The 95,143-nt window shown below is 63.6% G+C and carries 80 protein-coding genes, 3 tRNA genes and 1 pseudogene; 27 read left to right on the top strand and 57 right to left on the bottom strand.

Features of this window, described 5'->3' with window-relative positions:
- Positions 1 to 208: 208 nt before the first annotated feature.
- The 5 genes from BAUR9175_RS13980 to BAUR9175_RS14000 all read right to left on the bottom strand — a co-directional run bounded on the left by BAUR9175_RS13980 (position 209) and on the right by BAUR9175_RS14000 (position 4,260).
- Positions 209 to 281, bottom strand: a tRNA-Glu gene (locus tag BAUR9175_RS13980).
- 38 nt (positions 282 to 319) lie between these two features.
- Positions 320 to 391, bottom strand: a tRNA-Gln gene (locus tag BAUR9175_RS13985).
- Between the two features lie 170 nt (positions 392 to 561).
- Positions 562 to 1,902 carry an alpha/beta fold hydrolase gene (locus tag BAUR9175_RS13990; RefSeq protein ID WP_101584126.1) on the bottom strand — a complete coding sequence of 447 codons (1,341 nt, stop codon included), beginning with the start codon at positions 1,900 to 1,902 and terminating at the stop codon, positions 562 to 564.
- Positions 1,903 to 1,925: 23 nt separating this feature from the next.
- Positions 1,926 to 3,392: a glutamate--tRNA ligase gene (gene gltX / locus BAUR9175_RS13995; protein WP_101584128.1), complete on the bottom strand. Its 1,467-nt coding sequence runs from the start codon at positions 3,390 to 3,392 to the stop codon at positions 1,926 to 1,928.
- Positions 3,393 to 3,453: 61 nt separating this feature from the next.
- Positions 3,454 to 4,260, bottom strand: coding sequence for a fumarylacetoacetate hydrolase family protein (locus BAUR9175_RS14000; RefSeq protein ID WP_009882606.1), 807 nt, complete (start codon positions 4,258 to 4,260; stop codon positions 3,454 to 3,456).
- 73 nt (positions 4,261 to 4,333) lie between these two features.
- Between BAUR9175_RS14000 and BAUR9175_RS14005 the strand changes: the two genes are divergently transcribed.
- The 3 genes from BAUR9175_RS14005 (at position 4,334) to BAUR9175_RS14015 (ending at position 9,141) form a co-directional block, all read left to right on the top strand.
- Positions 4,334 to 7,042 (top strand): ATP-dependent RNA helicase, encoded by a 2,709-nt coding sequence (locus BAUR9175_RS14005; RefSeq protein ID WP_101584130.1) that lies wholly within the window; start codon positions 4,334 to 4,336, stop codon positions 7,040 to 7,042.
- A complete protein-coding gene (locus BAUR9175_RS14010; RefSeq protein WP_083248776.1) occupies positions 7,039 to 7,977 on the top strand; it encodes a 3-methyladenine DNA glycosylase in 939 nt (312 codons plus the stop codon). Before BAUR9175_RS14005 ends, BAUR9175_RS14010 begins: the two co-directional genes overlap by 4 nt.
- Positions 7,978 to 8,088: 111 nt before the next feature.
- The gene (locus tag BAUR9175_RS14015; RefSeq protein WP_009882610.1) at positions 8,089 to 9,141 is read left to right on the top strand and encodes a zinc-binding dehydrogenase; all 1,053 of its coding nucleotides are present in this window, start codon (positions 8,089 to 8,091) and stop codon (positions 9,139 to 9,141) included.
- Positions 9,142 to 9,150: 9 nt separating this feature from the next.
- Here the strand turns inward: BAUR9175_RS14015 and BAUR9175_RS14020 are convergent, their stop codons facing one another.
- From BAUR9175_RS14020 to BAUR9175_RS14075, 12 genes are all read right to left on the bottom strand, one after another.
- Entirely contained in the window at positions 9,151 to 9,585 is a 435-nt protein-coding gene (locus BAUR9175_RS14020; RefSeq protein WP_009882611.1) for an HIT family protein, read from the bottom strand.
- Positions 9,586 to 9,592: 7 nt separating this feature from the next.
- Positions 9,593 to 10,171: a maltokinase N-terminal cap-like domain-containing protein gene (locus tag BAUR9175_RS14025; protein WP_009882612.1), complete on the bottom strand. Its 579-nt coding sequence runs from the start codon at positions 10,169 to 10,171 to the stop codon at positions 9,593 to 9,595.
- 1 nt (position 10,172) lies between these two features.
- On the bottom strand, positions 10,173 to 10,958 hold the full coding sequence (gene thyX, locus BAUR9175_RS14030) for an FAD-dependent thymidylate synthase (RefSeq protein ID WP_009882613.1): 786 nt from the start codon (positions 10,956 to 10,958) through the stop codon (positions 10,173 to 10,175).
- Between the two features lie 86 nt (positions 10,959 to 11,044).
- Positions 11,045 to 11,848: a peptidase E gene (locus BAUR9175_RS14035; RefSeq protein WP_101584133.1), complete on the bottom strand. Its 804-nt coding sequence runs from the start codon at positions 11,846 to 11,848 to the stop codon at positions 11,045 to 11,047.
- Entirely contained in the window at positions 11,809 to 12,303 is a 495-nt protein-coding gene (locus BAUR9175_RS14040; RefSeq protein ID WP_101584134.1) for a hypothetical protein, read from the bottom strand. Before BAUR9175_RS14040 ends, BAUR9175_RS14035 begins: the two co-directional genes overlap by 40 nt.
- A gap of 2 nt (positions 12,304 to 12,305) precedes the next feature.
- Entirely contained in the window at positions 12,306 to 13,394 is a 1,089-nt protein-coding gene (gene lplB, locus BAUR9175_RS14045) for a lipoate-protein ligase small subunit (RefSeq protein WP_101584136.1), read from the bottom strand.
- Positions 13,395 to 13,440: 46 nt separating this feature from the next.
- Complete coding sequence (locus BAUR9175_RS14050) at positions 13,441 to 15,681, bottom strand: prolyl oligopeptidase family serine peptidase (protein ID WP_101584137.1); 2,241 nt, start codon at positions 15,679 to 15,681, stop codon at positions 13,441 to 13,443.
- 64 nt (positions 15,682 to 15,745) lie between these two features.
- On the bottom strand, positions 15,746 to 16,384 hold the full coding sequence (locus tag BAUR9175_RS14055; RefSeq protein ID WP_101584139.1) for an N-acetyltransferase: 639 nt from the start codon (positions 16,382 to 16,384) through the stop codon (positions 15,746 to 15,748).
- Positions 16,385 to 16,528: 144 nt separating this feature from the next.
- Positions 16,529 to 18,007 (bottom strand): HNH endonuclease, encoded by a 1,479-nt coding sequence (locus tag BAUR9175_RS14060; protein ID WP_096161728.1) that lies wholly within the window; start codon positions 18,005 to 18,007, stop codon positions 16,529 to 16,531.
- 84 nt (positions 18,008 to 18,091) lie between these two features.
- The gene (locus BAUR9175_RS14065; protein WP_096145883.1) at positions 18,092 to 19,561 is read right to left on the bottom strand and encodes an MFS transporter; all 1,470 of its coding nucleotides are present in this window, start codon (positions 19,559 to 19,561) and stop codon (positions 18,092 to 18,094) included.
- A gap of 279 nt (positions 19,562 to 19,840) precedes the next feature.
- Positions 19,841 to 20,932 (bottom strand): branched-chain amino acid aminotransferase, encoded by a 1,092-nt coding sequence (locus tag BAUR9175_RS14070; RefSeq protein WP_096161726.1) that lies wholly within the window; start codon positions 20,930 to 20,932, stop codon positions 19,841 to 19,843.
- A 121-nt stretch (positions 20,933 to 21,053) separates the two neighbouring features.
- Positions 21,054 to 22,091, bottom strand: coding sequence for a 3-isopropylmalate dehydrogenase (locus BAUR9175_RS14075; protein ID WP_009882623.1), 1,038 nt, complete (start codon positions 22,089 to 22,091; stop codon positions 21,054 to 21,056).
- A 197-nt stretch (positions 22,092 to 22,288) separates the two neighbouring features.
- Between BAUR9175_RS14075 and BAUR9175_RS14080 the strand changes: the two genes are divergently transcribed.
- Together BAUR9175_RS14080 and BAUR9175_RS14085 are read left to right on the top strand one after the other, a co-directional pair.
- Positions 22,289 to 23,140 (top strand): HpcH/HpaI aldolase/citrate lyase family protein, encoded by an 852-nt coding sequence (locus tag BAUR9175_RS14080; RefSeq protein WP_009882624.1) that lies wholly within the window; start codon positions 22,289 to 22,291, stop codon positions 23,138 to 23,140.
- Positions 23,141 to 23,150: 10 nt separating this feature from the next.
- Positions 23,151 to 23,909 (top strand): phosphatase PAP2 family protein, encoded by a 759-nt coding sequence (locus BAUR9175_RS14085; RefSeq protein WP_009882625.1) that lies wholly within the window; start codon positions 23,151 to 23,153, stop codon positions 23,907 to 23,909.
- A gap of 35 nt (positions 23,910 to 23,944) precedes the next feature.
- On the opposite strand, the gene serA is transcribed toward BAUR9175_RS14085, so the two are convergent.
- The 5 genes from serA to BAUR9175_RS14110 all read right to left on the bottom strand — a co-directional run bounded on the left by serA (position 23,945) and on the right by BAUR9175_RS14110 (position 30,725).
- Entirely contained in the window at positions 23,945 to 25,537 is a 1,593-nt protein-coding gene (gene serA, locus BAUR9175_RS14090; RefSeq protein WP_069600488.1) for a phosphoglycerate dehydrogenase, read from the bottom strand.
- Between the two features lie 136 nt (positions 25,538 to 25,673).
- The gene (locus tag BAUR9175_RS14095) at positions 25,674 to 26,966 is read right to left on the bottom strand and encodes a GNAT family N-acetyltransferase (protein WP_009882627.1); all 1,293 of its coding nucleotides are present in this window, start codon (positions 26,964 to 26,966) and stop codon (positions 25,674 to 25,676) included.
- Positions 26,967 to 27,096: 130 nt separating this feature from the next.
- Positions 27,097 to 28,128 carry a ketol-acid reductoisomerase gene (ilvC, locus tag BAUR9175_RS14100; RefSeq protein WP_069600489.1) on the bottom strand — a complete coding sequence of 344 codons (1,032 nt, stop codon included), beginning with the start codon at positions 28,126 to 28,128 and terminating at the stop codon, positions 27,097 to 27,099.
- Between the two features lie 150 nt (positions 28,129 to 28,278).
- A complete protein-coding gene (ilvN, locus tag BAUR9175_RS14105; RefSeq protein ID WP_009882629.1) occupies positions 28,279 to 28,791 on the bottom strand; it encodes an acetolactate synthase small subunit in 513 nt (170 codons plus the stop codon).
- Positions 28,788 to 30,725, bottom strand: coding sequence for an acetolactate synthase large subunit (locus BAUR9175_RS14110; protein ID WP_069600490.1), 1,938 nt, complete (start codon positions 30,723 to 30,725; stop codon positions 28,788 to 28,790). Before BAUR9175_RS14110 ends, ilvN begins: the two co-directional genes overlap by 4 nt.
- A gap of 339 nt (positions 30,726 to 31,064) precedes the next feature.
- Between BAUR9175_RS14110 and BAUR9175_RS14115 the strand changes: the two genes are divergently transcribed.
- From BAUR9175_RS14115 to BAUR9175_RS14130, 4 genes are all read left to right on the top strand, one after another.
- Positions 31,065 to 32,843, top strand: a complete 1,779-nt coding sequence (locus BAUR9175_RS14115; RefSeq protein ID WP_307722863.1) for an ABC transporter ATP-binding protein — start codon at positions 31,065 to 31,067, stop codon at positions 32,841 to 32,843.
- A complete protein-coding gene (locus tag BAUR9175_RS14120; RefSeq protein ID WP_101584141.1) occupies positions 32,840 to 34,693 on the top strand; it encodes an ABC transporter ATP-binding protein in 1,854 nt (617 codons plus the stop codon). The genes BAUR9175_RS14115 and BAUR9175_RS14120 overlap by 4 nt, the downstream gene beginning before the upstream one ends.
- 279 nt (positions 34,694 to 34,972) lie before the next feature.
- The gene (locus BAUR9175_RS14125; protein ID WP_009882636.1) at positions 34,973 to 35,482 is read left to right on the top strand and encodes a hypothetical protein; all 510 of its coding nucleotides are present in this window, start codon (positions 34,973 to 34,975) and stop codon (positions 35,480 to 35,482) included.
- 3 nt (positions 35,483 to 35,485) lie between these two features.
- Complete coding sequence (locus tag BAUR9175_RS14130) at positions 35,486 to 36,004, top strand: adenine phosphoribosyltransferase (protein WP_069600493.1); 519 nt, start codon at positions 35,486 to 35,488, stop codon at positions 36,002 to 36,004.
- A 68-nt stretch (positions 36,005 to 36,072) separates the two neighbouring features.
- Here BAUR9175_RS14130 and BAUR9175_RS14135 read toward each other — a convergent pair whose 3' ends face one another.
- Positions 36,073 to 37,068: a hypothetical protein gene (locus BAUR9175_RS14135; RefSeq protein ID WP_069600494.1), complete on the bottom strand. Its 996-nt coding sequence runs from the start codon at positions 37,066 to 37,068 to the stop codon at positions 36,073 to 36,075.
- Positions 37,069 to 37,288: 220 nt separating this feature from the next.
- On the opposite strand from BAUR9175_RS14135, the gene BAUR9175_RS14140 reads away from it, so the two are divergent.
- On the top strand, positions 37,289 to 38,110 hold the full coding sequence (locus BAUR9175_RS14140; protein ID WP_009882640.1) for an aldo/keto reductase: 822 nt from the start codon (positions 37,289 to 37,291) through the stop codon (positions 38,108 to 38,110).
- Positions 38,111 to 38,249: 139 nt separating this feature from the next.
- Here BAUR9175_RS14140 and BAUR9175_RS14145 read toward each other — a convergent pair whose 3' ends face one another.
- On the bottom strand, positions 38,250 to 39,191 hold the full coding sequence (locus BAUR9175_RS14145; protein ID WP_009882641.1) for a D-2-hydroxyacid dehydrogenase family protein: 942 nt from the start codon (positions 39,189 to 39,191) through the stop codon (positions 38,250 to 38,252).
- 95 nt (positions 39,192 to 39,286) lie between these two features.
- Between BAUR9175_RS14145 and BAUR9175_RS14150 the strand changes: the two genes are divergently transcribed.
- On the top strand, positions 39,287 to 39,850 hold the full coding sequence (locus BAUR9175_RS14150; protein ID WP_009882642.1) for a hypothetical protein: 564 nt from the start codon (positions 39,287 to 39,289) through the stop codon (positions 39,848 to 39,850).
- A gap of 170 nt (positions 39,851 to 40,020) precedes the next feature.
- Here BAUR9175_RS14150 and BAUR9175_RS14155 read toward each other — a convergent pair whose 3' ends face one another.
- The 11 genes from BAUR9175_RS14155 to cysK all read right to left on the bottom strand — a co-directional run bounded on the left by BAUR9175_RS14155 (position 40,021) and on the right by cysK (position 53,418).
- Positions 40,021 to 41,718 (bottom strand): ABC transporter family substrate-binding protein, encoded by a 1,698-nt coding sequence (locus BAUR9175_RS14155; RefSeq protein WP_101584142.1) that lies wholly within the window; start codon positions 41,716 to 41,718, stop codon positions 40,021 to 40,023.
- A gap of 60 nt (positions 41,719 to 41,778) precedes the next feature.
- Positions 41,779 to 43,884 (bottom strand): ABC transporter ATP-binding protein, encoded by a 2,106-nt coding sequence (locus BAUR9175_RS14160; protein WP_069600496.1) that lies wholly within the window; start codon positions 43,882 to 43,884, stop codon positions 41,779 to 41,781.
- Complete coding sequence (locus BAUR9175_RS14165) at positions 43,877 to 44,794, bottom strand: ABC transporter permease (protein WP_009882646.1); 918 nt, start codon at positions 44,792 to 44,794, stop codon at positions 43,877 to 43,879. The genes BAUR9175_RS14160 and BAUR9175_RS14165 overlap by 8 nt, the downstream gene beginning before the upstream one ends.
- A gap of 1 nt (position 44,795) precedes the next feature.
- The gene (locus BAUR9175_RS14170; protein ID WP_009882647.1) at positions 44,796 to 45,779 is read right to left on the bottom strand and encodes an ABC transporter permease; all 984 of its coding nucleotides are present in this window, start codon (positions 45,777 to 45,779) and stop codon (positions 44,796 to 44,798) included.
- A 458-nt stretch (positions 45,780 to 46,237) separates the two neighbouring features.
- Positions 46,238 to 47,950 carry a dihydroxy-acid dehydratase gene (gene ilvD, locus BAUR9175_RS14175; protein ID WP_101584144.1) on the bottom strand — a complete coding sequence of 571 codons (1,713 nt, stop codon included), beginning with the start codon at positions 47,948 to 47,950 and terminating at the stop codon, positions 46,238 to 46,240.
- A gap of 134 nt (positions 47,951 to 48,084) precedes the next feature.
- Entirely contained in the window at positions 48,085 to 49,032 is a 948-nt protein-coding gene (locus tag BAUR9175_RS14180) for a 2-hydroxyacid dehydrogenase (protein WP_009882652.1), read from the bottom strand.
- A gap of 52 nt (positions 49,033 to 49,084) precedes the next feature.
- Positions 49,085 to 49,549 (bottom strand): MarR family winged helix-turn-helix transcriptional regulator, encoded by a 465-nt coding sequence (locus BAUR9175_RS14185; protein WP_069600499.1) that lies wholly within the window; start codon positions 49,547 to 49,549, stop codon positions 49,085 to 49,087.
- Positions 49,550 to 49,551: 2 nt separating this feature from the next.
- On the bottom strand, positions 49,552 to 50,262 hold the full coding sequence (locus BAUR9175_RS14190; RefSeq protein WP_069600500.1) for an NAD(P)H-dependent oxidoreductase: 711 nt from the start codon (positions 50,260 to 50,262) through the stop codon (positions 49,552 to 49,554).
- Entirely contained in the window at positions 50,262 to 51,440 is a 1,179-nt protein-coding gene (locus tag BAUR9175_RS14195) for an LLM class flavin-dependent oxidoreductase (protein ID WP_101584146.1), read from the bottom strand. The genes BAUR9175_RS14190 and BAUR9175_RS14195 overlap by 1 nt, the downstream gene beginning before the upstream one ends.
- 244 nt (positions 51,441 to 51,684) lie before the next feature.
- Positions 51,685 to 52,365, bottom strand: coding sequence for a serine O-acetyltransferase EpsC (gene epsC / locus BAUR9175_RS14200; RefSeq protein WP_096161181.1), 681 nt, complete (start codon positions 52,363 to 52,365; stop codon positions 51,685 to 51,687).
- Positions 52,366 to 52,491: 126 nt separating this feature from the next.
- Positions 52,492 to 53,418, bottom strand: coding sequence for a cysteine synthase A (cysK, locus tag BAUR9175_RS14205; protein ID WP_096161715.1), 927 nt, complete (start codon positions 53,416 to 53,418; stop codon positions 52,492 to 52,494).
- Between the two features lie 485 nt (positions 53,419 to 53,903).
- Between cysK and def the strand changes: the two genes are divergently transcribed.
- Entirely contained in the window at positions 53,904 to 54,479 is a 576-nt protein-coding gene (gene def, locus BAUR9175_RS14210; protein ID WP_069601391.1) for a peptide deformylase, read from the top strand.
- 36 nt (positions 54,480 to 54,515) lie between these two features.
- Here the strand turns inward: def and BAUR9175_RS14215 are convergent, their stop codons facing one another.
- From BAUR9175_RS14215 to BAUR9175_RS14260, 10 genes are all read right to left on the bottom strand, one after another.
- On the bottom strand, positions 54,516 to 55,625 hold the full coding sequence (locus BAUR9175_RS14215; RefSeq protein WP_240520262.1) for a hypothetical protein: 1,110 nt from the start codon (positions 55,623 to 55,625) through the stop codon (positions 54,516 to 54,518).
- Positions 55,626 to 55,804: 179 nt separating this feature from the next.
- The gene (gene gatB / locus BAUR9175_RS14220; protein WP_101584148.1) at positions 55,805 to 57,286 is read right to left on the bottom strand and encodes an Asp-tRNA(Asn)/Glu-tRNA(Gln) amidotransferase subunit GatB; all 1,482 of its coding nucleotides are present in this window, start codon (positions 57,284 to 57,286) and stop codon (positions 55,805 to 55,807) included.
- Complete coding sequence (gene gatA, locus BAUR9175_RS14225; protein ID WP_009882663.1) at positions 57,283 to 58,785, bottom strand: Asp-tRNA(Asn)/Glu-tRNA(Gln) amidotransferase subunit GatA; 1,503 nt, start codon at positions 58,783 to 58,785, stop codon at positions 57,283 to 57,285. Before gatA ends, gatB begins: the two co-directional genes overlap by 4 nt.
- Positions 58,785 to 59,090, bottom strand: a complete 306-nt coding sequence (gatC, locus tag BAUR9175_RS14230; protein WP_009882665.1) for an Asp-tRNA(Asn)/Glu-tRNA(Gln) amidotransferase subunit GatC — start codon at positions 59,088 to 59,090, stop codon at positions 58,785 to 58,787. Before gatC ends, gatA begins: the two co-directional genes overlap by 1 nt.
- 161 nt (positions 59,091 to 59,251) lie before the next feature.
- Entirely contained in the window at positions 59,252 to 59,803 is a 552-nt protein-coding gene (locus BAUR9175_RS14235; RefSeq protein ID WP_125240618.1) for a hypothetical protein, read from the bottom strand.
- A 117-nt stretch (positions 59,804 to 59,920) separates the two neighbouring features.
- Positions 59,921 to 62,110 (bottom strand): NAD-dependent DNA ligase LigA, encoded by a 2,190-nt coding sequence (gene ligA / locus BAUR9175_RS14240; RefSeq protein WP_101584151.1) that lies wholly within the window; start codon positions 62,108 to 62,110, stop codon positions 59,921 to 59,923.
- The gene (locus BAUR9175_RS14245) at positions 62,107 to 63,261 is read right to left on the bottom strand and encodes a uroporphyrinogen decarboxylase/cobalamine-independent methonine synthase family protein (RefSeq protein ID WP_101584153.1); all 1,155 of its coding nucleotides are present in this window, start codon (positions 63,259 to 63,261) and stop codon (positions 62,107 to 62,109) included. The genes ligA and BAUR9175_RS14245 overlap by 4 nt, the downstream gene beginning before the upstream one ends.
- Positions 63,254 to 65,266, bottom strand: coding sequence for a prolyl oligopeptidase family serine peptidase (locus BAUR9175_RS14250; RefSeq protein WP_101584155.1), 2,013 nt, complete (start codon positions 65,264 to 65,266; stop codon positions 63,254 to 63,256). The genes BAUR9175_RS14245 and BAUR9175_RS14250 overlap by 8 nt, the downstream gene beginning before the upstream one ends.
- Positions 65,267 to 65,350: 84 nt before the next feature.
- A complete protein-coding gene (gene mnmA, locus BAUR9175_RS14255; RefSeq protein ID WP_096157310.1) occupies positions 65,351 to 66,544 on the bottom strand; it encodes a tRNA 2-thiouridine(34) synthase MnmA in 1,194 nt (397 codons plus the stop codon).
- The gene (locus BAUR9175_RS14260) at positions 66,541 to 67,752 is read right to left on the bottom strand and encodes a cysteine desulfurase family protein (protein ID WP_096157311.1); all 1,212 of its coding nucleotides are present in this window, start codon (positions 67,750 to 67,752) and stop codon (positions 66,541 to 66,543) included. The genes mnmA and BAUR9175_RS14260 overlap by 4 nt, the downstream gene beginning before the upstream one ends.
- A gap of 124 nt (positions 67,753 to 67,876) precedes the next feature.
- On the opposite strand from BAUR9175_RS14260, the gene BAUR9175_RS14265 reads away from it, so the two are divergent.
- Both BAUR9175_RS14265 and BAUR9175_RS14270 read left to right on the top strand, forming a co-directional pair.
- Positions 67,877 to 68,227, top strand: a complete 351-nt coding sequence (locus BAUR9175_RS14265; protein ID WP_009882677.1) for a hypothetical protein — start codon at positions 67,877 to 67,879, stop codon at positions 68,225 to 68,227.
- On the top strand, positions 68,224 to 68,691 hold the full coding sequence (locus BAUR9175_RS14270; protein WP_009882678.1) for a hypothetical protein: 468 nt from the start codon (positions 68,224 to 68,226) through the stop codon (positions 68,689 to 68,691). The genes BAUR9175_RS14265 and BAUR9175_RS14270 overlap by 4 nt, the downstream gene beginning before the upstream one ends.
- Positions 68,692 to 68,747: 56 nt before the next feature.
- Here BAUR9175_RS14270 and BAUR9175_RS14275 read toward each other — a convergent pair whose 3' ends face one another.
- From BAUR9175_RS14275 to BAUR9175_RS14285, 3 genes are all read right to left on the bottom strand, one after another.
- Entirely contained in the window at positions 68,748 to 70,472 is a 1,725-nt protein-coding gene (locus tag BAUR9175_RS14275; protein WP_009882679.1) for a hypothetical protein, read from the bottom strand.
- 53 nt (positions 70,473 to 70,525) lie between these two features.
- The gene (locus BAUR9175_RS14280; protein ID WP_101584156.1) at positions 70,526 to 71,470 is read right to left on the bottom strand and encodes a tetratricopeptide repeat protein; all 945 of its coding nucleotides are present in this window, start codon (positions 71,468 to 71,470) and stop codon (positions 70,526 to 70,528) included.
- 190 nt (positions 71,471 to 71,660) lie between these two features.
- Complete coding sequence (locus BAUR9175_RS14285) at positions 71,661 to 73,280, bottom strand: hypothetical protein (protein ID WP_101584158.1); 1,620 nt, start codon at positions 73,278 to 73,280, stop codon at positions 71,661 to 71,663.
- Between the two features lie 217 nt (positions 73,281 to 73,497).
- Between BAUR9175_RS14285 and orn the strand changes: the two genes are divergently transcribed.
- The 3 genes from orn to BAUR9175_RS14300 all read left to right on the top strand — a co-directional run bounded on the left by orn (position 73,498) and on the right by BAUR9175_RS14300 (position 76,298).
- Positions 73,498 to 74,103, top strand: a complete 606-nt coding sequence (gene orn / locus BAUR9175_RS14290) for an oligoribonuclease (protein WP_081448538.1) — start codon at positions 73,498 to 73,500, stop codon at positions 74,101 to 74,103.
- 78 nt (positions 74,104 to 74,181) lie between these two features.
- On the top strand, positions 74,182 to 74,607 hold the full coding sequence (locus BAUR9175_RS14295; RefSeq protein WP_035278538.1) for an ArsR/SmtB family transcription factor: 426 nt from the start codon (positions 74,182 to 74,184) through the stop codon (positions 74,605 to 74,607).
- Entirely contained in the window at positions 74,604 to 76,298 is a 1,695-nt protein-coding gene (locus tag BAUR9175_RS14300; protein ID WP_009882684.1) for a SulP family inorganic anion transporter, read from the top strand. The genes BAUR9175_RS14295 and BAUR9175_RS14300 overlap by 4 nt, the downstream gene beginning before the upstream one ends.
- A 55-nt stretch (positions 76,299 to 76,353) precedes the next feature.
- Here BAUR9175_RS14300 and BAUR9175_RS14305 read toward each other — a convergent pair whose 3' ends face one another.
- Positions 76,354 to 77,274, bottom strand: coding sequence for an SCO6745 family protein (locus BAUR9175_RS14305; RefSeq protein WP_069601392.1), 921 nt, complete (start codon positions 77,272 to 77,274; stop codon positions 76,354 to 76,356).
- Between the two features lie 16 nt (positions 77,275 to 77,290).
- A complete protein-coding gene (locus BAUR9175_RS14310; RefSeq protein ID WP_164513971.1) occupies positions 77,291 to 78,133 on the bottom strand; it encodes a FadR/GntR family transcriptional regulator in 843 nt (280 codons plus the stop codon).
- 222 nt (positions 78,134 to 78,355) lie between these two features.
- On the opposite strand from BAUR9175_RS14310, the pseudogene BAUR9175_RS14315 reads away from it, so the two are divergent.
- The 8 genes and pseudogenes from BAUR9175_RS14315 to BAUR9175_RS14345 all read left to right on the top strand — a co-directional run.
- Positions 78,356 to 79,096 (top strand): annotated as a pseudogene (locus tag BAUR9175_RS14315) ((Fe-S)-binding protein); the annotation flags it as partial.
- Between the two features lie 251 nt (positions 79,097 to 79,347).
- Complete coding sequence (locus BAUR9175_RS14320; protein ID WP_371860667.1) at positions 79,348 to 80,877, top strand: LutB/LldF family L-lactate oxidation iron-sulfur protein; 1,530 nt, start codon at positions 79,348 to 79,350, stop codon at positions 80,875 to 80,877.
- Complete coding sequence (locus tag BAUR9175_RS14325) at positions 80,874 to 81,635, top strand: LutC/YkgG family protein (RefSeq protein ID WP_009882690.1); 762 nt, start codon at positions 80,874 to 80,876, stop codon at positions 81,633 to 81,635. Before BAUR9175_RS14320 ends, BAUR9175_RS14325 begins: the two co-directional genes overlap by 4 nt.
- Positions 81,636 to 81,684: 49 nt before the next feature.
- A complete protein-coding gene (locus BAUR9175_RS14330) occupies positions 81,685 to 82,413 on the top strand; it encodes an LmeA family phospholipid-binding protein (RefSeq protein WP_009882691.1) in 729 nt (242 codons plus the stop codon).
- Positions 82,414 to 82,480: 67 nt separating this feature from the next.
- Entirely contained in the window at positions 82,481 to 82,630 is a 150-nt protein-coding gene (locus BAUR9175_RS19390) for a hypothetical protein (protein WP_162619340.1), read from the top strand.
- A 113-nt stretch (positions 82,631 to 82,743) separates the two neighbouring features.
- Positions 82,744 to 84,033 (top strand): Na+/H+ antiporter NhaA, encoded by a 1,290-nt coding sequence (nhaA, locus tag BAUR9175_RS14335; protein ID WP_069600513.1) that lies wholly within the window; start codon positions 82,744 to 82,746, stop codon positions 84,031 to 84,033.
- A gap of 65 nt (positions 84,034 to 84,098) precedes the next feature.
- Positions 84,099 to 85,379, top strand: a complete 1,281-nt coding sequence (locus BAUR9175_RS14340) for a Zn-dependent hydrolase (protein WP_009882694.1) — start codon at positions 84,099 to 84,101, stop codon at positions 85,377 to 85,379.
- Between the two features lie 45 nt (positions 85,380 to 85,424).
- The gene (locus BAUR9175_RS14345; protein ID WP_009882695.1) at positions 85,425 to 85,784 is read left to right on the top strand and encodes an antitoxin; all 360 of its coding nucleotides are present in this window, start codon (positions 85,425 to 85,427) and stop codon (positions 85,782 to 85,784) included.
- A gap of 6 nt (positions 85,785 to 85,790) precedes the next feature.
- Here BAUR9175_RS14345 and BAUR9175_RS14350 read toward each other — a convergent pair whose 3' ends face one another.
- Together BAUR9175_RS14350 and BAUR9175_RS14355 are read right to left on the bottom strand one after the other, a co-directional pair.
- Positions 85,791 to 86,519: a hypothetical protein gene (locus tag BAUR9175_RS14350; RefSeq protein ID WP_009882696.1), complete on the bottom strand. Its 729-nt coding sequence runs from the start codon at positions 86,517 to 86,519 to the stop codon at positions 85,791 to 85,793.
- A 2-nt stretch (positions 86,520 to 86,521) separates the two neighbouring features.
- A complete protein-coding gene (locus BAUR9175_RS14355; RefSeq protein WP_069600516.1) occupies positions 86,522 to 87,376 on the bottom strand; it encodes a hypothetical protein in 855 nt (284 codons plus the stop codon).
- 205 nt (positions 87,377 to 87,581) lie between these two features.
- Between BAUR9175_RS14355 and BAUR9175_RS14360 the strand changes: the two genes are divergently transcribed.
- Both BAUR9175_RS14360 and BAUR9175_RS14365 read left to right on the top strand, forming a co-directional pair.
- Positions 87,582 to 88,901 (top strand): glutaminase, encoded by a 1,320-nt coding sequence (locus tag BAUR9175_RS14360; RefSeq protein WP_009882698.1) that lies wholly within the window; start codon positions 87,582 to 87,584, stop codon positions 88,899 to 88,901.
- Positions 88,902 to 89,080: 179 nt separating this feature from the next.
- Positions 89,081 to 89,899 carry a siderophore-interacting protein gene (locus BAUR9175_RS14365; RefSeq protein ID WP_101584161.1) on the top strand — a complete coding sequence of 273 codons (819 nt, stop codon included), beginning with the start codon at positions 89,081 to 89,083 and terminating at the stop codon, positions 89,897 to 89,899.
- A gap of 49 nt (positions 89,900 to 89,948) precedes the next feature.
- On the opposite strand, the gene BAUR9175_RS14370 is transcribed toward BAUR9175_RS14365, so the two are convergent.
- The 5 genes from BAUR9175_RS14370 to BAUR9175_RS14390 form a co-directional block, all read right to left on the bottom strand.
- A complete protein-coding gene (locus tag BAUR9175_RS14370) occupies positions 89,949 to 92,222 on the bottom strand; it encodes a choice-of-anchor I family protein (protein ID WP_096161697.1) in 2,274 nt (757 codons plus the stop codon).
- Positions 92,223 to 92,370: 148 nt separating this feature from the next.
- Complete coding sequence (locus BAUR9175_RS14375; RefSeq protein WP_009882701.1) at positions 92,371 to 93,294, bottom strand: dihydrodipicolinate synthase family protein; 924 nt, start codon at positions 93,292 to 93,294, stop codon at positions 92,371 to 92,373.
- Positions 93,291 to 94,154, bottom strand: a complete 864-nt coding sequence (locus BAUR9175_RS14380) for a ribokinase (RefSeq protein ID WP_101584163.1) — start codon at positions 94,152 to 94,154, stop codon at positions 93,291 to 93,293. Before BAUR9175_RS14380 ends, BAUR9175_RS14375 begins: the two co-directional genes overlap by 4 nt.
- Before the next feature lie 90 nt (positions 94,155 to 94,244).
- Positions 94,245 to 94,673, bottom strand: coding sequence for an organic hydroperoxide resistance protein (locus BAUR9175_RS14385; RefSeq protein WP_101584164.1), 429 nt, complete (start codon positions 94,671 to 94,673; stop codon positions 94,245 to 94,247).
- A gap of 200 nt (positions 94,674 to 94,873) precedes the next feature.
- Positions 94,874 to 94,946, bottom strand: a tRNA-His gene (locus BAUR9175_RS14390).
- Between the last annotated feature and the right edge of the window lie 197 nt (positions 94,947 to 95,143).

A 95,143-nucleotide genomic window follows, 5' to 3' on the forward strand; every position in this document is an offset into this window, starting at 1 on the left:
ATGCGCTTTACGGGACGTCATTCAGCGTCGAGGACGGGACTGGAATCCGGAAAGGGTGGGGCGGACGATCAGGGTGAAATCCAGATCCAACACGCTGGCCCCATACACACATTCTTGCCGCTAACCCGGAAGAGCCGAGGCAACCGCAGAAAAAGGCCCGTGAATTAGAGCGAGCCCCACACCGATTCCTCGATGCGGGACTCAACCGTACCCCCGAGCAGGTTCGAACTGCCGTTTCCGCCTTGAGAGGGCAGCGTCCTAGGCCACTAGACGACGGGGGCCAATAAACAGCTCAGAGTCATACTCCCGATGCTGTTCGCTGGGGTACCAGGACTTGAACCTAGACTAAATGTACCAGAAACACTCGTGCTGCCAATTACACCATACCCCAATGTTATTCAGGCTCACTCCCGAAGGAATTTCCCTGAGCAACGAGATATAACTCTACACAAACCCCCCGCCCGACTCCAAATCATCGGGCCCCTTTTTCAGTGTGACCTTCTTAACATCTACCTGCGGGCCACACTTCAGGCCGCCCTGTCGCCTGCGCTCGCGCGCCACTCACCCGCGAGCGAGTGAGATGAGGCGATCAAGAACCCGGTAGCCGTCGGCACGCAGTCCGTTGTGCTCGTATTCGTTGGTCACCCAAGGCTTGACCCCGCCGAGGAGCTCGGCCGTGGCCAGCGAGAGCTCGGCTGGGACATACGCATCCTCGAAGTACACCGCCGCGCCGCCGCGCACCTCAGCAGCTCGCAGAGCGTCTACGTCGTAGAGCCTGGGCCACTCGCGCTTCGCCACGAGCTCGGCCACCTCGGCGAAGGGAGCGAGCTCGGGATCCTCGGTCAGGGACTCCGGTCCGGCATGCTCGCCGGCCAACAGCGTCGGGTCAGCCTGGACATCGTCAGGCATCGCCCGCCGAGCCGCCCACTCGGTGACGCCGCCGTCGGCCCAGCAGGACTCGTGGATGATCGCGTAGAGCGGATTGCGTCCGGAGAACGGCAGTGCCGCCGCCAGATCATGACGGAATGCCGCCGAGGTTAGATCCTGGTCGAGCAGATAATGCAGCTTCTCCGGTCCATCGGAGGCCCCGAGGAAGTGTCCGAGCAGACGGATGCGCTCCTTGGTCGCGCGGGCTCCGCCGGGCAGAGCAATGCCGTCATCGGAATCAGCTAAGTCGATGAGGTGCGACAGCTTCTCCCGGTCGCCGGGGAAGGCACGGTAGTACTGCTCCGACTTGCGCTTCATCCCCTCCCAGGTTCTCGCGTACACGGTGACCGGATCGGTGTCGACCGCCGGCAGACCGCCGGTGAAGTAGACCTCATCGAGCGATTTCGAGTGTGCGGAGACATAGCGCAGAGCGGTGAAGCCGCCGAACGACTGACCCAGCAGCGACCAGGTGTCCACACCGAGTGCCTCACGCAGGATCTCAGCGTCCTCGACGATCGAGTCGGCTCGATAGTGACTGAGCGCCTCGGCGATGTCCGCGGGATCGTCTCCGACTGCGTCGAGGCCGGTGATCCGACCCGCGACGGAGCCGATGGGACTCGACTTCCCGGTGCCGCGCTGGTCGAACATGACGACCTGGAACTCTTCGAGCGCACGGGCCAGCCACGTGGACCCGCCGACTGGCGTCGTCGGTCGAGGTGCCTCGTTGCCCGGACCACCCTGGAGGAAGACCAGGTAGGGCTTCTGGCTGTCCGCCTCAGTGGCGACGATCCGCGCGAAGATCTCGATGCTTGAGGGCCCCTGCGGCTTGTCCGAGACCGGTGCCGCCAACGAGGCTGCTGCGGACTTCGCCGCTCCCCCACCGAAGTGGTCGAAGGGAGCCTCGAAGGTCACGTCCTTCAGGTGCAGTCCCCCACGCGTCCAGCTCGACTGCTGCAGACCCTCCGCTTGGCTCACTCCCTTCGACTGGTTCCCACTTGTCACAGTGAGGCCGCCAGGGCACGCAGTCGCGTAAGGGAGGAGTCCTTTCCGAGGATCTCCATGGACTCGAACAGCGGTGGTGAGACCTTGCGTCCGGACACAGCCACGCGCAGCGGACCGAAGGCCAGTCGCGGTTTGATCTCCATCTCGTCGACGAGCTTGGCCTGGAGCACACTGTGCAGCGTGTCCGTAGTCCAGTCACCGGTGGCTTCGAGGACCTCGATAGAGGCGGCCAGCACCTCGGGTGCCGAATCCTTGAGCGTCTTCAGTCCGTCCTCGGCCATGGTCAGCTCGGAGTCGGGAGTGAACAGGAACGCGAGCAGGTCCGGTGCCTCGGCGAGGAGGTTCATCCTCGTCTGCACGAGGGGTGCGGCCTGGTTGAGGATCTCCAGCTGAGCATCCGATGGCTTCTCGGGAAGCACCTCGGCGGCCTGGAGATAGGGCACCAGACGGTCGCGGAAGTCATCGGCCTCGAGGAGGCGGATGTGGTCGGCGTTGATGGCCGTGGCCTTCTTCACGTCGAAGCGGGCCGGGTTGGGCAGGACGTCGTGGATGTCGAAGGCCTCGACGAACTCCTTGACGCTGAACACGTCACGGTCGGGGCCGATCGACCAGCCGAGCAGGCCGAGGTAATTGATCATGCCTTCGGGGATGAAGCCGTTGTCGCGGTGGAGGAACAGGTTCGACTGCGGATCGCGCTTGGACAGCTTCTTGTTGCCGTCACCCATGACGTAGGGCAGGTGACCGAACTCGGGGGTCGCCTCGGCGATGCCGATGTCCTTGAGTGCTTCGTAGAGCACGACCTGGCGCGGTGTCGAGGACAGCAGGTCCTCGCCGCGCAGCACATGGGTGATGCCCATGAGCGCGTCGTCGACGGGGTTGACCAGGGTGTACAGCGGCTGCCCGTTCGCGCGGACGACGACGTAGTCGGGAATGGTGCCGGCGCGGAAGGTGATCTCACCGCGCACGAGGTCGGTGAAGGTGACGTCCTCGGCGGGCATGCGCACACGCCACACGGGTTCGCGGCCCTCGGCCTTGAAGCCGGCGATCTGTTCGGACGTGAGGTCGCGGTCGTAGCCGTCGTAGCCGAGCTTGGGGTCACGTCCCGCAGCCTTGTGGCGAGCTTCGACCTCTTCGTTCGTCGAGTAGGACTCGTAGATGTGACCGGCGGCCTTGAGCTTCTCGATGACGCCCTGGTAGATCTCGCCGCGCTGGGACTGACGGTAGGGTCCGTCGGGTCCGCCGACATCGATGCCTTCGTCCCAGTCGAGGCCGAGCCACTTCATGGCCTCGACGACCTGGCCGAAGCTCTCCTCGGAGTCACGTGCGGCGTCGGTGTCCTCGATGCGGAAGACGAACTTTCCGCCGGTGTGCTTCGCATAGGCCCAGTTGAACAGGGCGGTGCGGACCATGCCGACGTGCGGGGTGCCGGTGGGTGATGGGCAGAAACGAACTTTGACGCTCACGGTAGTCCTTATGTCGTGTGGTGATGCTGCGAGTCTGTGGTGGTGCTGTGTGGTGCTGGTCTCAGGCGTCCATGACCATATTGGTGAGCACGCCGAGTCCCTCGATGGCGATGTCGACGCGGTTGCCTGACACGATCTGGCCCACGCCGGCTGGGGTGCCGGTGAGAATGACGTCACCGGGCAGCAGGGTGATGGTCTCGGACAGGTGTTCGATGAGGGTCGGGATGTCGAAGATGAAGTCGGCGGTGTTGCCGTCCTGCTTGAGCTCCCCGTCGACCCAGGAACGGATGGAGAGGTCGTCGACGTCGAGTTCGGTTTCGATCCACGGGCCCAGCGGGCAGGAAGTGTCGAAGCCCTTGGCTCGTGACCACTGCTTGTCAGACTTCTGGATGTCGCGCATGGTCACATCATTGCCGCCGGTGTAGCCGAGGACGTAGTCGAAGGCGTTCTCTGCCTTCACACCCTTGGCCACGCGACCGATGATGACGGCCAGTTCGGCTTCGTAGGACACGTATTCGCTGATGGAGGGCAGACGAATCGGATCGCCGGGACCGATGACCGCGGTGTTGGGTTTGAAGAAGGTCAGCGGACTGACGGGCACCTCGTTGCCGAGCTCGGCAGCATGGTCGGCGAAGTTGCGTCCCACGCCGATGACCTTCGAGCGCGGCAGGATCGGGCTGAGCAGACGAACATCGTCGAACTTCAGCCGCTCCCCCGTTGACTGGGCCGGAGCGAAGAAGGGGTCCTGGTCGAGAACGGCGAGACTGAGACCGGACGTGTCCCACGTGCCGTCCTCAATCTGCGGCACGTCGCCTTCGACGACTCCGTATTTGGGTTCATCCTGGTGCACAAATCTGGCAATACGCATGTCCCCCAGTCTAGTCAGTCGGCCGGGCCGCCGACACACGGGCTTTCTGCGCTGAGACTGAGACACTTGGGACATGCCCGATTCCCCACACTTCGACCTGCACGCCATCGCCGAGGGTCTGCCCGCTGCGGCACTCATCGACCAGCTGGCGAGCGCGGCTGTCGGCAGATTCCCCCGCCTGGTCGTCGAGGCCCCGCCCGGAACCGGCAAGACCACACTGGTACCGCCGCTCATTGCCGAACACCTTCATGATCCAGGGGACATGCCGGGGCGAATCATCGTCACCCAGCCACGGCGCATGGCTGCCCGGGCCGGCGCCAGGCGGCTGGCGACGCTGACGGGGACCCGCCTCGGCGAGGACATCGGGTTCACGGTTCGCGGAGAGTCGCGGACCTCTGCGCGCACGCGGATCGAGTTCGTGACCACTGGAGTGTTGCTGGCTCGGCTGCTGCGCGATCCCGAGCTGGCAGGTGTCTCGGCGGTCATCCTCGATGAGGTGCACGAACGTCACCTCGACACCGACCTGACCTTCGCGTTGTGCCGGGAGCTCGTCGATCTGCGTGAGGACCTTGGCCTCATCGTCATGTCGGCGACCCTGGACGCCACGCTATGGGCACGACGTTTGGGAGCAGGTGACAATGCCGGTGGGGCCGAGTCTCCGGCCACGTTGCTGTCGGTATCCGCCCGGGTCCATCCCCTCGAGGTCAGGTGGGCACCCGCGAAGCAGCGGCCTCTGGACGCACGCGGAGTGACCTGGGACTTCCTCGATCATGTGGCCCGCACAACCGTCGATGCTCTCTCAACGCACACGAGTGGGGACGTGCTCGTCTTCGCTCCCGGTGCCCGGGAGGTCGAGGAGATCGCCTCGCGCATCGCGCGGTCCCTTCCAGCCACACCGGCGACCGAGGTTCACACCCTGCTCGGGCGCACCCCTGCCAAGGAGCAGGATGCGATATTGAAACCGCAGGCCGCCGAGGTTGGCCGACGTCGCGTAATCGTCTCGACCTCGGTCGCGGAGTCGGCTCTCACGGTTCCCGGGGTGAGCATCGTCGTCGATTCGGGGCTGGCTAGGGGTCCCCGGTTGGATACGCGGCGTGGAATGTCTGGTCTGGTCACCACCCGCGAGTCCAAGGCCTCGGGCACGCAGCGTGCCGGCCGTGCCTCGCGCTTGGGGCCTGGCACGGTCTATCGGTGCCTGTCCGAATCTGACTGGGCGAGCCTGCCCGAGCACACGCCGGCTGAGATTGCGACCTCCGACCTCACCTCGGCGGTGCTGACCCTTGCGGTGTGGGGTGGTGACACGGACCTGCTGCCGGATCCGATGCCGGAGGGCCCCTACCGCCTGGCCGTGGACAATCTCGTGGCGCTTGGGGCGCTCGAGGCCGCAGAACCAGTTCAGGGTGCAGGTCCGGATCAGGGTGCGGGGGCTGAGCGCGATGCAGGCGCCGAGGAGGCCTCGGTCACGGTCACCGAGCTGGGACGGGCCATCGCCCGGATTCCGGCCTCGGTGTGGTCAGCGCGAGGTCTCTTCGACGGAGCCGCGATGCTGTCCCCGGCGGCTGCGGTCGAGGCGATCGCTGTGATCGAATCCGAGCAGCGTGCCCCTGGTGCCGATCTTGTGGCCACCCTGCGCGAGCTGCGGCGCGGCAAGGACCGTCGGTTCGCTCAAGATGTGAAGCGCTTCGCCGGTTTGGCCGCGGAGTTCTCGAACCCGCAGGATGCAGCGGATCAGGGAACAGCGGATCAGGGTTCGGCCCGGGCAGGGTCACTGAGTCCCGATGACCTGGGCCTCGTCGTCGCCCTCGCCCACCCGATGCAGATCGGACGACTGCGCAGCTCCTCGGCCTCTGAGTACCTGCTGGCCTCGGGCACAGCGGCGACATTGCCGCGGAACTCCTCGCTGCAGGGAAGCCCGTGGTTGGCGATCTCCGATGTCGGCCTCTCTGGCGGGCGCGCTGTGATCAGGGCGGCTGTGGTCATCGACGAGGACACCGCGGAACTTGCGGGGGCCGGGCTGATGGCGACCGAGGAGACGGCGACGTTCGAGCAGGGCAAGGTCCGTGCGGTGCGCCGGACCCGCCTCGGCGGCATCGAACTCACTGCCACACCGATCAAGGCGAGTCCGGAATTGGCCCGCTCGGCGATCGCAGCTTCGGTGCGTCAGCGCGGAGCCAGAGAGATTCTGCGACCCAGTGAGGCGTTCGAGGAACTGCGCTCGCGGCTGGGGCTGCTGCACGCCGTCTATGGCACACCGTGGCCGGATGTGCGCTGGTCACAGCTGTCACAGACTCTGACCCAGTGGTGCCCGGCGGCCCTGGACCGGGTCGCCCGAGGAGCCGATCCGAGCAGGGTCGATCTTGTCTCTGCGCTGCGGACTCTCCTGCCCTGGCCGCAGGCGTCGCGCCTCGACGAGCTGGTGCCGGTCAGTGTCGAGGTGCCCAGCGGTTCCCGGGTTCGCCTCGACTATCCCGATCCCGACCGTGTGGACTCGGAATCCGATTCCGAACAGGGGCCTGTGCTCGCGGTCAAGCTCCAGGAGTGCTTCGGTTGGCAGACTGCGCCGAGCGTGTGTGAGGGTCGAGTCCCGGTGGTGGTCCACCTCCTCTCCCCTGCCCGCCGACCTCTGGCGGTCACCAGCGACCTCGCCTCCTTCTGGGCCAACGCGTATTCCCACGTCAGAGCCGAGAACCGCGGCCGTTATCCGAAGCATGCCTGGCCCGAGGATCCGCTGACGGCACCCCCGATGCGCGGGACCAAGCGGTCTGGGACAATGAAGAGGTGACTCTCGCCGCCTCCCTGACCGCTGATGGCACCGACATGCTCGGTGCTGCGATCAGCGCACCCACGTGGCGAACACTGCGCGATGAGCACGCATTGCAGATTGCGGAGAGGACCGATGCGCACCTCGCCCGCCGGCTCAGAGGCGAGAAGCACCCGGTCGAGGATTTCCTGTTCACCTACTATCCGTTCAAAGCGGGTCAGCTGGCCAAATGGAATCCCGGCCCCGGAGTGCGCCTCGAGTTGGACACCGAGGCCGACCGAACCTACTTCGACCGTCGCTGGTACACCACGAATCCTGCCGGCACGATCGCCGAGGTGGATGTCGAGTCTTGGCGCAGCGACCGTGGCGATGGTGCGAAGTTCATCGCCTCGCTGCTCCAGTCGACCCTGCGTCGGGAGGCGAACTTCGGATGCTTCGGCATTCACGAATGGGCGATGGTCTACAAACTCAGCGAAGAGCAGCGTCGTCATCAGCAGGTGCCGCTGCGGCTGAGCCATGAGGCCACCGATGCCGTCGTCGAAGGTCACCGGATCCAGTGCTCACATCACGACGCGTTTCGTTTCTTCACCGGGCCAGCCAGGCCACTGAACACTCTCCAGCCCACCCGCGAGTCCATGGTGGCCAACGAACAGCCGGGCTGTCTGCATGCGGGAATGGACCTGTACAAATGGGCGATGAAGATCGGGCCCATCGCCCCCTCCGACCTCGTCGTCGACTGCTTCGACCTGGCGCTGGACATCCGCACCCTCGACATGGAGGCCTCGCCCTATGACCTGCGCGGCTGGGGCTACGGTGTCGTCGCCATCGAAACCGCCGAGGGCAAGGCCGAATACATGGATCGCCAAAGAGCCTTCTCCGAACGGGCCCAGGCTCTGCGACAGCGACTGCTCGACTCCTTGGCCGCGGTTGGGGTCTACGCCAGAGAGTCCGACTGAAGGCAGAGCCGACAGATAGAGTGCCCGCCCCATTTGAGGCCGGGCACCAGCAAAGTGCACACAGTGTGGACCGCGGTGAGTCGCCCGCCCCTGCCTGCATAGTATTGCCGTGTGCGTGCAATCGTCTATGAAGAGTTCTCTGTCCTCCCCCAGCTGAGAGACATCGAGTCCCCCTCCACTCCCACCGCCGGTGTCGTCATCGACGTCGAGGCCACCGGCGTCTGCCGCAGCGATCATCACGCGTGGTCGGGCCACGACTCCACGATCTCCTTGCCCCATGTGCCCGGCCATGAGCTGGTCGGTCACATCGCCTCTGCGGGACCCGAGGTCACGGACTTCCGTGTTGGCCAGCGCGTGACCGTGCCCTTCGTGTGCGGCTGCGGGCGCTGCCGGTGGTGCCTGAGCGGCAATGCTCAGGTCTGCCCGAATCAGACTCAACCCGGCTTCACCCACTTCGGCTCCTGGGCGGACCAGGTGGTCATCCACAACGCCGATGCCAACCTCATCGCGGTCCCCGACGATCTGCCCGCCTCGGCGATGGTGGGACTCGGATGCCGATTCGCCACCGCATTCCACGGACTGAGGGTGCGAGCGAACCTCAACGCCGGTGAGACGGTCGCGGTCTTCGGCTGCGGCGGGGTCGGCCTGTCAGCGATCATGATCGCCCGGGCCATCGGCGCCCAGGTTGTCGCCGTCGATGTCAGTGATGCCGCACTCGAGCGAGCCCGACAGCATGGAGCGGCGCACACGGTCAACGCTTCCGGTAAGAGCCCGACCCAGCTGTCCGCCGAGGTGGTCGCACAGTTCTCGGAGGAGTGTCCCGATGGTGTGGCTGTCAGCGTGGATGCGCTGGGCCGTGAGGACACGATCGCTGCCGGGATCGCCTCGCTGGCGCCCTTGGGCCGTCATGTCCAGATCGGACTGCTGTCTGCTCCGCCGGTGATCGACGTAGGACGTGTCATCGGTCTCGAGCTCAGCGTCCTCGGCTCCCATGGGATGGCCGCGGCCGAGTACCCGGAGATGCTGGACCTCGTCGGCGACGGCAGACTCCGCCCGCAGGACCTGGTCACGAACGTCATCGGTCTTGAGGACGCTCCCGCGGCCATGGAGATGCTGGGCTCGAGCACCGGCTCGGGGATGACCATCATCGACCTGAGCCGGTAACGGGCCGAGTCAGCCCTCCTGCAGGGCTGAGCGCATCGAGGATGCCAGATCCTCGATCAGCTCAGCGTCACCACGCACACCCGGTTCGAACGGCAGCCGCAGCCGGTCCTTCGTCTTGTCCCGGTAGCGCGGGATGAGGTGCATGTGGAAGTGGAAGACCGTCTGCCAGGCATCCTCTCCACAGCAGTTGAGCAGGTTGACCCCGTCCGCGCCCCACGCGTCGAAGACGTGCTTGGCGATGCGCTGTGACTCGATGGCCACCTCGGCGAGGTCGGCGGACGGGATGTCGCGCAGATCGGTGCTGTGACGCTTGGGAACGACGAGCAGATGCCCGTCGGAGCCCGGCTGGATGTCCATGAATGCGTAGGTCGTCTCGGTCTCAGCAACCTTCGCACCCGGCACGTCACCTGCGACGATCCCGCAGAACAGGCAGTCCTGGCTCATCAGTGCATCACACCATCACGGCGAGCACGACCGGAGCTTCCTGACCCGCCCAGCGGCCCAGGAGCAGTCCCGCGTCGGATCCCTCAGCGGGAGAGTCGAGGTTGAGTTCATACAGCACCTGCACGTCTTCGGCACCGGCCAAGGGTCCCGTGCCCCAGGCATGAGCCACATCGGTGATCTCGTCGATTCGGTTGCCCTCGTCGTCGACGCGGTACTGCTTTGCCGAGGTTCCGGCGGTGGCGATCGCGTGGTCCAGTCGCTGCCGGAAGTGTGGGTCGCCCATTCCGTCATAAACCCAGCGCGTGCCGAGGATGGAGTGCTCCATGGTCGAGATCAGGTGCTTGTCGGCACCGGCCAGCTCAACACCACGGTAGGTCAGCGGCACCTGGAAGACACGGTCACCGGCGGCCACGATGTGGATCTCGGCGCCCACCTTGCCTTCCGGATCGTCGAAGCGGTAGGACGTGACCTTCTTCAAGGACTCCGGGGCCACATCGGCCTCGGCTGCCCATGACTGCTTGGACAGCCATGCGGAGATGACGTCGAGTTTTCCGGGGTTCAGTTCGGCGCTGTAGATGTCAGCCATGTCATGCCTTCCGGGTCCCGGGGATCCATTCCCCATCGACCACTTCATAGTCGGAGAAGATCGCTGGGGCCTCTTCGCGCATGGCCTCACCGATTTTGTTGAACACGAGACGGATCTCTTCCTCTGCTCCCTTGGCGGTGCGCATCTCGATGACGTGACGCAGGGAGCGCAGGTTCGCGGTGTAGACGATGCCGGTGGCCAGGCCCTCGGGTGCGAAGCGGCGCATGAAGGAGGTCATGTGCTTCTTGTGGGAGAACTTGGTGCTGGCTTCGTCGAGTTCGAAGTGCTCGGTCATCCACTTCTGGTGCTCTTCGAGGGTGTCGAGGACCTTGAGCGAGCGTTCCATGAGCTCCGAGTCCTCACGTGCCCATTCGGGGAACCAGAACGGAATGTCGGCCAGGCGCACGTAGCGCAGGGATTCCTGCGAGAACGCCGATCCTGCACGGTGACGGATGAGTTCGTGGGTGAGCACCCGTGAGACGTTGTGGAGGACGAAGGTGAAGTTCGCGTGTTCGAGCACCGATCCGTGCTGGGAGGCGATGACGTTGCCCAGGTACTGGGCCGAGTCGGTGCGCACGCGCGACACGTTCGGGTTCAGTCCGGGCTCCCACGAGCGGTAGCACATGCGTCCGGAGAACTCGAGCAGATCCTCGGCGTCGGGAGAATCGGCCTCTTCGACCCGGTCGGCCCAGGTAGTTCCGCCCACCTCGTCGAGGTATGTCCTCATCGATTCCCAGTCGATGCTGGGTTTTGCGAGCAGTTCTACGGATGGTTCGACCTGGCGCATGGCTCTCCTTGTGCAGGGTATGGCTTGATTGATTCCCAATCCTACAGATCAGATCGCCGAGGTGGTTCGACCGTCCGTGACGAATGTTAGGTCACCTCTCTGTCGAGCCGTGTTTCGCCTCGCTCGTCGACGATGTAGGCGTGTGCCTCGGATTTCTCCGCAATCACCGAGGTGGCTCTGAAGTTCTCGAAGACGACCGCAGCATGGTCATCGATGGCAAGCCCGGGCCCTGGAAGCTGGCCGGCCTCGATCCATGTTCGGAAGGTCTCGGCCCGGCCGGGTTCACCGTGATAGTGCGGGCAGGCGCTTCCGGGGATGAGCCCGAGGCCGTCGCTGAGTGGAGCCAGGGGCCCGAACGAATCTGTCGACGAGGCCTCGAACCAGCAGTTGGCACCGGCACTGATTCCGGCCAGGATAGTGCCCCTTGACGCGGCGAGCGCCATGATGTCATCGACTCCGTGGTCACGCCACAGCGTCAGCAGGTTGGCGGTGGATCCGCCGCCGACGTAGATGAGGTCCATGTCCTGGAGCATCTTCGGGTCCTGGTAACCCCACGGGCTCTGTCCGAACAGTGAGAGCACGTGCGTTTCTGCCCGTCCGTCGAACGCGGCTTCGAAGCGGTGGATGTAATCGGGGTTGTCTCCTGAGGCGGTCGGGACGAAGCACACTCGGGGAAGCACCGAAGCTCCGCGACCACCTCGGCGGTGGTGAGCTTCTGTGCTGCGCTTGTCTCGAACGGTGGTCGCCAGCTCCAGGAGGTAGTCATCGATCGCTGATGTTCCGGATTCCGACATCGAGAACCCGCCACCACCGAGAGCGACGATCGTCGACTGGTTGAGGGCCGCATCCATCATCGTGTTGTGCGCCCCTGAGGTCGTCTGGCCTGCCATTGGTCTCGGGCTTTCCGTCTCGTTCGGCCAGCCTTCACCATTGCCACGACGGCGCCGACTCCGAAGAACAGGAAGCCGGTTGCGGCAACGATGAGCACCGCGATCTGGTTGCCGCTCACCCCGTAGGTCACCGCTGATATGAGCGTGAAGATGAGCAGGAGCCCCATCCCGAGCCCCATCAGCAGCCCCACCCACAGTGTGAGCACGAACGTGGTCCGGGAATTGGGGTCCCTGCGCATCAGGATTCCGCCGAAGAGACAGGCACCGAAAAAGACCAGGCACACCAGCCCGATCAGGCGGAGAGCGCCGATGAACATACACAGCAGCGAGGCCGCCACGAACACGGACGAGACGATGATGAGTGTGGTTCCCTGCCGCCTCTCACGGCGTTGTGCTTCCGCGGCCAGGGCCAGTGCTTGGGCCTGCCACCAGGGGTTTTGATCACCTGAGGACATACTCACGGCACCCGGTGCGTCCACTTCTCGGTGCCGAACTTCTCATCAACCAAAGCCTGCGCCTTGTCCAGTTCGTCGGCAGTGAAGGTGTCGAAGTTTGCCCCATAACGGTCAGCAAAGGTGTTGGCCATGACGTCGATGATGTCCTTGCGGGCCTCACCGGTCTGGCTGCGGAGGGGGTCGACGCGCTTCTTGGCGCTCGAGACTCCCTTGTCGGAGATCTTCGCCTCGCCGATGCGCAGGACTTCGACCATCTTGTCGGCGTCGATGTCATAGCTCATGGTCGCGTGGTGGAGCAGGGTGCCATCACGCAGTCTCTTCTGTGCCGCTCCGCCGATCTTGCCGCCGGTTGAGGAGATGTCGTTGATCGGTTTGTAGAAGGCTTCGACGCCGAGACTCTTCAGTGCGGCTAGCACCCATTGGTCGAGGAAGACATAGGATTCCTCGTAGTCGAGGCCGGCGACCAGTGAGGGCGGCACGAACATCGAATAGGTGATGCAGTTCCCGCCTTCCATGAACATCGCTCCCCCGCCGGAGATGCGACGCACAACCTGCACGCCGTACTTCTCGACGCCTTCTGGGCGGAGTTCGTTGACATAGGACTGGAAGGCTCCGATGACGGTGGCGGTGTCGTCCCATTCCCAGAATCGCAGCGTGGGTTTGCGACGTCCCGCCGCAACCTCCTCCAACAACACCTGATCGAGGGCGACGTTGACCTGAGTGGGCAGCACCTGACCGCGGATGACCTGCCAGTCGAAGTCGGTGAAGTTCGCGGCCGACCCCAGTGCGCGGCGGACGACTGTGGCAATGTCCGAGGTGGAGAACCCGTGCATCGCCAGTTCCGAGCCGTATCCGGCAAGTGCCGTGTCGAGGCGCTGACGCAGATTCGCATTGTCCGCGGTGACACTGGCACCCACGAGCGCGGGAGCAAGGTCGAAGTAAGCTTCTTCGGGTTCGAGGAAGAAGTCGCCGGAGATCTTGACCTCGGTGATGGTCTTCCCGTCGGTCTCCACATCAGCGACCACGAGCTTTCCGCCGATGACCTTGTACTCGGCGTGAAAGCGTTGGGGTTCGTGTATATCGTTCGTCATGATTCCAAACCTACTCTCGAGCTCGACTGCAAAGCTATGAACTTGCTCACTCGCCGGTCAGTGAGTTCCACAGGAACCGGTAGCTCAGGGCCCGGGTGAAGGCCGCCTGCTTGTTGTCCGATGCCGCCGAGTGTCCGCCTTCGGTGTCTTCGAAGAACCACACATCAGCGATGCCGCGATCCTGCATTCGGGCAGCCATCTTGCGTGCCTGGACTGGTCCCACACGATCATCAGACGTCGCTGTCCAGAACAGCACCGGCGGATAGTCCGTGCCGTCTTCGAGCAGATGGTAGGGCGAGAACTTCTGGATGAACGCCCAGTCCTCGGCCACATCTGGGTCACCGTATTCGGCCTTCCACGAATAGCCCGCGCTCAGTTTGGTGTAGCGGCGCATGTCCAGAAGAGGCACTCCGCACGAAATCGCACCGAAGAGCTCGGGATACTGGGTGAGCATGTTCCCCACCAGCAGTCCTCCGTTCGATCCGCCGGCGCAGGCCAAGCTCGACGGACTCGTCACTCCCCGATCGATGAGGTCTCGGGCAACCGCGGCGTAGTCCTCGTAGGCCCGCATCCGGTTCTCCCGCATCGCCGAGGTGTGCCACCCTGGCCCGTATTCCCCGCCGCCGCGGATGTTGGCGAGGACGTAGACCCCGCGTCGCCCTGCTGGAAGCGAGGCCTCGGTTCCTGTCGTGCGCCCCAACCAGCCCATGCCCATGACCGGGGAGTAGACCGGTGTCCGGCTGACTTCGAAACCGCCGTATCCGTCCAGCAGGGTCGGATTCTTCCCATCGAGTTCCAGGCCGCTGTCGCCGATCTGGAAGTAGGGGATCTTCGTTCCGTCGTCGCTGGTGGCGAAGTGCTGTTCGACGCGGAATCCTTCGCCGGGAAACAGGGCTGGTGCCGACTTGATGACTTCTGGAGTGGCGGAGCTGCTGGAGCTCTCAGCGTCGGCTGATGATCCCAGGCTCCCGTACGACAAGGTTGTTGGGGTGAGGAAGCCCGTGCTCACCAGCCAATAGTCGTTTGCGGTCGCGTCATCATGTTTGTCGACGGCTCCGAGCCCGACCATGTGATTGGCTGGGACCCCGGGCAGTCGGGACGAGGAGAAGTTGTCGTTCGGGTCAAGCACGACCAGCTGCGACTGCACGTCTCTCAGCAGCTCGAGGACGAGGTAGTCCCGTGTCCATGTCCACGACTGCAGGGCGGTGTGCTCATCTGGGGTGAAGATGACGGTTGGGGAGATTCTCCCGGCCTTCACCTCGGCGATATCGGCAACAGCCAAGCCTCCGGCAGCGACTGTGAGACCCTCATGATCCCACTGAGACTGGGGACGGAAGAGAACGAAATCTCGCTCGAACCCGACCTCCACATCGGTCGGGACATCCACGACGCTCAGCTTGTTCTCCCACGCCGAGGCGGTGGTTGAGATCGACCCGGGTTCGTCCCTGACATCGTCGAGGTCGATGAAGCTCATCCGCGTGTTGAAGAAGTCGATCGCGTCGATGGCGAACGCCCGGTCGGTGGAATCAGGATCTGCTGCTCCCACGTCGCTGCCGACGAAGATTGCGACATGGTCACGAGGCACCTCGGCGACGATCGGGGCATCTGCGATGGCCTGCCCACGTGTGAGAACTCGAGCCTGACGCGGATAGGACGAGGTGGTGAGAGAGTCCTCGCCGGTATCGGTAGCGACGATGATCGTGTCGTCGTCGAGCCAGGCGAAGCGAGTCTTCGCCGAGGGCAGGTCGAAGCCTCCGGCGACGAAGGACTTGGTCACCAGATCGAATTCGCGCACCCGGTGGGCGTCGCCACCATCGGGAGACAAAGAGACGAGCGCACGAGCGTTGTCCGAACGACGCACCGAGGCTCCGGCCCACACCCAGGGTGTGTCCTCTGCGATGCCGAGTGCGTCGATATCGATGAGAACTTCCCATTCCGGGGACTCGGAGACATAGCTGTCCCAGGTGGTCTGTCGCCACACGCCCTTGGGATTCGTGGAGTCGCGCCAGAAGTTGAAGTAGTGATCGCCGCGTTTGGCCACCATCGGGATCTTGCCCTCAGAGTCCAAAGCGGTCTGAATATCACCGGCGATGGAGTCGAAGAGATCATCATGGAAGCGGGCGAGGGTGGTCGTGTTCTGTTCCTTCACCCACGCGATCTGGTCCTCCCCGTGGATGTCTTCGAGCCACAGGTTCTCATCGTGGGGCATCGGGGCAGCATCATGCGGCTGGGTTGCCGCGGTGGAGTTCTCGTTCGTCTGGTCATCTGCCGAAGCTTCTGTGCGCATGCCACCATCCTAGTGATCGTTGAGCGCCGCCGAGCTCGGGTGCCTGCACAGCAGGCGGTTCGGCTCAGAACGGTGGTCGGAACATGATCAGTCCCGGCTGACCGTTGGGTGCTTCGGGTCCGTGGCCGAGGTCGAAGAACCCGAGGCTTTCGTAGAGTCGGCGGGCAGGGCTGTCGATGTCGGTGGTCTGGAGCCAGCAGCTGTATCCGCTGATGCCGGCCAACCATGCCTGCAGAGTGGCTCGACCGAGTCCGGACTGGTGCAGATGAGGGTCACGTGCCAACAGGTTGAGCGCAAACGACCATTCGATTGTCGCGGCGGCGTCCCCGAGGGTGGAACGGAGTTCATGCGCCCATTCGTGGTCCTGTTCGGCCCAGGACCAGAAATGACCGTAGGCGATTGATCGCAGGCGTCCCTCTGAATGTGATGCTGCGACGAGAACCTGGCCGTTTCGGACCGAGAGATCGTAAAGGCTGCCGAACAGAGCGGCATGCTTCGGATCTTCGTTCAGAGGCGGCTCGGCTGCGGCAGCAGCGTAGAGTTCCTCGACCTCAGACGGAGGCGGGAGCACTCCCGGGATTCCGGCTGCCGAGCCTACGGGTTCCCAGCTCTGGCCCAGTCCGCCTGGTACGCCCCACACGAGCTCAACGTCGAGCTCTGCGGGTGAGGTTCCGAGCACTTCACACTCGGCATGACCATCCATGCTACCCACCCTAACGACGTCGGCAGTCGATCAGTTGAATTCAGGGAGAATTCTCTCCAGTGGGTTGAGCAGCTGGCGCCTGAGTCTGGCACCCGGTTCTGGTGTCTAGCTCAGGCGGCTGGCTCCGAAGACTGGCTGAGGACGTCATGCCGTGGAGGCGTAATCGGCGACCTGTCGCCCGAGGCACACTTCCACTGTGCTCGGGGGCTCCTCATAATGCTCCCAAACATCGACGTTCAGCGATTCAAACGGTTCTACAAGTCTCGGCGCTTTCACTTTTCGCAACGGTGGGATTCTCACAGAGAAGAGATTCGGCTCGCTGACCGGATCGGGGGCCTGTTCATCTGCGAGCTTGGAACGCGGACGTTCTCGAGAGTTCGCGTCGGGTTTTCCAATCGGTCGGGTGCCGATCCGGTAGCGATGTCCGGTGGGAGTTCGTACGACCAGTTCTTCTGCCGTGGCCTCGTGCCGCCATCCCGGCACCTCTTTGAGGAAGTTGCAGGCTGCGCAGAGACCTGAGGCGTTGTCCCAGTCGGTCCCTCCGCCGGCGGCATATGACTGTGCGTGGTCGGCATGTTTGATCTTGGCATCGCACCACGGTGAGCGGCAGACATCATCGCGGATGACCACCATGCGCCGAAGCAGACCGGAGAACTCACGCCGCTTCGAATCCATCCGGACCAGTTGACCGTCGGATGGTCGCGTATACAGCCGGCGGATGAAAGTCGCGGCTTCGTTGTCGGCGATGAAATCGCGTGCTGTCTTCGCGGGGATCGGGCCGAAGCCGGGAAACCATGCCGGGGTGTCGCCTGGGGAGAAGAGGCTATTCTCATTCATCACGACGTGAACTTCGATGGGAATGGCCTCAGCGTTATCTTGCCCTGTGGTTCTCTCGACCAGGAGATCGGCCATGATCTGGCTCTGAGATCTTCCTTCGGCCTGTCCTATTCCCACGATCGACTGCGCGGACTTCGCCAGGTTGGTATACGCCGCCACGGCCTGCGACAAGGGCAGGAGCGCCGTCAGATACGCCATGTTTCCTGGTGCTGGGCGCACGCTGACGGCACGCTCTTCCATGCATCTGTCGAGGTGCTCGACGGCAGCCTTCTGGTCGAGTTGCTGGGCAAGAGCTCGGACTTCATTGCCCAATCGACCGACGCCGACCTCGGAGAGACGATCGGACATCCGCTCATCGACTTGGTGTCTTTTGTCCCTGGGGAGCCAGTCGGTTTCCTTCGCGACGACGCGTGCTTTCTCTTCCGAAATGTTGCCGCTCTTCAACGAGGCATAGGTTTTGGGCAGGTCCATCAGCAGCGACCGAGAGAAGCCGAGCAGTTTGCTTCCACGGGCTCGAGACACCTTCCGCGCCAGTCCGATCTCGGCGCCCAGGCCTCTGCCCTGCTTGCGACTCGGCACTCCTTCTTCGGCTTCACGATTCCGACGATGCATGTCGAAGGTCAGGGTTTCTCTGGCCTGCGCTGCCGCGCTCACGGACACCAGTTCTTCCAGGGCAGTGATCCGATCGATCGCTTCATGCTCGGTCCGTGCCGGAGGCAGATCAGACAGCTTCTCGCGCCACCGATGAATCTCGGCGATCACATCTGAAACTGGTTCTGCATCCATAGGAACACGTTAGCGGTCGCCCCTGACACGAGAATTTCGTCGTGCATCATCCCAAGTCAAAGGTGGAATCGAGCGATGGGAGCCTCAGCCGAGCGCTTCGCCTGTGGTCTCTCGTGCGAGCAGAGCCATCAGCACCACTGCCACAACCACGAGCAGACCGGTGAGGATGAACGTCAGCGTCAGGCCGAGCACCGGCCACATGAACGCACCGAAGACCAGGGGTGCGATGCCGGTCGCGATTCGCGACGCCGCCGATGCCCAACCGAATCCCGATCCTCGCAGACGAGTCGGGTAGAGCTCCGAGACATAGGTGTAGAGGGTGGGAATCGCGATCTGCACAACGAAACCGAACCCGATGATGCTGGCCTTGGCGGCAAATGTCAGCTCCGAACCGGAAGCCTCGATGAACACTGCAGCAACGACGAGCAGGAGCGCGGAGACAATCGACGTGGTGCCGAGCACCCACTTCCGACCGACCCGTTCGACGATCAGTGCCGAGACGATTACACCGAGGATTCCCACCGCGGTCATCGAACCGGTGACCATGAATGCCGCCTGGTCCCCCATGCCCTGCTTCTTCAGGATCCCCGGCAACCATGTCAGTGCCGCGTAGTAGACCAGGAGAACGGAGACGAACAGGGACCACGAGACGAGAGTCGTCTTGGCCGAGTACTGCCATAGCTGCACCAGCTGGCCGGTGGCAGCGCGTAGCTGTGCATTGACGTTGGTGACCTTGCCGGGCTGGGACGGCGCATTCGAAGTTGCCTGGGACGCGGCTCCGGCCGTCGTCGCGGTCGCACCTTCGGCCGCAGTCGCACCTTCGGCCGTCTTGGGGACCTCATGGGTCCAGGTCGTCACCTCGGCGCCGGTGCGCTCAACGAGCCGAGCGATGATCGCATCGGCCTCTTTGTAGCGCCCGACAGAGGCAAGGTAGAGCGGCGATTCGGGAATTCCGAAACGCACGGCAACGGTCAGCAGCGCGGGCACGATCATGACGAGCATGATCAGGCGCCAATCCCCCACGCCCAGCAGCCATGCGGAGACGAAGGCGCACAGTGAAGCGCCGATGGGCCACCACCCGTCCATCGCGGTGAGGACTCGGCCCCGGTGCTTCTTGGGGGTGAATTCACCGACAAGGGCATAGTCGACCGGAATACAACCACCAAGCCCGAATCCGGCAAGGAATCGGAAGAGAATGAACCAACCGAACGCCGGAGAGAATGCTCCCGCGACGGTGAAAATTGAGAACACCAGCAGAGTGAGGGTGAATGCCTTCTTCCTGCCGATCACATCGGCGATGCCGCCCCAGATGAAGGCGCCCAGGGCCATGCCGATGAGGTTGGCAGTGGCGATCCAGGCGGCTTGGCCGACGCTCAGGCTCCAGTAGTCGCTGAGCAGCGGGATGAGGAACCCATTGAGGGCGACGTCCCAAGCGTCGAACATGAACCCCAAGCCGCCGATGATGAAGATGGCACCTTGGGTTCTCCATCGCCAGGGAAGGTTGGCGACGACTTCGGAAGCGGTCGGCGTTGTCGCCGAGGTTGCAGTAGACACGAGGCCACAATACCTCTTTAACTCATTTGTGAGTAAAATTGCCCGCGACCCGTCTGAACACTCCAAGCCGCCCGATGGAACACGTCTAGATGGAGCACGCCTATTGGACCAGGCAGGCCGAGCCCCAGGTCGAAACTCCAGAGACTGTCATGGCACATGCCTGAGACTGTCATGGCACACGAAGAGGGTCGGGTGCCGCGATCGAAATCGCAGCATCCGACCCTCTCAACGCGGGACGTTCTGAGCCGACCTGCCTGAGCAGCGCCTAAACCCCAGGCCTCAGGCCAGGCGAACCATCCAGTTGTTCTTGTCCTCGGTCCGACCGTACTGGATGTCGAGCAGCGTCTTGCGGAACTCCATGGTCTTCGCGCCCGGTTCGGTGCCGTGATCGATGGTGAAGTCATTGCTGACGACCCGACCGATCGGTGTGACGACCGCGGCGGTGCCACAGGCGAAGGCCTCGACGATGTCGCCGTTGGCAGCACCCTCGCGCCATTCGTCGATGGTGACCTTGCGCTCTTCGGGCTCGAGACCCAGCTGCGGGGCGAGGTCGAGCAGCGAACGGCGGGTCACACCGTCGAGGATCGAATCGCCGAGTTCCGGAGTGACCAGACGGCCGTCCTTGGTCACGAGCATGAGGTTCATGCCGCCGAGCTCGTCGATGTACTTGCCCTCTGCAGCGTCGGTGAACAGCACCTGCTGACACCCCTGAGCTGCGGCTTCGTTCTGCGCGGCCAGTGAGCTGGCGTAGTTTCCGCCGCACTTGGCGAATCCGGTGCCGCCGGCACCTGCACGGTTGAAGTTCTGCGACAGCCAGATCGAGACGGGCTCGATGCCGCCGGAGAAGTAGGGCCCGGCCGGGCAGGAGATGACGTAGTAGTCCACTTCATGACTGGAGCGCACACCGAGGAAACGTTCGGTGGCGATCATGAACGGACGCAGGTAGAGGCTCGACTCGTCGGCCTCGGACTCGGGAGTCGGGACCCACTGCTGGTCGAGGGTGACCAGGGCCTTGAGCGACTCGATGAAGTCCTCTTCCGGCAGCTGCGGCAGTGCGAGCCGTTCGGCGGACTTGTTGATGCGAGCGGCATTCCGATCAGGACGGAAGGTCCAGACCGAACCGTCAGCGTGACGGTAGGCCTTGAGACCTTCGAAGATCTCCTGTGCGTAGTGGAACACGGCCGCCGCAGGATCGAGCTGCAACGGCGCGTATGGCTGCACCTGGTGTGCGTGCCAGCCATCGTCCAGGGTGTAGCGGACGTGCGCCATGTGGTCGGTGAAGTACAACCCGAATCCGGGGTCCTTCTTGATGTTCTCGCGCACCAGCTCGGGTTGCGGCTGGATGTTTTTGAGAACGGCAAACTTAGTCATAAGAACTCTTTTCTCATTTGTGATGAGTGACACTGTCAGGGTAGTCCATCACCCCGGTGCGCGTCGCACCGGGGTGATGATGATTCAGGCCGCAGCAGCGGGGTGAAACCAGACGGGAAGCTCAGCCCAGGCGAGCCGCGATCGCGTCGCCCACCTCGGCGGTGGAGCGCTTGGTTCCGTCCCGATCGGCCAGATCGGCTTCGACAGCTGTCTCGATCGACTTTGCGACGACGTCGAGGCCGAGGTGTGAAGCCATGAGCGCACCGGAGAGGATCGACGCGGTCGGGTCGGCGATCTGCTGCCCGGCGATGTCCGGCGCGGAGCCGTGGATCGGTTCGAACAGGCTCGGTGCCGTGCCTTCGACATTGAGATTGCCCGAGGCGGCCAGGCCGATGCCGCCGGTGACCGCGGCTGCGAGGTCGGTGAGGATGTCACCGAAGAGGTTGTCGGTGACGATCACGTCGTAGCGCGAGGGGTCGGTGACCATGTAGATCGTGCACGCATCGGTGTGTTCGTAGTTGAACGTCACCTCGGGGAATTCGGCGCCGACCTTCTCGACGACGCGACGCCACAGGTGACCGGCGTGGACCATGACGTTGTGCTTGTGCACGTAGGTGAGCTTCTTGTTTCGGGCCTGCGCACGCTCGAAGGCGTCGCGGACTGCCCGCTCCACGCCGTACCAGGTGTTGACCGAAACCTCGGTGGCGACCTCGTAGGGGGTGTCCGTGCGGACGGAGCCGCCCATGCCGGTGTATGACCCTTCGGTGCCCTCACGGACCACGACGAAGTCGATCTCACCCGGGTTCGCCAGCGGGCTGGTGACACCGGAGAAGAGCTTCGAGGGGCGCAGGTTGACTGCGTGGCTGAGACCGAAGCGCATCTTGAGGATCACACCGCGCTCGAGCACGCCCGAGGGCACGCTCGGATCGCCGCAGGCGCCGAAGAAGATGGCATCGTGCTTGCGCAGCGATTCCAGTTCGTCGTCGGTGATCGTCTCGCCGGTCTCGTGCCAGCGGCTGGCGCCGACATCGTAGTCTGTGAGATCGAGTTCGACCGGCTCTCCGGACACCTCGATCGCACGCTTGAGCACCTTGAGACCTTCGGGGACGACCTCGTTGCCGATTCCGTCGCCGGGCATGACCGCAATTGAAAACTTCATGGTTTCAGAGTAGAACTCATCTCACCATGCAACTAGGTCGTCCTACTATTCGGACACTACCGGGCGCTCGGAGTCGGCAAATCCCGTCATCCACAATTTCATGTCTCAAACTTCGTTCCCGACTACAATTTCGCGTCCCGAACGCCGAAGATGGGAGGAACAACCCCGAAGCAACAAACCCCAGAGAAAGTCGATCATTGACAGAGACGATCCGCAACGCCCGAGCCGCATCCCTCCCCGCCAAGCTCTCCCGCTCCTGGCTGCTGGTCAACGCCGCCAAAGAGGAGACCTTCACCGAGGCGCAGATCTCCGAATCGGATTCCGTCATCTTCGACCTTGAGGCCTCGGTCTCCGACGACAAGAAGATCACCGCCCGGGACAATGTCGTGCGTGCCCTGGAAGGCGGCATGTCCGCCTGGGTGCGCATCAACAAGATGGACTCGGAATTCTGGGATGACGACCTCGCCGCCATCGCCATGCTGCCCGGACTGCGCGGCGTGATGCTGCCGGAGACCGAACGCCCCGAACAGGTCTCCTATACCGCGATGCGTGCGAAGGCAGGACTGCCGGTCATCGCCCTGCTCGAATCTGCCATGGGCGTGGAGAACGCAACCAAGATCGCCGAGGCGCCCGGCACCTTCCGTCTGGCCTTCGGAACGAACGACTTCCGCAAGGACACCGGCTTCTCCGGTGATCCGATGGCACTGGCCTACGCTCGCTCGCGTCTGACCATCGCCTCGCGCATGGGCGGACTGCCCGGTGCGATCGACGGCCCATCAGCGGCGACCGCCAGCGATGAGCAGGTCCGCAATGACGCCGAGGTGACCCACATGATGGGCATGACCGGAAAGCTCGTGCTCAACGTCGATCAGGTCGTGACCCTCAACGAATCGATGAGCCCGAGCGAGGACGAGCGCGACTGGGCTCGACAGCTGCTCGAAGCCGCCGAGGGCGGATCCGAGATCACAGACGGTTCGTACCTCCCCCGTCTGGCACGCGCGAAGAAGATCGCGTCCCTGGCATCAACCTACGGTCTCTGGAACGCCTGAGTCCTCGCACGTGTCGGTCCGTCAGCCTTCGTGGATCCTCTGGTCGACCCTGCCTGCGATTCTCCTGGTCATCGCCTTCGGGCTGTGGCTGAGAGTCAATGTCTCCGGCCCCACGACGCTGGACCAGGATTGGCTCAGCCTCGTCGGGCTCGAATCCGACACCGTCCCGTACTGGGTGGCGGTCACCCTCGCCGAGATGGGTGGGGGCACGGGTGTCGTGATCTGCACGGGACTTCTGGGTGCGGTCTTCGTCCTCCTGCGACAGTTCCGTTCCGCTGGCGTCCTCGTGACCACCATGGTCTTGGGAGTCGCGCTATCCGAGCTGCTCAAGGCCGTGGTGACCCGGGTCCGCCCCAGCGAGCAGCTCTACGATTCCCTGGGCTATTCGTACCCGTCGGGACATTCCATGGGTGCGGCCGCGCTTGCCCTCAGTCTCGCTTTCATAGCCTCTCGGGCGCATATGCTGTGTCTGGCCGAGGCGGGCGCGGTCGCCCCATTGGCGCTTCCGCCTGAGAGCACGAACGAGGTCAAGGCGGTTCCGACCGAGATCACTCCCCCACTCGAGCCTGTCGTCCTGCGGTTCCACTGGTCGATGCTCCTGGCCGCGGTCTGGATCCTGCTGATGATGTGGTCGCGGACCGCGCTGCAGGTGCACTGGCTCTCCGACACGATCGCAGGTGCCCTCATCGGCATCTCGGCCGCGGTGCTCGCCGATGAACTCTGGACCTGGGGGACGATGAGGGCCCGTTCACCTCGTCGTGAGAGGTGAACGGGCCCCGTTCGATCTGATGTGTCCGGTGGAGGTCAGTCCTCGCTCAGTGAGACTCCGCTGAAGGCTGAGGCGTTGACGGCTCCGGCCACGGCCTTGACGACTTCCTCGGACACCGCCGAGTCGACGGCGAGAACCGAGAGCGCATCGTTGTCGGTCGCAGAGGGTGAGACCTGCATGCCGGCGATGTTGATCTCGTTGGCACCCAGCGCCTGGCCCAGCTGCCCGATGATTCCGGGGCGATCTTCGTAGCGGAAGATGAGCAGGTTGTCGGTGAGTTCGATCTCGAGCTCGAAGCCGTTGACCTCGGTGAGCTTCTGCACGAGCTTCGGTCCGGTCACGGTGCCCGAGACCGAGATCCGCTGCCCTTCGCTCGTCGTCGCGGTCAGCCGCGTGACGTTGCGGAAGGATTCACAGTAGGGATCGGTGACGAGCTCGACGCCGATTCCGCGCTCCTCGGCCAACAGCGGTGCGTTGACGTAGGAGACCTGGTCGGACACGACGTCCTTGAACAGACCCTTGAGAGCGGAGAGCTTGAGGACGGACACGTCCTTGTCTGCGATCTCGCCGTTGACCTCGACCTTGAAGTGGGTGACCGAGGAGTTGGCCAGCGAGTTGACCACGCGGCCCAGACGTTCGGCCAGGGGAATGCCCGGGCGCACGTCCTCGTGGATGGCTCCACCGGCGACGTTGACAGCGTCGGGGACGAGTTCACCGGCCAGTGCCTTGCGCACGGACTTGGCGACGGCCACGCCGGCCTTCTCCTGCGCTTCAGCGGTCGATGCGCCGAGGTGGGGCGTGACGTTGACGGCGTCGAGGTCCATGAGCGCCGAGTGCTCAGGGGGTTCCGTGCTCCACACGTCGATGCCTGCACCGCCGACCTCACCTGCTGCGACCGCCTCGGCGAGGGCGTCCTCGTCGATGATGCCGCCGCGGGCGACGTTGATGAACCGGGCGCCGGACTTGGCGGCCTTGAATTCTTCGGTGCTGATCATGCCGATCGTCTCAGGCGTCTTGGGCATGTGGACGGTCACGAAGTCGGACACGGCCAGCAGTCCGGGCAGGTCGACGACCTCGACGCCCATCTGCGCGGCGCGTGCCTGCGTGATGTAGGGGTCGTAGCCGACCAGTCGCATGCCGAAGGCCTTGGCACGCTCGGCGACGAGGCCGCCGATGCGTCCGAGTCCGACGATGCCCAGAGTCTTCTCGTAGAGTTCCACGCCGGTGTACTTCGAGCGCTTCCATTCCCCCGCCTTGAGCGAGGTGTTGCCGGCGCCGAAGTAGCGTGCGGAGGCCAGAATGTGTGCCATGGTGAGCTCGGCCGCGGAGATGATGTTCGAGGTCGGAGCGTTGACGACCATGACGCCCGCCGAGGTGGCAGCTGGGACGTCGACATTGTCGAGTCCGACCCCGGCGCGGGCGATGACCTGGAGCTTCTTCGCCGCGGCGATCGCCTCGGCGTCGACCTGGGTCGCGGAGCGGACGAGGATCGCGTCGACATCGACGATGTCGTTGAGGAGCTGGGAGCGGTCAGCACCTTCGGTGTGACGGATCTCGAAGTCTCCTCCGAGGGCATCGATGGTTGCCGGTGACAGATTTTCGGCGATGAGCACGATGGGCTTGGGCACTGAGTTCCTCCTGTTGCGTCCGGGACACGTCCATCTTATGAGACTTTGTGAATGCATTCACAAAGTCTCAAATTATGGGAAGTGAGTCTCGGCTCACTCAGGCGAGTGCCCCGGCCGTGTCACGCAGATGTCGACGTCAGAACCCGTTGGGCGAATACGGCATCCGGCCCAGGTTGAACATCGAGCTGGCGCGCACTGCGGCACCAGGCACGTTCTCGTCGATGCGTCCCGCGCGGGCGAGGATCACCGGGTCGGCGCCGCCGAAGTAGAGGGACCCGAGTTCCGCGATGCCGAGACTCAGGTCTGCCGGGGTCGAATCAGGGGCGGTCTCGACGACGGCGTTCTCACCGTCTGAGGTGATCGTGTAGCGACCACCAGCCAAATCGAGGGAGTCGTCGATCTCGAGGACCAGTGTGCCCGGCACGTACCAGGGACGAGCCTCAAGGGCGGCCTTGACGTCGAGGATCCTGATCCAGATGTTGTCCTCAGTGGACACGGTCCGGACTCGGCGGGAGTCTGTGAGCAGCCACGGCAGCGGTGAGTCCTCGGCAGACTCTCCGAACGTCACCCTCGTCGTCAGGTCGATGGCGGCCAGGAATGACCACAGTGAGGCGTAGGCGGCATCGGTGACAGCGACGAAATCGATGAGTTCGATCGTCGGCGGATTCTTCGACCAGCCGGCGAACTTATAGGACACGTAGCCGTCGGCTTCGCCCTGTTCGTCGAAGTGCAGGGCGGCACGCACACCACGATCAGCCTCGCCGGTGTCCGTGTTCAGGTCTCCGGTGGCACGCTCGATGTAGGTCTGCTGGCGCTCCATGGCACCTGGGGAGGTGCGCATGAACTCTCCGTAGATCTTCGGTGCCAGCTCGCGCAGTTCGCTGGGCAGGCACATCTCGACCCGACGGTCGGGTTCGTGGACCATCTTGAACCCCGGTGAGGTGTCGACCTCGATCGAGTGTGCCCAGGTGGCTACGCCGAATCCGAAGCGGGAGTAGATTCCACCTTCGGTCGCCGTGAGTGCGGCGAATGGGTATCCGGCTGCCTTCGCCTCGGCGAGGTCGGTCGTCATCAGCGACCTCAGCAGCCCCCGCCTGCGATGGGTGGGCCGCACCGTCACCCAGGTGATCAGGTGGCCGGGCACCAGACGCCCGCCTCCCACGTTGACCAGCTTCTCGAACCACGCGAAGGTCGCCACGGGGACGCTGGCGTCGAGGGCGTGCTCGTATTCCTGCTTCGCGTAGACGGCGGTGAGGTTCCGCCCGTCGGCGATGGCTCGCTCGACGCGATTCTTCAGCGCATCATCGGTCGACCGAGCGTCATGGAATCCCACGCTCGTCGACGCGAAATACCCCTGTGTGCGCTCATCGGGGGCTCCGGTCGACTCGTCGAAGGCTGGCTTGAAGTTTTCGAATCTGTAGTTCGTCACGATCCCAAGAGTAATTCACATCACCGCCGATGCGACTCATGCACGAGCGGAAATCGTCGCTTCGCACCGGGAGCAGACACGACGATGTCCCGGAGGCCGAGCAGGCTTCCGGGGCATCGAGGTGTGACGATCAGCGAGCGGCAGTGCCCTCGGTGTAGTCGTCATCGGAGTCCTTGAGCCATGCGAACATCTTGCGCAGTTCGCGGCCGGTGGTCTCGATCGGGTGCGTCTCTTCCTTCGAACGCAGTTCCTTGAACTCGGCCGCACCGTTCTTCTGGTCGTTCATGAAGCGCTCGGCGAACTTGCCGTTCTGGATGTCGGCGAGGACGGCTTCCATGTTCTTCTTCACGTCAGGGGTGATGACGCGAGGACCGGAGACGTAGTCGCCGTACTCAGCGGTGTCGGAGATCGACCAACGCTGCTTAGCGATTCCGCCCTCGACCATGAGGTCGACGATGAGCTTGAGCTCGTGGAGAACCTCGAAGTAGGCAATCTCCGGCTGGTAACCGGCCTCGGTGAGGACCTCGAAGCCGTACTGCACGAGGTGGGAGGTGCCACCGCAGAGGACGGTCTGCTCGCCGAAGAGATCCGACTCGGTCTCCTCGGTGAAGGTGGTCTTGATGCCGCCGGCGCGCAGTCCGCCGATTCCCTTGGCGTAGGAGAGGACGAGGTCCCAGGCCTTGCCGGAGGCGTCTGCTTCGACGGCGACGAGCACGGGGACGCCGCGACCGTCGACGTATTCGCGACGCACGACGTGGCCCGGTCCCTTGGGAGCGACCATGATGACGTCGACGCCCTCGGGAGGCTGGATGTAGTCGAAGCGGATGTTGAAGCCGTGAGCGAAGAGCAGCGCATTGCCGGGCTTGAGGTTCGGTGCGATCTCAGCGTTGTAGATCTCGGCCTGGACCTGGTCCGGGGCGAGGATCACGACGAGGTCGGCCCACTCGGAGACCTCGGCCGGGGTGCCGACTTCGAGGCCTTCTGCTGCAGCCTTGTCGCGGCTGGCGGAGCCTTCCTTGAGGCCGATGCGTACCTCGACGCCGGAATCGCGCAGGCTCAGTGCGTGTGCGTGTCCCTGGCTGCCGTAGCCGACGACGGCAACCTTCGTGCCCTGGATGACGGACAGGTCTGCATTGTCGTCGTAATAGCGTTCTGCTGCCATAGTTCTCTTGCTCCTTCAGAGGTTTGGGGTACTCCCCCATTGTTTCACAGTTCGGTACTGCTGTTCACTTATTGAGATGGTTGACGTTCCACGAAGTGGAACGAGAAGTCCTCATCTGCGCTGGGTTGAGGTGCGCAGTATCGCCAGGCTTCAGCTGCGCAGGGCGCGGTCGGTGATCGACTTCGAGCCGCGGCCGATGGCCACGGTGCCCGATTGGACGATCTCCTTGATCCCGAATGGCTCGAGGACATCGCGCAGGGCCTCGACCTTGCCCAGCTCGCCGGTGGCCTCGACGCTGACGGAGTCGGGTCCCACGTCGACGATCTTGGCCCGGAACATCTCCACTGCCGCCGCAACCTGTGGGCGGGTGGTGGCGTTGGCCTTGACCTTGTAGATGATGTGGGCTCGACGCACCGAGGTGGCCGGTTCGAGTTCGACGATCTTGATGACGTTGACGAGCTTGTTCAGCTGCTTGGTCACCTGCTCCAGCGGCACGTCCTTGACGTCGACGACGACCGTGATGCGCGAGAGCTCATCGTGTTCGGTGACACCGACGGCGAGGCTGTGGATGTTGAAGCCGCGGCGGGCGATGAGGCCGGTGAAGCGGGTCAGCACGCCCGGCTTGTTCTCGACCAGGACTGAGAGTGTGTGCCGGTTGTTCATTCCAGGCCTCCTTCGATCTGTGCCACGGAGCGAACCGTGCCGTCTTCTTCGGTACCGGCGTCTGCGATCTGGTTCTCGGCCTGCTCGTCGCCTTCGCCGTCGAACTCGGGGCGAATGCCGCGGGCGTATTCGATCTCATCGTTGGACACACCGGCGGCGACCATCGGCCACACCATGGCATCCGGCGGGACCGTGAAGTCCAGAACGACGGGACGATCGTTGGTCTCCAGCGCCGTCTTGATCGCAGCATCGACATCGTCATTGCTGTTCACGCGCAGGGCCAGGCAGCCGTAGGCTTCGGCGAGTTTGACGAAGTCGGGGATCCGGATCGTCTCGTGCCCGGTATTGAGATCGGTGTTGGAGTATCGCCCGTCATAGAACAGGGTCTGCCACTGGCGCACCATGCCCAAGGACGAGTTGTTGATGATCGCAACCTTGATCGGGATGTCATTGAGCGCGCAGGTGGCGAGCTCCTGGTTGGTCATCTGGAAGCATCCGTCTCCGTCGATGGCCCACACGACACGGTCGGGTTCGGCGACCTTCGCGCCCATCGCGGCAGGCACCGAGTAGCCCATGGTGCCCAGGCCACCGGAGTTCAACCAGGACTTGGGGCGTTCGAACTCGACGAACTGGGCGGCCCACATCTGGTGCTGGCCCACACCGGCGGCGTAGACAGCCTCGGGTCCGGTCAGCGCCGAGATCCGCGAGATCACATACTGGGGATCGCAGAGTTCGTCCTGCGTGGAGTAGCCCAGTGGGTAGGTCGTCTTGAGACGGTTGAGGAAGCGCCACCAGGGTTCGCGCTGACGCTCGAGTGCCTTGGGGAACTTGCTTCGCAGTTCGCTGAGCATCTCGGCCAGCACCTCGCGAGCGTCTCCGACGATGGCGACCTCGACGTCACGGTTCTTCCCGATCTCCGCCGGGTCGATGTCGGCGTGGATGACCTGCGCGTTCGGGGCGAAGGAGTCGAGGTTGCCGGTGACCCGGTCATCGAATCTGGCACCGATGGTGATGAGGAGGTCGGCCTTCTGGAAGGCGGTCACGGCGGGCACGCTGCCGTGCATACCCGGCATTCCGAGGTGGAGCTGGTGCGAGTCGGGGAACGCGCCACGGGCCATCAGGGTGGTGGCCACGGGAATGTTGGTCGCTTCGGCGAGTTTGAGCAGTTCCTTGTCGGCCTGCGAACGGATGACTCCGCCACCGATGTAGAACACGGGGCGCTGAGCTTCCGAGATGAGCCTCACGGCCTCGCGAATCTGCTTCGCGTGCGGCTTGAGGATGGGACGGTAGCCGGGCAGCTGCGGCTCTCCGGGCCAGACGAAGGGGGCGGTGCCCGTCTGTGCGTCCTTGGTGACGTCGACGAGGACCGGGCCGGGCCGGCCGGTGGTCGCGATGTGGTGGGCGTTGAGGATCGCCGATGGGATGTCCTCGGCCTTGGTGACGAGGAAGCTGTGCTTGGTCACCGGCATCGTCATTCCCACGATATCGGCTTCCTGGAAGGCGTCGGTGCCCAGCAGCTTCGAGCTCTGCTGGCCGGTGATGGCCAGGACGGGCACGGAGTCCATGTGGGCGTCGGCGAGCGCCGTGATGAGGTTGGTCGCTCCTGGACCCGAGGTTGCGATGCACACGCCCAGCTTGCCCGAGGCCGCAGCATAGCCTTCGGCCGCGTGTCCGGCGCCCTGCTCATGGCGCACGAGGATGTGTCGGATCTTGTCGGTCTCGAACAGGGGGTCATACGTCGGAAGGATGGTGCCGCCGGGAAGGCCGAAGACCGTCTCTACCTCGAGGAGCTCGAGGCTGCGGACGATTGCCTGCGCTCCGGTGAGGACCTCTGGGGTCGAGTTGCGTCGAATGCTTGACGGGGTCGCGGTGACCGGGGCTGCGCTGGGCGCGGTGCCAGTTCCCGCTGACTGGGCCGAGGGCGTGGCTGCCATCGTTTCGTATCCTTCCTAGTGATCCATCTTGTCTCCGCATGAAAAAAGCCCCTCCGGTTTCGGTAGGGGCGCGCGGAACATGTCGTGTTGACAGGCTACGGAAGATCCGCGCGCTGGGTAATAACGACGACAAGAAGGTGAGTCATGGCTCAATAGTTCACCTCCGGCGATAAAGGTGTCAAACGTCGCAATGGATCGTCTCGCAGAATGGGACTGCCTTCGACTGAAGAGTGAGACTCCGCAAACGCACCCGCGGTTGCAGCCTGAGACCGGGGAAGAAGGAAAGCCCGATTGTGCGAACCATAGACTCCGACACGCGCTCCGACTAGGCTCTTGAAGGTGCGTCCCCTCTTACGTTTCTGGCCCGATCTGCGCTCTCGCATCGGCGTGTACATCGCTGTACTCGCGCTCACGCTCCTGGCCAACGGCATCCAGCTGATCATCCCCCTGATCACCGGTCACATCATCGACGGCCCCATCGCCCACCGCGATCTGTCCGGGCTGTGGCTGCCCGTGCTCGGGGTCCTTCTCATCGGCATCGCCGAGGCGGTGGCGCTGTGGGCACGGCGCATGCTCGTTGCCCCGGTCGTCGCCCAATGGGAGATCACCTGGCGTTCACGTCTCTTCGACCGACTGCAGTACACCTCGGTGGCTATCCACGACTCTTGGGAGTCCGGGCAGCTGCTCTCGCGCGCGATCAATGACCTGTCCCAGCTGCGCCGGTTCTTCGCCTTCGGGATCCCCTTCCTCGTGACCACTCCGCTGATCATCATCATCGGCACCATCATCCTGACCTTCCTCCAACCGGTCTTCGGCCTCATCATGCTGATCATGGCCGTACCGACGATTGCGACGGTGACGGTCTTCGAGAAGAGGTACCGCGAGGCCTCCCGGCGCTCCCAAGACACGGTCGGTGAGATCACCACCGAGGTCGAGGAGTCGATTCAGGGGATCCGGATCCTCAAGTCCTTCGGCCGCTCACCCTGGGCCGCGCAGCGCTTCTCCCTGCTGTCGCGGAAGTTCCAGGGTCTCGAGGTGCGCAAGGCGAAGCTCGACTCCTGGTTCTGGAGCGTGCTCATCCTCCTGCCCACGCTTGCCCAGGCAGCCATCGTCGCCGTCGGCACGTGGGGCGTCGTGCAGGGGTGGACGACGATCGGCACCGTGGTCGCAGGTGTGACCATCTCCATGGTGATGCGGATGCCGATCGAGATGCTCGGCTTCCTCCTCGCCGATGCCCTCATGGCCCTGACCGCCGCGGCCAGGTACTGGGAGGTCATCGACATCAGGCACGACATCACCGACACTGACGGCAAGATCGCCGATTCTCCCGATGTGCGTCGTTATCAGGGCGAGCTGGATTTCGAGGATGTCGACTTCCATTTCGCCGACACGGACCGTGAGACACTGAAGAACCTCAATCTCCACATTGCTCCGGGCCAGACCCTGGCCATCGTCGGAGCCACGGGCTCGGGCAAGACGACGCTGGCTTCTCTCGTCCCGCGACTGCAGGACGTCACCGGCGGATCGGTGCGGATCGATGGCACCGACATTCGCGATCTGCCCGTCAACGAGGTCCGCAACCTCGTGTCCGTGTCCTTCGAAGACCCCATCCTGTTCTCCACCTCGGTGGCCGAGAACGTGAGCATGGGTGCGCCCGGGGGCGATGATGCCGCCATCTGGCAGGCCCTGGAGATCACGGCCGCGAAGGACTTCGTCGAACGGCTGCCGGAGGGCTTGGACACCCAGGTCGGTGAGCAGGGCCTGTCCCTGTCCGGTGGGCAGCGACAGCGGCTGGCGCTGGCCCGCGCAGTGATCGGCGCACCCCGCATCCTCGTCCTCGATGACCCCTTGTCCGCCGTCGACGTCGACACCGAGGATCGGGTGCAACGGTCACTGCGGGAGATACTGCCCGATTCGACGACGCTGATCATCGCCCACCGCCCGTCCACCTCGGCGCTGGCCGATGCGGTTGCCGTCCTCGACGAAGGACGCATCGTCGCACTGGGCACCCACGATGAGCTGCTGGGATCCTCCCCGCTGTATCGCGAACTCATGGGCGCGTCTGCGACGAGCGAGCACTCGACGTCCCAGCACTCGACTGAGGGAGGTGGCCGATGAGCATTCCCCGTCTCAATGAGGACGAGGTCGAGCAGCTTCCCCCGGACATCGCGAAGAAGGCCCGCAGGCTGCTGCTCTCCCTGGTCCGTCCCCATCTGCCGATGGCGATCTTCCTGCTCGTCATCGTCGTGCTCACGGCACTCTTCCTCGTCATCGGTCCGATCTTCATCGCCGATGCCCTCGACAATGGTGTGCCGAAGGCGGTCGAAGGCGATCCGGGGCCGCTGATTCGGGCAGTGTCGGCCTTCGTCATCTCAGCGATCGCCTCGGCCGTGCTCGCCTTCGCCTCGACGAGGCTGGTCGGCATCACTGCACAAAAGGTCGTCTACAGTCTGCGCGAACGGCTGTTCAAGCACATCCAACGCCTCGATCTGGGCTATCACGAACGCTCGACTTCTGGCCGGCTGGTGTCGCGACAGACCTCGGACATGGAGTCGGTGCAGCAGTTCCTCACCTACTCCCTCTTCGACACGGCGCTGGCGCTGTTCGAGATGACGTTCATCGCCGTGACGCTCATCGTCCTCGACGTGCCCCTGGCCGTCGTGGTCTTCCTCGGATTCATCCCGCTCTTCTTCATCACGAAGTCCGCGCACACCTCGCAGCGCAGCGCTTATCGCCGGACGCGGACCTCGATCGCGAAGGTCATCGTCCACTTCGTTGAGACCATGGGCGGGATCCGAGCGGTGCAGGCCTACCGCCGGCAGCCCGACCGCCGCGGCACGCTCAAGGACGAGGACACCCAGTACCGCGATGCCAACACCGACGCTCTGCGCGGAGTCGCCTGGTTCGCTGGCTGGACGCGGCTGGTCGGCAACGTCACCCAGACCGTGATCATCATCGTCGGCGCCTGGCTCGTCATCGAGGGATGGACTCAGATCGGTGTGCTCGCCGCGTTCATCCTCTACCTGCGTCGCTTCTACGGTCCGCTCGATGAACTGGTTCAGTCCTTCAACCTCTACCAGTCCGCCTCGGCGGCGCTGGAGAAGATGGCCGCCGTCCTCGACACCGACCCCGAGGTGGTCGCACCAACGAGCCCCAAGTCGCTGCCCGCGCACAGGTCCGACCAGACCTCAGGCACCACCTCGGCGACGGAGGATCTGCCTGCCAAGCCCAGCGGCCGCTCGATCGACCTCAATCATGTCCGCTTCTCCTACGGTGACGGCCCCGATGTCCTCCCCCGATTCGACCTGCGCATCCCCGCAGGCCAGATCGTGGCGCTCGTGGGTGCCACCGGCGCGGGCAAATCGACCCTGGTCAAACTGGTCACCCGGTTCTACGATCCCAGCGAAGGTCGCATCACCATCGACGAGGTGGACCTGCGTGATCTCGACGATGCCGAGCTGCGTCAGAGCGTGGTCATGGTCACCCAGGAGTCGTTCCTGTTCGCGGGCACGATCGCCGACAATATTCGCATCGGCAATCCCGACGCTGGTGATGACGACGTCGTCGCCGCGGCCACAGCCGTCGGCTTGGACCCCTACATCCGGAGACTGCCCGCGGGCTATGAGACCGATGTGAAGAAGCGCGGCGGTCGGCTGAGTTCGGGACAGCGTCAGCTCGTGTCGTTTGCCCGCGTATTTCTGGCCGATCCGGACATCGTCGTCCTCGACGAGGCGACCGCCCATCTCGACATCCCGTCCGAACGCCTGGTCCAGAAGGCACTGGCGACGGTGCTCGAGGGGCGCACCGCGATCATCATCGCCCACCGGCTCTCAACCGTAGAGATCGCCGACCGCGTTCTCGTCATGGACTCCGGTCGGATCATCGAGGACGGCACGCCGGATGAGCTGATCTCAGGGGCGGGCAAGTTCGCGCAGCTGCACAAGGCGTGGCGGGACTCGTTGGTGTAGGGCGTGGGCTGACGGGAAGTTGGCACTGTGTGTCTTGACTTCTGGTGTCCGGACTTCCTACTCTCATGACAACACAAGTTGTCGATTAACAGTTGCCGTTGACCCACCGGGAGGGTTCCTATGACCTCAGGCCAGAAGTGACCGTACGCGCCTGACGACGAAGTCAATGTCTGTGACGCCCATGCCGATGACGCCGACAGCCGTGAGACGGGGCCTGCTCCGACGGGACTGAGCGCACGGATTGATACCGCGTTCGAACATTCCGCAGGCATCGACTCCATGCCGCTGGCCGATGCGCGGGAACGACAGGTGATCCTCCGAGCGATAGCTATCGCCTACTCTCTGACCCAATGCACCGGCCTCATCGCTGGCCTGCTGCTGGCTGCATCCGGCCTGTGGTGGGCAGCACTTGCATTGGCTCTGGCGGTGTTGATCCCGGACTTGATAGCGAGGCGCTACGCCCGTAAGCGCGGTGTCGATCTCTACTGGCAATCTGGGGCCGCACGCAATGAGACTTCAGTGCGGGGTCTCATTCTCAGCACTCTGCTCATCATGGGGGTCGGTGGCCTCCTCACGTTCAATGCGACCTACGGCCACCCCCTGCTGACCTGGTCGTGGCACGTCAATTTTCCTGCTTCTGCTGGTACCGCAGTCACAATGTTCGTCGGCGCGTTGTGCGGAGGAACGATCGGGTGGTTTCTCCGGCGCAGACGGTATCGGGCAAAGCTGGAGGCATCAGCTGAGCGAGCGGCTGACACAGAGGAGCACCAAACAACCGAGTATCGTTGACCCGTGACGAATACCGATCTCGAACGCGCGCAGACCCTGATCACCTCGATTCCCGACTACCCTCAGCCGGGGGTGAACTTTCGCGATATCTCACCACTCATCGCTGACGGTCCTGCACTGCGTGCCGTCACCGAGGCGCTCATCGCACCTTTCGAGGGACAGTTCGACATCGTCGGTGGCCTGGAAGCTCGCGGCTTCCTCTTCGCCGGAACGATCGCGGCGATGACCGGAGTCGGAATTCTGCCCATCCGCAAGGCCGGCAAACTCCCCCGCCCAGCCGCAGCCGTGTCCTATTCACTCGAATACGGCACCGCGACGATCGAGGGTCCTGATGTGCTCAAGGAAGGCGAGCGCGTCCTCCTCGTCGATGACATCCTGGCCACGGGCGGGACCCTGTCTGCTGCTCAGGCTCTCGTGAAGGAACTTGGCGCCGAGGTGGTCGGCTCAGCCGTGGTCCTCGAGCTCACAGCCCTCGGCGGTCGGTCTCTGACCGGAGAGGTGCACACCGTCTTCGCCGACTGATGGGCGGCAGCCGTCCGCGAAAGCCCCGTCGGAGCATCCACCGCACCTCCCAACATCGACACCGCCGTTCATGGACATGTGTCGTAGCTGTCTCGCAGCTGCGTCTGAGCCTTGATCGCCTCAGTGGTCATAAACTGGCTCGGCTCTTTCTCCTTTGCGCTGTCATGTGCATAGTCGCAGCTGCCGACACTGATATGGCCGCCGGTCAGTAGGTTCCCATCCGTCGACCTGGACGAACCGACGCTCCAGTTGAAAGACCAGGGAGCCGAAGTACCTGAGTCGGCCCGATCAATGATGTCCTCGAGACGACCCACAACGTCGGGCCCTGAATCAACGGTTACGGTTAGGTTCGTCAGGTGGTCGCCGTCAATCTCAATCCGTTGCATGACCTTTTCGAGGTCGGTGCCCACCGCCGATTCCAGTTTGTCCTGCGCCTGCACTGAATAGGGGAATGTCACTGACCACTGGGCATCGTTGCCTCGGTCCAGACGCAACTGAATCTCTTCGGAACCGAATTGGTCCCGGACCGCTGTGATCACGTCGAACGGACTCCCGGACGCACTATCGATTTCAAGGATGTCCTCGCTGTACCTGTCATCCCATGAATCGAACCAGGTCACCCCTCCCACGCCCAGAGCTGAGGTGAGCGCGCGGAGGCGGGATGGCAGATGTTTCAGAGACTCGACGGCAGTCTCTGTCCGAAGGGCGATGGTGAGTCCCGACTGTTTCACCGTCAGTCCACGGTCGAAGTTGTCGAACTCAGATCCGATTTCATCGTTGAGGGTGGACGCCACATGGATTGCCTTCTCGTCAGTTGCTCCGTCGGCCATGATGGCGACGTAGGTGAGTCTCTGTACTGAATTGTCTTTCCTGTAGTAGGTCGCAACCGTCTCCACTCCTGGCAACGCGGATAGCACGTCCCCGATTTCGTCTGCCCGCGAACTGAGATCTGGACTTGGATTGGGATCTGGACTTCTTTCACATCCAGACAGTCCGAAGATCATCACCATGACAGCAATCATGGCGAGGGTGACTCTGCGGACGGGAACCCTGGCTTCGAACATGTCTCCAACGTAGTGAAGGACTTCAGACAGGGAGTGCCAGCAGTGTTCCAGTCCCGTTACGCGCCGGTGGCGCGCGGCACCGAATTCCGCATGACATCGTGTCGATCACACCTGGGAATACTGTTCTTCCGTCGTGACGTTATAGGCTCGCACAGGTACCGTCACCACGGTGCCCGATTGCAGCACGACAGACCACCAATCCGTGACGAAAGGCGGCACCTTGACGGTTCCCACACTCACACTCAATGACGGCAAGACCATTCCCCAGCTGGGCTTCGGCGTCTTCAAGGTCGATCCCGAGGAGACCGAGCGCATCGTCACCGACGCCCTCGAGGTCGGCTACCGCCACATCGACACGGCCGCCGTCTACGGCAATGAAGAGGGCGTGGGCCGCGCCATTGCGAAGTCCGGAATTGCCCGCGATGAGCTCTTCGTGACCACCAAACTGTGGAACGACCGGCACGGTGCCGACGAGTCGAAGCGTGCCCTGGGCGAGAGCTTGGAGAAGCTGGGCCTCGACCACGTGGACCTCTACCTCATCCACTGGCCGACACCGGAGAACAACAATTCGGTCGAGACCTGGGAGGCCTTCCCCTCCTACCGCGATCAGGGTCTGACGACGTCGATCGGTGTCTCGAACTTCGATCACCGCTACCTGCCCCAGATCCTCGATACCGGAATCATCCCGGCCGTCGACCAGATCGAATGCCACCCGCAGTTCCAGCAGATCGAGACCCGTCCGCTGCTGACCGAGCACGACATCAAGGTCGAGGCTTGGGGACCGCTGGGACAGGGCAAGGTCGACTATGCCGACACCGTGATCGGCGAGATCGCTTCCGCCCACGGCAAGTCCTGGGCCCAGACCATCATTCGCTGGCACCTGCAGCGCGGGCATGTCGTCTTCCCGAAGTCGAACAACCGCGACCGCATGGCCCAGAACTTCGATGTCTTCGACTTCGAACTCACCACCGCCGAGGTGGCGGCCATCGATGGCCTGGAAAACGGCGGTCGCGTGTCCGGTGATCCCGCCGAGGTGAACTGAGGTTCTGACGTCAGCTGAGGTTTGTGATCTGAACCGAGGTTGAACGTCCAAAGACCCGCTTGGAGCTTCATCGCTCCAGGCGGGCCTTTTCAGTGTCTTCCAGCAGTACTTTTTGCCATCTCCCATCTGGCCTTGGACGTCAGGTGAGCAGACGAACCGGCTCCCCCGCCATCCACGCGGCGATGTTCTCGACAGTCTGGGTGAAGAAGATCCGATACGTGTCTTCGGTGACATAACCCAGGTGCGGAGTCAGCACGGTCCGCGGAGTGCTGCGCAGAGCATGATCATGTGGCAACGGCTCAAGGTCATACACGTCGATCCCCGCGCCGCGAATGCGACCTGCAGCCAATGCGTCCTGCAGTGCTTCCATGTCGACGAGGCCCGCCCGAGAGGTGTTGATGAAGATGCTGTTCGGCTTCATCAGTGACAGTTCCTTCGCAGCGACAAGCAGGCGGCTGCGTTCGCTGAGCTTATAGTGCACGGTCACGACGTCAGAGGTTGAGAAGAGTTCCTCTTTGCTCACTGCGTGCGCCCCGACATCGGCTGCCCGCTCCTCGTCGAGGTTCTGACTCCAGGCCACGACGTCCATGCCGAAGGCGGCCCCGACCCGGGCGACCTGGGTGCCGAGTCTGCCGAGTCCGATGATCCCGAGTCGGTGCCCGAAGAGGTCACCGCCGACGGTGGACTGCCAGCCGCCGGAGTGCATCGCGGCGTCTTCGGTGGGGATGCTGCGCAGCACCGAGAGAATGAGTCCCCAGGTCAGCTCCGGGGTCGCCGAGGTGGTGGATTCGGTCCCGCAGACCGTGATCCCCTGGGCTCGTGCCGCATCCAGATCGATTGATGCGTTGACTCGTCCCGTGGTCACGAGGAGTTTGAGATCGCGCAACTGGGCCAGTCGCTCGGCAGAGAAGAGGGTGCGTTCACGCATGGCAACGACAACCTCGGCGCCGTCCACCGTCTGCACCAGATCCTCGGTGTCGTGGATCGGGCGGGAGACGAATTCGACCTCGGCCCCAAGCTCCTGCCAGTTGGCAAAGTCTGCCGCCACATTCTGGTAGTCGTCGAGCACAACGATGTGCATGCCTGTCCTTCCTCTGATGTCGCGGGATTCTGGAAGCATCCCTGACTTTCATCAATCATCCCTGTCTTTCATCGTATAGCCGATAGGCTGGGCCGGTGAGCGCACCGATCATCCTCAGACAACGCAGCGGCCCCATCATCACGATCATCGTCTGGGCGTTTCTCGCACTGCTCCTGATCGACGCGATCGTGCGCGGCTCCTGGGACACCGTCGGAACGTTCCTCCCGCCGCTGGCTCTGGTGGGATGGCTCGTCTTCATCCTCCTGTGGAGACCAGCCGTCATCGTCGGATCCGAGCAGGTCGTGATCCGCGAGATCCTGCGCACAACCACTGTGCCCTTCGCCAACATCACAGACATCAGGCTGAGCACCATCGTCTCCATCATGGCGATCGCACCGAACGGGGCTGAACGCACCTACCGCCCGTGGAATGCGCCAGGGATGCCGCGCCGCAAAGTCGACTCGGGTCTCACCGGTGGCACACGTCCGGAGTCGGTCGACAACCACCCGTCCTTCGAACTGCTCCGACGCTGGGAGAATTTCGATGCCCGTGCGAAGACCGCGACCACGCCCACCGACCCCACCACAACGGTGTGGAACCTCGGCGTGGTGGGAGTCAGTCTCGTCCTCATACTGCTCGACATCTTCAGCAGGCTATAGAACCTCGGCAGCCTCGAGAACTTGGAAGGTCTCGAGAACCTGAATAGTGAGAGCTTCTGGAGGTTCACAGTGTATAAAAAGCCGGCCCCGCGAGAGAACGTGAGCCCACGGGACCGGCGATGAGGGGTGATCGAGACGATCACATTCGAATCAGACGAAGAGTCTCAGAATCACTTCTTGAAACCGATGCTCGTCCAATCGGGAGTTTCGAGCTGACGCGGCCCGAGATTCATGATGTCGTTCTTGACACCCCAGACATATGGGGTCGGGTAGAACGGGATCAGCGGCTTGAGTTTGAGCACTTCGGCATCGCCCTCGTTTGCCAGCTTCTTCGACTCGGCAGGATCAAGGGTCTTCGTCGCGGCCTTGAACTTCTCACCGATCGCGTCGCTGGAGATCTTCGAATAGTTCTGCTCGGATTCGGCCGGGTAGAACAGGTTCGAACCTGACGAGATCGGGAAAGCCGTTCCTTCCCAGGTGAACGTGGCCATGTCGAAGTTGCCGTTGAGCACGTGGTCAGCGAAATACGCGGCCACCGGGACGGTCTCGATTTTGATCTTGAAGCCGATCTCGTTGAGGTCCTTCATGATCTGCTCCGCACGCTGAGCGTTCGAGGCGGTATCGGCGGGAACAACGATGTTGAACTTCAGCTTCTCGCCGTCCTTGGCACGAATTCCGTCGTCGCCTGCTTTCCAACCAGCGTCGTCGAGAATCTTCTTCGCGGCTTCCGGATCGAAGTCCAGGCTTCCCTCCGTGTTGTCCTGGTAACCGTCCTGGCCCGGCATGAAGGTGACATTGTTGACCAGGGTCACTGGTGCTTCGACGGGGCCTATGGCTGCCTGGGCGATGGCCTCACGGTTGATGGCGTGGCCGACGGCGTCGCGGACTTCCTGCTCCTTGAGGGCGCCCTTCTCCGCATTCATCGTCACGTGAGTCCACTGCATGCCTTGTGATTTGTAGATCTCACCGTCTTCACGTTTCCCAGCCGTCTCATATGAGTCGCCGTCGGTGCCGATGTCGACGAGGTCGATCTCCTTGTTTGCATAGGCTTGGGCCTGCTGTGCCTGCGAGACGACCTTGAAGATGACCTTGTCCAACTTGGGTTCCTGACCCCACCACTTGTCGTTCTTCACCATGGTGATGACACCGGACTTGTTGTCGACCTTCTCAGCCTTGAATGGTCCGTTCGACGGCAGCACCTTCTTCGCATAGTCCTTGTTGAAGGTGTCCGGATCTTCCGTGATTTCGTTAGGCACAGAGGCGTCGATGTAGTTGGGCCAGTCGATGTTCGGGGTCTTGAAGGTCACCTTGACGTTGTGCTTGTCGTCGCCGGCCTCGATGCTCTCGATGTCCTCATACCCCTTGGTCGAGGCAACTTCATATTCATCGTGTTTGCCGTCTCTGGTCTGCCAGAATGCTTTGTAGTCCTCGACGTCGATCGGCGTACCGTCTTCCCAGACAGCGTCCTTATTGAGTTTGACATCGATGACGAGCGGATCTTCGCTGGCGATCTCCACGCTCTCCGCGTAGTTCTTGTCGACTTCCCAGCTGCCATCGTCCTTGATTTTGACTGGCCCACCTAGTGACGTGCCGTAGATATTGTTGTTGTCCACGTGCGCGCCGTCGGCGTGGTAGTAGTTGAGGCTGGCCGGGATCTCGGTCATCGGATAGGTGAGCGTTCCGCCATCGGCGATCTCATCGTAGCCGGCTTTCTGGTAGTCAACGGACGGCAGGCCTGAGATCTCCTCGTTCGCCTTGTCGCTGTCGACTCCTTTGGAGTCCTTGTTGTCCTGTTGGCAACCGGAGAGGGCCAGCCCCAATGCCGCAGTCGCAGCGACAACCACTGTCGCTTTGTTTCTCATCTTCATGAGTTCCTCTTTCCTGTTCTCTGTGTGGTGATCGATGGATGAGTACTGTGTCGGGTTCGTTCAGTCCGAGTGGTCGAGCTCGTGGATCCGTTCAGCGAAGTGACAGGCCACCAGGTTCGCCTCCGCCCGCCGAGGCTGGGGATCCTCGTGTGTGCATCTGTCCTGCTCGCTCTCGGGCAGCAGCGAGAAGAGCGGGCACCGAGTGCGGAAATTGCACCCGGAGATCTCGTCTGTCGGGCTCGGAAGGTCGCCGGACAGGAGCACTCGCTCACGAGATCGTTCGACTACCGGATCGGGCACCGGAATCGCCGACATCAACGCTCGAGTGTAGGGATGCTGCGGATTGTCGTAGAGATCTTCGGAGGCGCCGAATTCGACGATCCGGCCCAGGTACATCACCGCAACGTGATCGGCGATCTGCCTCACGACTGCCAGGTCATGGGCGACGAAGAGGTAGGACAGCCCGAGTGAGTCGCGCAGGTCCTCGAGCAGGTTGATGACACCGGCCTGTACGGACACGTCGAGGGCCGAAACCGGTTCGTCGAGGACGAGCAGCTTCGGGTTGGTCACGAGCGCCCGGGCGATGCCGATGCGCTGGCGTTGCCCGCCTGAGAACTCGTGCGGATACCGATCGGCCATGTTCGCGTCGAGGCCCACCAGTTCGAGCATCTCGGCGACGGTGTCAGTGCGCTGTTTGGCCGGGACCTTGTGGACTGTCAGCGGTTCCGCGATCACCTCGCCGACCGGCAACCGCGGGTCGATCGCGGCCATCGGATCCTGGAACACGACCTGGACGTCCTTGCGCATGGCCAAACGATCGCGCTTGGACAGCTCGGACACGTCGACTCCATTGATGACGATCTTGCCCTTCTGGGGCGCCACCATCTCGAGAACCTCACCAATGCTCGTCGACTTGCCGCAGCCCGACTCTCCGACCAGGCCGAGAGTCTGTCCCTCCCTGATCTCCAGGTCGATGCCGTCGACGGCGCGGACGGTGCCGATCTGCCGTTTGAAAACGGCTCCTTTGAGCAGCGGGAAGTGCTTCTGCAGCCCGGTGATCTCGAGGACCCGTTCGGCTTCGTCGTTCTTCACTCGCTTCTCAACAGGTTCTGGCCGCGGGAAGATGGTGCCGGCGGACAGCTTCCCCGAGGCGATCTCATCGGCCCGGTGGCATGCAGCGGCGACGCCGGGCGTGCCATGAGCGATGAGCTCAGGCTCGACTTCACGGCATTTGTCGAGGGCGATCGGGCAGCGCGGAGCGAAGGGACACCCCGGGACCATGTTCGACAGCGATGGCGGTTTGCCCTCCAACGGAACGAGTCGCTGGGTTCCGGCTGTCGCCAGGTTCGGCACCGAGCGCAGCAGCCCGGTCGTGTAGGGCATCTGCGGTCGGGCGAAGACCTGTTCGACCGGCCCGGTCTCCACCAGGCGACCGGCATACATCACCGCGATGCGGTCCGCGTTGCCCGCAACCACACCGAGGTCGTGCGTGATGAGCACAATCGCAGCGCCTGTGATCTCACGCGCCTTCTGCAGGACCTCGAGGATCTGGGCTTGGATCGTGACATCGAGCGCGGTGGTCGGCTCATCGGCGATGATGAGGTCCGGATCGTTGGCAATGGCGATGGCGATCATGGCTCGCTGACGCATGCCACCGGAGAACTCGTGGGGGTATGCCCTGACCCGACGTTCGGGCCCCGGTATGCCGACGACTCGCAGCAGCTCGATCGCTCTGCTGTGTGCAGCATCCTTCGACAGCGTTGGATCGTGGAGGAGCAGACCTTCTGAGATCTGCTCGCCGATCGAGTAGACCGGGGTGAGCGCCGATAGCGGGTCTTGGAACACCATGGCGATCTCGGAACCGCGCAACTCCGACATCGCGTGATCGTCCATGTCCAGCAGGGAGCGTCCGCGGTACTTGATCGAGCCGCCGATGCGGGCTGTGGAGGGAAGCAATCCCATCACGGCCATGGACGAGACTGACTTGCCGGAACCCGATTCGCCGACGATGCCCAGGAACTCACCGGGCATCACCTCGTAGCTGACGCCGCGAACGGCCTTCACATCGCCCTGAGGATTCGGGAACGTGACGCTCAGGTCCCGGACTTCGAGGATCGGAGCCTGCGCAGGTGGATTGGATTGATCGGTGATGAGAGTCTCAGTCACGGTTGACTCCTGAGGTGGGATCGATGGCGTCACGGAGCGCATCGGCCATCAGGCTGATGGCGAACAGCATGAGGACGAGGACGCCTGCGGGAAAGACGAAGAGCCACGGACGGGTCACAGCCGCCCCGGAGCCCTCAGCCAGGAGTGTGCCGATGGAGACATCGGGCTTCTGGATTCCGAGGTTGAAGTAGCTCAGCGAAGTTTCGGTCAGGATCGCTGAGACCACGCCCAAAGTGGCATCGACGATGAGGATCGACGCGACGTTCGGGATGATGTGCCGGCTCAGTATCCGTGGAGTGGAGACGCCCATGTACCGCGCCGCCTTGACGAAGTCACGGTCCTTGATCGCCTTCGTCTGGTTTCTCACAACTTGGGCCATGATCATCCACCCGAACAGGGCGAGGAACACGACGATCGCCATCCACGACAGCTGGCGCAGCATCGGGGCCAGAAGCACGAGGATGAAGAACGCAGGCAGGACGAGGAGCAGGTTGATGAACCACACGATGACGACCTCGATGCGGCCGCCGAAGTATCCCGCTGTCGAACCGATGATCGCGGCTAGGAGGCTCGCTGCGGGCCCGGCGATGATGCCGATGAGCAGAGATTTCTGCAGTCCCGCCACGGTTTGGGCGTAGATATCCTGGCCGATGGTGTTCGTGCCGAACCAGTGCTGCGGGCTCGGTGCCTCGTTGAGTGCGTGGATGTCCTGGTCAGTCGGCGTATAGATGTTGATCGTGTTGCCGAATATTGCGAACAGGACGAAGAACCCCAGCATGATGCCGCCGACCCAGAAGCGCGGGGTCGAGCGCAGTCGGCGCCAGACCAAGGTCAGACGGGAGGTCGGCTTCGAACGACGAGGCACAACCTCGGTGTCGGCAGTCGTGGAGATCGGAAGATCGGTGGCCATGTCAGATCCTCACTCTCGGGTCGAGGGCAGCGTAGAGGATCTCCGAGAGGGTCGAAGAGATCAGAGTCAGCACTGCGATGAACAGGACGGACCCGGCAGCAGCATTGATATCGGACTGCAGGATCGAGTTGATGGTGAACTCCCCCATGCCGTGCCAGGAGAACACCACCTCGAGCATCGCCGATCCTGCGACCAACGTGCCGAAGGCGTAGGCGAAGTAGGTCGACATCGGGATGAGGGCAACGCGAACACCGTGCTTGACCAAGGCGGTCTTGCGGGTGCGCCCTTTCGATCTCGCGGTGCGGATGAAATCAGAGGCCAGCACATCGAGCATGACCGAGCGCTGATAACGCGAGTAGGTGGCAGCACCCATCATCACCAATGCCAATGTCGGCAACAGCATATGTGAGAGCTGATCGGTGAACCACGGAAAGAAGCCCGGCGGTATGTCCGCCGTGTATTCACCTGAAAAGCGAATCAGGGTTGTGCCGATGAGACCGTTGAAGGCGGTGGCGATGATCATTAGCACCACGCCAATCACAAATGTCGGAGTGGCGATGATCAGATAGGACGCATAAGTCACTGTCTGGTCAGAGGCCTTGTATTGCTTAACCGCGCCCCACACGCCGAGGACGACGCCCAGGATGGCTCCGAGGATGGAACCGATGAGCAGAAGTTTGAGGCTGACCCCTGCCCGGGTCATGATCTCTTGGAAGACCGGATTGTTGTGGACCGTCGTAGAGAAGTCCCCGTGGAGGAAGATCCCCGTCAGCCAGGCCCACGTACGCTCGATGATCGGAACATCCGGATTGGTCCCGTGTCCGTTGAGGATCGACTTGATCGAGGCTTCTGACAGCGGCGGATTCTGGCCCCGATACCGCGCGGCCGGATCCATGAACGCACTGGAGGTGATGTAGGCGGTGACCGTGGCGATGAACGCCAGGATGAAATAGTTGACGAATCGCCGGAGAACGTATTTTCCCATGCCGAGACCTAAATCGCTGCGACTCGAGAACTTTCGTGATTATTCTCTGACTGATGCATCGGTCCGGGGATGAGGGAATAGATCTCTTTGCGAATCTCGAGGGGTGTGCGAGTCATCTGCGGTCAAAGTTCCTTTGCGTCAAGTGTCGTCAGCTCAGCTACTCTGCGCGGTTCATCCGTGAACCATCACAAACAACTGAACGTAAGTTGTACTGTATCCAGATGTGATCCCCCACACAAAGCACCTTGCACAATTTCTTTCTCTCCATCCGAGGGTGCCGCAGATTCTCGGGCGACACGCCGTGATTACAGTTGGGTAACAAGGGGTGGTCTTCTGCCTCTTCGGGCACAGAAGAGCCGAGGTGGTGCGGACATTGGTCCGCACCACCTCGGCGATGGATCGATCCCCGCTATCCGGGACTCGACTGTTCGATGATCAGATCATCGGGTGTCCCCTGCTCAGAAGCAGACGGCACCGGTGGAGGCCGACTGCACGAGCTTGGCGTACTTTCCGAGCACACCGGTGAGGCGGTGGTTCTCGGGAATCGTCCAGGTCTTGCGACGCTCTTCGAGCACCGACTCGTCAACATGCAGGTCGATGGACCGTGCCGCGATGTCGACGGTGATCTTGTCGCCGTCCTCGACGAGTGCGATCGGTCCGCCGTCGACGGCCTCGGGCGCCACGTGACCGATGCACAGTCCCGTCGATCCGCCGGAGAAGCGTCCGTCGGTGATGAGCAGGACGTCCTTGCCGATTCCCGCGCCCTTGATCGCACCGGTGATGGCGAGCATCTCGCGCATACCGGGTCCGCCCTTGGGTCCTTCGTAGCGGATGACGACGACATCGCCCTTCTTCAGCTCACCGTTGAGGACGGCATCCATGGCCGGCTTCTCCTGGTTGAACACGCGAGCGGTGCCTTCGAAGACGTCGGCATCGAAGCCGGCGGACTTCACGACTGCACCTTCGGGAGCCAACGAGCCCTTGAGCACGGTGAGGCCGCCGGTGGCGTGAATCGGGTTGTTGAGCGCGCGCAGGATCTTGCCGTCGGGGTCCGGCGGGTTGATCGTCTCGAGGTTCTCCGCCACGGTCTTTCCCGTCACGGTCATGCAGTCGCCGTTGAGCATTCCGTTGTCGAGCAGAGCCTTCATGATCACCGGCACGCCGCCGATCTTGAACACATCGTTCATCACGTACTGGCCGAAGGGTTTGACGTTGCCCAGGTGCGGGACCTTGTCGCCGATGCGGTTGAAGTCATCGAGGGCGAGTTCGACTCCGGCCTCGTGGGCGATGGCCAACAGGTGGAGGACGGCGTTGGTCGAGCCGCCGAAGGCCATGACCACGGCGATCGCGTTGTGCAGCGATTCCTTCGTGATGATGTCCTTCGTCGTGATGCCCTGGCGGAGCAGGTTGACGACGGCGTCACCGGACTTGCGCGCGAACATCGTGCGGTCGCGGTGGATGGCCGGTGGCGCGGCCGATCCCGGCAGGGACATGCCCATCGCCTCGGCTGCCGAGGCCATGGTGTTGGCGGTGTACATGCCGCCACAGGCGCCTTCACCTGGGCAGACAGCGCGCTCGATGGCGTCGACGTCCTTCTGGGTGATAGTTCCGGCACGGCAGGCGCCGACGGCTTCGAAGGCGTCGATGAGGGTGACTTCCTTCTCGGATCCGTCGGACGTCTTCGCGGTGCCCGGCATGATCGAGCCGTTGTAGAGGAAGACGCTGGAGAGGCCGAGACGGGCCGATGCCATGAGCATGCCCGGGATCGACTTGTCGCAGCCGGCCATGAGGACCGATCCGTCGAGTCGTTCGGCGCTCATCACGGTCTCAACGGAGTCGGTGATGACCTCGCGCGAGACCAGCGAGTAGTGCATGCCCTCGTGGCCCATGGAGATGCCGTCGGAGACGGAGATGGTGCCGAATTCCAGGGGGAATCCGCCCGATTCGTGCACGCCTTCCTTGGCGGCCGCACCGAGGCGCTGCAGGGACATGTTGCACGGGGTGATCTCGTTCCACGAGGTCGCGATGGCGATCTGCGGCTTGACCCAGTCGTCATCGCCCATTCCCACGGCACGCAGCATGCCGCGCGCAGCGGTGGCTTCGAGACCGTCGGTGACGTCGCGAGAACGTGGTTTGATGTCCGGTTTGGTGGAGTTCGTATCAATGCTCATGCAGGCACTCTACGCCGGAGTCCATCATGTATATGCCAAGTTCTCGCATGTTGGAACTTGTTTTGGGCGGTCGATCGAGAACCGGTCGGCAGTTCCTCGAGAACGTGCCGACAGTTCCTCGAGAACCGCTGCGATCACTCCGTCGAGACGAGGTTGAGCGGCTGCTCGCCGTCGTTGAGTCGGCGCACCTGCTCGGCCAGGATCTGCACCACGCGAGGCTCGAACGCCGAGGTGTCGCCGCCTTCATGAGGTGTGATGAGAGTGTTCGGGGTCCCCCACAGCGGATGGTTCTCCGGCAGCGGCTCGGGATCCATGACGTCAAGCGCGGCGTGGAGACGGCCGGTGCTCAGCTCGGCCACGAGGGCATCGGTGTCAACGACCTTGCCTCGAGCGACGTTGACGATGAGAGCGTTGTCGGGCAGCCGGGACAGGAAGTCCTTGTTTACGAGCTGGTTGGTCGACTCGGTCAGAGGCGTGATGAGGACGACGACCTCAGTGTGGGGCAACAGTGTCGGCAGCTCATCGACACTGTGGATCTTCCCGCGATCGTCTTCACGAGCGGTCGTCGCCACCCGCGTGAGGTCGACCTCGAAGGGAGCGAACCGATCGGCGATCGCCGAGCCGATCTCGCCGGCGCCGATGATCATGACACGGCGATCCTGCAGGGAGCGGTTGCGTTTGTGGTTCCAGATCCTCGCGCTCTGCGCACGAACGGCATCATCGATGCCGCGCAGGCTGGCCAAAGTCAGTGTCAGGGCGAGTTCGGCCGTTCCGCCTGTGTGCACGCCCGAGGCCGTCGCCACCTTGATGCCGCGCTCCGGCAGGTGAGCGACAGGGTCGTACCCGGTGGTCTGCGTGATGACCAGGCCCAGGTTCGGCAGCTCGTCGAGCAGTTCGATGGTCGGTCCCGAATCGAGGTACGGGAGCACGACGACATCGACGTCATCTCGGCTCAGCTTCGCCGACTTCTCGGCGTCCGAGTAGACGACCAGGTCGACGTTGGCACGCTGGTGCGCCGGAATCCGGGCGATGACGCGGTTGCGGAGTTCAGAATCTGGGAAGGCAATGGTCTTGATCGACATGGTCACATTGTCCCACGAACAGGCTCACTCGGGCAGGGGTGTTCAGACTGTCCTATTCGGGCAGGGCCTGTCCGATGCGCGCGAATACTCGTTCGATGACTTCGAGTTCCTCATCGTCGACATGGCTGAGGAAGACTTCGTCGATGTTCTCCCGGTGCTGACGTCCCGCATTGAGGAAGGCTTGGGCACCGGCCTCGGTGAGCCCGACGTTGTGCGCTCGTTTGTCCTCTGCGCATTCCGTCTTCGTCACCAGGCCCGCGTCCTCAAGCACCTTGATCCGGTAATTGAGGCGTGAGGGCGAGAACACCAGCTTTTTGGCCAGCACGCTCATCGTCAGCAGGTGGGTCGGCTCCTCCCACAGCAGCAGCAGCGTGTTGTAGTCGCTGACAGTCAGACTGGCACGGTCCTTGAGGTTGCCCTCAAGGTTCTGCCGGATGCGCTGTGAGGTCTCGAAGTACAGGCGCCACGATCTCTGCGCCAGAGCGTCGCGGTCCCGACCGAGTTTGACCTCGACCATCGTCATCCCTCGAGAAGTTGAGCGAAGGGCGTGATGAGCTCGGGATTGAACTCATCATCGATGCTCGGGTTCCGCTGCGCGCCACGCCGACCGAACTCGCCGGTCGTCGTGGTCGCAGTGCCGCCGCCGGCAGTCCCGCCGGCAGTGCCTGCGCTCGAAGCGGTGCCGACCCCGTGCAGGCTCGCTGCCAATCCGATCAGCTCCTCGCTGGCCTGAGCGATTCGGGCGTTGAGGCTGCGCCCGCCTTCGATGCTGCCCCAGTCATCGGTGGCGGCGAAGATCGTCGTCGGTACGACGATGCCCTTGAGGTAGGACAGCATCGGACGCAGCACGGTCTCCCCCGCCAGCGAGTGCCGAGGCGTCCCACCGGTCGAGCCGATGAGCACGGGCTTGTTCGCCAGCGCCTTTTCGTCGATGAGTTGCCAGAACAAGGTGTGCAGGCCCACCGGAGCGACCTTGTACACGGGCGCCACGGTGACGATCACGTCTGCCGCGGCGACCTGCGCGAAGGCCGCCTCGAGGTTGTCCGAACGGAATCCGGTCAGGGCCATATCGGTGAGGTCCGAGCTCAGGTTCCGCACGTTGATGTGCTCGGTCTCCGCGCTCAGGTCCGCAGCATCGGCCGCCGAGGTGGCCGCTGCGATGATCTTGTTCGAGAGTTTCAGTGTGGTTGAGTCCTCGCTCAGCGAGGTTGTGATGCTGAGAATTCGCATCAGCGATCAGCTCCTTGGTTCTCGTTCTGCTCCGCAGCCCTGGCCTGACGGTCGGCGTAGGCACGTGATCCGGGGCCACCACCGGGGATGGGATCGCGGCCCTCACGGTGACGGATGACGAGTGATTCGTGTGTCGGTGCGTCGGGGACATCGGCCGGACGGTCCTTGGCGAATTCCTTCCGCAGAACCGGAACGACTTCCTCGCCGAGGAGGTCGAGCTGTTCCAGCACTGTCTTCTGGGGCAGTCCGGCGTGGTCGATGAGGAACAGCTGACGCTGATAGTCGCCGGCCCATTCGCGGAAGCTCAGGGTGCGTTCGATGACCTGCTGGGGCGATCCGACCGTCAGCGGGGTCTGCGTCGAGAAGTCCTCGAGGCTGGGGCCGTGGCCGTAGACCGGAGCGTTGTCGAAGTACGGACGGAATTCCTTGACGGCGTCCTGCGAGTTCTTGCGCATGAACACCTGACCGCCGAGTCCGACGATCGCCTGGTGCGCGGCTCCGTGGCCGTAGTACTCGTAGCGCTGGCGGTAGAGCTGAACCATGCGAGCGGTGTGCGACACAGGCCAGAAGATGTTGTTGTGGAAGTATCCGTCACCGTAGTAGGCCGCCTGTTCGGCGATTTCGGGGCTGCGGATCGATCCGTGCCACACGAAGGGCGGGACATCGTCCAGTGGTGTCGGTGTGACGGTGAACCCGTTGAGAGGCGTACGGAACTTGCCCTCCCAGTCGAGGTTATTCTCGCGCCACAGGCGGTAGAGCAGGTTGTAGTTCTCGACTGCCAGCGGGATGCCCGAACGGATGTCCTTGCCGAACCAGGGGTAGACGGGACCGGTGTTGCCGCGTCCCATGACGAGGCTGATGCGCCCGTCGGAGAGGTGCTGAGCATAGGCATAGTCCTCAGCGATACGCACCGGGTCGGTCGTCGTGATCAGCGTGGTGGCCGTCGACAGATGCAGCTTCTCCGTCTGGGCTGCGATGTTCGCGAGCAGGACCGGCGGGTTCGCGGGTGCCACGAACGGCGGGTTGTGGTGCTGTCCGGTGGCGAAGACATCGAGGCCGACCTCTTCGGCCTTCTTGGCGATCTCGACCGTATCCTTGATCCGCTGATTCTCAGACACCGTGGTCCCCGTGGTGGGATCGCTGGTGACGTCTCCGATGGTGAAGATTCCGAGTTCCATGTCTGCTCCTTCTGCTCGCTCTTCGCGAACCCTCCTTGAACTGAATAACTTCAGTTTTGAAGTAACTAGTTGAAAGTTTAACAGACTTCGATCGAGAAGTATTCCCGAGCTCTGTCACACAACGATCTGAGCTGCGTCACACAGCAAAAGCCGGGCCCTCCGAGCCGAATCCTTTGCGGATGTCGGCTGGGAGGGCCCGGCGAAGACAGTGTTGCTGGGTGAAGCTGGCGAGCGAGCTTCTCGCTCAGATCCAGATAGCGGGATCGATCAGTTCGAAGTCGGCGTAGGGAGAACGTGAGTCACCCACATCGGATCCGGCCGCCTCGGGGTCGGTGCGATTCTTGTAGGGCCTGACCTTGGCCGGGATCCCCACCGCACTCGAATCGGCGGCGACGTCTTTGACGACGACCGCATTGGCACCCACCGAGGAGTTGTCGCCGACGACCACAGGGCCGAGGATCTTCGCACCGGCACCGACGAGGACGTGGTTGCCGATGGTCGGGTGGCGCTTCGTCTGCTCCATCGATGTGCCGCCGAGGGTGACCTGATGGTAGAGCATCACATCATCGCCGATCTCCGAGGTCTCGCCGATGACGACACCGTTGGCGTGGTCGATGAAGAAGCGTCGACCGATCTGCGCGCCAGGATGGATCTCAACTCCGGTCAGCGTCCTCACCGCCTGGGACATCAGCCTGGCCGGCACCTTGGTGGAGTCGTTCTGCCACAGTCGGTGCAGGCCGCGGTGGGCCCAGATCGCGTGCATGCCCGGGTACGAGACCATCGAGACGAAATCATTGGTGGCTGCAGGGTCACGCCTGCGCACGGTATCGAGGTCCTCGCGCAGTGTCGCGCGCACCCCAGGTCGACTCAGCCCATAGGCTGCCGCGCCGATCGCCGCCGCTGCCACGGTCCACAGTGCCTTCATCTCAACAGTCCTTCTTGCTTGTGATCGTCAATCCTCAATGCCGCGAGGGCGCCAAACATGTGTTTGACACCCTCGCCGCGAAACCGGCATCTGCCTGCGGCGATGCTCAGTCGAAACTTACTCTGCTCAGTCCATGTACTCGGCGAACAGCGGCGTGGTCAGGTAGCGCTCACCGAAGTCGGGCAGGATGACGACGATGCGCTTGCCTGCGTTCTCCGGGCGAGCACCCAGCTCTTCGGCTGCCAGGAGTGCGGCACCGGAGGAGATTCCGACGAGCAGTCCCTCTTCCTTGGCGACGTCGCGGGCACGGGAGAAGGCATCATCGTTTTCGATGGTGACGACTTCGTCGTAGATCTTGGTATCGAGTACGCCGGGGACGAAGTTGGCACCCAGGCCCTGGATCATGTGGGGACCGGCAGCTCCGCCGGAGAGCAGCGGCGAGGCAGCGGGCTCAACGGCAACGATCTTGACGTCGGGGTTGGCCTCACGCAGGGCGGCTCCGGCACCGGTGATGGTTCCGCCGGTTCCGATGCCCGAGACGAAGATGTCGACCTTGCCGTCGGTGTCGGCGAGGATCTCGGGGCCGGTGGTCTTGCGGTGGATGTCAGCGTTGGCCTGGTTTTCGAACTGGCGAACCAGCACTGCGCCGTCGGCGGCGATCTCTTCGGCCTTCTCGACAGCGCCCTTCATACCCTGGGCCTTGTCGGTGAGGACGAGCTCGGCGCCGAATGCGCGCAGAAGTGCACGGCGTTCCTTCGACATGGACTCCGGCATGGTCAGCTGGACCTTGTATCCGCGTGAGGTGCCGACCATCGCCAACGCGATTCCGGTGTTGCCGGAGGTGGCTTCAACGATCGTTCCGCCCGGCTTGAGCTCGCCCGAAGCTTCGGCGGCATCGATCATTGCGACGCCGATGCGGTCCTTGACCGAGTTCGCGGGGTTGTAGGATTCGAGCTTCGCAACGATCTCGGCGCCGGAGCGTTCGCTGGCCTTGTTCACACGAATCAGCGGGGTGCGGCCGACCAGTTCGGAAACATTTTTGAAGATGGTCAAGACATGTCCTTTCACGCGTATTTGTTCGCCCGGTACTGAGGGCTGTGACGAAGACGTCACACAACCACCAGCCAAAGGCTTCAGCTGCTGATTTCGTCTCGTGGACCGAGACGGTTCGACACCATCATAACCACCCGCCGTCTGCGGTTGTTCCCCAGACGGTTGCTCAACAATCCATGTTCGCTTCCGGCGAAATATGTTGTCATTGCGCGTCATATGCACTTAACTGCCCATCTCACGTCACGGCACCAGCCGCTGTCGGCGATCGAACCGCTGAACAATCAGGCACGTATATGCCAATTCAGCGTCCCTCGACACCTCCTCCCGAGAGCCAGTGAGCAGGTCCGAATCTGAGACGCCGAGGCGGTCATGGGACAGCTCATCAGTCTGCGAGATCCCGACGGGCGGGTCGCAAGGCTGCACACCTGGATGCGCCTGTCTCCCCGCGACAAGCTGCTGTGGAGAAAGCCGATACGATTGTCCTCATGGCTATTCATCCCATCGTCATCTACGGCGAGCCCGTGCTGCATCAGCGTGCAGAGAAGATCACCGACTTCGACGAGGAGCTCGCAACTCTGATCGCCGATATGCACGAGACTCTCGATGCCAGCAACGGGGTCGGTTTGGCCGCTCCGCAGATCGGCGTAGGCAAACGCATCTTCGTCTTCAACGCCGAGGACGAAGAAGCGGGAGTTCGTCGACGCGGGACGTTCATCAACCCGCTGCTTATCGCCTCGAAGGTGCCCGACACCCGCCCCGATCCTGATGAGGAGACGGAAGGCTGCCTCTCCGTTCCCAGCTTGGACTTTCCGCTCAAGCGCGCGGACCGTGTCACGGTCAATGGTCTCGATGAGACCGGGCAGTCGGTGTCACTGACCGCTGAAGGCTGGTTCGCCCGCATCATGCAGCACGAATACGACCACCTGCAGGGCACGCTCTACGTCGATCGTCTCGACAAGCGCTGGTCGAAGAAGTGGAAGAAAGAGCAATCCGCCAATGGTTACAACGTGCCCGGACAGTCCTGGACACCGGGCATCGACCCCGATCCCTTCGGCCACTGAGCCGACACTGATTCAGTCATACTGACGCTTCTCGGATCACTCCAAGCGGCGGTCGTCCTTCGGGTCGTCCTTCGCGGCACGCGGCGACGAAGGCGTGGGTTCGAGCGCGTCGACCGATTCCTGGGCCGCTGCCAGACGTGAGTCGAAATCATCGAAGTCATCCGCGGTCTGCTCGAGCTCGGCGACCAGCCCCGAGATGATCGAGGACTGCGACTCGGCGTCGATCCGCAGTTCCCTGAACTGCCAGTCAGCGGAGTCATCGGCGGCCGTCCGGGACAGCACGTCGAGGACGCGGTCGCCGAGTTCACGTGAACGTTCGGAGTTATGAAGCAGCATGAGCTGCTCGTCGAGTGCGATGAGATGCTCATAGTACTCATGCATCGACAGCACACGGTTGGCCATCGAGGTGAAGGCCACAGCGAGTTTCGACAGGTACGTCTCCACCGACTTCGCGGTCCCCGCGTCCCGAATGCTCTCGATCTCCTCACGCAGCCGCACCAGTTCGGCCAGCCGCACACCGATCGAGGCGACAGCATGGTCAAGGTCGACACGTGAGACGTGGTCGCGCAGGATCGGGTGGGTCCAGGCGCGGGTCCGGACGATCTTGCGCGCAATGGTCACCGCGAGGTGGAAGAGTCGCTGTTCGTCGGTGTCGCGGCCTTCCTTGCGGCCAGGCTGGAATCCCAGCGAGGCGGGCGTGATCCACTGTGCCTGTCCCACCTGCTGACGGTTCTTCCGGCTCAGCCGTTTAGGGTCTCGGAGGTACTTCGGGGCGGTGACTGCGGCGAACACACCGGTACCGACAGCGGTCGTTCCTCCGAGCACCCCGAACATCAGCGCAGCATCGGCGAAGCCGGACAGCAGTGCCAGACTCCCCGGTGCGGCGAAGCCCGCAGTCACGGCGGCTCCGGCGCCGGTTCCGCCCTTGAACAGCATGCTGGAGCGGAAGAAGTTCCGACGCATTCCACCGGTGAGCATGATCGCACTCGGAGCACCGGCGGTATAGCGATACCCGCGAGCGTTCCAGGCCTGCATGATGTCCTGATTGACGCTCTCGGGCACGAGGACGCGATAGATCGGGATCGACTTCCCGCATTCGCTCTTCCACAACGACTTCCACGACTGGGACACCGCATTCACCTCCACGTACGGATGGCACCCTCACGCCGACTGCCGGATGTGTGTCCGGCCGAGTCGGCGTCTGGTCCGGCAGAATGCGAACAGCCACACCCTCCGGACTTCTTTGGTATCCGAGTCTAGAGGGTGTGGCTGGATCAATCCTGAGTTCTGTTCAGACGTCTGATTCTGTTCAGACGCTTGTGAACTCAGCCGTTGATCTTGGCAAGGATCAGGTCCTTGGCCTTTCCGGCGTCGGCCTGACCACGGGTGGCCTTCATGATCGGTCCCATCAGGGCACCGATGGCCTGCATCTTTCCGCCCTTGATCTTCTCGACCACGTCTGGGTTCGCGGCGATTGCCTCGTCGACGGCGGCCTCGAGTGCTCCGGTGTCTTCGACGATTTCGAGATTACGAGCGCTCATCACCTCGGCGGGTTCGCCTTCGCCGTCGGCCACGGCGGTGAGGACGTCCTTCGCGAGTTTGTCATTGAGCTTGCCGTCATTGATGAGCCCGATCAGAGCCGCGACCTGGGCCGGTGTGACGAGCTCGGCGGTGGGCTGGTCCTTCTGGTTGGCCAACCTGGCCACCTCACCGGTCCACCATTTGCGTGCCGCGGCAGGCTTCGCGCCGGCATTCACAGTCTCCTCGATTGCTTCGAGCAGACCGGCGTTGACGATGTCTCGCATCTCCAGATCGGAGAAGCCCCACACGCCTGCCAGACGGCGGCGCTTCTGGGCCGGCAGCTCGGGCAGGGTCGCCCGCAGCTCTTCGACCCACTCGCGGCTGGGCACGAGTGGAACGAGGTCCGGCTCCGGGAAGTACCGGTAGTCGTCGGCATCGGACTTCGGGCGTCCCGAGGAGGTCTCTCCCGTTCCCTCATGGAAGTGACGGGTCTCCTGAACGATTGTCTCTCCAGCTTCGAGACGGGTCGCCTGGCGAGCGATCTCGTAGCGGACGGCGCGTTCGATCGAGCGGAAGGAGTTGACGTTCTTCGTCTCTGTGCGGGTACCCAGCGGAGCATCGGGGCTCTCGCGCAGGGAGACGTTGACGTCGGCACGGACGTTGCCCTGTTCCATGCGTGCCTCCGAGACATCGAGGGCACGGAAGATGTCACGCAGGGTCCGCACATAGGTGGAGGCCACCTCGGCGGCCCGCTCCCCTGTCCCGGTGATCGGGTGGGTCACGATCTCGACGAGGGTCACCCCTGCCCTGTTGTAGTCGACCAGGGAATGGTCGGCTCCGTGGATACGGCCGGTGGCGCCTCCGATGTGGGTGTTCTTGCCGGCGTCCTCTTCCATGTGAGCACGTTCGACGGGGATGGTGAACATCGTGCCGTCTTCGAGTTCGACCTCGACCGAGCCTTCAGCGGCGATGGGTTCATCTGACTGGCTGGTCTGGAAGTCCTTGGGTACGTCCGGGTAGAAGTAGTTCTTCCGGGCGAAGCGGCAGGTCTCTGCGATTTCGCAGCCCAGTGCCAGGCCGATCTTGATCGCGTACTCCACGCCCTTCTCGTTGACGACGGGAAGGGAGCCGGGCAGACCCAGGGAGGTGGGAGTGATATTGGTGTTCGGTCCCCCACCGAAGGTGTTGGGTGCAGCGTCGAACATCTTCGTCGCGGTGCCCAGTTCGACGTGGACTTCGATGCCGATGACCGGATCGTACTTCTTGATCGCGTCTTCGTATTTCACTTGGTGGTCAGTCCTTCCGCAAGAGTATCGAGCACACGAGACCCGGAGGCTTCCAAGGCGGCTTCGAGCGGGCCGGCCACCTCGTACATCTTCACGTCCTCACGTGCCGGGGCGAGGATCTGGAATCCGACAGGCAGACCGTCGGACAGTCCTGCCGGCAGGGACAGGCCGGGGATTCCGGCGAGGTTGGCCGGGATCGTCGCCACGTCGCCCAGGTAGAGGGCCATCGGATCGGATGCCGCCTCGGCACCGAACTTCAGGGCCGTCGTCGGAGCCGTCGGCGAGACGAGGACGTCACAGGATTCGAAGGCCTTGGCGAAGTCGTTCTGCACCAGGGTGCGGATCTTCTGCGCCGAACCGTAGTAGGCGTCGTAGTAGCCAGCGGAAAGGGCGTAGGTGCCGAGGATGATGCGGCGCTTGACCTCGGCGCCGAATCCTGCGGCGCGGGTCGCTGACATGACCGTCTCTGCGGTGACCGGACCGGATTCGGGCTCGACGCGCAGTCCGTAGCGCATGCCGTCGTAGCGTGCCAGGTTCGAAGACACCTCGGAGGGCATGAGGAGGTAGTAGGCGTCGAGGGCGTAGGAGATCGACGGGCAGTCGACCTCGACGATCTCGGCACCGGCTGCTGCGGCAACGTCGAGGGCAGCGGAGAAGGCATCGCGGACGCCGTCCTGGTAGCCCTCGCCGCGCAGCTGCTTGATGACGCCGAGCTTCTTGCCCTTGAGGTCCGAGGTCTGTGCCGCGGAGACGAAACCTGCCACCGGGTCGGGCAGCGAGGTCGAGTCCAGCGGGTCATGTCCGGCGAGCAGTTCGTGCAGAGCCGCGGCGTCGGCGACACTGCGGCCCATGGGACCGACCTGATCGAGGCTTGAGGCCATGGCGATGATGCCGAAGCGCGAGATCGAACCATAGGTCGGCTTGACTCCGACGGTGCCGGTGAACGCTGCGGGCTGTCGCACCGAACCGCCGGTGTCGGTGCCCACCGAGAGCGGAGCCTGGAAGCCGGCTAGTGCCGCTGCCGCGCCGCCGGAGGATCCGCCGGGCACGTGCTCGAGGTTCCAGGGGTTGCGGGTGGTGCCGAAGGCCGAATGCTCGGTCGTCGACCCCATGGCGAACTCGTCGAGGTTGGTCTTGCCCAAAACGGGAAGTCCGGCGGCCTTGACCTTGTTGTGCACGGTTGATTCGTAGGGCGGGACCCAGTTCTCGAGCATCTTCGACGCGGCGGTTGTGGCCACGCCTTCGGTGACGATGAGGTCCTTGAGCGCGACTGGCACCCCGGCCAGGGCGTGGACGTCCTCGCTGGCGCTGCGCTTGGCATCGACAGCCTTGGCGGTCTCAAGTGCGAGATCGTCGGTGACGGTGATGAATGAACCGAAGTCTGCTTCGGTGGCGTGGATGCGGTCCAGGTGAGCCTGGGTCACCTCGACGGAGGAGAACTCGCCGGCTTTCAGTCCTGCGGCGAGTTCGAGGGCGCTCTTGGTGGTGAGTTCGTTCATCATTCCTCCCCGAGGATCTGTGGGACGAGGAATTTGTCATCGGCGGATGCTGGTGCCGAGGCCAGAGCCTGCTCGCTGGTCAGGGTCTCGCCCACGACATCGGGGCGCAGCACGTTCGACAGTGCGATCGGGTGGCTGGTCGCCGGCACATCGTCGCCGGCCACTTCGTTGACCCTGGCGACATTGCTCAAAATTGTGCTCAGGTCACCGGCGAGCGACTTCAGCTCGTCTTCGCCCATGGCGATCCGAGACAGCGAGGCCAAATGCTCGACTTGTTCGGGGGTGATTGCGGAGGACTCCGTCATTCCCTGCCTTTCATCGGTCTGTTTACTCGTCAGCAAGTCTAGTCTCTTTGCCGGACCTGTTCTGAAGGGACCGATGTGAGGTTGTCCGAGCATCATTGCTCAGCTGCGTCGAGGCGTACGGGTCTCGCCGGGCAGGGTTCCGAACTCAGGCGACGGTGCGCTCAGGCGACGGTGCGCTCAGGCCAGGTACGTTCGCCCTTGATGTAGCTCGACAGGTCGCCGAGCACCCTGTCCGCGTCAGCTTGGGAGAATTCCCCTGCATCGACTCCGGCCTGCAGATCGCCGGCAAGGTCTGCGACCCGTGATTGGGCGTCGGCAGCCGTGTGTGCCACCAGGCCCGCGCCGTCGCTGAGGGCCGTGGCGCCGGCAGCTTCGATCCCGCCGCCATCAGGTGTCGTCTCGGCGCTGGGTGTCGTCTGGGCGCTGGTTGTTGTCTCGGCGTTGGGCTGAGCATCATCGGTGCGGTCGCGAGTTTCGTCCGCACGTGTTTCGTCATCACGAGTCTCGTCGTCGCGAGAATTGTCATCGTCACGTGTTCTGCTTGTTGTGACTGGTGCAGTGGTGGAGCCGGTCAGCGCGGGGGCCGCACGCTTGGTCGGCTGCTGTCCCGGATTGAGGATGTAGTCGGCAATGCCAGCTGTCACCGGTGCTGTGGTGAGGACTGCGGCGAGAACGACGGCAGTGCCGGCGATCAATCGGGGAATTGCTTTCATGCTTTCACTCTTCCAGATCAAGCTGTTTCCCCACTTCAATGCGACTGTGATGATCCTTGGCATTCGATGTCGAATCGGTGGCAGCCAGGGAACGTGTCAGAATCGTGAACCGACTGATCACTCGATGCTTCCGGTCTCCAGGAGTATGCGGAAGGTGTCTTCGTCGAGGACTCTGACTCCCAAAGATTCGGCCTTCTCCAACTTCGATCCCGCGTTTTCACCGGCCACCACGTAGTCGGTCTTCTTCGACACGGAGCTTGCCGCCTTGCCGCCGGCGCCGAGGATCGCTTCCTTGATCCCGTCCCGGGTGAATGTGCTCAGCGAACCGGTGGCCACGATCGTCAGGCCCTCCAAGGTCTGTGCCCCGGCTTCCTGCTCCTCATCTTCCATCCGCACACCGGCTTCGGCCCAGGCTTCGACGATTTCGACATGCCAATCGACGGCGAACCAGTCGCGGATGCTCGCTGCGATCGTCGAACCGATGCCGTCGACGGCCGAGAGCTCCTCGAGTTCGGCGGCCCGGATCGCCTCAAGGGTGCGAAAGTGTGCGGCCAGGGTTCGAGCAGCAGTCGGTCCCACGTGCCTGATCGAGAGTGCGACGAGGACTCGCCACAGGTCCTGGTCCTTGGCCTTGTCGAGTTCGTCGAAGAGCTTCTTCGTATTCGCGCTCGGGGCGCTGGGCTTCTTCGCTGTGGGGCGCGTGTAGAAGTAGGGCACCAGTTCGCGTTCCCCGGTCTCCACGCCCTTGACCTTCTTGTTCCTCCAGATCTTCACCTCGGCCAAGTCCTCGGCCGTGAGGTCGAAAAGGAACGCCTCCGAGGTCAGCGGCGGTGACTCGGGCTCAGCCGGTGCGGTCAAAGCCAGCGCCGCCTCTTCGCCCAGGGCTTCGATGTCGAAGGCGGCGCGGGAGGCCAGGTAGAAGATGCGGTTGGCCAGCTGGGCGGGGCAGGACCGGGCATTCGGGCAGCGCTTGTCCTTGTCCCCTGCCTTCTGCTCCCCCAGCTTCGTTCCGCAGGAGGGGCAGTGTGTGGGCATGACGAATTCGTATTCGCTGCCATCACGCTGAGCGACCACCGGGCCCAGCACCTCAGGGATGACGTCACCTGCCTTACGCAGAGTCACAGTGTCACCGATGAGCACACCCTTACGGGTGACCTCGTAGCCGTTGTGCAGGGTCGCTCGTTCCACCGTGGACCCGGCGACCGTGACCGGTTCCATCACCGCGAACGGGGTGACTCGACCGGTCCTGCCCACCTGGACCTGGATGTCGAGGAGCTTCGTGGTGACCTCTTCGGGCGGGTATTTGAAGGCCGTGGCCCACCTCGGCGCACGTGAGGTATAGCCCAGGGTCTCTTGGACGGCGATGTCGTCGATCTTGATGACGATGCCGTCGATCTCATGGGTGACGTCGTGGCGGTGTTCCCCGTAGTAGGTGATGAAGTCTTCGATCTCATCGACGTTATCCAGCACCTTGAAGTATTCGCTGATGGGCAGGCCCCAGGTCCGGAACTGCTCATAGACCTCGGACTGATGGGCCGGTTCGGGATGGGAGTCATCGGCCGGTGTCCACACCGCGATGCCGTGGACGAGCATGTGCAGGGGTCGCACAGCGGTGACGGCGGGGTCCTTCTGGCGCAGGGATCCGGCGGCCGAGTTGCGGGGGTTGGCAAACGGGGCCTTGCCCTCTGCGACGAGGGCGGCGTTGAGTTCGGTGAACTTCTCCAGCGGGAAGAACACCTCACCGCGGATCTCGACTTCGGCCGGCGGGTAGTCGGTGTCGAGCTTGTCGGGGATATCGGAGATGGTGCGGACATTGGCGGTGATGTCCTCGCCGATGCGGCCGTCGCCGCGGGTGGCGGCGCGCACGAGTTCACCGTTGCGGTAGAGCAGGTTGACGGCGAGTCCATCGATCTTGAGTTCGCAGAGGAACTTCGACTTCGCCGAGGTGGCCGCCCGGACCCGGTCGTACCATCCCCGCAGCTCCTCGAAGTCGAAGACGTTGTCGAGGCTGTACATCCGCCCGATGTGTTCGACCGGATCGAAGGTGGAGGTGTCGACATTGCCGCCGACGGTCTGGGTCGGTGAGGAGTCGGTGACGAGTTCGGGGAATTTCTCTTCGAGATCTTCGAGGCGGTGGACGAGATCGTCGTATTCGGCGTCGGCGACCAGAGGCGAGTCGTCCTTGTAGTAGGCGGCGCGCTGCTCTTCGATCTTCTCCACGAGGTCTGCATGAGCTTGGGCACGGGCCGTGGCGTCTGAGAGGTCAGACGTATCGGACTCGCCGGAGTTGTCGGGCGTTGCGGTCATTCGATCTCCTCAAAGGCTCGCCGCAGACCGGCGGCGATCATCATCGTTCCCGTGCTGATGTTCTTGGCACCATCTGCTGTGTCCCCCTCGACCGAGGACAGCAGCGGTGGGTAGGTCAGCGGAAGCTCTTCGCCCGCGAGGACGCCGAAATCACGCAGACTGGTCGTGCTCATGCCGATGCGGTTCCACGGCGTCATGATTCGGTTCAACCAGTGCTTGACCTCCTTCGGCCTCGATCCTGCGGCAGGCGGCAGTCCCATCCATGTTCCGATCCCGGCCTCGGAGATCATGGCCAGCTGTTCCCAACCGTGTGCCTTCAGGCTAGCCAACGGCACTGACACGGCGGTGGCACCGGAATTGCGGACCACCTCGGCGGCGGTGATCTCCTTGCCCTGCAGCGGCAGGGGGTCGAAGTCGGGGAGGCTCAGCAGCACCGGGGGCAGATGGCGCAGCGTCGACTGGAGTGCGGCGTAGACCTGGGCTTCGGGGATGGCGGGCAGGGTGGCCCAGCCGGAGACCGTGGGCCAGGTTCCGGTGAGAATCGGGTGCAGGCGGGTCTCGACGAGGCGGATCACGGGCTGCATTCCCAGTGAGGCCAGCTTGTCGGCGAACGCGGCAAGACCGAAGGCGTAGGCCTGGATGACGTCGCGGCGCGCACCGTGGTCGGCCAGCACAGGTGCCCCGGAGGTCAGGCTCAGTGCGGTGACCAGGCTCCACGGTCCCGGCAGGGAGATCTGGACCTGGCCGGTGTAGCCGTCACCGTATTCGGCGATGGCGTCGAAGGCCTCGCTGAGGGCCGAGGATTCGAGCCGCTCATCCTTGCCCGCCGCACTCGTCAGGCGCCAGCCGAATGAGGCCCGATCGACGTGAAGCTCGGTGAGGAGACCGACAGCACGACCGATCGCGTCGGCGCCCCACCGATCCTCGGAGCGACGGGCGCTCAGCGGCACAGGCGGCAGCTGTTCGCCGAGGTGGGTGAACGCTGCTGCGGCCGCCTCGCGGACGGGGCTGTTGGCGATGTAGCCTGCGGCACCGGACTTCGATCCGGCGCCGGCCTCTGGTCTGGGGCCTGGAATCCAGATGCCGGTGGTCGTTCCGGCCGGTTCCAGGGTTGCTGTGGTGTCGGGCGGGGACGCGACAGGTTCAGCCATGGTTGCGGCTGAGTGGGATTCCGAAGACGTCGGCATAGAACCCGAACTCGCTTTCCAGGGAATCGATGATGGTTTCGGTGCGGACGAAGCCGTGGGATTCGCCCTTGTACAGACGGTAAATGTACTCCACTCCGGTCAGTTCCAACATATCGACGAAGTCCTGGGCCTGATTGGGTGGGACGATGGGGTCCCGATCGCCTTGCATGATCGCCACCGGGACTCTGATCTGGCTCGTTCGTCTGATGGGTGAGCGGGTGATGTAGGCGTCTTGGGCCTCCGGCCAGGGCCCGACCAGGCCGTCGATGTAGTGCCGTTCGAAGTCGTGGGTGTCGACGACGAAGCGCATCAGGTCGGTGACTCCGAAGTAGGAGGTGCCGCAGGCGAAGACGTTCGAGGAGGCCAAGGCGGTGAGCACTGTCCACCCTCCCGATGAGGCACCGGAGATCGCGATGCGATCCGGGTCGGCCAGTCCCTCGGCGACCAGTGCTTCGACTGCCGCGACGGCGTCGGCGACGTCGACGATCCCCCATTGGCCGCGCAGTCGGTTGCGCCATGCTCGACCGTAGCCGGTCGAACCGCCGTAGTTGACCTCCATCACGCCGATGCCCCGGGACGTGAAGTAGCTGGATCGGGCCGACATGTCCGGGGTCGCCTGCCCTGTGGGTCCACCATGGATGGAGATCACATAGGGCGGGAGTTCCCGGTCGAGGGCGGTGAATCTGGGGTTGTGCGGTGGGTGGATGACGACGGGGACTCCGCCGAGGACTCGGGTGCCAGGACGCGAGTAGTAGTCCTGATGAGCGTCAAGACGTTCTTGGGCGATCTCGGTGAAATTTCCAGTGACTCGGTCGACAGCGTAGAGGGCTCCGGTCGAGTCCGCGGATTTGCCGGTCAGGAGGACATGGCTGTCGTTGAGATCGTGGAGTTCGAGGCTGCCGAAGGGCGCTCCGGGCGGAGAGATCTCCTCGACGTCACTGCCGGGACCGTCCTTGGGCGAGCGTGGGAGACGTGCCCGGATCAACGAGGCGGTATCGGATTGGGAGTGGGCCCAGATCTCCTCGTCATCGCTTAGGTACCAGTTGGTTCCCAGCTGCCAGAGGGCGCCGCCGATCTCACCTCCTGTGTCGAGGACCGGTCGCAGCTCGGAGATGTCGAGTTGGTCAACGGAACTGTCTGCTTGACCTGCTGATCCGTTCGCTGCGGCCTGTCGATCGCGGACAAGGCAGTCGACCTGTTCGAAGTCCAGTGAGTACAGGCTCCAGGTTCCGCTGTGGTCGGAGCTGAGGATGAGCGAGGAGTCCGAGGTGAATTCGGGTTGCAGGAGGGAGACGTCGTGCCCGGCCAGCACTGCCACGGCCGGTATGTCGGAGGTGCGCACGTCGATGAGCCACAGGTTCGTCGAGTCCCAGGGCATGTTGGGATGTTCCCAGCCGATGAACGCCAACGTCGAACCGTCCGGAGACAGTCGGGGGCTGGCCATGAAGTAGGAATGACGGGAGAGCACATTCGTCGTCCCGTGCCGGGTGATGAGCACGATGGCTCGTTCCCTGCGCGTTGACCGGCAGTCTTCGCGTACGCACAGCAGACCCCAGCGCGTCATCGTCAGGTCTCCGTAACGGATGCGGCCGGAGGTGTCCGGGGTCAGCGCATGGGGAGCCTTGCCCGGGATGATCTGCCAGATCCGCTGGTCGGAAGCGTTGACGAAGTAGATGACTTCGCTGTCGGGATCCAGGGCCCAGGCCGCTCCCCCGTATTCGTGCACCGAGGACCGGATGTTGAAGTCCGCGGGCAGCACCTGTTCCTTCAGGCCCGGATGCGAAAGCGTCGTCCGAACCAGCCCGGTCCGGGAATTCTCCGCCGGGACCTTCGTGGAGAAGTAGATGTGCTCACCACGGAAGGCGGCATCGAAGATCGGCGCGGAACCGGCAGCCACCTCCGCAGCGCTGAGCGGTGACGACCAGGTTCCGAAAGGTGCCGTGACGACATCTTGGGGAAATTCCTTCATACCCCCAGGTTAACGCAGGGGCGAGGAGCACAGCTCAGTCACCGAGGTGGGCCGTGACCTCAGACGCTGTGGCAGTCTCTGCCCTCAGACGCCGAGGCGGTCCTTGGCTGTCACGTCGATCGTGGCCTGCCCGAGAACTCGGGTTCCGCGGTAGATGACCATGGTCTGTCCGGGTGCGACACCGGAGAGTTCCTCGTCGACGTCGATGTGCATGAGCTGTCCGGCCGGTCGTGCGGCCGGAACCTCGACCTCGTCGACGATCGGGTTCACCTCGTGCTCGGGTGCCTCGGAGATGTAGTCACCGAGCCAGGCTCGAGCAGGAACAGGGTCGCTGTGGGCCCGGATCTGGACTTCGCAGTCGATCGCGGTCGCCGGTTCGTTGCCGATGTCGGTCGGTGCCGGACCGGCCCAGGTGGTGCGGATGCCGGTGAGGTGGGACACCGCGAGATCGCTGCGGGAACCCACCGTGACGGTGTTCGAGGCCGGATCGAGACCGGTGACGAAGCGAGGCTGGCCATCGGCAGCCGGCTTCTGGATGCCCAGTCCCTTGCGCTGGCCGATGGTGTAGGTCATCGCACCGTCGTGTTCGCCCAGGGTCTCACCCTCGGCGTCCTTGATGAGGCCAGGACGCATGGGGATCTTGTCTGCCAGCCATGCCTTCGTATCACCGTCGGGGATGAAGCAGATGTCGTAGGAGTCGGGCTTGTTGGCCACGGAGAACCCACGTTCGGCGGCTTCGGCGCGGACCTCGGCCTTCGAGGCGGTGGCGCCGATCGGGAAGTAGCAGTGCTCGAGCTGATCCCCGGAGAGCACACCGAGGACGTAGGACTGGTCCTTGGCCAGGTCCTCTCCGCGGTGGAGTTCCGGGAGACCGTTGTCATCGCGCAGCACTTCGGCGTAGTGGCCTGTGGCGATGGCGTCGAAGCCCAGCGCCAGGGCACGGTCGAGGAGGGCGGCGAACTTGATGCGCTCATTGCAGCGCATGCACGGATTCGGTGTGCGTCCGGCCGCGTATTCGGCGATGAAGTCATCGACGATGTCTTCCTTGAACCGCTCGGAGAAGTCCCACACGTAGAACGGGATGTCGAGCATCCCGGCCACGCGGTGAGCATCCCGGGAGTCTTCGATCGTGCAGCAGCCGCGTGAACCCGTGCGCAGGGTTCCGGGCATGCGCGACAGGGCGAGGTGAACGCCGACGACTTCGTGGCCGGCATCGACGGCGCGTGCTGCGGCGACCGAGGAGTCGACTCCGCCGGACATGGCGACGAGAATTTTCATGATGCTCCTTGCATCCAGCGCGGAGTGGCCGAAACCATTCCAGCCTGGTGTGCTTGTTCGACGACTTCGGGCAGGACCGCGAGAAGTCGATCGACTTCCTCTTCGGTCGAGTCGTGGCCGAGACTGAATCGTTGGGCTGATCTGGCGACGTCTTCCTCCATGCCGCAGGCCAGCAGCACGTGGGAGGGTCGGGAGACCCCGGCCGAGCAGGCCGAGCCCGTCGAGGTCGCCAGTCCTCTCGCGTCGAGGCCGAAGAGAAGGGAATCGCCCTCACATCCGGAGAATGTGAAGTGCGCGTTCGCGGGCAGCCTGCCCCCACCTCGGCGACCAGAAAGGGTGGCGTTGGGGATCGTGTCCTCGATGCCGGCGATGAGCCGGTCGCGCAGGAATGAGAAGCGAGCGGTTCGAGTCTCGATGTCGGAAGTGGCGAGTTCGACGGCCTTGGCGAAGGCGACGGCACCGGCCACGTCGAGCGTGCCGGAGCGGACTCCGCGTTCCTGACCGCCGCCGTGCAGGATCGGAGCCGGGGCTGCGCCGCGGTCGAGCAGCAGTGCGCCGATGCCCACGGGGCCGCCGATCTTGTGGGCGGTGATCGACATGGCGGTTGCGCCGAGTTCGGCGAAGTTCAGCGGGATCTGGCCCAGTGCCTGCACCGCATCGATGTGGAAGGGAATTCCGAGTTCCTTGGCGGCGGCACCGATTTCGGCGATCGGCTGCAGGGTGCCGATCTCATTGTTCGCGGCCATGATGGAGATGAGCGCAGTGCGTTCTGGGTCCCGACGCAGCTCGATCAGGGCCGCATCGAGGTCAAGGTATCCCTCGTCGTCGACGTCGAGGTAGACGATTTCGGCACCCTGGCTGCCCAGCCATTCCACCGAGTCGAGGATCGCATGATGTTCGATCGTGGTGGTGAGCACGCGGGGGCGAACCGGTGCGTCGAAGGTGGAGTTGTTGCGGGCTAAGTAGAGGCCCTTGAGTGCGAAGTTATCGGCTTCTGTGCCGCCGGAGGTGAAGATGACCTCGGACGAGGTGGCGGCGCCGACACCGCGGGCAATGTCCTCACGGGCGGTCTCGATGCGCATTCGTGCGGCCTGACCCACGGCGTGCAGAGCCGAGGGGTTGGCCCGTCGGCTCAGCTCAGCGGTGTAGACGTCGAGCACCTCTGCCGGCATCGGCGAGGTGGCTGCGTGGTCAAGATAAATCGGCACTCTCCCTATTTTAGGCCGCGAACGGCACTTCGGCCAGGATCAGTGCCGCATCTCACCCGAGACTCCGGGCAGATCCGGGCACCGCAGGTTCCGGGTGCGTACCGGCGCCGACTAAACTGGGGCTGTGTTCACCGTTTTCACCTACGTGCTCTATGCCGTCTCCGCCGTGCTGGCCATCTGGTCGATAGTCGAAACCATCCGCAATAAGCCCGCGGGCAAACTGCTGCTCGGTGCGACCGCGTTCCTTCTGCTGCTGCTCATCGTGCAGCTGGTGCTCTCGATCGCCACGTTCGGATCGACTCACGACATCGATCCGCTGCTGTACTTCGGCTACGTCATCACCGCGATCCTCGTCATCGCCCTGGCCGGCTTCTGGGCGTTTGCGGAACTGAGCAGGTGGGGACCTGGTGTGCTTGCGGCGGCAGGACTGACGGTGATCGTCATGATCGAGAGATTGGACCAGATTTGGCAGTGAAGAAGCGAGAAGAGATCGCCGCGGCGAAGCAGGAGCGGGCCGAGAAGCGCAGCCGTTCACCGTACTCGGCGATGCACACCGGACCGGGTCGGGCATTGACCGCCGTCTACGGTGTCTTCGCACTGTCGGCGACCGCACGTGCCGGCTACCAGGTCATCCGCGAGTTCGACGTGGCCCCGATTGCGTATTCGCTGTCTGTGCTCGCCGCCGTCATCTATATTGTGGCCACGGTCTGCCTGGTCATCGGCAACCGCGTCTCACACCGGATTGCGATCGCTGCCTGCCTCGCCGAATTCCTCGGCGTCATCATCGTCGGCATCCTCAGCTTCACCCACCCCGAAGACTTCGCCAAACCCTCAGTGTGGTCGTCCTTCGGCAGCGGCTACGGGTACATCCCACTCATCCTGCCCCTCATCGGACTCTGGTGGCTCTTCCTCGTCGGACGCAGAATCCGCACCACCTGACTAGTCAGGCCCCACCTCGGCGGGGCCGTACTAGTATTGTCACCTGCGGTCCGCTGTCACTCGATGCGTGAGGACAGCACGTTCCAGTCGGTGGCCACGGCACTGAGCTGATCGCCGGTCTTCATCAGCACATACGGGTGGGCGGTGTCGACCTTGACGGTGTTGCCTTCCTTGTCATTGGTCTTCACTGCTTCGATGGTGTCGCCCAGGTCGACCGAGTAGTCGTCGGGGACCTCGATCGTCATGGTGCAGCGGACTTCGCCCATTCCGATCGCACCGTGTTCGGTGCTCAACGTCATCGAGGTGAAGTCGAGCTTCTCGTAGGGCTTGCAGGAGATGTCGACCTTGTCGAAGCCGGAGTCCTTGCCCCGCAGGTCGCCCAGGTAGTCCCTGAAGTCCTTGAATCCGCCTTCTTTGAGTCCATCGGCATCGCCCTTACCGGCCTTGCCGTCGACGAGGAAGGTAGACACCTGGTCCGCAGCCGTCGTCATCTCCTTGTCGAAGCCCTCCGGGCCGGGCTTGACCGACCCGTTCCCGTCGGCCATCAGCGTCGGCATCTGATCGGTCGGAATGTAGGAGGCGGTGCGCACGATCGGGTCGGCAGCTGCCGACTCGCGAGTCGCCAGCTGCACCTGTGTGAGCTTCTTGTCGCCCTTGCTGGTGCCGAATGCGTAGAACCACATCGGATACTCGGTGAAGCTCGGGCTGCCGGCGACGACTTCGCTGAAGTTCGGTGCCCGCAGCTTCTGCTTCGCCTTCTCCGCGATCTGCATCTGTGCTCGGGTGTGATCGATGAGGGGCTCGCCCTGGATCTTCTCCAAGTCGGTGCCGCCGTCTTTGAGGGTCTTATCGAGAGCCTCGGTGTAGCCGGTCATGAAGTCCCCGGCCTCGCCCGGGCGCAGCGCCGTGCGCTCATAGGGCGTGATGTCGGGGCTGTGCGGCTGAGCCACGGGCAGCGCGCTGCACCCGCTCAAGGCCAGTCCCGAAGTCAGGGCCGCAGCCGTGACCGCGCGCATGGATCGTCTGCCGCGCGCGTTCTGGCGCCGAGGTGGCGCTGCGTTCGCCCCGCCAGGGTTCTTCACGAGGCGCGAGCTCTGCACACGTCCCGTGTTGGTTCCGTCCGCAAACGTGGCGTCGGTATCCGTTCCGCCGCCACTGCCAGAACCTGGGCCTGAGCCGCGGGTGCCGGGGCGGGCCTTCGTGCTCTTCTTCTCCGGTCGGATGCGGCCGTTGAACCAGCGCAGGAAGAAATAGGCGCCGAATCCGGCCAAGATGATGCCCAGAGCGATGCCGATGAGACTCAATGCCAGGACTCCTTCCACACGCATCTTCAACGAGACCGTGGTGCCCTCAAGGCTCTCGCCATCGTTTGCTGCGGAGATGACGAGAACCTGGGGATCGGCGTCGAGGTCGAAGGTCTTCGCGACCTTCTCCCCCGAGTCCTTGCTGATCCACCAGTCCCGGTCCGTGATCGCGGCTTCCGGTTCGGCATCGCCGGGGATGTACCGGTGCTCGAGAGTGTTGGGGAACTCTACGTTGCTGACCTGCTCCTGCGCCACTCCGTCGAGGATGCTGTCGGTGTCGACGCCGTTGGCGGTGCCGACGAACAGTTCCGTGCCCTCGGAGTTCTCGGCCTCAACGGTCACGCTGGTGCCAGAATATGGAACGATCGCCTCATCGAGGACGACGGCATAGGCGCCGTCCTTGACGGTGAAGGGTTTGGTCTCGGTGACCTCGTCGGTGCCGACGACGGACAGAGCGGAGACAACCAGAACTGCCACGATCACCGCTGCGAGAGCGAAGAGAATGGCTGTGGTGAGACGGATTCTCTGGATCAGAACAAGGCCCTCATCAATGCTGTGCGTGCCTTGGTCACGGCCGGATCATCCGCACCCAGGACTTCGAAGAGTTCGAGGACCCGCAGGCGCAGCGCTTCCTTCTCATCGCCGGCGCTGACGCGGATCAGCGAGATCAGGCGGTTGAAGGCGCTGCTCGGGTTGCCGCCGACGATTTCTGCGTCGGCTGCTGCCTTGGCCGCCTCGGGGTCTTTGGGGTTCGCATCTGCTGTGGCGATGAGCTGCTGCGGATCGGCGTCGATGAGACGGCGTCCCAATCCGGCGCGAGCGAGACCGAACTTGGCCTCTTCGTCAGCCGGAGACGCAGCCAGTGCCGATTTGAACAGAGACTCGGCCGTATCGAAGTCTCCCCGGTTCAGTGCTTCTTCAGCCTCGGGATGGGCAGGGCCGGCCGGTTCCTGTTCGGCTCCGGCGACGACGGCATGTCCGGTGACGCCGTTCTCGCCGGCGAGTTTGAGCAGCTCATCGAAGTAGGCCTTGACCTGCGCCTCGGGCAGTGCGCTCTGGAACAGAGGCACGGGCTGGCCCTTGACGATGGCGATGACGTTCGGGATCGATTCGACGCCGAAGGCCTGCTGCAGGCGTGGGTTCGCGTCGACGTCGACTCGCGCCAAGACCAGACGGCCGCCGAAGGATTCGACGATGCGTTCGACGATCGGTGAGAGCTGCTTGCCCTGCTCACTCCACTCCGCCTGCAGATCGATGACGACGGGAACCCGGTCCGAGATCGCGACGACGTCGTTGAAGCTGGCCTCGTCGACATCGAATGCCAGGGCAGGCACCGGCACGGCATTCGGGTCCTCGGGGCCTCCTGCGGACTGACCCGGTCCACCGGTCTTCTCCTCATGGGGCAGGTTCCTGCTGCGCACCGCGGACAGATCGAGTCCTTGGTTGGGCTGCGTGTTGTCCTGCGAGGGATCCATTGACACGTGGTCTCCTTTGTTGCGGGAAGTGCGAATTCGTACGGTACGTCTCGTCCGGAACTCTACAGTTCAGACGGCGTTGATGACATCCAGTTTAGAACGTATCGACATCGTCGGGCCTGCACTCACTTCGGATCGCAGTGCCCCGGACCGTTGGAGGTCGCCGGGCCTGCGACCCTTCCAGTTCGGACTATTCCAGTTCGGCGCCGCTGAGTGTCTCCAGTCCGCCGATGAGGCGCACCTTGCCGTCCTTGGGTACGAGGAAGGTCAGGACCTGGGTCGTCTTCGTCGTCACCGGCTTCTGGGTGCTGTCGGATCCGGTCAGTTCCTTCTGCGGGCTGGACAGTGTCAGGGTTCCGGTCCGGCCGTCAACTGACTCCGGAGAGATCGTCGACTCGGCTTCGATGACTCCCGTAACGACGGCGGAATCGTCAGCAGTGCCCTGCGCGACGATCTCCTTGCCGGGGGTGTACTTGTAAGTGACCTCAGCCTTGCCCTCTTCGGCACTCTGCTTCTGAGCCTGCTGGTTCTTCCAGATCGACTTCGAGAAGTCATCGGACTCGAACTTCTTCGCTTCCTTCGAATCCTTCCCTGAGCCCAGTGCCTTCGCGTAATCGGACACAGCCTTCTCTGGGGTCAGCGCATAGTCCTTGGACTTCGGATCGAGAGGTGCCGAGCCCTGCCGGGCGTCGGGAATCTCCGGCAGTTCTGTGCCCGGGACCAGCTGAGTCTGGGACCACAGCTTGTAGTCGGAGCGTGGATCTTCCTGAGTCAGGACCAGAAGCTGAGTGTCATTGCCCGCCGAGGTGATGAGGCTGGTCATGCGCGGCCAGCTGTCGGTGGCTGCGGTGTAGTTCACCACGACCTTCTCGTTGGCCACTGCCGGTGGCAGCTTCTGCTTCTCGACCTTCTCCTTCACCTTGTAGGCGTCCTCGCGCTGCTTCAGGGCTGGTCCTGCCGCACGCTTCTTCAGATCGGAGCTGGATGTCTTCTTGTCTGCGGCCTTGATGTCTTCGGCCACGGAATCGAGAATCCGCTTAGCCTGATCATCGTTGACACCGGCTGCTGCAGAGCTCGGTGCCTCCGAGGGCTCCGGCTTGGGCAGCTCTTCGGGCCCGCAGGCGCTCAGCGCCAGAACGGGAACGATCGCAAATGCGGTTCCGTATTCTGCCAGCTTCTTGCGGCGTTCCTGACGGGCCGTGCGCCGGTTCTTCTCCTTCTTCGCGCTCTTGCGGTTGAAGAAGAGGACGACGATGCCGCCGATGAACAGTGCCCCGCCGATGATCATCAGCGGAAGAGCCCAAGGGGTCTCGGCATGGTTGGGCCAGGAGATGGTGACGGTCTTGACGTCGCCGGGCTCACCGCTGCCGGCGATGAGGAACCCTGTCCGGTTCGCGTCGTCGGTCCAGTCAAGCTCAACCGTGTCTGTTCCGGTGACTTCGGAAGTCCAGAGATCGGCACCGGCAGGGTTGGGGACCTTTGCCTTGCCGTCTTGGGCTTTCACGGTCAGTTCGCCCTCGGGTGCGAGACCGGTCACATGGGCCGAAGCGGAGTCGCCCACCCAGGCTTCGACGTTCTCGGCCGGTGCCTGAGCGATCGTCAGATCGCCTGAGCCCTCGACCTTGAGAGTTGCGGGGGTTTCGTAGAGATTGAGCATCCCGGGGTCGACGACGACGGCCGGTGTCTCCGCATCGATCTCTGCGGTCGCGGTGATCTGGTCGTCCGGCGCCCACAGGGTCTTCTGCAGAATTCCGAGGCCTCCGACAACGACGCCCACCACCATGAGAATCACAGCAAGTGTGTAGCGCACGTACGAACCCTTCCCTCAACAAAGTGTCTTCTGACCCCACGTTCACCCGTGGGACAGTCCAAGTTTAAGTCACTGGGCGCAGATTGGTTTTGTGCGTGTACTCAGCGTGTGTCGACGCGCACAACCAGCGGTGTGTCGGTGCACACAGCCAAGTGCGTGGTGATCCGCACAGCCGGGGAAAATGCTCAGCCCCACTCCTCTGCTCTAAGCTGGTCTGGTGAGCAACGACAAAATTGTGTGGATCGACTGTGAAATGACCGGCCTCGACGAAGTCAGGGATGAGCTCATCGAAGTGGCGGCTGTCATCACCGACTTCGACCTCAACCCCCTCGACGAGGGCATCGACATCGTCATCAAACCCTCCGCCGCGGCGCTGGAGAACATGAACGACTTCGTCACCAAGATGCACACGAGTTCCGGACTCATCACCGAACTCGATGCAGGGACGACGGTCGCCGAGGCGCAGACCCAGGTGCTCGAATACATCAAGAAGCACGTCCCGGAGGCTGGCAAGGCACCCTTGGGCGGCAACTCGGTGGGCACCGACAAGGTGTTCCTGAACAAGCAGATGCCCGAGCTCGTCGAGCACCTCCACTACCGGATCATCGACGTGTCCTCGATCAAGGAACTGAGTAAGCAGTGGTTCCCCCGCGCCTACTTCCAGTCGCCTGAGAAGCACGGTGGTCACCGCGCACTCGGCGACATCCTCGACTCGATCGTCGAGCTCCAGTACTACCGCAAGGCCGTCTTCTCGGCTGAGGGCCCGACCTCGGAAGAGGCGAAGTCCATCGCCGCCGAGGTGAGCGCCAGCATCACTCGCTGACTGGCCTGAGCAACACCTCCTGACTGGCCCGAGTGCCATTCGCCGTCCTCGGCGTTCATGTGAAATGATGATTTCATCATGCCATTAAGTCACGTGCAGCGCCCCCTCTATGAGGTCAAGGCCAATCTGTTCAAAGGGTTGGCCCACCCCTACCGAATCCGTATCCTCGAGCTCCTCGCCGGCGCCGCAGAGGTCAGCGTCACCGACCTGCAGGCCGAGACCGAGCTCGAAGCCTCCCACCTCTCCCAGCACCTTGCCGTTCTCCGTCGGCATCGCCTGGTCGAATCCGAGCGTCGAGCCAGCCACGTCTACTACCGCCTCTCCGACCGGCGCACCGCTGAGCTTCTCTCCGTGGCCCGGTCGCTGCTGCTGTCGATGCTCGAAGACGACGAGGGCCGCCTCGCCGAGGCTCAGACGCTGCCACAGATCCCAGGTGGCCCTGCCACCACGGGCAGAGTTGCGCCCACCGCCAGCCCTGTCACCACCAGTGAGACCGCGCAGTGAGTTCGCCCAGCACCGCCTCGGCGGCTCTGTTCAGCTCCCTCAGACGAGTACGCTCTCTGCTGCCTGGCGTCTCCGACTACAGCGAGACCCGCCGGTCGTGGCCGAGGGACCTCCTCGCCGGTGTCACCGTCGGCATCGTCGCTCTCCCCTTGGCACTCGGCTTCGGCGTCAGCTCGGGGCTCACCGCGGAACAGGGCCTGATCACTGCGATCGTGGCGGGTCTGCTCGCGGCGGTCTTCGGTGGATCGCATGTGCAGATCTCGGGACCGACCGGTGCGATGGCCGTCGTGCTCGTGCCCATCGTCGCCACCCAGGGCGCCGAGGCGGTGGTTGCGGTCACGCTCATCGCCGGGATCATCGTCGTCGCGGCCGGACTGCTGCGTCTGGGACGTGCCGTGTCGTTCATTCCCTGGCCCGTGATCGAGGGGTTCACGCTGGGAATCGCGGCCATCATCTTCTTGCAGCAGGTCCCGTTCGTCACGACGCCGACCGACTCGCAGCCGGGTGAGCACAGCACGAATGCGCTGGTCGCTGCCTCACAGCTCATCTCTGAAGCCGACTGGTCCTATCTGCCCTATTCACTCACGGCAGTCGCGATCGTCGCCGTGTGCATGGTCCTCGCCCCGAAGATCCACTCCTCCATCCCGGGATCACTCGTCGGCATCATCATCGTCACGGCACTTGCCGCGCTGGTGCCCAATCCGCTCGCGACCATCGGCGAGATTCCGCGCTCACTGCCCTTGCCCTCTGTTCCCAGCATCGACCTCGGCGCCATCGGAGGACTGCTGCCGGCTGCCGGGACGATCGCCGCATTGGCGGCCATCGAATCGCTGCTCTCCGCACGAGTGGCCTCGTCCATGTCGGAATCGGGCGCCTACAGTCCCGACCGAGAGCTGGTCGGACAGGGAATCGCGTCCATCGGCTCCTCGCTCTTCGGCGGCATGCCTGCCACCGGCGCCATCGCCCGCACCTCGGTCAATATCCGTGCCGGCGGTCGCACCAGGCTCGCCTCGATCGTCCACGCCCTCGTCCTCCTGGCCATCGTTCTCGCCGCGGCCGCGCCCGTGGGACACATCCCGCTTGCGGCCCTGGGCGGAGTCCTCTTCGTCACCGCGGTGCGCATGGTTCACCTGACCACGGTGCGTGCCATTATGCGATCGACGCGATCCGATGCAGTCGGCTTCGTCATCACCGCACTCATCACGATCTCGTTCGACCTCATCATCGCCGTCGGCATCGGCATGGTCGTGGCCGCCGCGTTCGCCCTGCGCAACCTGTCCCGGGCCACCGGAGTCACGATCGAAGAGGTCGCCGCCGACGACTCTGCCCATCCCGGCGATGATTCGATCTCGATCGTGCGCTTCGATGGACCGCTGTTCTTCGCCTCCTCGGACCGGGTCTTCGACGAAGTCATGGAGCTCGACGGAATCGTCGTGGTGATCCTGCGGATGTCCCAGCTCGAGCTCGTCGATGCGTCCGGGGCGCGCATCCTCGCCGAGGTGGTGCACACCTTCGAACGCCGCGGGATCACGGTCCTCATCAAGGGCGTGAAGGACTCCCACGTCGATCTGTTCCGTCACGTCGGGGTGCTCAGCGCACTCAGACACAAAAAGCACCTGTTCGATGACCTGCCCAGTGCCATCGAGCATGCACGCTCACACGTGAAGCGGGCCTCGACCGGCTCCCGCTGAACCGAGGTGGATGCCGGCGCAGCGACGACGTGCGCGCCGGCCCGGCTTCAGTGATTCAGCTGGTCTTCTTGGCCGGCTGGGCGAAGACCGAGGCGGGGAAGGCCCCGGACTGGGCCAGGACCTTGATCAGGCTGCGGCTCGGAGACACGAGCGCCTCGATCTCCTCGTCGGAAAGGACCGACCAGGCTGCGGCCACGGTGCCGTCGGTGAGCTGCTCGACCTGCTCCTTGAGATCGCGGCCAGCATCCGTGATCGCCGGCAGGTCGAAGCCGCGCTCGTCCTCACCGACAGTGATGAGACCGGCCTCGGCCAGACGCGACTGCGCGGCCTTCCACTCCTCGTCGGTGTACCCGCGGGTCTTCTGCGCCGCACGAGGCTTGAACGAAGCACCCGTGGCGACATCGAGCATGAGAGCGTCGATACCCGGCACGCCTGTTGTCACCAGCGAGGCCACATGGCCGTCACCGCGGAACTCTCGGGCGATGGTCGCCACGCCCCACAGCCGTTCGAACGCCGTGTTCGGCTTGTGTGCCGTCAACGCGTCCGCGGTGGCCTGAGCCAATACTCGGCCCGAGAAGTCCATGTTCGCCAGCACCGGCTCCACGGCCGTGGCCACCTGCGTGGCCGCCTCGGTGAGCAGTGCGATGTCCTCACGGGAGTCGAAGAGCTCGGCCATGAATGCGGCCACTGCGTCGAAGCGCGCCTGCACCATGGTCTCCGGTGACGCTGTGTCCCAGATCTTCGGGAACTGGGTTGAGAGGAAGGCATGTGAGTAGTTGTAGTAGGCGGCGCTGACGACCCCGGCATTCACACGCCCCAGCGGAGCCGATCGTCCGGCCAGGTTCCCCTCGACTCCGGGCTCGAGGCCGTGCTTGGCATACTCCCGGCCCACGGTCTCGGAGAAGTACATGGCCGAGTGGAACGAGTTGAGACGGGAAGAGACGGTCCTGATGTTCTGCGTGCGCTGCGAGTTCATGGTGCCCATCCTATGGTCAGGGCTCCCATGCGTCGATAGCGTTCGCCGGCGCATCTGTGCTGGTGGAGCCGGTGTCGGCTGGCGCAGAGTCACTGCTGCCAGTAGTGGCTCTGATTCCAGTGGTGGCAGCGAACCAGTGGATGTGGTCCGCACATTCTCGACGCGCCTGGTCCGCGTCACCGGCGAGAACGCTCTCGAGCAGACCGGCGTGCTGTGCGGTGAGTTCGGCCTGCACCCACGGCCAATCATCGGTGCCGTCGGCCGCTGCGGAGACATAGTCGAGGATGCTGCTGGACAGTGACGCCAGGATGATGTCGGTGACCGGATTGCCGGCCGCGGCACACAGTTCACGATGGAATCGGGCGTCGAGATCATGGAAGGTCGCCTTGGCGATGTCGGCCTCACGCATCCGAGCCAAAAGCTCACCAGCTCGCCTCAGGTGGACCCTGCCCGACCCGGTGCGGGGGTCGCCCGTCGGTGACTTCCTCGCGACAGATCCAGCTTCGGCAGCAACAGCCTCGGCGGCGGTGGCAACCGCATCTGACTCGAGGACGACTCGAGTGGTGAGGACGTCTGCGGGAGCGATATGCCGAGCCGAGACGTGCAGCTTCAAGGCCCGGGACAGGCCCACCGCCGGCTCGGAGACGATGACCGATCCGGCCTCGGGCCCCGAACCGACACCGGAACGGATGAGGCCGACGGCGTCGAGGATGCGGATGGCCTCGCGCACACTGGATCGGGAGACTGCGAAGCGCTGAGCCAGGGCCCGCTCCCCCGGCAGTCGGTCGCCGAGGCTGAGGGTGCCGTCGAGGAAAGCACCCTCGATTCCGGCAAGGACTATTTCATAAGCCTTATTCATCGTAATTGCCTTTTCGCCGACCGCGGTACCCGCAAAGAGTCCCCAGTCAGCGGGATTGTCAGGGGCATCTGTGCCGAGGCCTTTGCGGGGACATCCCCTTATGTTAAGGTCTGACCACATTTGTGACAAGAACCACTTCCGTCGCATTCGATCGGTCTCCGCTCAGGAGCCGAGCCCCGGATCCGATTCTTGGCACTGCAGGCACCACGGCTTGGAGGTCAGATGAAGATTGCACTGTTCGCCACGTGCATCGTCGATGCCATGTATCCGGAGGTCGCGCAGGCGACCGTGACGATTCTGCGCAGACTGGGCCATGAGGTGATCTTCCCCGAGGGACAGACCTGCTGCGGGCAGATGCACATCAATTCGGGGAAGTTCGCGCAGGCAGAACCGGTCATCGCAGCCCATGCCCGGGCCTTCTCCAGCACCGAGTGGGATGTCGCTGTCGCCCCCTCGGCGTCCTGTGTCGCCTCGCTCGGACACCAGCAGCCGATGGTCGCCAGACGGATGGGCAACGAGGCCCTGGCCACGGAGGCCGCCGACATCGCCGGACGCACCTATGAACTCTCGCAGTTCCTCACCGACGTCCTCGGCATCACGGACGCGGGGGCTGACCTGGGATCCTACTTCCCTCACCGGGTGACCTACCACCCTTCGTGCCACGGAATGCGCCTGCTGCGCCTCGGCGATCGTCAGAGCAATCTGCTGCGCTCGGTCAAGGAAATCGACTTCGTCGAGCTCCCTCTGGCCGACTCCTGCTGCGGATTCGGAGGCACATTCTCGGTGAAGAACCCCGAGGTCTCCTCCGCGATGCTCGCCGACAAGGTCCGCACCATCCAATCGACCGGCGCCGAGGTGTGCACCGGCGGAGATGCCTCCTGCCTCCTGCACATGGGCGGCGGGATGTCTCGCTTCCAGCGGACCGGGAACTTCGAGGGCACCCCCGACGTCACGGCCGTGCATGTGAAGCAGACGAGCTCGACCGAGGCCGGCGCTGACAATGCCGATCAGCTCACAGCGGTCGTCGGAGCCAGCGACGATGACCACCGTATCCCCGGCGACCAGGGCACACAGCCGCAGGAGCCGAGCCAGGTGCAGTCGGGCCTGAGAGTCGGACAGTCAGCGGTCCACTTGGCGCGGATCCTCGCCTCGACCAAGGAAGACCCGCTGCGTGTCCAAAGTGAAGGAGCAACCGTGAGCGGAGGGAGTCTGCGATGACTTTTCTGGGAATGCCGCTGCTGCGGTCCACACGCCATGACGACCATGAGATTCCAGGCGGGCAGGGCAATATCGTCGAAGACGAGTCCTTCGCCGGGGTCTCACATCAGCATCTGTCGAACCAGCAGCTGCGCAACAACATCGGACATGCGACCGCGACGATTCGCGACAAACGCTCCGAGGTCGTCGCCGAACTCGACGACTGGGAGGCCCTGCGCGAGGCAGGGTCTCGGGCCAAGAATCACGTGATGGAGAACCTGCCGGAGTATCTGGCCGAGTTCGAGAAGAACTTCACGGCAGCCGGCGGCGTCATCCATTGGGCCCGGGATGCCGATGAGGCCAATGCCATCGTCACCGAACTCGTCGAGGCCAACGCCCCGGTGCTGGAGAACGGGCGCCGTGAGGTGATCAAGGTCAAGTCCATGGCGACCCAGGAGATCGGCCTCAACGAACACCTCGAGACTCAGGACATCGACGCTTTCGAAACCGATCTGGCCGAGCTCATCGTCCAGCTCGGCGATGACAAGCCCAGCCACATTCTTGTCCCGGCCATCCACCGCAACCGCGATGAGATCCGCGACATCTTCATGGACAAGATGTCCGATGCCGGAGACCTGACGAATGAGCCCGCAGTCCTCGCCGAGGCTGCCCGGCGACATCTGCGCCACAAGTTCCTCACCACGAAGGTCGCGATCTCCGGAGCGAACTTCGGCATCGCCGACACCGGGTCACTCGGCGTCGTCGAGTCGGAGGGCAACGGCCGCATGTGCCTGACCCTGCCGGAGACGCTCATCACCGTAATGGGCATCGAGAAGCTGCTGCCGAGCTTCGATGATCTCGAGGTCTTCCTGCAGCTGCTGCCCCGTTCATCGACCGGTGAGCGGATGAACCCGTACACCTCATTCTGGACGGGCACGACTCCCGGCGACGGTCCGCAGAACGTCCACCTCGTCCTCCTCGACAATGGCCGCACCCGGGCCCTGGCCGATGAGCACGGACGCACAGCGCTCAACTGCATCCGCTGTTCGGCGTGCATGAACGTCTGCCCCGTCTACGAACGCACCGGCGGGCACGCCTACGGGTCGACCTACCCGGGACCGATCGGCGCGATCCTCTCACCGCTGATGACCGGCATAGAAGTCGAAGAGAACGGCTCCCTGCCCTACGCTTCGAGCCTGTGCGGAGCCTGCTACGACGTGTGCCCGGTCAAGATCAACATTCCCGAGATCCTCGTCCACCTGCGCGGCGAGGACGTCGAAGCCAACCACTCCCCCGTCTCCTCACAGCTCGACGCCGCACTCACCGGCGCCTCGTGGATGATGAGCGACGGCAAGCGGATGGCCGCAGCCGAATCCGGTCTGCCCATCGCCCACGCGGTCACCGGCGGCGAGCAGATCAATTCGCTGCCAGGCATCGCAGGAGCATGGACCTCGAGCCGTGACATCCCCGCGCTGCCGGAGAAGAGCTTCAGACAGCTGTGGGCCGAGGATCAGGCCCGCGCAGAGGAAGAGGACGACGAGACATGACGGACACCGCACGTGAAGAGATCCTCGGCCGCATCAATCAGGCCCTCGGTCGCCGAGGTGGGGGCGAGTACGTCTCGTCCGCCTCCGGGACCGTGCCCACCGGTTCACCCCCAAGTGCCACCGGCTCCGAGCAGTCGCACGGCACGAGCGGCGAGGCCGAAGCTGCTGGTGCCGACATTCCCGCGGCCGGCGGCGGAATGGTCAATCAGAGCGCGGACTATCTTCGCACCGGCACGCATGAGGGTGAGGACCTCATCGAGCTGCTCATCGATCGTCTTGTCGACTATAAGGCCAACGTCCACCGCGTCAGCGGCGACCCAGCGGCCACCATTGCGGGGCTCCTCGACTCCGGGTCGAAGGTCGTCGTGCCTCGCGGGCTCGATGACTCATGGATGAACTCGTTCTCCGGTGAGGTCTCGGTCGATGCTCCGGGTCAGGAGCTGAGCATTCCCGAACTCGACGCACAGGCTGCGGTGGTGACCGCCTCGGCGGTGGCGATCGCGCAGACGGGAACCATCGTCCTCGACGGATCACCCGAGTGCGGCAGGCGGGCGATCACGCTCGTGCCGGACCATCATGTCTGCGTTGTGCGCGTGGCCGACATCGTCGACATCGTGCCCGAGGGGATCGCCCGCCTGACTCCGACGGCGGCGCTGACATTCATCTCCGGGCCCTCGGCGACGAGCGACATCGAGCTCAAACGTGTCGAAGGCGTCCACGGTCCGCGCACCCTCGACGTGGTCATCGTCGATACGTGAGTCGGACCCACGACGCCTGGGCCATCAGCGATGCGGAACAATGGTGGCTATGACGATGGCCCGCACTGCAGAGTACCCACGCGAACCACCTCGGCGGAGGTCTCGCCGGTCCAAGCTCATCGTCACCGCGGTCATCGTCGTGCTCACCCTCATCCTCGGCGTCATCGCCGCCGACCGGGTGGTCGACTTCACCACTGAGCAGAAGATCGCCTCGAGCCTCGAACCCTACGGCGAGGCTGATGTCAACGTTGAGGGCTTCCCCGTGCTCACTCAGATGGCCGGAGGAACGCTTGACACCGTTCGTGTCACAGCGGATCAGGCGCAGTATGAGAATGTCGACTTCACCGACGTCGATGCCGAACTCTTCGACGTCCCGGTCGACACCTCACGCCCCATCGGCACGGTCGAGGCGAGCGCGGTGATTCCGCTGTCGACGATCGACTCGCTGGCCACTGAACACGCCTCGCTGCCCGAGGGAATGTCGTTCACCACGATCGACGGCGGACTCTTCCTCAAAGGCTCGCTGCTCGGTCAGGAGCTGCTCATCGGAATAGACCCGCAGGCGCAGTCGCGGCAGGTCGTGGTCAATGCCACGACCATCAAGCTCGGATCTGCCGAGGTCGACATCGACTCGCTTCCGTCATTTCTGACCTCGTCGATCTCCGACATCGTCATCGACCTCGACTTCCTGCCCGCAGGCCTGGAACTCACCGACATCAAGGCCACTGACACCGGTCTGGAGATCAGCCTCCATGGCACCGGAGTCTCCTTGAATTGAGGTTGGGGCGACTCGAGGCGGGGCGTGAACCTGCGAGAGCATTCTGATTTCGCGTAGACTGACTGCGATGACTCCCACGATGCCCGACACCGTTTTCACACCAAAGGTGTGGGTTCTGGGACATCCGGGCACCAATGGCTACATCACCTCCTGGGGCATGATGCTCTCGGGAACAGCCCCACTTCTGGCCGGCGAACGACTCCGGCCCACCCTCTGAGCAGACGATCATGAGCACGAGCCTCTCGGCGCTCGATCACTGATCGTTCTGGCAGAGCACCCACACATTTCGGGTCGGAAAAGCACACCGTCCGACCACGAAACGGGATCTCCGTGTCTTCACCTTCTCCAACGACCACCGGCGACAATCGCCTGCTCACCTCTCTGCGCAAGGACACCGTCGGCGGCGGACTCCTCGTCATCGCCGCACTCACCGCCCTCATCTGGGCGAACTCTCCACTCGCGGACTCGTACTTCGCTCTCAGAGACGTCGAGATCGGCTTCGCGCCGTGGCACCTGCAGCTGAGCCTGGGCACCTGGGCCGCCGACGGGCTGCTCGCGATCTTCTTCTTCCTCGTCGGGGTGGAGCTGAAGACCGAATTCACCCATGGGGACCTGCGCAGCTTCCGCACGGCCATCGTCCCGATCACTGCCGCCGCCGGCGGTGTCATCGTCCCGGCCCTCATCTACACGGTGCTCATGACCTCGAACCCGCAGCTGCTGCGCGGCTGGGCGATTCCCACCGCGACGGACATCGCGTTCGCCGTCGCGATCCTCGCGATCATCGGCTCCCACCTGCCCAAGGCGCTGCGCATCTTCCTCCTCACCCTCGCCGCTGTCGATGACCTGCTCGCCATCGGCATCATCGCCGTCTTCTACACCGAGACCATCAACCCCATCCCCCTGCTGGCAGCCGTCGGAGTCATCATCGTCTACGGACTCATCGCCTCCCGGTGGCGAACATTCTTCGTCGACCGCGCGTGGGCAGCGTGGGTGATTCTGCTGCCGCTGGGACTCATCGCCTGGGGCCTCATGCATGCCTCCGGAATCCACGCCACGATCGCCGGTGTCGCACTCGGGTTCACCATCCCGGCCCTGGCTCGGCGCCGGGACACAGGTCAGGATCGCAGGCCAGTCCAAGACGAAACCCCGAATCTCGCCGAGGTGCTCGAACACCGCCTGCGCCCCCTGTCCGCAGGATTCGCCGTCCCCGTGTTCGCCTTCTTCGCCGCGGGTGTGGCCGTGGGCGGATTCGAGGGGCTGGCCACGGCATTCTCCCAGCCGCTGACCTTCGCGATCATCGCGGCACTGGTGCTCGGCAAACCATTGGGCATCCTCGCCTCGACGTGGCTGGTCTCCCGATTCACCTCCGCCGGGTTGGATCCGAGCCTGAAATGGCTGGATCTGGCCGGCGTCGGTCTGCTCGCAGGCATCGGCTTCACGGTCTCCCTCCTCGTGGCCGAACTCAGCTTCATTCCCGGCTCCCCCGCACACGATTACGCGAAGGTCGCCATCCTCAGCGCCTCCGTGATCGCGGCCCTGCTGGCAACGCTCGTCTTGGGCAGCAGAAACCGTCGGTACCGGAAGGCAGAGGGCGCTACCCTGGATGTGCATCAGCCCTGACGAGGGCACACCTCTTCACGCACACTGGCACCGCCTCACCACCGCACCATCAGAAAGGCTCAACGATGAGCACGATCACCCCGGTAGGCCAACGATTCTCATCCGAGCTGACGACGCTGGCCACCCTCGTCGACTCGGAGCGGCCCGGATGGACGAGGCGAGCGCTGAGCGAATTCGACATCGCCGGCCGCGACTACGCCCGCACTCTGATGAAGCAGGCAGGGCTGCAGACCCGAGTCGACGGGGCCGGAAACGTCATCGGAGTCTTGCCCGGTCGCCTCGGCGGGCGTGAGATCATGCTCGGGTCCCACACGGACACCGTCGACGGCGGTGGCCGATTCGACGGAATCACCGGTGTCCTCGGTGCCATCGAGGTCGTGCGGCTGCTGCGGGAGAACGACATCCGACTCGACCATGACCTCGTCATCGTGGTCTTCTTCAACGAAGAGCCCAATGACTTCGGCTTCTTCTGCGTCGGCTCCCGGGCGATGACAGGACTCGTCGACCGCACCACCCTGGCCGCCACCGACACCAGCGGCCGCAGCCTCGCCGAGGCTCTGCCTGATTCCGGCATCGATCCCGAGGCTTTCCTCGACGCACGCTACGACTTCTCGAAGGTCACTGCCTTCCTCGAACTCCACATCGAGCAGGGGCCCGAACTGGAGCGGATGGGCAGACAGATCGGCGTCGTTGAGACCATCACCGGCATCAACCACTTCAAGGCGCTCTTCACCGGACGCCAGGACCACGCAGGCACGACCCCGATGGATGTCCGCGCCGACGCGGGGTGTGCCGCTGCCGGCACGGTGCTCGCCGTCGAGTCGATCGCCGAGTCCGGGACGAACACGCGGGGTACGAGCGGTCAGATCCAGTTCACTCCCGAGGCCGTCAACGTCGTCTCGGCCAATGCCAGCGTCGAAGGCGAGTTCCGCGGCCCCGAGGGGTCCTGGCTGAATGAGGCTCAGCGGCGGCTCACCGATGCTGCCAACCAGAACGCCGACAAGCGCGGTGTCCACGTGGAGATGGAGTGGACGACCGACGATGCGCCCGTGCCGCTGCACGAGCCGATCACCTCGACCATCGCCGAGGTGGCCGATGAGCTTGGTCATTCCAGGGCCACGATGTTCTCCGGTGCCGGTCACGACGCGGGCATCATCGCCGCCAAGACGCAGGTGGGCATGATCTTCGTGCCCTCACATGATGGCCGCAGCCACTGTCCCGAGGAATTCACGGAACTCGATGACATCGTCCCTGGAATCGAGGTTTTGCTGCAGACGGTGCTCCGCCTCGACGGTGCTACAGGTTCAGGTGCGACTGCACGGTCAGGTGGAGCACAGTCGCGGTGACTACAGTCAGTGCTGACACGACCGTCTGCTGAGAAGGGCCGCATCATGCCATTCGACAAGTTCATCAACAAGGCAAAGAACCTGGCCAACGATCCGAAGGTCCGCGAGAAGCTCAACTCCGACAAGGGAGAGAAGGCTACCGATTCGATTCTCGACAAGGCGGCAGGGGTCGCGGAGTCTCTGACCAATGGCAAGCACACCGATAAGATCCAGAAGGCCCGAGACGCCGCCGACCGTGCCGTCGGCACCGATGGGAAGTCGGAGAACAACCAGGCCGATGGCCAGCGCCCGGCCGGTGAGCAGAACCCCGGTGACAATCAGCGTCCCACTGACGAGCAGCGACCGACCGGCGAGCAGCGCCCCGATGTGAATCCTCGCACCGACGAGGGCGAAACTCGCCCCTGAGGATTCTCACTTCGTCGAATCGATCCTCGGCTCGCTGAGGCCTGCCTCATCGGTGTCGAGAATGATCCGTACTGCGTCGGTCTCTGCCAGCTCGTCAGGCCCGATCAACCAGTCATCACCGGACTTCCGGCCGCAGGGTTCACCCTCCGGAGGCCAGTCCTCACACTCGACTGCGACGATCGATTCAGCTGATTTCACGACCACGTCCCCGGGCACCAACGATCGGAAGTAGACGGCGACTCCTCCAGTCTTCGCCTGCACGGAGCCGACTGCTGCACCGGTGACCCTGTAGTCGACGGTGCCCTCGTGCTCTCCTTTGGTGAATGTGTCCTCGGCGGAGATGTCGACGGCGTGGACCTCGTGCTCAACATCCACTTCGGCGGCTTGACCATCCATGGTGATCGTCGGATCTGAGTACTGTGCCCGCAGGTAAGGCGGCAGCACAGACTCCGTGTCAGGCAAGCGGAAGCCGTCGTGAACCATGCCGCCGAAGGTGAACTTGTAGTTCCTGGCCAGCTCCATGGTCTGGTCGATGTGCACCTGATAGCTGCCGTCGGAGTCGATGGTGATGGTGTGAGTGGCGTCCTCTCCCATGTACGGGTTGGGTGCGGCAGAGACGTCATCGACGGGAACCGTGCCAGCGACGATGGTTGCGGCCACGACCACCAGTACACCGAGGCCGGCACCGGCGGCTTTCCGGTTACCTGAACTGGTCCAGTGCTTTCGGGAGTTCATGATCAGCTCCTCTCGCGTTCGGGTGCGTCAATGGGTTCGGCCTGCATGTTCTCCGGGGCTGCGAATCCGATGGCCTCGATGCTGGGTGAGGTCTCTTCTGACCAGGTGAGTCTGGTCCCGTCGTCGGTGAAGCGATGTTTGTCCAATCCCGTGCATTCGGCGTCAGGGTCGAACTCCGTATGGTCTGGCAGGCACTGGATCGGGCCTCCCGCTTCCAGTGACACGGTGCGCATGCTCGGCGCTTCGTTCGATCCAGAGGGAAATCGCAGGGGCAGAACGAAGAGCTCATGCCCATCGACGTTGAGGTAGACGTCGTCAAGAACATAGGTGATGTCGACGACGTGCCTGCCCGGGGTCCACTGCGAATCCTCGCCAGCCTGCTTCTCACGCGTGAAGTCGTAGACGGCCGAGTCGGAGAATGGATCGTCGATCGACCGATTCTCGCGTGTCACGGTGAGATCGCCCACCTCGGCGGGATTCTCCTTCGTTGAGTCCTCCGCGGTGCTCAGCTCCTGCGCTGAGACCTCCCCAACTTGTGGGAGCACGTAATACCTCGGACCGTCACCGACGCCGGTGTTCCAGCCGATCTGCTCTCCACCGATATACCAGGACAGCGGCTCCTTCATCTCATCTGTGACATCGAAGATCAGGCGCTGGCTCACCTGCAGCGACCCATCGCTACGCGGTGTCACGTTCACCGTGATCTCTTCAGGTGTCAGCGCCTGTTCGGGATACCTCGACCGATCCGGTGGCATATCGGGGATGCGGGCGGACCCCTGGAACACGATCACGAGGATGATGACTATCGCGGCGAACCCGATGGCACCGGCGACGATGATGCTGATTGGCTTCGACATATTCACACACTATGGTTGGCCGCTGCGGCATCTGTGCCAGCCCAGTTCCGGTTCTGCCACATGCTCTGCCCATGTTGAGTTCGCTGCCCCGCGGTGGACTCCCCACCAGCAGAGGTGTGTGTGAGAATAGCAGTCGGGCATCAGCTGCCCCGACTCATTCAACCGAATCACATCCCACGAACTTCATCACACTGCAGGAGGTGCAATGCGATCCCCTATCCCTGATTTTCTGGACGAGACGCTTGATCGTCACAGGTCAGACCGGTCCGGTGTGAACGCGGACTATATCCCCGATCTGGCGGCAGCCGATCCGGAGAAGCTGGGTATCTGCATCTCCACCCTCGACGGGGTCGAATACTCCTCCGGTGACTCGGAGTTCGAGTTCTCCATCCAATCGATGTCGAAGCCCTTCATCTACGGCATGGCGATCGAGCAGGAGGGACTGGCCGCGGTCCTCGACATGGTCGGTGTCGAACCCAGTGGTGAGGCCTTCAACGAGCTCTCGCTGGACAAGATGTCGGGCAAACCACTCAACCCGATGATCAACGCCGGAGCCATGGTCATCCATTCGCTCCTGGGTGAGCCGGGAGCCTCGCTGGCCGAGCGGATCGAGATCGTGCGTGCCGGCTTGTCCGAGTTCGCCGGGCGGCAGCTGCGCGTCGACGATTCGGTGGCCGAAGGCGAATGGGGTGAGGCCTACCGCAATGTCGCGATCGCCAATATGCTGCGCTCCCACGGTGTCTACACCGACCAGCCCGACGAGGTGGTCCAGGGCTATATCGCCCAGTGCTCGATCCTCATCACCACCAAGGATCTGGGCATCATGGCCGCTACCCTGGCCGCCGGTGGAATCAATCCGATCACCGGCAAACAGGTGCTCTCACCTCGCGTGAACCGTCAGGTCCTCGGCGTCATGATGACGTGCGGCATGTACGACGCGGCCGGTGACTGGATGACAGAGGTCGGCGTGCCCGCCAAGTCAGGCGTCTCGGGCGGAGTCTTCGGGGTCCTGCCCGGACAGGTCGGCATCGCCACCTTCTCTCCGCGCCTGGACAAGCACGGGACGAGTGTTCGTGGAGCCAACATCTTCCGGACTCTCTCACGGGAGCTGAGTCTGCACATCATGGATGCTCCCGAACCTGCCCGCTCCATCATTCGCCGTGACCGACGCTTCGTGGACTCCCAGGGCGTCATGGTCCGCATCTGCAGCCTCCAGGGCTTGATTCAGTGGAGCGGTGCCGAGAACGTCATCCGGACCATGGACGCCCCCGAATCCAATGTCGAGGTCTTCGTTCTCGACCTGCGTCGGGTCAACGAGATCAACGGGGTGGCCAGGCGCATGCTCACCGAGGCGATGAGTCGTCTCGAGGACGACGGCAAGCGCATCGCGCTCATGGACCCCGAAGACATGCTCCTGTGCAAGAGCCCGAGCTCGTCCCTGCCTGAGGTCGAATACGTCGACTCCCCCAAGGCGCTCAAGGGTCTGCGACGGCTGCGTGAGGACTGGTCACAGAGAGCCGTGTGATTTTGCTGCGTGATTTCGCAGCGGCTCCTGGTGGCCCGGCTGAGGCAGCCCACACCGTCACTTGATAAGGTAAGGCTAACTAACCTGATCATGCAGGCGCAGATTGGGGCCCTCGCCGAGGCGGCCCATCCGAACGGCCCGGCCCTGTCGCATCCCAGCGCATCCCAGGAAGGCTCTCTATGTCGACGACGCACACAACGCAGAACAGCTCAGCCCGTCCACCCCGGCCGCAGGCCATCCTCACCGTCCACGAGGTCACCGCCATCTCCCCGAACCTGATTCGCATCAGGGCCGGCGGTGAGGGCTTCGATGCCCTCAACAGCAACGAGGCGACCGACAAATACGTCAAGCTCATGTTCGCCGACCCCGCACACGGTCTCACTCCGCCCTATGATCTGGCAGAGCTGCGGGAGAACTCCCCCGAGAAGCTGCCCCGCAACCGCACCTATACCGTGCGGGAGATCAACGAAGACGAGAAATGGCTGTCACTGGACTTCGTCATCCACGGTGGCGAGGGCGTTGCAGGCCCCTGGGCCAAGACCGCGCAGCCAGGTGACACCATCGTCATGGTCGGTGCCGGAGGCAAGTACCGGCCGAACCCCGATGCCGCATGGCATCTGCTCATTGCCGACCACACCGCAATACCTGCTGTCAGCACCGCGCTTGAAGCCATGGACACCGAGGCGAAGGGCACCGTCATCGCCGCCGTCGCAGACGAAGCAGACCGGCTGCTGCCGGCCACACCTGCTGGCGTCACCGTGGTCTGGGTCGACAATGACGATGAGCTCATCTCCGCTGTTCGCGAGCTCGACTGGTCCGAAGGAACACCGCAGGTCTTCGCCCACGGTGAGCGCGGGACCATCAAAACGATCCGGACGGTCCTCAAGGAACACGAGGTGCCCCGTGAGTCGCTGTCGATCTCAGCCTATTGGGCTCGCGGTCGCGCCGAGGACCAGTTCCAGGCCGAGAAACGCGAACCCATCGGCAAGATCGACTGACACCATCGCAGGCTTCAGTCCCACCCAGCCGAGCAGAGAATCTTCGCGCTCAATCCCACCCGATTGAGCCGAGGACGTCGTTGCTCGACTGTGCCCCGCTGCGGCGACCGTCTCCGCGACGACCGTTCCGACGGCGACGTGCCAGGTAGATGGCAAGGACACCGAAGCCGATGAGACCCAGCGCGATGCCGGCCATGATGAGGTACTGGCCCATGTCCGCACCGGTGCGCGGCAGCGAGCCTGCATTGTCGCCGTCTGCGTCTGTCCCGTCGGAGGACGCGCCGGCGTCGCTGTTCGCCCCGGACTCTGACCCTTCGGAGTCTGCGGCAGAGTCTTCGCCTGCACCCGTGGAGTCGGCAGCTCCGTCGGTGTCCTTGGAGCTGTCGGAAGTGGTCGAGTCGTTGGAGTCCGTGGAGTTGCCTGAGTCGTTGGAATCGGCCGAAGCACCGGAGTCGGAGGAAGCCTCTGAGGTACCTGAGCTGTCGGCATCCGTAGAGTCATCGGATGCAGCCGAGCTGTCGGATTCGGCTGAGTCGTTGGAATCAGTCGAGTCGTCCGAGTCAGCTGAGTCGTCAGTTTCGGCCCCTGGGTCCGAACCGCCGTCGTCGTTGAGATCGGCGACGGAGTACAGGCTGGTGGTGCCTGAGACCTCGTTGCCGACGACGAGGGCGGCCTCTTCGGTCGGAGACTCGTCGGCACCGAGGAAGGTGATGCCTTCCGGTCCGAGGTCGCCTGCGCTGGAGAGCAGAGCGTCTGGGTCGGCGGCGTCCTCGATCTCATCTTCGACGGAGACCGAGAAGTCACGGTTGTTGAAATAGGTGGCGAACGTGGGGTTCGTTGGGTCGCTGAGGTCGAAGGCGGCGATTCCGCCCACCCGTTCGAACCCGACGAAGGCATAGGTGGTCTCACCCACCTGACCAACAGTCAGCGCCTCGGGTTCTGGCCCCTTGTCATCGCTGCGACCTTCGAGGTTGGACTCGGAATGGTTGGAGTTGAAGAAATCGGGAATCGCCTCGGCGGTCATCTGTTCGAAGCTGTCGCCGGAGTCGGCGACGAGCGTACCGTCGGTCGTCCACACGGAGAAGGATCGGGCACCGAAGGAGTAGAGCTCTTCATAGCAGTCTCCGCTTTCGCTCAGCCCCAGGTCGGTGATGATGTTGAGCCTGCCCAGGTCCTCGTCACCGAGTTTGTCGGCCAGCGGGGAGGTCTCACAGACCGGTGCCAATTCGTCCTCGCCGAGGTCTTTGACCCTGGCTGCGTCGACGAAGTCGCCCCATTCTCTGGAGTCTCCTTCGTTGGCGGTGACCAGGTAGTCGGTGCCGCCGGAGGTGAATGTTGAGATCGTGTCGGGCATGTAGGCGCCCTTGAGTCCCGGGTATTCAGCGATGTTCTTCTCCGGAGCATCCTCTGGGTCTCGGTCGGAGGCGTCGAGTCCATTGCCGACCTGACCATGATCCTTGAAGCCCAGCGGCAGAACCTCGGTGACTTCGGCTGTCGCGATATCGAGAACGGCGATCGCATTCGCCTCCTGCAACGTGGCGTATGCCTTGTCACCTGCGACGGTGATGTATTCGGGTTCGAGGTTGCGAGACACCGGCAGATCGTCGTGCGGTTCGGGTCCGAAGACGCGAACGTCGTCGGGCAGCGTCTTCGAACCGCTTTCCTCGAAGTCGTGGAAGTCGGCGGTGTGCACATCCGATTCCTCGGGTGCGGCCACCTCGGCGGGCAGGTCGACCACGGATACGGACCCTTCAGGGTCGGTGGCGAAATCCTCGTCCGGTTCGCCCTCGTTAGCCACCAGCGCATGCGCGCCGTCCGGGGTCAGCGCCACCATGTCCGGCAGCGATCCCACCGAAACAGTGCCCAGCACCGTCGCCGAGGTGTCGGTGGCGTCGAAGAACATCAACGATCCCGGTGCGGTCTTGTCCTCGTTCTCCAGCGCGATGACGCCGAGTCCGTCGTCACGGACGGCGATGGAGTTCGCGATTCCGGAACCGGTGATTTCACCGGACTTCTCGGGCTTGTGCGGATCGGAAATGTCGATGATGTCGACGGTTGCCGCCTGCGCATTGACGGTGAAGGCCGTGTCGCCGTGGACGGCGGTGATCTCTGCGGCGGACTCGTCGAACTGGCCGGTCTCGTGCGAGCCGAGGAATCCGAGGTCCACGCCTGCCTCCGGCGCGGAGTAGCTGATGGGCTCACTCACCTCGGCCGCGGCTGCTGCTCCAGTGCCGATCATCGTCCCTGTAGCGCTCAGGCCTGCGGTCAGCAGCAGGACGGTCAGGGCGGCCGTGGTTGAGCGCGAGGTGGACTGATGCGTCATCGGTTCTCCGGAGTCGAGGTGATCGAGGGGGCGAAACTGCCCGCAACCACTTATATATAGGCAGGCGGTCTGTCTCTGCCTCGAACTCCGGGTGGATTCCGAGTGAACACACGTGCCCTGCTCCGGGCGAAACCTCGAGCGCGGTCGCTCAGTCGAGGTGGAGGGTATCGGCCACCTCGGCGGCTTTCCTCTTCTGGTCATCGGTGAGGCCGAGGATCGGAAGGGGCAGGGAATGCGGGGCAACCAGTCCCAGATGTTCGGCGATCGCGGCGGTGACTCGAAGGCTGCCGCCGAGTTCGGCGAAGAGATCCCACAGAGGCTGGAGTTCGGCGGAGAGTTCCAACGCCCGGTCCGCTTCGCCGTTCTGGGCGGCGCGGGTGATCGCGAGCATCGGGGCCGGCAGGGTTCCGCCGACGGCCGTGTACCAGGCATCGCAGCCGGCATTGAGGCCGGAAGCTCCGAACGCGTCACCGGAGATCCCGATGCTCACGCGGTTGCCGGTGGCGGCCCGAATCCGTTCGACATGGGCGGTGAAGTCCGGAGGCGACATCGCCTGCCCGGGAATCTTGATCGAGGCCACGCCGTCGAGATCGGCCAGTCGGGCGTAGAGATCAAGGGTGAACGTGAAGTGCGTGGTGCCCGGATTGTCGTAGACGACGACGGGAAGATCGGTCGCCGAGGTGACCGTGCGGAAGAGTTCGAACACGTCGTCCTCGGTCAGCGGCTGATAGCTGACGGGAGCGAGCAGGAGTCCCTGGGCGCCAGCGGCTTCAGCCGCGGCCACATTTGCCAGAACGTCGCGCGTGCGCAGTGCTCCAATCCCGACGAACACGGGGATCCCGGCAGCATGCTCGACGGTCAGCTGCGCGACTCGGGCGCGTTCGTCGGTGCTGAGATAGACATACGATCCGGTCGATCCCAGGGCAGTGATCGAATCGACGCCGGCGGCGACAAGACGCTGGAGCAGCCCCGCGTAGGCAGCCTCGTCGATCTCCTCGTCGCTGATCGGGGTGAGGGGGAAGGCGCTCAGGCCCGTGAACAGGTCAGGCGATGGAGCGTTCGGGTCCGTCATGTCGTGGTCTCCGTCGTAGTCGTCGATTGCAGGTAGTGCTCGAGTCGGTGGAATTCGGGTTGGGCATTCGGGTCCATCGCGGCCTCGGCACCGACGGCATTGGCCACCGCCAGTGACCGTTGCCGCGAGTATCCGGCGGCCAGGGCGATGGTGAGGGCCGCGCAGAATGCGTCTCCGGCACCGACGGTGCTGACCGGTCGACGCGGCAATGCCTCTGCGAAGGCCACCTCTCGACCGTATTCGTATAACCCCGAACCCCGCGAACCATAGGTGATCGCCACCAGTTTCGCGTCTCGCAGCTGCGGGAGCAGATCGTATTCGCTCTCGTTGACGATGATGAGATCGGCTCGCTCGACCACCTCGGCGGGCAGAGGGAGAGCGGGGGCGGCGTTGATGACGAATCGTCCCGGCACGGTATGTGACAATTCTGTGATCAGGTCCATGGACACCTCGAGCTGGGCGAGCACGGTCTCCTGGGCACCGAATTCGCATTCGGCGATGCTCACGTGGGCATTCGCGCCTTCGCAGACGGCGATCTGATTCTCACCAGCTGCATCGACCATGATGAGAGCGGTCCCAGTCTCCGAGTCGACGACAGCAATGTCATCGGTCCCGACGCCGGCGCTCAGCAGTGCCTGTGTCATCGCCGTGCCTGCGGCATCGGAGCCGACGGCCCCGATCATTCTGGTCCTCGCGCCCAGTCGGGCCGCGGCACTGGCTTGATTGGCGCCCTTGCCACCGGGGCTGTGGACGAGCCGACCCCCGCCCACGGTTTCACCGGCTGCGGGCAGACGGTGGGTGACGGCGGTGATATCGGCGTTGATGCTGCCGACGACGGTGAGGTCGAGGTCAACGGTCATGGGTTCCTCCCCTCAGACCGATGTCGGCACCCGAGAGGCCTCTCGGGTGCCGACATGTCGTCGTGTTCAGTTGGGTGTGCGGTGGGTCGGTCAGGCGCCGTGGACGACGAGTTCGACCGGGATGTTGCCGCGAGTGGCCTTCGAGTAGGGGCAGAGTTCGTGGGTGCGGTCGACGACCTTCTGCGCGGTGTCCTGGTCGACGCCGGGGATGGTCACGGTGAGCTTGACGCTGATGCCGAAGCTCTCCCCTTCTTTGCCGATTCCGACTTCGGCATTGACGACTGACTTCGAGGTGTCGACCTTCAGCTCCTTGCCTGCCAGGCCCATGGCGCCCTGGAAGCAGGCTCCGTAGCCGACGGCGAAGAGCTGCTCGGGGTTGGCTCCTCCGCCGGGCCCGCCCATTTCCTTGGGGGTGCGCAGATCGACGTCGACTGCCTTGTCGTCCGTGGCGCCATGACCGTCACGGCCTCCGGTGATCTCGGCCTTTGCGGTGTAGGCAATGCTCTCTGGGGTGTTCATAACACGTCTCCTGTTCGTCGAATCGTGATGTCACAGATCGTGGTCCTTCACGAAGAAGGCACCTGCGACCGAGTATTGTCGCTTCACCGACGGAAGTCCAGGGGTGACCCTGTAGGTGATAGGCCAGATCGTGACCGACTGAAGAGGAACAGGAATGAGAAAAGCCCCGGAGTCTTCAGACTCCGGGGCTTCCCGTTCGGGGTGAGTAACGGGACTTGAACCCGCGACATCCGCGACCACAACGCGGCGCTCTACCAGCTGAGCTATACCCACCACATGCGCTGCAACCAGGTGCAGACAGCAAGATACATCCTAACCTCACTCAGGCACCCGGGCAAACTCACGACGTGCCTCAGCTATTTTGAGCGCGTAGAACCAGGCGGTGCCTCAAAGACTTTGAGCGCGAACTCCCAACAAACGGGAGCAGGCTTGCCCTATGGAAGGCAAGATCCCGATGACCGCCAGACGCC

Source organism: Brevibacterium aurantiacum (genome assembly GCF_900169065.1).
Taxonomy (GTDB): domain Bacteria; phylum Actinomycetota; class Actinomycetes; order Actinomycetales; family Brevibacteriaceae; genus Brevibacterium; species Brevibacterium aurantiacum.

What these genes read in the sequence shown, in the direction of transcription:
- BAUR9175_RS14305 (WP_069601392.1), bottom strand. Translation starts at nt 77,274, where the DNA reads ATGAACTCGCAGCGCACGCAGAACATCAGGACCGTCTCTTCCCGTCTC.
- BAUR9175_RS14330 (WP_009882691.1), top strand. Translation starts at nt 81,685, where the DNA reads ATGACGATGGCCCGCACTGCAGAGTACCCACGCGAACCACCTCGGCGG.
- BAUR9175_RS14050 (WP_101584137.1), bottom strand. Translation starts at nt 15,681, where the DNA reads ATGCGCACAGAAGCTTCGGCAGATGACCAGACGAACGAGAACTCCACC.
- BAUR9175_RS14155 (WP_101584142.1), bottom strand. Translation starts at nt 41,718, where the DNA reads ATGAAGATGAGAAACAAAGCGACAGTGGTTGTCGCTGCGACTGCGGCA.
- BAUR9175_RS14235 (WP_125240618.1), bottom strand. Translation starts at nt 59,803, where the DNA reads ATGAAAGCAATTCCCCGATTGATCGCCGGCACTGCCGTCGTTCTCGCC.
- BAUR9175_RS14060 (WP_096161728.1), bottom strand. Translation starts at nt 18,007, where the DNA reads ATGGATGCAGAACCAGTTTCAGATGTGATCGCCGAGATTCATCGGTGG.
- BAUR9175_RS14040 (WP_101584134.1), bottom strand. Translation starts at nt 12,303, where the DNA reads ATGTCCTCAGGTGATCAAAACCCCTGGTGGCAGGCCCAAGCACTGGCC.
- BAUR9175_RS14190 (WP_069600500.1), bottom strand. Translation starts at nt 50,262, where the DNA reads ATGCGAATTCTCAGCATCACAACCTCGCTGAGCGAGGACTCAACCACA.
- BAUR9175_RS14165 (WP_009882646.1), bottom strand. Translation starts at nt 44,794, where the DNA reads ATGGCCACCGATCTTCCGATCTCCACGACTGCCGACACCGAGGTTGTG.
- BAUR9175_RS14170 (WP_009882647.1), bottom strand. Translation starts at nt 45,779, where the DNA reads ATGGGAAAATACGTTCTCCGGCGATTCGTCAACTATTTCATCCTGGCG.
- gatA (WP_009882663.1), bottom strand. Translation starts at nt 58,785, where the DNA reads ATGAACGAACTCACCACCAAGAGCGCCCTCGAACTCGCCGCAGGACTG.
- BAUR9175_RS14005 (WP_101584130.1), top strand. Translation starts at nt 4,334, where the DNA reads ATGCCCGATTCCCCACACTTCGACCTGCACGCCATCGCCGAGGGTCTG.
- BAUR9175_RS14135 (WP_069600494.1), bottom strand. Translation starts at nt 37,068, where the DNA reads ATGTTCGAAGCCAGGGTTCCCGTCCGCAGAGTCACCCTCGCCATGATT.
- gatC (WP_009882665.1), bottom strand. Translation starts at nt 59,090, where the DNA reads ATGACGGAGTCCTCCGCAATCACCCCCGAACAAGTCGAGCATTTGGCC.
- BAUR9175_RS14110 (WP_069600490.1), bottom strand. Translation starts at nt 30,725, where the DNA reads ATGGCAGCCACGCCCTCGGCCCAGTCAGCGGGAACTGGCACCGCGCCC.
- BAUR9175_RS14070 (WP_096161726.1), bottom strand. Translation starts at nt 20,932, where the DNA reads ATGACTAAGTTTGCCGTTCTCAAAAACATCCAGCCGCAACCCGAGCTG.
- BAUR9175_RS14180 (WP_009882652.1), bottom strand. Translation starts at nt 49,032, where the DNA reads ATGTCGATCAAGACCATTGCCTTCCCAGATTCTGAACTCCGCAACCGC.
- BAUR9175_RS14020 (WP_009882611.1), bottom strand. Translation starts at nt 9,585, where the DNA reads ATGAGCCAGGACTGCCTGTTCTGCGGGATCGTCGCAGGTGACGTGCCG.
- BAUR9175_RS14320 (WP_371860667.1), top strand. Translation starts at nt 79,348, where the DNA reads ATGACTTTTCTGGGAATGCCGCTGCTGCGGTCCACACGCCATGACGAC.
- BAUR9175_RS14365 (WP_101584161.1), top strand. Translation starts at nt 89,081, where the DNA reads ATGTCGACGACGCACACAACGCAGAACAGCTCAGCCCGTCCACCCCGG.
- ilvC (WP_069600489.1), bottom strand. Translation starts at nt 28,128, where the DNA reads ATGGCAGCAGAACGCTATTACGACGACAATGCAGACCTGTCCGTCATC.
- BAUR9175_RS14345 (WP_009882695.1), top strand. Translation starts at nt 85,425, where the DNA reads ATGCCATTCGACAAGTTCATCAACAAGGCAAAGAACCTGGCCAACGAT.
- BAUR9175_RS14375 (WP_009882701.1), bottom strand. Translation starts at nt 93,294, where the DNA reads ATGACGGACCCGAACGCTCCATCGCCTGACCTGTTCACGGGCCTGAGC.
- epsC (WP_096161181.1), bottom strand. Translation starts at nt 52,365, where the DNA reads ATGAAGGCACTGTGGACCGTGGCAGCGGCGGCGATCGGCGCGGCAGCC.
- BAUR9175_RS14120 (WP_101584141.1), top strand. Translation starts at nt 32,840, where the DNA reads ATGAGCATTCCCCGTCTCAATGAGGACGAGGTCGAGCAGCTTCCCCCG.
- BAUR9175_RS14295 (WP_035278538.1), top strand. Translation starts at nt 74,182, where the DNA reads ATGCCATTAAGTCACGTGCAGCGCCCCCTCTATGAGGTCAAGGCCAAT.
- BAUR9175_RS14075 (WP_009882623.1), bottom strand. Translation starts at nt 22,091, where the DNA reads ATGAAGTTTTCAATTGCGGTCATGCCCGGCGACGGAATCGGCAACGAG.
- BAUR9175_RS14250 (WP_101584155.1), bottom strand. Translation starts at nt 65,266, where the DNA reads ATGAAGGAATTTCCCCAAGATGTCGTCACGGCACCTTTCGGAACCTGG.
- BAUR9175_RS14355 (WP_069600516.1), bottom strand. Translation starts at nt 87,376, where the DNA reads ATGTCGAAGCCAATCAGCATCATCGTCGCCGGTGCCATCGGGTTCGCC.
- mnmA (WP_096157310.1), bottom strand. Translation starts at nt 66,544, where the DNA reads ATGAAAATTCTCGTCGCCATGTCCGGCGGAGTCGACTCCTCGGTCGCC.
- BAUR9175_RS14325 (WP_009882690.1), top strand. Translation starts at nt 80,874, where the DNA reads ATGACGGACACCGCACGTGAAGAGATCCTCGGCCGCATCAATCAGGCC.
- BAUR9175_RS14035 (WP_101584133.1), bottom strand. Translation starts at nt 11,848, where the DNA reads ATGGCAGGCCAGACGACCTCAGGGGCGCACAACACGATGATGGATGCG.
- thyX (WP_009882613.1), bottom strand. Translation starts at nt 10,958, where the DNA reads ATGCGCCAGGTCGAACCATCCGTAGAACTGCTCGCAAAACCCAGCATC.
- BAUR9175_RS14360 (WP_009882698.1), top strand. Translation starts at nt 87,582, where the DNA reads ATGCGATCCCCTATCCCTGATTTTCTGGACGAGACGCTTGATCGTCAC.
- BAUR9175_RS14350 (WP_009882696.1), bottom strand. Translation starts at nt 86,519, where the DNA reads ATGAACTCCCGAAAGCACTGGACCAGTTCAGGTAACCGGAAAGCCGCC.
- BAUR9175_RS14340 (WP_009882694.1), top strand. Translation starts at nt 84,099, where the DNA reads ATGAGCACGATCACCCCGGTAGGCCAACGATTCTCATCCGAGCTGACG.
- BAUR9175_RS14380 (WP_101584163.1), bottom strand. Translation starts at nt 94,154, where the DNA reads ATGACCGTTGACCTCGACCTCACCGTCGTCGGCAGCATCAACGCCGAT.
- BAUR9175_RS14280 (WP_101584156.1), bottom strand. Translation starts at nt 71,470, where the DNA reads ATGGATCCCTCGCAGGACAACACGCAGCCCAACCAAGGACTCGATCTG.
- BAUR9175_RS14145 (WP_009882641.1), bottom strand. Translation starts at nt 39,191, where the DNA reads ATGCACATCGTTGTGCTCGACGACTACCAGAATGTGGCGGCAGACTTT.
- BAUR9175_RS14000 (WP_009882606.1), bottom strand. Translation starts at nt 4,260, where the DNA reads ATGCGTATTGCCAGATTTGTGCACCAGGATGAACCCAAATACGGAGTC.
- BAUR9175_RS14025 (WP_009882612.1), bottom strand. Translation starts at nt 10,171, where the DNA reads ATGGCTGACATCTACAGCGCCGAACTGAACCCCGGAAAACTCGACGTC.
- BAUR9175_RS14310 (WP_164513971.1), bottom strand. Translation starts at nt 78,133, where the DNA reads ATGAATAAGGCTTATGAAATAGTCCTTGCCGGAATCGAGGGTGCTTTC.
- BAUR9175_RS14370 (WP_096161697.1), bottom strand. Translation starts at nt 92,222, where the DNA reads ATGACGCATCAGTCCACCTCGCGCTCAACCACGGCCGCCCTGACCGTC.
- BAUR9175_RS14055 (WP_101584139.1), bottom strand. Translation starts at nt 16,384, where the DNA reads ATGGATGGTCATGCCGAGTGTGAAGTGCTCGGAACCTCACCCGCAGAG.
- BAUR9175_RS19390 (WP_162619340.1), top strand. Translation starts at nt 82,481, where the DNA reads ATGACTCCCACGATGCCCGACACCGTTTTCACACCAAAGGTGTGGGTT.
- BAUR9175_RS14195 (WP_101584146.1), bottom strand. Translation starts at nt 51,440, where the DNA reads ATGGAACTCGGAATCTTCACCATCGGAGACGTCACCAGCGATCCCACC.
- BAUR9175_RS14185 (WP_069600499.1), bottom strand. Translation starts at nt 49,549, where the DNA reads ATGGTCGAGGTCAAACTCGGTCGGGACCGCGACGCTCTGGCGCAGAGA.
- BAUR9175_RS14125 (WP_009882636.1), top strand. Translation starts at nt 34,973, where the DNA reads ATGCCGCTGGCCGATGCGCGGGAACGACAGGTGATCCTCCGAGCGATA.
- ilvD (WP_101584144.1), bottom strand. Translation starts at nt 47,950, where the DNA reads ATGAGCATTGATACGAACTCCACCAAACCGGACATCAAACCACGTTCT.
- lplB (WP_101584136.1), bottom strand. Translation starts at nt 13,394, where the DNA reads ATGACGAACGATATACACGAACCCCAACGCTTTCACGCCGAGTACAAG.
- ligA (WP_101584151.1), bottom strand. Translation starts at nt 62,110, where the DNA reads ATGACCGCAACGCCCGACAACTCCGGCGAGTCCGATACGTCTGACCTC.
- BAUR9175_RS14385 (WP_101584164.1), bottom strand. Translation starts at nt 94,673, where the DNA reads ATGAACACCCCAGAGAGCATTGCCTACACCGCAAAGGCCGAGATCACC.
- ilvN (WP_009882629.1), bottom strand. Translation starts at nt 28,791, where the DNA reads ATGAACAACCGGCACACACTCTCAGTCCTGGTCGAGAACAAGCCGGGC.
- BAUR9175_RS14245 (WP_101584153.1), bottom strand. Translation starts at nt 63,261, where the DNA reads ATGGCTGAACCTGTCGCGTCCCCGCCCGACACCACAGCAACCCTGGAA.
- def (WP_069601391.1), top strand. Translation starts at nt 53,904, where the DNA reads ATGGCTATTCATCCCATCGTCATCTACGGCGAGCCCGTGCTGCATCAG.